The 98,713-nt window shown below is 59.4% G+C and carries 86 protein-coding genes and 1 rRNA gene (1 of these 87 cut by a window edge); 45 read left to right on the top strand and 42 right to left on the bottom strand.

Annotated features, from left to right (window positions below; translation table 11 throughout):
* Nucleotides 1-67 (bottom strand): 16S ribosomal RNA (locus tag AC1D2R_RS12465); the annotation flags it as partial.
* Nucleotides 68-719: 652 nt separating this feature from the next.
* Here AC1D2R_RS12465 and lhpI point away from each other — a divergent pair.
* From lhpI to AC1D2R_RS12445, 4 genes are all read left to right on the top strand, one after another.
* Nucleotides 720-1,664: a bifunctional Delta(1)-pyrroline-2-carboxylate/Delta(1)-piperideine-2-carboxylate reductase gene (gene lhpI, locus AC1D2R_RS12460; protein ID WP_477967570.1), complete on the top strand. Its 945-nt coding sequence runs from the start codon at nt 720-722 to the stop codon at nt 1,662-1,664.
* Between the two features lie 5 nt (nt 1,665-1,669).
* Entirely contained in the window at nt 1,670-4,126 is a 2,457-nt protein-coding gene (hrpB, locus tag AC1D2R_RS12455) for an ATP-dependent helicase HrpB (RefSeq protein ID WP_477967569.1), read from the top strand.
* Between the two features lie 27 nt (nt 4,127-4,153).
* Complete coding sequence (locus AC1D2R_RS12450) at nt 4,154-5,464, top strand: ActS/PrrB/RegB family redox-sensitive histidine kinase (RefSeq protein WP_477967568.1); 1,311 nt, start codon at nt 4,154-4,156, stop codon at nt 5,462-5,464.
* Between the two features lie 69 nt (nt 5,465-5,533).
* Nucleotides 5,534-6,109: an ActR/PrrA/RegA family redox response regulator transcription factor gene (locus tag AC1D2R_RS12445; protein WP_477967567.1), complete on the top strand. Its 576-nt coding sequence runs from the start codon at nt 5,534-5,536 to the stop codon at nt 6,107-6,109.
* Nucleotides 6,110-6,111: 2 nt separating this feature from the next.
* Here the strand turns inward: AC1D2R_RS12445 and AC1D2R_RS12440 are convergent, their stop codons facing one another.
* Nucleotides 6,112-6,606 carry an MmcB family DNA repair protein gene (locus AC1D2R_RS12440; RefSeq protein WP_477967566.1) on the bottom strand — a complete coding sequence of 165 codons (495 nt, stop codon included), beginning with the start codon at nt 6,604-6,606 and terminating at the stop codon, nt 6,112-6,114.
* 182 nt (nt 6,607-6,788) lie between these two features.
* On the opposite strand from AC1D2R_RS12440, the gene AC1D2R_RS12435 reads away from it, so the two are divergent.
* Nucleotides 6,789-7,478 (top strand): L,D-transpeptidase, encoded by a 690-nt coding sequence (locus tag AC1D2R_RS12435; protein WP_477967565.1) that lies wholly within the window; start codon nt 6,789-6,791, stop codon nt 7,476-7,478.
* A 78-nt stretch (nt 7,479-7,556) separates the two neighbouring features.
* On the opposite strand, the gene AC1D2R_RS12430 is transcribed toward AC1D2R_RS12435, so the two are convergent.
* From AC1D2R_RS12430 to hslV, 5 genes are all read right to left on the bottom strand, one after another.
* Complete coding sequence (locus tag AC1D2R_RS12430; protein WP_477967564.1) at nt 7,557-9,728, bottom strand: malate synthase G; 2,172 nt, start codon at nt 9,726-9,728, stop codon at nt 7,557-7,559.
* Between the two features lie 64 nt (nt 9,729-9,792).
* Nucleotides 9,793-11,229, bottom strand: coding sequence for a cytochrome P450 (locus AC1D2R_RS12425; RefSeq protein WP_477967563.1), 1,437 nt, complete (start codon nt 11,227-11,229; stop codon nt 9,793-9,795).
* 51 nt (nt 11,230-11,280) lie between these two features.
* Nucleotides 11,281-12,228 carry a DUF1402 family protein gene (locus tag AC1D2R_RS12420; RefSeq protein ID WP_477967591.1) on the bottom strand — a complete coding sequence of 316 codons (948 nt, stop codon included), beginning with the start codon at nt 12,226-12,228 and terminating at the stop codon, nt 11,281-11,283.
* Nucleotides 12,229-12,418: 190 nt separating this feature from the next.
* Nucleotides 12,419-13,726 carry an ATP-dependent protease ATPase subunit HslU gene (hslU, locus tag AC1D2R_RS12415; protein ID WP_057470217.1) on the bottom strand — a complete coding sequence of 436 codons (1,308 nt, stop codon included), beginning with the start codon at nt 13,724-13,726 and terminating at the stop codon, nt 12,419-12,421.
* Between the two features lie 39 nt (nt 13,727-13,765).
* Nucleotides 13,766-14,293 carry an ATP-dependent protease subunit HslV gene (hslV, locus tag AC1D2R_RS12410; protein ID WP_477967562.1) on the bottom strand — a complete coding sequence of 176 codons (528 nt, stop codon included), beginning with the start codon at nt 14,291-14,293 and terminating at the stop codon, nt 13,766-13,768.
* Between the two features lie 177 nt (nt 14,294-14,470).
* Here hslV and hisB point away from each other — a divergent pair, with 177 nt between their 5' ends.
* Genes hisB through coaA form a run of 7 tightly spaced genes read left to right on the top strand, consistent with a single transcriptional unit; the run spans nt 14,471 to nt 19,135 of the window.
* Nucleotides 14,471-15,079, top strand: a complete 609-nt coding sequence (gene hisB / locus AC1D2R_RS12405) for an imidazoleglycerol-phosphate dehydratase HisB (protein WP_477967561.1) — start codon at nt 14,471-14,473, stop codon at nt 15,077-15,079.
* Between the two features lie 23 nt (nt 15,080-15,102).
* Nucleotides 15,103-15,591 (top strand): DUF2628 domain-containing protein, encoded by a 489-nt coding sequence (locus tag AC1D2R_RS12400; RefSeq protein ID WP_477967560.1) that lies wholly within the window; start codon nt 15,103-15,105, stop codon nt 15,589-15,591.
* On the top strand, nt 15,591-16,241 hold the full coding sequence (gene hisH / locus AC1D2R_RS12395; RefSeq protein WP_477967559.1) for an imidazole glycerol phosphate synthase subunit HisH: 651 nt from the start codon (nt 15,591-15,593) through the stop codon (nt 16,239-16,241). Before AC1D2R_RS12400 ends, hisH begins: the two co-directional genes overlap by 1 nt.
* 28 nt (nt 16,242-16,269) lie before the next feature.
* Entirely contained in the window at nt 16,270-17,019 is a 750-nt protein-coding gene (hisA, locus tag AC1D2R_RS12390) for a 1-(5-phosphoribosyl)-5-[(5-phosphoribosylamino)methylideneamino]imidazole-4-carboxamide isomerase (RefSeq protein ID WP_477967558.1), read from the top strand.
* Nucleotides 17,016-17,804 carry an imidazole glycerol phosphate synthase subunit HisF gene (gene hisF, locus AC1D2R_RS12385; protein WP_477967557.1) on the top strand — a complete coding sequence of 263 codons (789 nt, stop codon included), beginning with the start codon at nt 17,016-17,018 and terminating at the stop codon, nt 17,802-17,804. The genes hisA and hisF overlap by 4 nt, the downstream gene beginning before the upstream one ends.
* Nucleotides 17,805-17,819: 15 nt before the next feature.
* Nucleotides 17,820-18,143 carry a phosphoribosyl-ATP diphosphatase gene (locus AC1D2R_RS12380; protein ID WP_477967556.1) on the top strand — a complete coding sequence of 108 codons (324 nt, stop codon included), beginning with the start codon at nt 17,820-17,822 and terminating at the stop codon, nt 18,141-18,143.
* Complete coding sequence (coaA, locus tag AC1D2R_RS12375) at nt 18,140-19,135, top strand: type I pantothenate kinase (protein ID WP_477967555.1); 996 nt, start codon at nt 18,140-18,142, stop codon at nt 19,133-19,135. Before AC1D2R_RS12380 ends, coaA begins: the two co-directional genes overlap by 4 nt.
* Here coaA and AC1D2R_RS12370 read toward each other — a convergent pair.
* From AC1D2R_RS12370 to AC1D2R_RS12360, 3 genes are all read right to left on the bottom strand, one after another.
* Nucleotides 19,132-19,743: an alpha-ketoglutarate-dependent dioxygenase AlkB family protein gene (locus tag AC1D2R_RS12370; RefSeq protein ID WP_477967554.1), complete on the bottom strand. Its 612-nt coding sequence runs from the start codon at nt 19,741-19,743 to the stop codon at nt 19,132-19,134. The two genes, coaA and AC1D2R_RS12370, sit on opposite strands and share 4 nt — an antisense overlap.
* Before the next feature lies 1 nt (nt 19,744).
* Complete coding sequence (arfB, locus tag AC1D2R_RS12365) at nt 19,745-20,182, bottom strand: alternative ribosome rescue aminoacyl-tRNA hydrolase ArfB (RefSeq protein ID WP_477967553.1); 438 nt, start codon at nt 20,180-20,182, stop codon at nt 19,745-19,747.
* Between the two features lie 96 nt (nt 20,183-20,278).
* A complete protein-coding gene (locus AC1D2R_RS12360) occupies nt 20,279-21,889 on the bottom strand; it encodes a phosphoenolpyruvate carboxykinase (protein WP_477967552.1) in 1,611 nt (536 codons plus the stop codon).
* 345 nt (nt 21,890-22,234) lie between these two features.
* Here AC1D2R_RS12360 and AC1D2R_RS12355 point away from each other — a divergent pair, with 345 nt between their 5' ends.
* From AC1D2R_RS12355 to trxA, 12 genes are all read left to right on the top strand, one after another.
* Nucleotides 22,235-22,963 (top strand): response regulator transcription factor, encoded by a 729-nt coding sequence (locus tag AC1D2R_RS12355; protein WP_477967590.1) that lies wholly within the window; start codon nt 22,235-22,237, stop codon nt 22,961-22,963.
* 78 nt (nt 22,964-23,041) lie between these two features.
* A complete protein-coding gene (locus tag AC1D2R_RS12350) occupies nt 23,042-24,832 on the top strand; it encodes a stimulus-sensing domain-containing protein (protein ID WP_477967589.1) in 1,791 nt (596 codons plus the stop codon).
* A complete protein-coding gene (locus AC1D2R_RS12345) occupies nt 24,829-25,281 on the top strand; it encodes an HPr kinase/phosphorylase (protein ID WP_477967551.1) in 453 nt (150 codons plus the stop codon). Before AC1D2R_RS12350 ends, AC1D2R_RS12345 begins: the two co-directional genes overlap by 4 nt.
* 153 nt (nt 25,282-25,434) lie before the next feature.
* On the top strand, nt 25,435-25,836 hold the full coding sequence (locus AC1D2R_RS12340) for a PTS sugar transporter subunit IIA (protein ID WP_037064533.1): 402 nt from the start codon (nt 25,435-25,437) through the stop codon (nt 25,834-25,836).
* Nucleotides 25,837-25,851: 15 nt separating this feature from the next.
* Nucleotides 25,852-26,130 carry an HPr family phosphocarrier protein gene (locus tag AC1D2R_RS12335; RefSeq protein WP_477967550.1) on the top strand — a complete coding sequence of 93 codons (279 nt, stop codon included), beginning with the start codon at nt 25,852-25,854 and terminating at the stop codon, nt 26,128-26,130.
* A 168-nt stretch (nt 26,131-26,298) separates the two neighbouring features.
* Nucleotides 26,299-27,699: an adenosylhomocysteinase gene (gene ahcY / locus AC1D2R_RS12330; RefSeq protein ID WP_477967549.1), complete on the top strand. Its 1,401-nt coding sequence runs from the start codon at nt 26,299-26,301 to the stop codon at nt 27,697-27,699.
* Between the two features lie 203 nt (nt 27,700-27,902).
* On the top strand, nt 27,903-30,488 hold the full coding sequence (locus AC1D2R_RS12325; protein ID WP_477967548.1) for a PAS domain-containing sensor histidine kinase: 2,586 nt from the start codon (nt 27,903-27,905) through the stop codon (nt 30,486-30,488).
* On the top strand, nt 30,485-32,002 hold the full coding sequence (gene tsaE, locus AC1D2R_RS12320; protein ID WP_477967547.1) for a tRNA (adenosine(37)-N6)-threonylcarbamoyltransferase complex ATPase subunit type 1 TsaE: 1,518 nt from the start codon (nt 30,485-30,487) through the stop codon (nt 32,000-32,002). Before AC1D2R_RS12325 ends, tsaE begins: the two co-directional genes overlap by 4 nt.
* A 12-nt stretch (nt 32,003-32,014) precedes the next feature.
* Nucleotides 32,015-32,746, top strand: coding sequence for a nucleotidyltransferase family protein (locus AC1D2R_RS12315; protein WP_477967546.1), 732 nt, complete (start codon nt 32,015-32,017; stop codon nt 32,744-32,746).
* Nucleotides 32,747-32,748: 2 nt separating this feature from the next.
* Entirely contained in the window at nt 32,749-35,940 is a 3,192-nt protein-coding gene (gene addB / locus AC1D2R_RS12310; protein WP_477967545.1) for a double-strand break repair protein AddB, read from the top strand.
* Entirely contained in the window at nt 35,933-39,484 is a 3,552-nt protein-coding gene (addA, locus tag AC1D2R_RS12305) for a double-strand break repair helicase AddA (RefSeq protein WP_477967544.1), read from the top strand. The genes addB and addA overlap by 8 nt, the downstream gene beginning before the upstream one ends.
* A gap of 73 nt (nt 39,485-39,557) precedes the next feature.
* A complete protein-coding gene (trxA, locus tag AC1D2R_RS12300) occupies nt 39,558-39,878 on the top strand; it encodes a thioredoxin (protein WP_057470237.1) in 321 nt (106 codons plus the stop codon).
* Nucleotides 39,879-39,926: 48 nt separating this feature from the next.
* On the opposite strand, the gene AC1D2R_RS12295 is transcribed toward trxA, so the two are convergent.
* From AC1D2R_RS12295 to AC1D2R_RS12250, 10 genes are all read right to left on the bottom strand, one after another.
* Nucleotides 39,927-41,279 (bottom strand): bifunctional folylpolyglutamate synthase/dihydrofolate synthase, encoded by a 1,353-nt coding sequence (locus tag AC1D2R_RS12295; RefSeq protein WP_477967543.1) that lies wholly within the window; start codon nt 41,277-41,279, stop codon nt 39,927-39,929.
* Nucleotides 41,280-41,306: 27 nt separating this feature from the next.
* Nucleotides 41,307-42,212, bottom strand: a complete 906-nt coding sequence (gene accD / locus AC1D2R_RS12290) for an acetyl-CoA carboxylase, carboxyltransferase subunit beta (protein ID WP_477967542.1) — start codon at nt 42,210-42,212, stop codon at nt 41,307-41,309.
* A gap of 39 nt (nt 42,213-42,251) precedes the next feature.
* Complete coding sequence (trpA, locus tag AC1D2R_RS12285) at nt 42,252-43,091, bottom strand: tryptophan synthase subunit alpha (protein ID WP_477967541.1); 840 nt, start codon at nt 43,089-43,091, stop codon at nt 42,252-42,254.
* A gap of 3 nt (nt 43,092-43,094) precedes the next feature.
* Complete coding sequence (gene trpB / locus AC1D2R_RS12280) at nt 43,095-44,315, bottom strand: tryptophan synthase subunit beta (protein WP_477967540.1); 1,221 nt, start codon at nt 44,313-44,315, stop codon at nt 43,095-43,097.
* A 2-nt stretch (nt 44,316-44,317) separates the two neighbouring features.
* Nucleotides 44,318-44,986, bottom strand: coding sequence for a phosphoribosylanthranilate isomerase (locus AC1D2R_RS12275; protein WP_477967539.1), 669 nt, complete (start codon nt 44,984-44,986; stop codon nt 44,318-44,320).
* 75 nt (nt 44,987-45,061) lie between these two features.
* The gene (locus AC1D2R_RS12270; protein WP_477967538.1) at nt 45,062-45,823 is read right to left on the bottom strand and encodes a M48 family metallopeptidase; all 762 of its coding nucleotides are present in this window, start codon (nt 45,821-45,823) and stop codon (nt 45,062-45,064) included.
* 84 nt (nt 45,824-45,907) lie between these two features.
* Nucleotides 45,908-46,342 (bottom strand): DUF2852 domain-containing protein, encoded by a 435-nt coding sequence (locus AC1D2R_RS12265; RefSeq protein ID WP_477967537.1) that lies wholly within the window; start codon nt 46,340-46,342, stop codon nt 45,908-45,910.
* A 142-nt stretch (nt 46,343-46,484) separates the two neighbouring features.
* Nucleotides 46,485-47,762, bottom strand: a complete 1,278-nt coding sequence (locus AC1D2R_RS12260) for a polyhydroxyalkanoate depolymerase (protein WP_477967536.1) — start codon at nt 47,760-47,762, stop codon at nt 46,485-46,487.
* Between the two features lie 204 nt (nt 47,763-47,966).
* Entirely contained in the window at nt 47,967-48,809 is an 843-nt protein-coding gene (locus AC1D2R_RS12255) for a fumarylacetoacetate hydrolase family protein (protein WP_477967535.1), read from the bottom strand.
* A gap of 95 nt (nt 48,810-48,904) precedes the next feature.
* A complete protein-coding gene (locus AC1D2R_RS12250) occupies nt 48,905-49,858 on the bottom strand; it encodes a glutathione S-transferase family protein (RefSeq protein ID WP_477967534.1) in 954 nt (317 codons plus the stop codon).
* Nucleotides 49,859-50,019: 161 nt separating this feature from the next.
* On the opposite strand from AC1D2R_RS12250, the gene AC1D2R_RS12245 reads away from it, so the two are divergent.
* Nucleotides 50,020-50,301, top strand: a complete 282-nt coding sequence (locus AC1D2R_RS12245; protein ID WP_477967533.1) for a DUF2218 domain-containing protein — start codon at nt 50,020-50,022, stop codon at nt 50,299-50,301.
* A gap of 22 nt (nt 50,302-50,323) precedes the next feature.
* Nucleotides 50,324-50,917, top strand: a complete 594-nt coding sequence (locus AC1D2R_RS12240; protein WP_477967532.1) for a nitroreductase family protein — start codon at nt 50,324-50,326, stop codon at nt 50,915-50,917.
* Nucleotides 50,918-51,073: 156 nt separating this feature from the next.
* Here AC1D2R_RS12240 and gyrB read toward each other — a convergent pair whose 3' ends face one another.
* The 5 genes from gyrB to AC1D2R_RS12215 all read right to left on the bottom strand — a co-directional run bounded on the left by gyrB (nt 51,074) and on the right by AC1D2R_RS12215 (nt 56,407).
* A complete protein-coding gene (gene gyrB, locus AC1D2R_RS12235) occupies nt 51,074-53,509 on the bottom strand; it encodes a DNA topoisomerase (ATP-hydrolyzing) subunit B (RefSeq protein WP_477967531.1) in 2,436 nt (811 codons plus the stop codon).
* A 133-nt stretch (nt 53,510-53,642) separates the two neighbouring features.
* A complete protein-coding gene (locus tag AC1D2R_RS12230; protein ID WP_477967530.1) occupies nt 53,643-54,020 on the bottom strand; it encodes a helix-turn-helix domain-containing protein in 378 nt (125 codons plus the stop codon).
* On the bottom strand, nt 54,017-54,592 hold the full coding sequence (locus AC1D2R_RS12225) for a Smr/MutS family protein (protein ID WP_477967529.1): 576 nt from the start codon (nt 54,590-54,592) through the stop codon (nt 54,017-54,019). The genes AC1D2R_RS12230 and AC1D2R_RS12225 overlap by 4 nt, the downstream gene beginning before the upstream one ends.
* On the bottom strand, nt 54,592-55,710 hold the full coding sequence (mltA, locus tag AC1D2R_RS12220) for a murein transglycosylase A (protein WP_477967528.1): 1,119 nt from the start codon (nt 55,708-55,710) through the stop codon (nt 54,592-54,594). Before mltA ends, AC1D2R_RS12225 begins: the two co-directional genes overlap by 1 nt.
* Entirely contained in the window at nt 55,703-56,407 is a 705-nt protein-coding gene (locus AC1D2R_RS12215; protein ID WP_477967527.1) for a Tim44/TimA family putative adaptor protein, read from the bottom strand. The genes mltA and AC1D2R_RS12215 overlap by 8 nt, the downstream gene beginning before the upstream one ends.
* 127 nt (nt 56,408-56,534) lie before the next feature.
* Between AC1D2R_RS12215 and AC1D2R_RS12210 the strand changes: the two genes are divergently transcribed.
* Nucleotides 56,535-57,038, top strand: coding sequence for an FxsA family protein (locus AC1D2R_RS12210; RefSeq protein ID WP_477967526.1), 504 nt, complete (start codon nt 56,535-56,537; stop codon nt 57,036-57,038).
* A 108-nt stretch (nt 57,039-57,146) separates the two neighbouring features.
* Nucleotides 57,147-57,623: a protein-export chaperone SecB gene (gene secB, locus AC1D2R_RS12205; RefSeq protein ID WP_477967525.1), complete on the top strand. Its 477-nt coding sequence runs from the start codon at nt 57,147-57,149 to the stop codon at nt 57,621-57,623.
* A gap of 50 nt (nt 57,624-57,673) precedes the next feature.
* On the opposite strand, the gene dnaQ is transcribed toward secB, so the two are convergent.
* Genes dnaQ through AC1D2R_RS12180 form a run of 5 tightly spaced genes read right to left on the bottom strand, consistent with a single transcriptional unit; the run spans nt 57,674 to nt 61,293 of the window.
* Nucleotides 57,674-58,387: a DNA polymerase III subunit epsilon gene (dnaQ, locus tag AC1D2R_RS12200; protein ID WP_477967524.1), complete on the bottom strand. Its 714-nt coding sequence runs from the start codon at nt 58,385-58,387 to the stop codon at nt 57,674-57,676.
* Nucleotides 58,380-58,991, bottom strand: coding sequence for a dephospho-CoA kinase (coaE, locus tag AC1D2R_RS12195; protein ID WP_477967523.1), 612 nt, complete (start codon nt 58,989-58,991; stop codon nt 58,380-58,382). Before coaE ends, dnaQ begins: the two co-directional genes overlap by 8 nt.
* Entirely contained in the window at nt 58,991-59,848 is an 858-nt protein-coding gene (locus AC1D2R_RS12190; RefSeq protein WP_477967522.1) for a shikimate dehydrogenase, read from the bottom strand. Before AC1D2R_RS12190 ends, coaE begins: the two co-directional genes overlap by 1 nt.
* Complete coding sequence (locus AC1D2R_RS12185) at nt 59,841-60,440, bottom strand: Maf-like protein (RefSeq protein ID WP_477967521.1); 600 nt, start codon at nt 60,438-60,440, stop codon at nt 59,841-59,843. The genes AC1D2R_RS12190 and AC1D2R_RS12185 overlap by 8 nt, the downstream gene beginning before the upstream one ends.
* Before the next feature lie 31 nt (nt 60,441-60,471).
* Entirely contained in the window at nt 60,472-61,293 is an 822-nt protein-coding gene (locus AC1D2R_RS12180; RefSeq protein WP_477967520.1) for a pyruvate, water dikinase regulatory protein, read from the bottom strand.
* Nucleotides 61,294-61,695: 402 nt separating this feature from the next.
* On the opposite strand from AC1D2R_RS12180, the gene hemE reads away from it, so the two are divergent.
* The 8 genes from hemE (at nt 61,696) to AC1D2R_RS12140 (ending at nt 70,547) form a co-directional block, all read left to right on the top strand.
* Entirely contained in the window at nt 61,696-62,730 is a 1,035-nt protein-coding gene (gene hemE, locus AC1D2R_RS12175) for a uroporphyrinogen decarboxylase (protein WP_477967519.1), read from the top strand.
* A 2-nt stretch (nt 62,731-62,732) separates the two neighbouring features.
* Nucleotides 62,733-63,269: a protoporphyrinogen oxidase HemJ gene (hemJ, locus tag AC1D2R_RS12170; RefSeq protein ID WP_477967518.1), complete on the top strand. Its 537-nt coding sequence runs from the start codon at nt 62,733-62,735 to the stop codon at nt 63,267-63,269.
* Nucleotides 63,270-63,465: 196 nt separating this feature from the next.
* On the top strand, nt 63,466-64,731 hold the full coding sequence (gene rho / locus AC1D2R_RS12165; protein WP_113000628.1) for a transcription termination factor Rho: 1,266 nt from the start codon (nt 63,466-63,468) through the stop codon (nt 64,729-64,731).
* 159 nt (nt 64,732-64,890) lie between these two features.
* Nucleotides 64,891-66,204: a tRNA uridine-5-carboxymethylaminomethyl(34) synthesis GTPase MnmE gene (gene mnmE / locus AC1D2R_RS12160; RefSeq protein ID WP_477967517.1), complete on the top strand. Its 1,314-nt coding sequence runs from the start codon at nt 64,891-64,893 to the stop codon at nt 66,202-66,204.
* 105 nt (nt 66,205-66,309) lie between these two features.
* Nucleotides 66,310-68,172, top strand: coding sequence for a tRNA uridine-5-carboxymethylaminomethyl(34) synthesis enzyme MnmG (gene mnmG, locus AC1D2R_RS12155; RefSeq protein WP_477967516.1), 1,863 nt, complete (start codon nt 66,310-66,312; stop codon nt 68,170-68,172).
* Nucleotides 68,173-68,206: 34 nt separating this feature from the next.
* On the top strand, nt 68,207-68,824 hold the full coding sequence (gene rsmG / locus AC1D2R_RS12150) for a 16S rRNA (guanine(527)-N(7))-methyltransferase RsmG (protein ID WP_477967515.1): 618 nt from the start codon (nt 68,207-68,209) through the stop codon (nt 68,822-68,824).
* An 18-nt stretch (nt 68,825-68,842) separates the two neighbouring features.
* Complete coding sequence (locus AC1D2R_RS12145; RefSeq protein WP_477967514.1) at nt 68,843-69,637, top strand: ParA family protein; 795 nt, start codon at nt 68,843-68,845, stop codon at nt 69,635-69,637.
* 25 nt (nt 69,638-69,662) lie between these two features.
* The gene (locus tag AC1D2R_RS12140) at nt 69,663-70,547 is read left to right on the top strand and encodes a ParB/RepB/Spo0J family partition protein (RefSeq protein ID WP_477967513.1); all 885 of its coding nucleotides are present in this window, start codon (nt 69,663-69,665) and stop codon (nt 70,545-70,547) included.
* A 7-nt stretch (nt 70,548-70,554) separates the two neighbouring features.
* Here the strand turns inward: AC1D2R_RS12140 and holA are convergent, their stop codons facing one another.
* From holA to leuS, 3 genes are read right to left on the bottom strand one after another with little or no spacing between them, the layout of a single operon-like run.
* Nucleotides 70,555-71,589, bottom strand: a complete 1,035-nt coding sequence (holA, locus tag AC1D2R_RS12135) for a DNA polymerase III subunit delta (protein ID WP_477967512.1) — start codon at nt 71,587-71,589, stop codon at nt 70,555-70,557.
* A gap of 11 nt (nt 71,590-71,600) precedes the next feature.
* Nucleotides 71,601-72,122: an LPS assembly lipoprotein LptE gene (gene lptE / locus AC1D2R_RS12130; RefSeq protein ID WP_477967511.1), complete on the bottom strand. Its 522-nt coding sequence runs from the start codon at nt 72,120-72,122 to the stop codon at nt 71,601-71,603.
* A complete protein-coding gene (gene leuS / locus AC1D2R_RS12125; RefSeq protein WP_477967510.1) occupies nt 72,112-74,742 on the bottom strand; it encodes a leucine--tRNA ligase in 2,631 nt (876 codons plus the stop codon). Before leuS ends, lptE begins: the two co-directional genes overlap by 11 nt.
* A gap of 198 nt (nt 74,743-74,940) precedes the next feature.
* Between leuS and AC1D2R_RS12120 the strand changes: the two genes are divergently transcribed.
* Both AC1D2R_RS12120 and AC1D2R_RS12115 read left to right on the top strand, forming a co-directional pair.
* The gene (locus tag AC1D2R_RS12120) at nt 74,941-75,600 is read left to right on the top strand and encodes a YggS family pyridoxal phosphate-dependent enzyme (RefSeq protein WP_477967588.1); all 660 of its coding nucleotides are present in this window, start codon (nt 74,941-74,943) and stop codon (nt 75,598-75,600) included.
* An 83-nt stretch (nt 75,601-75,683) separates the two neighbouring features.
* Nucleotides 75,684-77,594, top strand: coding sequence for a propionyl-CoA synthetase (locus tag AC1D2R_RS12115; RefSeq protein ID WP_477967509.1), 1,911 nt, complete (start codon nt 75,684-75,686; stop codon nt 77,592-77,594).
* Nucleotides 77,595-77,648: 54 nt separating this feature from the next.
* Here the strand turns inward: AC1D2R_RS12115 and AC1D2R_RS12110 are convergent, their stop codons facing one another.
* On the bottom strand, nt 77,649-78,347 hold the full coding sequence (locus AC1D2R_RS12110; RefSeq protein WP_115106132.1) for a DUF1013 domain-containing protein: 699 nt from the start codon (nt 78,345-78,347) through the stop codon (nt 77,649-77,651).
* 222 nt (nt 78,348-78,569) lie between these two features.
* On the opposite strand from AC1D2R_RS12110, the gene acs reads away from it, so the two are divergent.
* Nucleotides 78,570-80,525, top strand: coding sequence for an acetate--CoA ligase (acs, locus tag AC1D2R_RS12105; RefSeq protein ID WP_477967508.1), 1,956 nt, complete (start codon nt 78,570-78,572; stop codon nt 80,523-80,525).
* A 200-nt stretch (nt 80,526-80,725) separates the two neighbouring features.
* Here the strand turns inward: acs and AC1D2R_RS12100 are convergent, their stop codons facing one another.
* Entirely contained in the window at nt 80,726-80,938 is a 213-nt protein-coding gene (locus AC1D2R_RS12100) for a DUF1674 domain-containing protein (RefSeq protein ID WP_477967587.1), read from the bottom strand.
* A 122-nt stretch (nt 80,939-81,060) separates the two neighbouring features.
* Between AC1D2R_RS12100 and htpX the strand changes: the two genes are divergently transcribed.
* The 4 genes from htpX to purH all read left to right on the top strand — a co-directional run bounded on the left by htpX (nt 81,061) and on the right by purH (nt 86,896).
* Nucleotides 81,061-82,023, top strand: coding sequence for a zinc metalloprotease HtpX (htpX, locus tag AC1D2R_RS12095; RefSeq protein ID WP_477967507.1), 963 nt, complete (start codon nt 81,061-81,063; stop codon nt 82,021-82,023).
* On the top strand, nt 82,014-83,408 hold the full coding sequence (locus AC1D2R_RS12090; protein WP_477967586.1) for an RsmB/NOP family class I SAM-dependent RNA methyltransferase: 1,395 nt from the start codon (nt 82,014-82,016) through the stop codon (nt 83,406-83,408). The genes htpX and AC1D2R_RS12090 overlap by 10 nt, the downstream gene beginning before the upstream one ends.
* Before the next feature lie 106 nt (nt 83,409-83,514).
* Entirely contained in the window at nt 83,515-85,185 is a 1,671-nt protein-coding gene (locus tag AC1D2R_RS12085; RefSeq protein ID WP_477967506.1) for a heparinase II/III family protein, read from the top strand.
* A gap of 94 nt (nt 85,186-85,279) precedes the next feature.
* Nucleotides 85,280-86,896, top strand: a complete 1,617-nt coding sequence (gene purH, locus AC1D2R_RS12080; RefSeq protein WP_477967505.1) for a bifunctional phosphoribosylaminoimidazolecarboxamide formyltransferase/IMP cyclohydrolase — start codon at nt 85,280-85,282, stop codon at nt 86,894-86,896.
* A gap of 15 nt (nt 86,897-86,911) precedes the next feature.
* Here purH and AC1D2R_RS12075 read toward each other — a convergent pair whose 3' ends face one another.
* Nucleotides 86,912-88,297 (bottom strand): MFS transporter, encoded by a 1,386-nt coding sequence (locus AC1D2R_RS12075; protein WP_477967504.1) that lies wholly within the window; start codon nt 88,295-88,297, stop codon nt 86,912-86,914.
* Between the two features lie 31 nt (nt 88,298-88,328).
* On the bottom strand, nt 88,329-93,104 hold the full coding sequence (locus AC1D2R_RS12070) for an NAD-glutamate dehydrogenase (RefSeq protein ID WP_477967503.1): 4,776 nt from the start codon (nt 93,102-93,104) through the stop codon (nt 88,329-88,331).
* Nucleotides 93,105-93,357: 253 nt separating this feature from the next.
* Between AC1D2R_RS12070 and pdxY the strand changes: the two genes are divergently transcribed.
* Both pdxY and AC1D2R_RS12060 read left to right on the top strand, forming a co-directional pair.
* Nucleotides 93,358-94,233, top strand: coding sequence for a pyridoxal kinase PdxY (gene pdxY / locus AC1D2R_RS12065; protein WP_477967502.1), 876 nt, complete (start codon nt 93,358-93,360; stop codon nt 94,231-94,233).
* 71 nt (nt 94,234-94,304) lie between these two features.
* On the top strand, nt 94,305-94,946 hold the full coding sequence (locus AC1D2R_RS12060) for a carbonic anhydrase (protein ID WP_477967501.1): 642 nt from the start codon (nt 94,305-94,307) through the stop codon (nt 94,944-94,946).
* Between the two features lie 55 nt (nt 94,947-95,001).
* On the opposite strand, the gene AC1D2R_RS12055 is transcribed toward AC1D2R_RS12060, so the two are convergent.
* The 5 genes from AC1D2R_RS12055 to AC1D2R_RS12035 all read right to left on the bottom strand — a co-directional run.
* Complete coding sequence (locus tag AC1D2R_RS12055) at nt 95,002-95,823, bottom strand: lytic murein transglycosylase (protein ID WP_477967500.1); 822 nt, start codon at nt 95,821-95,823, stop codon at nt 95,002-95,004.
* A gap of 172 nt (nt 95,824-95,995) precedes the next feature.
* Nucleotides 95,996-97,030, bottom strand: a complete 1,035-nt coding sequence (locus AC1D2R_RS12050; protein ID WP_477967499.1) for an aspartate-semialdehyde dehydrogenase — start codon at nt 97,028-97,030, stop codon at nt 95,996-95,998.
* A gap of 111 nt (nt 97,031-97,141) precedes the next feature.
* On the bottom strand, nt 97,142-97,366 hold the full coding sequence (locus AC1D2R_RS12045) for a hypothetical protein (RefSeq protein ID WP_477967498.1): 225 nt from the start codon (nt 97,364-97,366) through the stop codon (nt 97,142-97,144).
* A gap of 1 nt (nt 97,367) precedes the next feature.
* Nucleotides 97,368-98,591, bottom strand: a complete 1,224-nt coding sequence (locus tag AC1D2R_RS12040; protein WP_477967497.1) for an OpgC family protein — start codon at nt 98,589-98,591, stop codon at nt 97,368-97,370.
* Between the two features lie 97 nt (nt 98,592-98,688).
* Nucleotides 98,689-98,713: the 3' end of a glycoside hydrolase family 94 protein gene (locus AC1D2R_RS12035; protein ID WP_477967496.1), read on the bottom strand. Its footprint extends 8,495 nt past the window's final position; only the last 25 of its 8,520 coding nucleotides appear in the window; the start codon falls outside the window, past its right edge; its stop codon occupies nt 98,689-98,691.

Below are 98,713 nucleotides of genomic sequence, written 5' to 3'. Positions count from 1 at the left end.
GCTCGACTTGCATGTGTTAAGCCTGCCGCCAGCGTTCGTTCTGAGCCAGGATCAAACTCTCATGTTGAGAATTCAATCATTGGCATTTACGTCACGTTCTTTGAATCGACGAGAACTTCACACCTGTTTTCCAAACACCAAAGCCTAAACCTCAGCGTCAAAAACCAGTGTAACTTCTCTTGATAAACGTGACCGCCAAAGTCTCTTTCAAAGAACCGAAATCTCTTCCGGTCCCGCGAACTCCGCCGCCCACGTTTCTCTTTCTTCTCATATTCAATTGTCAAAAAACAGACCAGTCAGACCCGGTCGAAATTCCTCGCCCCTAAACCCGAAAGTCCAGGAAACAATCAGCATCGCAGCCAATCTCAAGAAACTTAGAAGCGAAGGACATCGTCGCCAGCAGCGCCGCCGCCCTCGTTCAGTGAGGGGGCTTATACGGCCAACCCCTTTTCCAAGTCAACACATCCAAACGATGTTTTTTCACAATTTTGTAACATCCTGATTTGAATGACGGATTTCCAGCGCACCCAAATTCACACCCAAAACACACCCCAAGCCGGCGGGGATCGGTGACGGGTTACCAAGGTGATATTGCATACGGGTTGCCCCGAAGCGCCGGGACGACGCAGACAAATGTCGAACGCAGCATTGCTGGCTTGCGCAGCCAATGCCGATCGTTAGGTTGGCCGCCAAGACAATGACCAAAGAGGTAACGAAACATGCTTGTGCTGGATGAAAAGCAGACGCACGACGCACTGCCCTGGCCGCAGCTGATTGATGCGTTGGCGACGATGTTTGCCGGCGCTTGCGTCACGCCCGTGCGCCACCATCATGATATGGAGGTGCCGGGCGAGCGGCATGCGACCTTGCTCTTGATGCCGGCCTGGGTGCCCGGGCAATATGCCGGCGTCAAGATTCTCTCTGTCTTTCCCGACAATGCGCAGCGCTCGCTGCCGGCGATCTTCGGGACCTATCTTCTTTCCTCAGCAAAGACCGGCCAAATGCTGGCGGCGATCGAAGGCGGGGAGTTGACGGCGCGCCGGACGGCGGCAACATCGGCGCTTGCGGCACGATACCTCGCGCACCCCGAGGCGAAAGAGATGCTCGTCTGCGGCACCGGGCGGCTCTCGCTCAATCTTCTGCAGGCTCATGCCCTCACGCGCCCACTCGAACGTTTCCGCGTCTGGGGCCGCAACGCCGACAACGCCCAGAAGATCGCAGCCGAGGCGCGTGCGCTGGGGCTGAAGGCAGAGGCCGTCGGCAATCTTGAGGCGGCGGTGCACACTGCCGACATCGTGTCCTGCGCAACGCTTTCGGACGAACCGCTCATCCGCGGCGACTGGATGAAGCCCGGCGCGCATCTCGATCTCGTCGGTGCCTTCAAGCCAAGCATGCGCGAAAGCGACGACGCCGCCATTCGGCGGGCAACCGTATTCGTCGACACGCGCGCCGGCGCCATGAGCGAGGCGGGCGATATCGTGCAGCCGCTGAAGAGCGGCGCCCTCGCGGAAAGCGGAATCAGGGCCGAGCTTGCCGAACTCGTCAAGGGTGCGCATCCGGGCCGGACCGGCGACGAGGAGATCACCCTTTTCAAGTCCGTGGGCGCAGCGTTGGAGGATCTCGCCGGCGCGATCCTCGCCTACGAGACGACGACGCAGGCCTGACGGAGATGAGGGTCTTGCCGGAACTGCCGGTCTCGCATGTCCTTGCGGAGATCGGCGACGCTCTCTCCAGCCGCGGCCGTGCGGTGCTTTCGGCGCCGCCCGGCGCCGGCAAGACGACGCTCGTTCCCCTTTACCTGCTCGACCAGCCCTGGCGCGGTGACGGCAGGATCATTCTGCTCGAGCCGCGCCGGCTGGCAGCGCGCGCCGCCGCCGGCCGGATGGCCTCTCTCCTCGGGGAGCAGGTCGGCGAGACCGTCGGCTATCACATGCGGCTCGACAACCGCGTCTCAGCACGGACGCGGATCGAAGTGGTAACGGAGGGCGTGTTCGCGCGGATGATCCTCGACGATCCGGAACTTGCTGGTGTTTCGACAGTGATCTTCGACGAATTCCACGAACGCTCGCTTGACGCGGATTTCGGCCTTGCTCTGGCGCTCGACGTTCACTCCGCCCTGCGCGAGGACCTCCGTATCCTGGTGATGTCGGCAACGCTCGACGTGGCGCGCATCGCGGCACTGCTCGATCAGCCGCCTGTCATCGAAAGTCTCGGGCGAAGCTTTCCGATCGCCATCCGATACCAGGACCGGCCGGTTCGCGAGCGCATTGAAGATGTCGTGTCACGGGCAATCGTCGAGGCGCACCAGACGGAGAGCGGCTCGATCCTTGCCTTTCTGCCGGGACAGGCCGAGATCGGCCGAACGGCCGAACGGTTGCTGGGACGGTTCGGCGACCAGACGCTGATTGCACCGCTCTACGGCAATCTCAGCCAGAAGGAACAGGATGCCGCTATTCGCCCCGCTCCGCCCGGCACCCGCAAGATCGTGCTTGCAACCTCGATCGCCGAGACCTCCATCACGATCGACGGCGTCCGGATTGTCATCGACAGCGGCCTGCAAAGGCTACCGGTGTTCGAGGCCTCAACCGGCATCACCCGCCTGGAGACGGTGCGGGTCTCGCGCGCCTCGGCCGACCAGCGGGCCGGACGCGCAGGCAGAACCGAACCTGGAATTGCCGTTCGCCTATGGCATGAGGGACAGACGGCAGCGTTGCCGGCATTCACGCCGCCGCAGATCCTGTCCACCGACCTCTCCGGCCTCGTCCTCGATCTTGCGCATTGGGGCGTTCAGGATACGCGGTCGCTGGCCTTCGTCGATCAACCGCCCGAGACGACTCTTGCGGAAGCGCGGGCGCTCTTGAAGCAGCTCGGCGCACTCGACGCGGATGGCGCGCTTAATGCGCGCGGCAAGGTCATGCGCGAGCTCGCATTGCCGCCTCGGCTGGCTGCGATGGTCATTTCGTCGGGCGAGGCCGGGCACGCGCGAGATGCCGCCCTGCTGGCGGTGCTGCTGACCGAGCAAGGGCTCGGCGGCACAAGCGTCGATCTGGAAGAGCGGATGCGGCGCTTCAAATCCGAACGCGGCGAGCGCGCCGAGGCCGCGCGCCAGCTGGCGGGCAGACTGGCAAGGGGACTCGACCTTTCCTGGGCCACAGAGCCCAGCATGGCGGGCAGGCTTCTGCTTCATGCCTTTCCCGATCGGATCGCGCTGCAGCGCGGCGGCAGGGGGCGCTTCGTGATGGCGAATGGTCGCGGCGCCGATCTGCCGGAGACCGACAGGCTTGCCGGCAGCCAAATGCTCGTGATCGCCGACCTGACCGGGCGAGCTGCGCAGGCGCGCATTCTTGCCGCAGCCGAGGTCTCGCGGGCGGAGGTAGAAGCGGAGCTGCCGGGCGAGATCAGGACCGACGACCAGACGTTCTTCGACAGGCAGAGCCGACAGGTCAGGGCGCGGCGGGCAACGCGGCTCGGCGCTATCGTCTTCGACGAGACGCCCCTGCCCCGCCCCTCGGGTGCTGACGTGACGAAGGCGCTGGCCGATGGCGTGCGCGAACTCGGCCTCGACGAGTTGCCTTTCTCGAAAGAAGCAAAGCAGCTCCGCGACCGCATAGGCTTTCTTCACCGTGGCATCGGCGCGCCCTGGCCCGACATGAGCGATAGCGCGCTGCTTGCCTGCATGGACGACTGGTTCATGCCCTACCAAACGGGTGCGCGGGGTCTTTCCGAGGTTTTGGCAAGCGGCCTTTCGAACGGTCTAATGGCGCTCGTGCCGCATGAGCTTCAACGCGATCTGGCCCGCCTTGCGCCCACCCATTTCGAGGCGCCGACCGGACAACGCCACCCGATCCAATATGATGCGGAGGAGCCGACGCTGACGATCCGGGTGCAGGAGCTGTTCGGATTGAAACAGCATCCGACTATCGGAGGCGGCCGGCTGCCGCTGCTTCTCGAGCTCACGTCTCCCGCACACCGGCCGATTCAAACAACACGCGACCTGCCGGGCTTCTGGGCCGGCTCCTGGAAGGACGTGCGCGCCGACATGCGCGGGCGCTATCCGCGACACCCATGGCCTGAACGGCCCGACGACGCCCTGCCGACGACAAGGGCAAAGCCGCGTGGTACATGAGCCGCAAACAGGTTCAAGGAACAACGTATGGTCGATCATGTCGAGAGCATGCCGGAGGACGACAGACACAATAGCCGTCGCCTGAGGCTTCAGACGCTGGTGCGGCTGAGATGGCTTGCGGTCTGCGGCCAGGCGGTCACGGTCTTCATCGTCGCCTTCTGGCTCAGGTTTCCGCTTCCGCTGATTGCAAGCATCGCCCTGATTGCTGCACTTGCCGCTGTCAACTTCTACCTGATGATCCGTTACCCGCCGACACATCGCATCGACCCTGGCACCGCTTTCGCCCTGCTCGGATTCGACCTGCTGCAGCTCTGCGCGCTGCTCTTCATCACTGGCGGCCTTGCCAATCCGTTTGCGGCGCTGGTCTGCGTTCCCGTCATCATCTCCTTTGCGTCGCAGCCGATCCGCTACAGCACGGCGTTGATCCTGGTGGCGATGATCTGCATCACCATTCTCGCATTCTCGCCATTTCCGCTTCCCTGGTTCGGCGGCGTGGAGATCAATGTCCATACCGTCATGCAGTTCGGCGTCTGGTGTTCTATCGCATCGACGATGACCTTTGCCGCCTTTTACGCCTACCGGGTCTCGATGGAGGCAAGCCAGCTGGCCGACGCGCTGGCCGCCACCGAGCTGGTGCTGCAGCGGGAGAAGCACCTGTCTCAGCTGGACGGGCTTGCCGCAGCGGCCGCGCACGAGCTCGGAACGCCGCTCGCCACCATCAGCATCGTTGCCAAGGAGATGGAGCGGGAGCTGAAGGACGACGACCGCTTCCGCGAGGACATTCAGCTGCTGCGCAGCCAGAGCGAGCGCTGCCGAGATATTCTGCGGCGTCTGGCAACGCTTTCGGCGGAAGGAGAAGCGCATCTGCGGCGCCTGCCCTTGTCATCCATGATGGAGGAGATCGTCGCGCCGCATCGCGAATTCGGGATCAAGCTCGAACTAATCGAGAAAGGTTCGCGCAAGGGCGAGCCGGTGACCGATCGCAATGCCGGCATCATGTACGGCCTTGGCAACCTCATCGAGAACGCCGTCGACTATGCCCGCGAGAAGGTGACGGTGACGGTCGAGCACGACCATCGGAAGGTTTGCATCATCGTCGAGGACGACGGAGAGGGATACTCGTCGGACATTCTGACCCGGATCGGCGAGCCCTACGTGACGAAGCGGCAGCGGGAGGATCGCGCGGGCGGACTCGGCCTGGGTCTGTTTATCGCCAAGACGCTGCTCGAGCGCTCCGGCGCATCGCTGGTCTTCGAAAACCGTGCGCCGGCGAGCGCCGGTGCGCGGGTACGTGTCGAATGGCCGCGCATGCTGATCGATGCACATTCGACAAAATGACTGTATCAGCCTAATGAAAGATCAGTGCAATTGACTTATGTCATGCGGACAGCACCAGGATTGACTGAGATGAACGAGCCAAACCACGACACTTCTTCAGCCACCGAGGATCATATTGGTCCGGATGCGAGCTTGTTGATCGTCGATGACGACGGCCCGTTCCTGCGACGCCTGGCGCGCGCGATGGAAGCGCGTGGCTTTCATGTGGAAACCGCCGAATCGGTTGCGGAAGGCATTGCCAAGTCAAAGAGCCACCCGCCCAAATATGCCGTTGTCGACCTGCGCCTTGGAGACGGCAATGGTCTGGATGTCATCGAGGCAATCCGGCAGCGCCGTGACGATACGCGCATCATCGTCCTGACTGGCTATGGAAACATCGCGACTGCCGTCACGGCGGTGAAACTCGGGGCGGTTGACTATCTGGCGAAGCCCGCCGACGCCGACGACGTGTATGCAGCGCTGACGCAGCGCGCCGGCGAGAAGGCGGAGCTGCCCGAGAATCCGATGTCGGCCGACCGCGTGCGATGGGAGCATATCCAGCGCGTCTACGAAATCTGCGAGCGCAACGTGTCCGAGACGGCGCGGCGGCTCAACATGCATCGGCGCACGCTGCAACGTATCCTTGCCAAGCGTGCGCCCAAGTAGGGTCACGTTTCGTCGGCGTCGCGCGGCTTGCCGCTTGCCCACTCGGCCATCAGCAGGCGCTGGGCGGCCGCGCGGGAGAAGTTGAGCGTTACCGATTTGCGGGTGGCGGGCGCCAAGCGGTGTTCGGGCGCTTCGCGGATCATGTGGGCGCCGTAGCCGTCCGACAGAAACAAGCCGCACTCCTCCGGAAAGATGTCGAGCGGCACATCCTTGTGCGTTGCGAAGAACAAACGATCACAATGCAGCCTATATTCCGGCCATTTGCGATCCACCTTGAAGTCTTCGATCGAGGTCTTGATCTCGATGATCCAGATCTCACCCTTCTCCGAGATCGTGATCAGATCCGCCCGCCGTCCGCTCGCCAGACACAACTCCGGCAGCACCGCGTGCCGCATTTCATGAAGTAGAATCTGAGTTCCTCGGCGCACGAGCATGGCTCTGTCCGATTGCCGGCCGTCTATTAACGGATTGTTATTGTAAAGACTCAAAATCGTCATGGATATCCGCGGATGTAGCGTGTGTTTTGTTGCAAAAAAACCATGCGGTTCTAGTTTGCCGCTGCGTATTCGCTTTGCCGCACTGCAACAGCTTGCAAAGGCAAGGTTAATCGAAAATAAACCATATTCAAAGATGGTTCAAAAGAACGATCCTCCCTTGCCCAATTTCCTAAGAGACATCCATGCGCATCCGCAATGCAATTCCTGTATTCGGCCTGATGGCGACGCTCGCTCTGGCCGGTTGCTCCACGACTTCCGAAAGCGCCTCTGTTGCAGACAAGAGTGCCGCACCAGGGCCGACCGTCCAGACCGCACAGATCTTTGATGACGCTTACGGCGTCACCACGGACGCCGGATACTCGCTGCCTGCGATCCCGATCCAGAAGGTCAAGCCGCAGTTCCACCGCCAGGTTGTCTCCTACGAAACCACGGAACGCCCGGGCACGATCATTGTCAACACGCGCGAGCGCTTCCTGTACTACATCATGCCCGGCGGCAAGGCCATGCGTTACGGCATCGGCGTCGGCAAGCAGGGCTTTGCGTGGGCCGGCACGGCCTACGTCGCCTGGAAGCAGGAATGGCCGAACTGGCATCCGCCGAAGGAAATGGCTGTCCGCCGGCCGGAAATCGCCAAGTACGTTGAGGACGGCATGGGCCCCGGTCTATCCAACCCTCTCGGCGCACGCGCCATGTATCTGTTCAACGAACAGGGCCAGGACACGCTTTTCCGTCTGCACGGCACGCCGGAATGGGCATCGATCGGCACCGCCGCTTCATCTGGCTGCATCCGTCTAATCAATCAGGACGTGATCGACCTCTACAGCCGTGTCCGCCCAGGCAAGGCTACCTCGAAGGTCATTGTCATCCAGTAAGCAGGACCGGAAATTCAGTATACAAAAAGCCGCCGGAACCTTCGTTTCGGCGGCTTTTTATATTCGCGCTGCTGACGATCAGGCAGCCCGCTTCGCCTTAAGCTCCAGGCGTCGGCGATGCAGGACCGGCTCGGTATAGCCATTCGGCTGCTGCCTGCCCTTCAAGACGAGATCGAGGGCGGCCTGGAAGGCGATCGAGCCGTCGAAATCGGCAGCCATCGACACATAGAGGGGATCAGAGGCATTCTGCTGATCCACCACAGTCGCCATGCGCATCATCGTTTCGACGATCTGCGCTTCGGTGACGATCTTGTGGTGCAGCCAGTTTGCCATGTGCTGGGCGGAGATGCGCAGCGTTGCCCTATCCTCCATGAGGCCGATATTGTTGATATCAGGCACTTTCGAGCAGCCGACACCCTGGTCGACCCAGCGAACGACGTAGCCGAGGATACCCTGCGCATTGTTGTCGAGTTCGCGCTGGATCTCTTCGGGCGCCCAGTTCGGACGCACGGCCACCGGGACCGAGAGAATGTCGCTGAGCTTGGCGCGGGCGCGATCCTTCAATCCCTGCTGAACGCGAGCGACGTTGACGCGATGATAGTGTGTGGCGTGCAGCGTTGCGGCCGTCGGCGACGGCACCCATGCGGTGTTCGCCCCGGCTTTGGGATGCGCGATCTTCTGCTCCAGCATTGCCGCCATCAGATCCGGCATGGCCCACATGCCCTTGCCGATCTGCGCGTGGCCGGAAAGGCCGCATTCGAGACCGATATCGACGTTCCAGTTCTCGTAGGCGGCGATCCAGGCCGCCTGCTTCATGTCGCCCTTGCGAATCATCGGCCCCGCTTCCATCGAAGTATGGATTTCGTCGCCGGTGCGATCGAGGAAGCCCGTGTTGATGAAGACGACACGCTCGCGGGCCGCCCGGATGCACTCCTTGAGGTTGACCGTCGTACGGCGCTCCTCGTCCATGATGCCCATCTTGATGGTGTTGCGCGCCATGCCGAGCGCACCCTCGACGCGGGAGAAGATCTCGACGGCGAAGGCGACCTCTTCCGGGCCGTGCATCTTTGGCTTGACGACGTAGGCCGACCCTTCGCGCGAGTTTTTTCGCCGACCGGTCGGGCCAACGTCGTACAACGCGATCAGGCCTGTGATCATCGCATCCATGATGCCCTCGGGTACTTCGTTTCCATCGCGGTCAAGAATGGCCGGGTTTGTCATGAGGTGGCCGACATTGCGGACAAGCAGCAGCGAGCGGCGGTGCACCTCGATCGGCGAACCGTCCGGACCGTTATATTCGAGATCCGGATTGAGCTTTCGTATGAACGTCGAACCGCCCTTGGCGACTTCCTCCTGGAGATCGCCCTTCATCAGGCCCAACCAGTTGCGATAGACGAGGGTCTTGTCCTCGGCATCGACGGCAGCGATGGAGTCTTCGCAGTCCATGATCACCGTAATCGCTGATTCGAGCCAAACATCGGAAATATGCGCCGGATCACTCTTGCCGATTGCGGTGGAGGCATCGATCACGATGTCGATATGAATGCCATTGTTCTTCAAAAGCACATTTGTCGGTGCGGACGCATCGCCTCGATAGCCGGCGAAGTGTGCCTGATCCGTCATGGATACGTGTTCCCCGTCGGTCGACGTCATGGCGAGTGCGCCGTCCTTGACCGCAAATCCCGCGACATCCTTCCAGCTCCAATCCGCAAGCGGAACGACCGAATCCAGAAAATCGCGAACCCAGGCGATGACCTTCCCGCCGCGCTTCGGATTGTAGCCCTTGCCCTTCTCGGCGCCATCGCTATCGGCAATCGCGTCCGTTCCATAGAGCGCATCGTAGAGGGAACCCCAGCGGGCATTGGCAGCGTTGAGCGCGTAACGGGCGTTCATGACAGGGACAACCAGCTGCGGGCCGGCGATCGAGGCGATCTCGGGGTCGACATTCGTCGTCGTCACCTGGAAATCCGAGCCTTCCGGCAAGAGATAGCCGATCTCCCGCAGGAAGGCCTGATAGGCTTCGATGTCGGTTGGCGCGCCATGCTGGCGATACCAGTCGTCGATGCGGAGCTGAAGCGCATCACGCTTTGCCAACAACTCGCGATTCTTCGGAGCAAGGTCATGAACGATCGCGGAAAAATCAGCGAAAAACCTGTCCGCATCGATCTGCAGTCCGGGTAGCGCTTCGTTGACCAGGAACGCGTGGAGGACTGCTTCGATCGCAAGACCGTGTTTATCGATGCGGCTCATGGAATATCTCCTCGGACAATGGCGGCTTTCGCATGCTGCCACTTTGCCCGCCTTTCATTGATAGTCAATTGTGCAATAGTTCGAAAGATTTATGCCATTTATGCGATACTCGCGGCGTGACACGCATCGGCAGGCCGTTCTGGGGCTGCGTCGTCAGTTTCTGGACCGGCCAAGGCTTGGTTTGGTCCGTCATATCGAAACGGAAACGCCTCATCAGCACCGCGAGCGCGATAACCGCTTCCTGAAGCGCGAAGGTCGCCCCAATGCAAACGCGTGGACCGGCGCCGAAAGGCAGGAACTGGAAGCGGCCGATCTTGGTGCGATTTTCCGGCAGGAAGCGTTCCGGCATGTAGGCGCGGGGTTTTTCCCAGTAGAGTTCGTGGCGATGCAGGGTCCACGGCATGATGAGCACCGTGACGCCTGCTTCGATGTCCACAGTCTCGCCTTTGGCATCGGTCCATCTATCGACGGCGATTGCGGCGCGGTTGATCGAGGGAGCGGGAGGATAGAGCCGCAGCGCCTCCTCGAAGGCAGCTCGGGTGTATGGCATAAGGTCAAGCCACTGAACCGGCTCGGCGCCGCTCGCCATGACCCGTCCTATCTCATCTTCCATCGCATCACGGAAATGAGGCGTGTTGGCCACGCAATAGAGCGTCCAGGCAAGCGCCCGCGCCGTCGTTTCGTGACCCGCGCCGATGAAGGTCAGGATATTGTCTTCGATCTCCTCGTTGGAAAGACCACCGATCGCAGCCTGCTCCAGCAACAGGGTCAGAAAATCTTCCGGCGTCGACGCGCGGTCAGCTTTCATCCGCGCCAGGCGCGCATCCATTGTCTGGCGCACGATGGAATAGAATTTGTCGAGAACCTTCTGGCCGCCAATACGCGTCACGCGCGGCACCCAGGATGGAGCGCGCAGCAGGTCCATCGGATCGACACGGCCCATGCGATGAAGAAGCGCGTTCACGTCATCGGCAAAACTGTTCGACGACGTTACGATCTCGCCGGAGAAGAGAGTGTCGGCGAGGATCACGAAGGTCAGCTCCGTCATGTCGCTGGCGATTTCGAAGACCTGTCCCTCGATGCCGGCTGATTCGTACTTTCGCGCGTAGTCCTCGGATTGGCGCAGCATCTGTCCGGCAAAGCCATTTGCATGGCGCGGCGTGAAGACCGGGGCAACCGCCTTGCGCGACCTCTTCCACACCTCGCCTTCGGCTGTCAGCAGCCCGTCGCGCAGGATCGGGCGGAGGACAAGCTGGCGAATATCCGACATGCGATAGTTTGCGGCATTGTCGACGAGGACATGCCTGATCAACCCGGGATCATTGGCAATGAGGGTGCTTTCCCGGAAGAACCGGGTCTTGATCCAGGGCAGCGTGTAGGACGGCTCACCCCACAGCTCCAGCGGATTGCGCAGGATCGTGCGGATGATCTCCAGTCGGCTCGGCGGCACCGTGCGAGGCATCGGCGCGGGTGGAACGAAGGGATCTGGACGCATGTCCATCTGAATGTAGCCTTTCGCGGAAGATTGTCGCCCTCCCCGGCAAGGCTAGAACTAGAGCAGGCGCTCGAGCTCGTCCAGCTTGTCGTTGACGAGCCAGCCGTAGTAGTTCTCTTCCGGCCAGACGGTCTGGCCCGATGCACGGTTCCTGTTTGCGAGTGCCGAGGCGCGCTGGCGCGAATTGCCGACATTGTAGAGCGTCGCCGTTAGACCGGGATTCTTCGAGATATCCATCCCTGCGATCTGCTTGTAATCATCGATCGACTTGCGGATGGAGGCCGCAACGAAGGCGAGCGAGATGTCAGGCTGCATGATCGCCCGGTAGACGCCGCCGGCATCCTTTTCGTTCAGCTTGTCATAGCCCGAGACCTTGGTGACGAGATCAGAGAGCATCAGCGCCGTCAGCGGATTGATCTGGCCGAGTCCGAAGGTCTGGCCCGCGTAGAAGGGCTGGAAGAACACGGCACTGAAGCGATTGTCCGGGAAGCTCCTGCCATCGACGGTCTTGCCGCGGAAATCGCTTTCCCAGACATCCTCACGACAGCTCCACAGCGTGTAGGAATCGCCCTTGCTGTTGCATTCGGCAAACTGTGGCCGCTTGATGAAATCATCCACGTCCTCGCCACTATAGGCGAAGCGGAAGCTCTCGCCTGCATAGGAGGCGGCTTTGACATAGTAGGACTGCAGCCGATCGTAAGCGTCAACGTTATAGGTGTGTTCGCCGACGATGGCGCCGACGACGTGGATCGGATCAATGCCGTAGGCGGCAGACACCTTCTTGATCTTACCCATCAGCTCATGGTCGGTGGCGAGGAGTTCATGAACTTTATCGTACTTGCGATCGAATGACGTCTTGGTGCCCTTGGTCCGGCGAACGGACGCGCCCGGAATGTCGGGCTGCTCGGCATGACGGTTGCCCGGCGGCACGACTTCGATGGCAAATGCAGGCGCCGCAGTCAGCACGGCAGCAGCAATCAGAAGGCTTGTCAGAAGGCGTCGCACGGTCAGCGTTCCCATCATTCCTGGCATTGGTCACGAAGCGCGCTGCCTGGACCACAATCTTGGCCGAATAATGCTGGCGCGTATTACAAAGCGGGCCTTTCACTAAAAAGTAAAAGGCCCGTTGTCGAGAGTCCAGGCTGTCAAAAGTCCGGCATCGCCCCGGTTATGGCAAGGCAAGCCGGTGCCGACATCACAGTATGAAGCGCGACAGATCCGTGTTTTGGGCGAGATCGCCGACGTGCTGGCGAACGTAGGCCGCGTCGATCGTCACCGCCGTGCCACCGCGATCGGGAGCATTGAACGAGATTTCGTCGAGCACCCGCTCCATCACCGTCTGCAGACGGCGGGCACCGATGTTTTCGACCGATGAGTTCAAGTGAACCGCGACATCGGCGAGCGCGTCGATGGCGTCGTCCGTGAAGTCGAGGTTCAGGCCTTCGGTTTCCATCAGCGCCCGATACTGGCGAATGAGACTCGCCTCGGTTTCCGTAAGGATGCGACGGAAATCCTCCTTGGTCAGCGGACGCAACTCCACACGGATCGGCAGGCGGCCCTGCAGTTCCGGCAGGAGGTCCGAAGGCTTGGACACATGGAAGGCGCCCGAGGCGATGAAGAGGACGTGGTCCGTCTTCACCGGTCCGTATTTGGTGGATACGGTCGTGCCTTCGACGAGCGGCAGCAGATCGCGCTGTACACCTTCGCGAGAGACGCCGGCACCCATGCCGCCATCGCGGGCGGCGATCTTGTCGATTTCGTCGAGGAAGACGATGCCGTCGTTCTCGACCGCACGGACCGCTTCCCGCTGGATGACCTCGTTGTCGATCAGCTTGTCGGACTCGTCTCGGATCAGCTCGGCATAGGACGCCTTGACGGTCGTTCGGACCTTCTTGGTACGGCCGCCCATCGCTTTGCCGAACATTTCCGAAAGGTTGAGAACGCCGACATTGCCGCCTTGCATGCCTGGAATGTCGAAGCCACCCATGCCGGTGTTGGTGTCGGCCACTTCGATATCGATTTCCTTATCGTCCATTTCGCCGGTGCGCAGCTTCTTGCGGAAGCTGTCACGCGTGGCAGGAGAGGCAGTCGAGCCAACGAGCGCATCGAGAACGCGCTCCTCGGCGCTCATATGGGCTTTCGCCTGCACTTCGGAGCGCTTCTTTTCGCGCGCAAGCCCAATGCCGACTTCGACGAGGTCGCGGATGATTTGCTCGACATCCCGGCCGACATAGCCGACTTCGGTAAATTTCGTCGCTTCCACCTTGATGAACGGCGCGCCAGCAAGCTTGGCGAGGCGGCGGGAGATTTCCGTCTTGCCGACGCCGGTGGGGCCAATCATCAGGATATTCTTAGGCATGACTTCGTCGCGCAGATCGGGTTCGAGCTGCTGGCGGCGCCAACGGTTGCGCAGCGCGATTGCCACGGCGCGCTTGGCCTCATGCTGGCCGATAATGTAGCGGTCGAGTTCGGAAACGATCTCGCGGGGGGAAAATGTCGTCATCTTCTATGTCCCATCAGGGGTGAAATCTCTTGGAAAGGTTCAGGCGTCCGCATCCAGCGTTTCGACCACGATATTGTGGTTGGTATAGACACAAATTTCAGCGGCGATATCGAGAGCACGGCGGGCGACTTCCTCGGCGGACTTGTCGGTGTCCATCAAGGCGCGGGCGGCTGCGAGCGCATAGTTGCCACCAGAGCCAATTGCGATGGCGCCGTGCTCGGGTTCAAGAACATCGCCGTTGCCGGTGATTGCCAGCGTTACGGACTTGTCCGCAACCAGCATCATGGCTTCGAGATTGCGCAGATACTTATCGGTGCGCCAGTCCTTGGCGAGCTCGACCGCTGCCCGCATCAGCTGCCCGGGGTACTGCTCGAGCTTCTTTTCAAGCCGCTCCAGCAGGGTGAACGCATCAGCGGTCGCGCCTGCGAAACCGGCAATGACGTCGCCCTTGCCGATGCGGCGAACCTTGCGGGCATTGCCCTTCATCACCGTCTGGCCAAGGCTCACCTGGCCGTCGCCCGCCATAATGACCTTGCCGTCCTTTCGAACTGTAATAATCGTTGTCATCAACACACCTTTGCCCGCTTGCCTGGCTCTTGCACCGGGCCGATCGCCCGCCTTGTTGGGACCTATGTAAGTTGGCGGCAGCCGATTGCAAATGGCTTCGATTTCTGCGGCCGCGGTTCTGGATATTTCCAGGCCCGCCTGATAAGGAACGCCCGTATTTCCCGATGGAGCAGCCATATGGCCGAAACCACAGCAAGCCGAACGGGCGCAGTGTCCCGCAAGACGAACGAAACTTCTGTTTCCGTGTCCGTTAATCTCGACGGCTCCGGCAAGGCGAAGATTTCCACCGGCGTCGGCTTCTTCGACCATATGCTCGACCAGCTCGCGCGACATTCGCTGATCGACATGGAGATCGAGACGAAGGGCGACCTGCACATCGACGATCACCACACGGTGGAAGACACGGGCATCGCCATCGGTCAGGCCATCGCCAAGGCACTCGGCGACCGCCGCGGCATCACGCGCTACGCGTCGATCGATCTCGCCATGGATGAGACGATGACAAAGGCTGCGGTCGACCTCTCCGGTCGTCCCTTCCTGGTGTGGAACGTCGCTTTCAGCGCGCCGAAGATCGGCACGTTCGATACCGAACTCGTTCGCGAATTCTTCCAAGCGCTTGCGCAAAACGCCGGCATCACCTTGCATATTCTCAACCACTATGGCGCCAACAACCACCATATTGCTGAGACTTGCTTCAAGGCCGTTGCCCGCGCGTTGCGCACGGCGACAGAGATCGATCCGAGACAGGCGGGCCGTGTTCCCTCGACCAAGGGCACGCTCGTCTGAGCCCCTTCAGGGAGCTTGACGATATGACTTCCAGCTATCTGATTCTGACGGCCCCCGGCGGAGCCGATGTCGCACACAAGAAGACGCAGATCATTCGCGACGGATTTACCGTGCTCGGCTTCCTGTTTCCGTGGCTCTGGCTTGCGGCTTATCGGCTCTGGCCGCATGCGATCGCCGCCTTCTTGCTGCAAAGCCTCGGCGGTGCCCTGATAGACCGACCCGGGCCATGGCCGATGGGCGCTGCGATCGCCTTCGGAACGAGCCTCCTTGTCGCCCTCGAAGGACAGAATTTCCGCATCCGCAGCTTGGTTTCAAAAGGCTGGGAGGAGGACGCGCTGGTCTCGGCCGATTCGTTACGGGTCGCGGAAGAGATCTATTTTTCGAGTATTCAGACCGATATAGGTGCCGAAAGCCACGTTCCCCCGGCGCAATGGGACAGCGCGTCCCATGCCAATGCGCGTCGCGGCAACGCCACATCACTCGGTCTCTTTGGTTTTGATGGAGGACGTTAATGCGCGTCGCAATAATCGACTACGGTTCAGGCAATCTGCGTTCGGCAACGAAGGCCTTTGAGCGCGCCGCCCGTGAAGCCGGCATCGACGCCGTGATCGATCTCACCGATAAGGCCGAGAACGTGGCCGCCGCGGACCGCGTCGTGCTTCCGGGCGTCGGCGCCTATGCGGATTGCCGCCGTGGGCTCGCCGCCGTTGCGGACATGAGCGAGGCGCTCGTCGAGGCAGTCGAGAAGAAGGCGCGGCCCTTCCTCGGCATCTGCGTCGGCATGCAGCTAATGTCATCCCGCGGCCTTGAGAAGACGGTGACCAACGGTTTCGGCTGGATCCCCGGCGACGTCGTCAGGATGACGCCTGACGATCCCAATCTAAAAATTCCGCAGATCGGCTGGAACACGCTCGATCTCCACAGCCCTCACCCGCTTTTCGACGGGATTCCAACCGGATCGGACGGGCTGCATGCCTATTTCGTGCACTCCTACCATCTGGCCGCGGCGAACGAGGACAATGTGATCGCGACGGCCGGCTACGGCGGACCGATCACCGCCTTTGTGGGTCGCGACAACATGGCAGGAGCCCAGTTCCATCCGGAAAAGAGCCAGAAGCTCGGTCTCGCCTTGATTGCCAATTTCCTGCGCTGGAACCCCTGAGCTCGCGCGATTGCAAGGACTGAACAGAATGATCCTATTTCCTGCCATCGACCTCAAGGACGGCCAGTGCGTTCGCCTCAAGCTTGGCGACATGGAGCAGGCGACCGTTTACAATCCTGACCCCGCCGCACAGGCCAAGGCTTTCGAAGAGCAGGGCTTCGAATGGCTGCACGTCGTTGACCTGAATGGTGCCTTTGCGGGCGAGAGCGTCAACGGCGCGGCCGTCGATGCCATCCTGAAGGCGACGAAGAACCCGGTGCAGCTCGGCGGCGGCATCCGCACGCTCGAGCACATCGAGAACTGGCTTTCGCGCGGATTGACGCGTGTCATCCTCGGCACCGTCGCCGTTCGCGATCCGGCGCTAGTGATCGAAGCCTGCAAGGCATTTTCCGGCCGCGTCGCTGTCGGCATCGATGCCAAAGGCGGCAAGGTAGCCGTCGAGGGATGGGCCGAGGCTTCGACGCTCGGGATTTTGGAACTCGCAAAGAAGTTCGAGGGCGCCGGCGTCGCCGCGATCATCTACACCGACATCGACCGCGACGGTATTCTGACCGGCATCAACTGGGATTCGACGCTGGAACTTGCCGACGCCGTTTCCATACCGGTCATCGCATCCGGCGGCCTCGCGTCGATCGACGACGTCAAGCGCATGCTGCGGCCCGACGCCCGCAAGTTGGAAGGCGCGATCTCCGGTCGCGCGCTCTACGACGGCCGTATCGATCCCAGCGAAGCCCTGGCGCTGATCAAGGCGGCGCGGGCAAAGGAGATGGTGCAATGACCCTCAAGGCTCGTGTCATCCCCTGCCTCGATGTCAAGGACGGCCGCGTCGTCAAGGGCGTCAATTTCGTCAACCTGGTCGATGCCGGCGATCCCGTGGAAGCCGCCAAGGCCTATGACGCAGCAGGCGCCGACGAACTCTGCTTCCTCGACATCACCGCCTCCTCTGACAATCGCGAAACGATCTTCGATGTCGTGGCGCGAACTGCGGAACAGTGCTTCATGCCTGTCACCGTCGGCGGCGGTGTGCGAACGCTTGCCGACATCCGAAAGCTCCTGCTCTGCGGCGCCGACAAAGTTTCGATCAACTCGGCGGCGGTCAACAATCCGGATTTCGTTGCAGAGGCGGCGGACAAATTCGGCGACCAGTGCATCGTCGTCTCGATCGACGCCAAGCGGCGGCTGACGCGGGCGGTCGGCGGCGACAACCTCAGCGCCTGGGAGATCTACACGCATGGCGGCCGCAATGCGACCGGCATCGATGCCGTGGATTTCGCCGTGAAAATGGTTGAGCGCGGCGCCGGCGAACTGCTCGTCACCTCGATGGACCGCGACGGAACCAAAGTCGGCTACGATCTTGAGCTGACACGGGCGATTGCCGATGCGGTGCGGGTGCCCGTGATCGCTTCAGGCGGCGTCGGCGATCTCGACGATCTGGTGGCTGGCGTCAAGCAGGGGCACGCGACCGCAGTTCTTGCCGCCTCGATCTTCCACTTCGGTACCTATTCCGTCGGCGAGGCCAAGCGCTATATGGCTTCCAACGGCATCGCGATGCGTCTCGACTGAGCTGAAGGCTAGCCAATGACCCAATTTACCCTTTTCGATCTCGAGAGGATCGTCGAAGAGCGCTCGAGGGCACCTGCAAGCGAATCCTGGACGGCGAAACTCGTCGCCTCGGGACAATCGAAAGCGGCGAAGAAACTCGGCGAGGAAGCGATCGAGGCCGTGATGGCCGCTGTTGTCGATGACCGCAACAATCTCACCTACGAGGCTGCCGACGTCCTCTATCATCTCTTGGTCGTATTGAAGATCGCAGGCATTCCGTTGCAGAGTGTGATCGACGAACTCGAACGCCGGACCGGGCAATCCGGCATCAAGGAAAAGGCCGGTCGGCAAGATCCATGAGCATTGCGAAGCAAATCCAAGGCGCAGCTGAGGCGCTCGACCACTTCCAGGCGAACGACTATTCGCCGTACCATTTCTTTTCGTCGCAAGAGTGGGCTCATTTCCGCGCAGATACGCCGCTGACGCTGACATTGGACGAAGTCAAACGGCTGCGCTCCATGGGCGACCCGATCGACCTTGACGAAGTACGACGGATCTATCTGTCGTTGTCACGGCTGCTGTCAGCGCATGTCGAATCGTCGCAGCTGCTTTTCGAGCAACGGAACCGGTTCCTCAGCCTCTCCAATGTCGCCAAGACGCCCTTCGTCATCGGAATCGCCGGCTCGGTGGCCGTTGGCAAGTCGACCACGGCCCGCATCCTGAAAGAGCTTCTGCGGCGTTGGCCTTCCAGTCCAAAGGTGGATCTCGTGACGACGGATGGTTTTCTCTATCCGAACACAGTGCTGCAACGGGAAGACCTTATGCAGCGCAAGGGTTTCCCTGAAAGCTACGACACAGGGGCAATTCTGCGCTTTCTGGCTGCGATCAAGGCCGGACAGCCGAACGTCAAGGCGCCGTCCTACTCGCACCTGGTCTACGACGTGTTGCCGAACGAATACACGATCATCGACCGGCCCGACATTCTGATCTTCGAGGGCATCAACGTGCTGCAGTCGCGCGATCTGCCAGCAGGGGGCAAGATCGTGCCGATGGTTTCCGACTTCTTCGACTTCTCGATCTATATCGACGCGGAAGAAAGCCGGATTCACAACTGGTACGTCACACGTTTCATGCGACTGCGCGAGACGGCATTTCGCGATCCCAATTCGTTCTTTCACCGCTACGCGTCGATCAGCGAAGAAGAAGCGCTTTCGATCGCGGAAGGGCTCTGGGAGAACATCAACCTCAAGAACTTGCGAGAGAATATCCTGCCGACCCGCCCGCGCGCCGATCTCATCCTGCGCAAGGGCCAGAATCATCTGACCGAGCAGGTTGCACTCAGAAAGCTCTAGGGCGTTACGCGGCGGAGCGTCAGGTTGATGCGGCCACCGTTTTTCAGCAAGGTCGAGGTTGCCGGATAAATACGGTCGACTCCGTGGAAACACAGCCTCCCCTCGGCACCAAGAATAACGACGTCACCACTCGACAGTTTGAAGGAGAGGGTCCGGTCGTTGCGACCCAATCCGCCGACACGGAAAAGGCAGGCATTGCCGAGCGAGATGGAAACGACCGGCGCCTCAAGGTCCTGTTCGTCCTTGTCCTGATGCAGCCCCATGCGCGCCTCGTCCGAATAGAAATTGACGAGGCAGGCCTGCGGTGGCTTGTGATAGCCGGAGACGTCGTTCCAGATTTCCAACAGTTCTTGCGGCATCTCCGGCCACGCCCTACCGGTCGTCGGATGGATCTGCTGATAGCGATAGCCGCGCTCTTTGTCCGTGACCCACCCGAGAGATCCGCAATTCGTCATCCGGACGGACATCGGCTTGCCGGTTCCGGGCATGACAGGCACGAAAAGGGGCGCATCGGCAACGATCGCGCGGATCGCATCGACCAAGGCTTCCTGACGCGAGCGGCTTAGATAGTCGGGGCGATGGCGAACGCCGTTCGGCAACTGCTGCATGTTAATCTCCGCCCGGCGGACGCCCCCGCATCTTCTTGACCTCGGAGCGGCCGGACTTCGCTTTCAGCCGCCGTTCGACAGAACCTTTCGTTGGCTTTGTCTTCCTGCGCGGCGGAGGCGGCGGTTTTGCTGCCTCGATGATCATTTCCTTCAGCCGCTCGCGCGCATCTTCGCGATTGCGATCCTGACTGCGGAAGCGGCTTGCCTCGATCATCAGCACGCCTTCCTTGGACAGGCGCCTGCCGGCAAGCTTTACGGCGTTGCCCTTGACCCGTTCGTTGAGCGCGGGCGAGTTCACAATGTTGAAGAAGAGCTGGACGGCGGTCGAGACCTTGTTGACATTCTGCCCGCCGGGGCCGCCTGCCAGAACGAATTGTTCCGTCAGTTCCCATCCGGCGATGGTGATCCTGTCGTCGATATAGAGCGGGTCGCTGGCCATGCGATTTCTATCTCACATTGCCGCCTGCTTGGAAACACGCAAAAACCCGGCGAACGAAGGCCGGGGTTTCACGTGAATCATCAATGCTTTGCTCTACTACTCAGCAGCGATCTGAAAACCCGGGGCCGCATCGCGCACCCCGCCATCGACATGATCTTCGAACTTGGCGAAATTCGCAATGAACATCGCGACGAGCTTTGCAGCCTGCGAGTCGTAGGCGACGGCATCCTGCCATGTGGACCGCGGATCGAGGATTCCGCTTTCGACGCCCTGAACGGCCACCGGTACAGTGAAGCCGAAATTCGGATCGGTACGGAACTCGGCCTTGCCGAGCTCTCCTGAGAGCGCTGAGGCAAGAAGTGCGCGTGTTGCCTTGATTGGCATACGCTTGCCGGTGCCGTAGGCGCCGCCCGTCCAGCCAGTGTTGACCAACCAGCACTCCACACCGTGGCGACCGATGAGATCCTTCAGCAGATTGCCGTATTCCGACGGGTGGCGCGGCATGAACGGTGCGCCGAAGCAGGTCGAAAAGGTTGCTTCCGGCTCAGTCACGCCCTTCTCCGTTCCGGCGACCTTGGCGGTGTAGCCGGACAGAAAGTGGTACATAGCCTGGTCCGGCGTCAGTTTGGCGATCGGCGGCATGACACCAAAGGCGTCGGCCGTCAGCATGATAATCGTCTTCGGGTGGCCCGCCAGGCCCGTGTCGGAAGCGTTCGGAATGAATTCCAGGGGGTAAGCGCAGCGGGTGTTTTCCGTGAGCGATCCATCGTTGAAATCCGGTTCGCGCAGGTCGTTCAGGACGACGTTTTCGAGAACCGTGCCGAAACGTTGGGTGGTGGCGTAGATTTCTGGCTCTGCTTCGGCCGACAGGCGGATCGTCTTGGCGTAGCAACCGCCTTCGAAATTGAAGATGCCGTTTTCGCCCCAGCCATGCTCGTCATCGCCGATCAGCGTACGCGCCGGATCTGCCGACAGCGTCGTCTTGCCGGTACCCGAAAGCCCGAAGAAAACAGCCGCATCGCCATCCCGACCGACATTGGCCGAGCAATGCATCGGCATGACATCCTTGGCCGGCAGAAGGTAGTTCAGCACGGTGAAGACCGACTTCTTCATTTCGCCAGCATAGGACGTTCCGGCGATCAGGACCTCGCCGTTCGTGAGGTCGCAGGCGATCACGGTTTCCGTGCGGCAGCCGTAGCGTGCGGGGTCGGCTTTGAAGCTCGGCAGGTCGATGATCGTCAGCTTGGGAACGAAGGTTTCGAGCGCCGACCTCTCCGGACGTATCAGAAGGTTGCGGATGAACAGCGAATGCCAGGCGAGTTCGGTCACAACGCGGGTCGCCAAGGCATTGCCCGCGTCGGCACCGCCGATCAGGTCCTGCACGAACAGTTCCTTTCCGGCCGCATGCGCGAGCATGTCCTGCTTCAGCAGCGCAAAATGCTCCGGCGCCATCGGCTTGTTATTGTCCCACCAAATCTTACCTTCGGTATGCGCATCTCGGACGACGAACTTGTCGCGCGGCGACCGGCCGGTGTGCTGGCCTGTCAAGGCCCTCAGTGCTCCATGAGCGGTGAGTTCGGCCTCACCCCGGCGAATCGACTCTTCATAGAGAGAAGCGGCGGTAAAGTTATAGCGGACGCTCTTTGCGCTGGCCAAACCTGTTGTCGCCAGCTCTATCGCCGGGTTGTGGACTCCGAACAACTCCATGGTGTTTCCCTTCCCTTGAGGCTCAGTGCCAATAAGAACTGAGCGCGACCGTACGGGTAGGATTTTTAAAACGCAATAGTAAAAAATCGATAAAGTGTAGCAATATCAATTATTTAATCGATTTAAATTGATTGCGATTATTTTAAATCGTTTGAATCGCCGGGGGTTGGATCATTTTTCCGTACCTCCCTAGGTTGTCATCAAAACTTTGCAACAATCCTCCCCTTTATCTTTGCCACAATTTGTTCCACCTTTATCCCCATAAGCGCATCCGGTTCGGAAAGGCCGCCTGGGGGACAGTTTTATATTCCTTGGAGACGCGCATAGATGACGGAGACGAATATCATGGCGACAATCGCGCTCGTTGACGACGACCGCAACATCCTAACCTCAGTGTCGATTGCGCTTGAGGCGGAAGGATATAAGGTCGAGACTTACACGGACGGCGCATCGGCCCTTGACGGCCTTCTCGCCCGCCCACCGCAGCTTGCCATATTCGACATCAAGATGCCGCGTATGGACGGGATGGAACTGCTGCGCCGCCTGCGCCAGAAATCAGACATGCCGGTGATCTTCCTGACCTCCAAGGACGAGGAGATCGATGAGCTTTTCGGCTTGAAGATGGGGGCCGACGACTTCATTACCAAGCCTTTTTCGCAAAGGCTTCTGGTCGAGCGGGTCCGCGCAGTCCTGCGCCGCGCCTCGAGCCGCGACGCGACGGTTGCCGCCGGCGGCGTTGCGCCAAAGCCCGGAGCTGCCCAGCTTGCCCGCTCCCTGGAGCGCGGCCAGCTGGTAATGGACCAAGAGCGGCATACCTGCACCTGGAAGGGCGAGCCGGTGACCCTCACTGTTACCGAATTCCTGATTCTGCATTCCTTGGCGCAGCGCCCGGGCGTCGTCAAAAGCCGCGACGCGTTGATGGATGCGGCCTATGATGAACAGGTCTATGTCGACGATCGCACGATCGACAGCCACATCAAGCGGCTTCGCAAGAAGTTCAAGATGGTCGACAACGACTTTGATATGATTGAAACGCTCTACGGAGTGGGATACCGCTTCCGCGAAGCAGCCTGACGCCCGATCGGCGCGGCACGTGAGATTGCAGAGAGCTGACGGCCGCGCAAGCGGTCCGCTCTCCGAAAGGGCATGTCGTTGGCACAGTTGGTGCAAGAAAGGGATCTTGATGACGTGGAGGGCTTAAGCGGCCGCCGCGTCAGGGGACGACGTTGGTCCCACCCCTTCACGATCATCCGCCGCATCTTCGGCAATGCCGTCTTTTCAAGCCTTACGCGCCGCATCCTGTTTTTCAATCTTGCCGCGCTGGTCGTTCTCGTCGGCGGCATCCTTTACCTCAACCAGTTTCGCGAAGGGTTGATCGACGCCCGCGTCGAGAGCTTGCTGACGCAAGGCGAAATCATTGCGGGCGCGGTCTCCGCCTCCGCATCCGTTGACACCAACTCCATCACGATCGATCCCGAGAAGCTGCTCGAACTGCAGGCTGGCCAAAGCATCACGCCCGTTCCGAACGACGAAGACCTCGAATTTCCGATCGATCCGGAGAAGGTAGCGCCGGTGCTGCGCCGGCTGATTTCGCCGACACGGACGCGCGCTCGAATTTTTGATGCCGACGCAAACCTGCTGCTCGATTCGCGTCACCTTTATTCGCGCGGCCAGGTCCTGCGGTTCGATCTTCCGCCGGTCGAGGACGAGGAGCAGACCTGGGGGGATTGGTTCGCCACGATCTTCAACAAGGTCCTGCAACCGGGCAACCTGCCGCTCTACAAGGAAGCGCCGGGCGGTGACGGTTCGATCTATCCTGAAGTCATGAACGCGCTGACGGGCGTGCGCGGCGCCGTCGTGCGCACGACCGAGAAGGGCGAACTGATCGTCTCGGTCGCTGTGCCCATCCAGCGTTTCCGGGCCGTTCTCGGTGTTCTGCTGTTGTCCACGCAGGCCGGCGATATCGACAATATCGTGCATGCCGAGCGTCTTGCTATCATGCGGGTGTTCGGGGTTGCCACATTGGTCAACGTGCTTCTTTCGCTGGTTCTTTCCTCGACGATTGCCAATCCGCTGCGCCGCCTTTCGGCTGCCGCGATCCGTGTACGCCGCGGGGCCAAGGAACGCGAAGAAATTCCGGATTTCTCAGCCCGACAGGATGAAATCGGCAATCTGTCCATCGCGCTTCGCGAGATGACAACCGCGCTCTACGACCGCATCGACGCGATCGAGAGCTTTGCCGCCGATGTTAGCCACGAGTTGAAAAACCCGCTGACCTCATTGCGTAGCGCCGTTGAAACGCTGCCGCTTGCCAAGTCGGAGGATTCCAAGAAGCGTCTCATGGACGTCATCCAACATGATGTCCGGCGCCTCGACCGCCTGATCAGCGACATATCCGACGCCTCGCGTCTCGACGCGGAACTCGCGCGTGTCGATGCCGGTTCGGTGGATCTCGAAGTGCTGCTGCGCGACCTCGTCGAGATTTCGCGGCAGATCCGCAGCCGCAAGAAGGAAGTTCAGATCGAATTCGCCATCGAGCGCAAGCCTGGCGTCAAGACGCGCTTCGTCGTCAAAGGCCACGATCTGCGCATCGGCCAGATCATCACCAATCTCATCGAGAACGCCCGTTCCTTCGTCTCCGATCAGGACGGCAAGATCACCGTGAGGCTGGTGCGGACCCGCTCGCGCTGTATCGTCTATGTCGAAGACAATGGTCCGGGCATTCAGGCTGAGAATATCGATCGCATCTTCGAGCGGTTTTATACCGACCGCCCGGAAGCCGAGGACTTCGGCCAGAATTCCGGCCTCGGTCTGTCGATCAGCCGCCAGATCGCGGAAGCGCACGGCGGCTCGCTGCGGGCAGAAAACATCATTGATCCGGAGACCGAAAAGGTCGTCGGCGCTCGCTTCACCCTCGCCCTGCCCGCCGATTCCGCAGCATGACGGCCGGCGCTTCAAATATTCATGCGACTGCCATTGTCGTCGGCAAGACCGGACTGCTGTTCGTCGGGCCTTCCGGATGGGGAAAGTCGATGCTGGCATTTGCATGCGTCAGCGAAGGCAATCGCCTGGGTATAGCTTCCATGCTGGTCGCAGACGACCAGGTTCTCATTTCGCAACGGAACGGTGCCGTGATTGCGGAGTGCCCGCCTACGATCGCGGGCCTGATCGAACTGCGGGGTACCGGGATCGTTCGCGTGCCGCACGTCGCCGAGGCGCCGATGCACTATGCTATCCTGCCTGGCAGCGCGTCGGGTCAGGATCGCGTTCCGCCAGAGGGCGAGCGAGCTGTGATCGCCGGCGGCATCGATCTGCCGGCAATTCGGTTGCTGGCTAACGCACCGTTGCCGCTGGCTGCATTAATGGCAAGAGTGCCCGATATTGGACGATAATGCCCACGAAATCAGCAAATCTGGGCTATTAAGTCGTATTTTTGTCTTGCACTTCGGCTTTTCATCGCCAAGATGTGCCCCCACGGTGGACGAGATTGCTGCATTGCGATATTCGACCCACCGTTTGCATACGCCACTAGGAGCAGTAGTATCATGATCGGACTTGTGCTTGTCACCCATGGCAAGCTGGCTGAAGAGTTTCGTCATGCGGTCGAACACGTTGTCGGTCCTCAGAAATTCATCGAAACGGTCTGTATCGGTCCCGAGGACGACATGGATCAGAGGCGGCAGGATATTCTCGAAGCGGTGGCAAGTGCAGACGATGGTCATGGCGTGGTTATCTTGACCGACATGTTCGGCGGCACGCCCTCCAATCTCGCGATCTCGGTGATGAGCAGCGGCCATACCGAAGTTATCGCCGGCATGAACCTGCCGATGCTCATCAAGCTTGCAGGCGTGCGCGGCGAAAACAACATGGAGAAGGCGCTCGTCGAAGCGTCCGAGGCCGGCAGGAAGTACATCAACGTCGCCAGCCGCGTTCTCAGCGGCAAATAACGAGCCAACCTCGCCATGACCACCTCGCTCTCCCGGGAAATTCTCATCATCAACAAGCGCGGGCTGCATGCACGTGCTTCGGCAAAATTCGTGCAAACCGTCGAGACTTTCGATGCGGCGATCACTGTATCGAAGGATGGCATGACCGTCGGCGGCAACTCGATCATGGGACTGATGATGTTGGCTGCGAGCCCTGGCTCGAGCGTCGTCATCTCCGCCAGCGGCAATCAGGCTACACAGGCACTCGAAGCGCTCGACGAACTGATCCAGAACAAGTTCGGCGAAGACATGTGATTCCCGAGCGGTCATATAAACATATAAAGACTTCTTTATATCATTATTGCCTTCGTCATAGAAGCCTGCTAAACGGCGGGCATAGTCGCGTTTGCGCGCGAACGCTTCGCGGTGCGACCTTTTTCGCGCCTTCGCCTTCCTGAGACGACTTTCAGCCTGGAGAACCCAATGAGCACTGAACAAGATTATATCGTCGCCGATATCGGTCTTGCGGATTTCGGCCGCAAGGAAATCACGATAGCCGAGACTGAAATGCCGGGCCTGATGTCCTGCCGCGCCGAATTCGGCGAAGCAAAGCCGCTCAAGGGCGCGCGCATCACCGGCTCGCTGCACATGACGATTCAGACGGCCGTTCTCATCGAGACACTCGTCGCTCTCGGCGCGGAAGTCCGCTGGGCATCGTGCAACATCTTCTCGACGCAGGACCACGCCGCTGCCGCAATTGCCGCCTCCGGCGTTCCGGTCTTCGCGATCAAGGGCGAGTCGCTTGAGGATTACTGGGTTTACACCGACAAGATCTTCCAGTGGGCCGACGGCGGCGTTTCGAACATGATTCTCGATGACGGTGGCGACGCAACGATGTACATCCTGCTCGGCGCCCGTGCCGAAGCCGGTGAAGACGTGCTCTCCAACCCCCATTCGGAAGAGGAAGAAATCCTCTTCGCGCAGATCAAGAAGCGCCTTGCCGCTTCGCCGGGCTGGTTCACCAAGCAGCGCGATGCCATCAAGGGCGTGACCGAAGAAACGACCACCGGCGTGAACCGCCTGTATCAGCTCAGCCAGAAAGGCCTGCTGCCTTTCCCGGCGATCAACGTCAACGACTCGGTCACCAAGTCGAAGTTCGACAACAAGTACGGCTGCAAGGAATCGCTGGTCGACGGCATCCGCCGCGGCACCGACGTCATGATGGCCGGCAAGGTTGCTGTCGTCTGCGGCTACGGCGACGTCGGCAAGGGTTCTGCCGCTTCGCTTTCCGGCGCCGGCGCCCGCGTCAAGGTTACGGAAGCCGATCCGATCTGCGCACTGCAGGCTGCCATGGACGGTTACGAAGTCGTTCTGCTTGAAGACGTTGTTTCCTCGGCGGATATCTTCATTACCACGACGGGCAACAAGGACGTCATCCGCATCGACCACATGCGTGCGATGAAGGACATGGCAATCGTCGGAAACATCGGTCACTTCGACAACGAGATCGAAGTCGCCGCACTTCGTAACCTGAAGTGGACCAACGTCAAGCCGCAGGTCGACCTGATCGAGTTCCCGAAGGGCAACCGCATCATCCTTCTTTCCGAAGGCCGCCTGCTCAACCTCGGCAATGCGACAGGTCACCCTTCCTTCGTCATGTCGGCTTCGTTCACGAACCAGACGCTGGCGCAGATCGAGCTTTTCACCAAGCCCGACCAATACCAGAATCAGGTCTACATTCTGCCGAAGCATCTCGACGAAAAGGTTGCGCGCCTGCATCTCGACAAGCTCGGCGTGAAGCTGACGCAGCTTTCTGAAGAGCAGGCCGCCTATATCGGCGTCACGCCTCAGGGCCCGTTCAAGGCTGACCACTACAGATATTAATCGCAGAACCAATATCCACAACATGTAGAGGGCGTAGCATTGACAAATGCCGCGCCCTTATTTTTTGGCACACACCTTCCCGCCGAATCCCTTCCGAAGTATTGTTTTAACACTCGATTCGTTGCCACGGACCCGTCCGTTTGCTTCGAAAATGGGATGTCTTGTCGTGATGCGGCACATTGAAGGACGGAGACATACCGGGCATGTTGGAAACGATGCACAGCCTGATCGAACAGGCGGAGGATGGTGTTCGCACTGCCCCCGGCCCGTTGCTGTCAGGCGACAGGAAATCTATCGGCGCGTCCACGGCTTCGACGCCGAGGCTTGGGGTGTTGGCTCGCGTGGCCGGGACCTTTGCTGCCGGTACGGCCATTGCGTCGCTAGCCCGGCCGGTCTTCGCGCAGGTGGAATCGGAAGCCGCAGCTTCCGCGCATCTCTTCACATCCTCGCAGGTCGTCGGTCTTTCCATCGTAATCGGCGTCATTTCGGCGGCACTGCTGTCGACACTCTGGGTCGTACGCCAGCGCGGAAACCTCGAAAGCGAAAGCCGCAATATCCGCTCCGCGCTGTCTGACGCGCAGCAGCGCATATCGCAGTACGAAGCCCTGATCGCCGATAAGAACCGGCGTATCGTGATATGGGACGGCGACGAGCGCCCTGAGCTGCTCGGCCAGCTGCCGCCGGAAACAGGCGCGCCCCAGGACAACGAATTCCTTGCCTTCGGGCTGTGGCTCAGGCCACGCTCGGCATCCGAACTTGAGCGGGCGATCGATCGCCTACGCGAGTCGGCCCACAGCTTCGACATGGTCGTCGAGACGCACCGGGACGAAATTCTCGAAGCGCAGGGCCGCGTCTCCGGCGGCCGTGCCTTCGTTCGTTTCGTTGCGCTTAACAATCTCCGCGCCGAACTTGCCGAACTGAAGATCGAGCGCGACCGGCTGCTTGCTTCGATTTCGGCTTTCCAGGGGCTCCTCGATTCCATCGACCTGCCGGCATGGCAGCGCGACACCGACGGCCGGCTTACCTGGGTCAATCATGCCTATGGCGACGCAGTCGATGCGGTATCGCCGGACCAGGCTGTCGACGAAGGCCGCGAACTACTGACCACCATTGCCCGCGAACGCATTCGCGCCGCGGCGACGGCGGAATCGCCATTCCATGACAAAATCTCGACTGTCGTCCAGGGCAACCGTACCTTCTTCGACGTGGTCGACGTGAAGGTACCGAGCGGTTCCGCCGGCATTGCGGTGGATGTATCGGGCATCGAGGCCGTGCGGGCCGAGCTGGAACGCACGCTGAAGAGCCATGCCGAGACGCTCGATCATCTGGCGACACCTGTCGCGATCTTCGATGGCGATCGCCGCCTGCAATTCTACAACCAGGCCTTCGTCTCGCTCTGGCAGCTCGACATCGCGTTCCTCGAAAGCCGGCCAGACAATGCCGAGCTGTTGGAACGCCTGCGCGCTGCCAAGAAGCTGCCGGACCAGCTGAACTGGAAATCGTGGAAAGACAGCGCACTTTCGGTCTATCGGGCGCTCGACACCCAATCCGATCTCTGGCACCTGCCGAACGGGCAGACGCTGCGGGTCTTCGCAACCGCGCATCCCCAGGGTGGCGCGACCTGGGTCTTCGAGAATCTAACGGAACAGGTCGACCTTGAGACCCGTTACAACACGCTGCTCAAGGTGCAGGGCGAGACCATCGACCACCTCTCCGAAGGCGTTGCCGTGTTCGGGCCGGACGGACGCATTCGTCTTTCGAACCCCGCCTTCCGGGCGCTATGGGGTATTACGGAAACCGAAGCAAAGCCCGGCACCCATATTCGCTCGCTCGGCGAAGCCTGCGCACCGTCTTACGACCGACCCGATGGCTGGAAGACGTTTGCCGAATTGATCACCAGCTTCGATGACGAGCGCCGTTCCAGCCAGGGAACGCTTGAGCTGTTCTCCGGTCTCGTGCTCGACTATGCGATCATTCCGCTGCCGAACGCCCAGACCATGCTGACCTTCGTCAATATGACAGACAGCGTGAGAGCCGAACGTGCGCTGACAGAAAAGAACGACGCCCTGCGAAAGGCCGACGAGCTGAAGAACGATTTCGTCCAGCATGTCTCCTACGAACTGCGCTCGCCGCTCACCAACATCATCGGCTTCACGGATCTCCTGCGGACGCCCGGAATCGGCGAGCTGAACGACCGCCAGGCTGAGTACATCGACCATATCTCGACCTCCTCCTCGGTGCTCCTGACACTGGTGAACGACATTCTCGATCTGGCGACCGTCGATGCCGGCATCATGCGGCTCAATTATTCGGAAATCGAGCTCGGCGACCTGCTTGACGACGTCTCCATACAGATTGCCGATCGCCTGCAGGAAAGCGGCGTGTCGCTTGAGATCACCGCACCGGCGCGTCTCGGATCGATCATCGCGGACCCGCAGCGTCTGAAGCAGATTCTGGTCAAGCTGCTGTCGAATGCGGCGAATTTCTCGCCGGAGGGTGCCGGAATTTCCCTGCGGTGCGACCGCGAGGGGACCGACTTCGTCTTCTCCGTCACCGATCGCGGCCCAGGCATTTCGCAGGAGATGATCACCAACGTCTTCGATCGCTTCGCGACCGGCGCAAAAAGCGGGAAGCGCGGCGGCGCGGGTCTCGGGCTCTCGATTGTCGACAGCTTCGTCAACCTGCACAACGGCCAGGTTACGATCGACAGCCAGCCCGGCAAAGGAACAACGGTCGTCTGCCGCATTCCGTCAGCCAGCCAGCCAACCTCCATCGCCGCCGCCGAATGACAGCCGGCAGCGCCGCCACCTCACTATTCCTTGACGATGACGCCGCGACAATCCGCCTCGGCGAGGATCTGGCGCTGGCCCTCAAGGCAGGCGACTGCCTTGCACTATCAGGCGATCTCGGCGCCGGAAAGTCAGCACTCGCCCGTGCTTTTCTGCGTGCGCTTGCCGATGACGCCGAGCTCGAAGTGCCGAGCCCTACCTTCACCCTGGTGCAATCCTACGATTTGCGCATTCCGGTCTCCCATTTCGATCTTTACCGCCTCGGCGACCCGGCAGAACTGAACGAGCTTGGTTTCGACGAGGCCTTGCAGAACGGTATCTGTCTGGTCGAATGGCCCGAGATGGCAGAGGGCGAACTGCCGAACGACAGGGTCACGCTGAGACTGGAGCACGAAGGCGCCGGGCGCCGCGTCACGATCGCAGCCCCCAAACGGCAGGCCGCTCGCATTCGCCGCGTCCTTGCTATCCGCAAATTTATAGACGATGCCGGCTTTGCCGGCGCCAAGCGCCGCTTCCTGACAGGCGACGCCTCCCTGCGCGCCTATGAGGCAGTCTATCCTGCCGATGGGGTTCGCCGGATCCTGATGGATTGGCCGCCACTTGCCGAGGGGCCGCCGGTTCTGGACGGCAAACCCTATCCGAAGGTCGCGCATCTTGCGGAAAACGCATACCCCTTCGTCGCGATCGCCAATGCGCTCCATCAGGAAGGATTCGCGACGCCGGAGATCTACAACGTCGATTACGAACAGGGCATCCTGCTACTTGAGGATCTCGGCTCCGACGGCGTTCTCGATGGCGACGGTAGACCGATCGCCGAGCGCTACCGTGCGAGTGTCGCGTGCCTGGCACATCTGCATTCGTTGACCATACCGCAGGACATCCGCGTCACCGAGACGCGCGTCCATCACATCCCCAATTTCGACCGAACGGCGACGAAGATGGAGGTACGGCTCGTTCTCGACTGGCACCTCCCCTGGAAACGCGCCGGCGCACCGGCGAGCGAGGCAGAACGCGACGAGTATCTGGCGATCTGGGATCGACTGATCGACGAACTCAATGTAGCTGAAAAGAACCTGCTGCTGCGCGACTTCCATTCCCCGAACATCATCTGGCGCCAGAAAGAAAGCGGCATCAAGCGGGTGGGATTGATCGATTTCCAGGATGCGATGATTGGCCCCACTGCCTACGATCTCGTCTCGATCACGCAGGATGCCCGCGTTACCATCGAGCCGGCGCTGTTTCAGCAACTCATGGACGACTATCTATCGTTGCGCCGAGCCCAAGGCGGATTTGACGAAGCAAGATTCCTCAAGAGTTGGGCCATCATGTCGGCGCAGCGCAACTGCAAACTGGCGGGCCTGTGGGTGAGGCTATTGAAGCGCGACGGCAAGCCCGGCTACATGAAGCACATGCCGCGCACGCTTGCCTATCTCGACGTCGCCCTGAAGCACGAAACGCTTGCCCCCTTGCGCGACTGGTGCGTAAGAGCTGGTATAGTTGCGAGCGAATCATAAGTTCCGGATGACATGACGATTAAGCAAGCCATGGTGCTGGCTGCCGGCCTCGGCACCCGTATGCGCCCGATCACCGATACGATCCCGAAGCCGTTGGTGAAGATCGACGGCAAGCCGATGATCGACTATGCGCTGGATTCGCTTGTCGAGGCCGGCGTCGAGACGGCGGTCGTGAACGTCCACTATCTTGCCGAGCAGATGCTCGACCATTTGAGCGCCTACACTGCACTCGAGGTCATCATATCTGACGAGCGCGACCGGCTGATGAACAACGGCGGCGGCCTGGCAAAGGGCTTGAAGCTCCTTGACCGCGGCAATATCTTCGTCACGAATGCCGACCTCTTCTGGATTGGCGAACAGGCGGATCGCCCGAGCAACCTGCGTCGCTTAGCCGGATTCTTCGATGCCGAACATATGGACATGGCCATGCTTTGCGTGAAACTCGAAGATACGACCGGCCACAACGGCAAGAACGATTTCAACCTTGCGACGGACGGCAAGCTCAGCCGGTATCGCGACCAGCGACCCTCTCCCGTCGTCTACGCCGGCGCAATTGCGATGAACACATCGTTCCTCGACGATGCGCCCGACGATGCGTTCAACCTGAACCTCTACTTCGACAAGGCGATTGAACGCGGGCGGCTGTACGGCATTATGCTCGAAGGACATTGGCTAACGGTCGGCACTCCCGCGGCAATCGATGCAGCGGAGGAAACGATCCGGCGATACCGGACGTTCGCGTAGACATGGCCGAGCGGCACCAGCCACGGGTTTTGACAATACCGGCCGGACTTCCATTCCTGGCAACGCTTGCCGAAACATTGTGCGACGGACGTCTCACGCCGCTCTTCCGGCATGATGACACCGATCCGCTCTCGCTCTCCAAGGTCACCATCTACCTCCCCACGCGGCGTGCTGCGCGCGTGCTGCGCTCAGAGTTCGTGGATCTTCTTGGCGGACGTTCTGCAATCCTGCCCGTCATCCGCCCGCTTGGCGAAACGGACGACGACAGCGGATATTTCGACGAGGCGCTTCCGGCGACCCTCGATCTGGCGCAGCCGCTCTCGAATACGACCCGCCTCCTGGAGCTGGCGCGCCTGATCCTTGCCTGGCGAAACAAGCTGCCCGAGATCGTCCGCAGCATTCACTCCGATTCGCCGCTCATCGCGCCCGCGAGCCCAGCCGACGCGATCTGGCTGGCCCGAAACCTTGCCGAATTGATCGACTCGATCGAGACGGAGGATCGCGATTGGAGCGACCTTGCGCGGCTCAATGCCAAGGACCACGCGTTGTGGTGGCAGCTCACCGCGGAATTCCTGCAGATCGCAAGCGCCTTCTGGCCCGAGAGATTGGCCGAACTCGGCAAATCCTCGCCGGCGCGGCACAGGAACGCAATCTTGCGCGCGGAGGCGAACCGGATTGCTGCAACACCGCCGGCCGGCCCGATCATCATCGCGGGTTCGACCGGATCCGTCCCTGCGACAGCAGATCTGATCGCGGCGGTCGCCAATCTTCCCGAGGGTGTCATCGTCCTTCCCGGCCTGGACATGCGGATGCCGGACGACCATTGGCGGATGGTCGCGCCCGAAACCTCCGGACAGCCCGCCGACCCTGCCAGCCGGAGCCACTCGCAATATGGCCTTGCCCAGCTTCTCAAGCGCCTTGGACTCGACCGCAATGACGTCGCATCACTGGCCGACGCCCCGGCTCTCCTGACGCAACGCGCCCAGATTCTTTCGCATGCGCTTTCGCCTGCCGAAGCCACAAGCGATTGGGGGCTATGGAAGGGCGCATTGCCGGATACCGCCATTTCTTCCGCTTTCGCCGATGTCTCGCTGATCGAAGCTGCAAACGAGCGCGAAGAGGCAACGGCCATCGCGATCGCGCTGCGTATGGCGTTGGAGAGACCGGGGATGGACGGCGAAAGCCGCGCAGCCCTCATTACACCCGACCGCAATCTTGCTCGCCGTGTGATGGCGGAACTCTCGCGCTTCGGTATCCTGGCCGACGATTCAGCGGGCACGCCGCTTTCGGCAACGCCTCAAGGGACGCTGCTGCAGCTACTGTTGGAGGCAACGCTCCGTCCGGGAGATCCGGTGGCGATCGTTAGTCTGCTCAAGCATCCGCTGGCGCGGTTTGGGCTGGAGCGCGGTGCGCTTCGCGAGGCCGTCGCAGCACTTGAGCTTCTGGCGCTGCGCGGCGGCGTCGGGGAGGTTGATATCAGCGCGCTCGAACCGCTGCTCGACCGCCAACGGTCGGAGCAGGCGCTTGATCGGCACACACCCAACTGGCGCAAATCCCTTGCACCGGAGGCTGCCGACAAGGCCCGCGATCTTGCGCGCCGGGTCGGCGAAGCAACCGAGCCGCTTGCCGCAGCGCTGGTTCGCCGCCTGCCGGGCGAGCGCGGTCTTGCGACTGCTTTCATGCTGTCCGACTGGGCGGAGCGTAGCGGGCGAGCGCTCGAAGCCGTCGCTCGCGACGAGCGCGAGAGCCTGTCCGGGCTTTGGTCCGGCGAGGCGGGCGACACGCTCGCAAAACTCCTCGGCGAGGTTATCGAGACCGAAGGGCAGATCGAAGCGGACGGGCCACAGTGGATCGATATCATGGCGGCGCTTTCGGCCGGTCAAGCGGTCAAGCCGCGCGCACTGAGCCATCCGCGGCTTTTCATTTTCGGGACGCTGGAAGCCCGCCTGCAGAGCGTCGACACGCTCATCCTCGGCGGATTGAACGAGGGCTCATGGCCGGGGCAAACAGCCAACAATCCGTTCGTTTCGCGAACCATGAAGACAGAGATCGGCTTGGAACCGCCGGAACGCCGGATCGGACAGTTGGCGCACGACTTCGAAATGGCCAGCGGAACATGCCATCTCGTCTACTCGCGGGCACTCAGGCAAGGTTCGACCCCAACGGTGGCATCGCGCTGGCTGCAACGACTGCTCGCCTTCGGCGGCACCACATTCGAAGCCGAACTGACAGACCGGGGCGATCATTTCGTGCACTGGGCAAACCTGATCGACCGGGGCGACCGGCAGGCGCCGGCGCAGCGCCCGAGTCCGACACCGCCGAGCGACATGCAGCCGAAATCCTATTCCTTCAGCGAGGTCGGCCGGCTGCGGCGCGACCCTTATGCGATCTATGCGCGCCGCGTCCTGCGGCTCGATTCGGTCCACCCGTTCAACCGCGATCCGGGACCCGCCGAACGGGGAACGCTTTATCACGCGATCATCGATCGCTTCGTCCGCGAAGGTCACGTCGCCGGCAAGCCGGATGCGACCGCAGCGATGGAACGTATCCTCACCGAACTCTTCGACCTGGAGCAACTGCCACCGCATATCGACGCCGTCTGGCGACCGCGTTTCCGGGAGGTTGCACGCTCGTTCCTCGATTGGGAAGCGGAACGGCGGCCTGGCATTCAGCGAACCCTGACCGAAGTGCGCGGCGGCGTCGAGCTCGACCAGATCGACGTCCGTCTCAGCGGTGTTGCCGACCGTATCGACATCATGGGTCCGAATGCCGCCGACATCATCGACTACAAGACCGGATTTAATCCCACGCCCGCCCAGGCTCGCGCCCTTCTCGATCCGCAGCTGGCGCTGGAGGCTGCGGCTCTGAAGGCCGGCGCCTTCAAAAATGCGGGAAGCCTCGTGCCGCAGGATCTCCTCTATGTGCGCCTGCGGCCCGGACGCCGCTTCAAGGTCGATACCGTCAACAACGAGTCTTCGACCAGAAGCGACAAGTCGAAATCGGCCATGGATCTGGCGGCGGACTCTCTTGATCAGTTGGTGAAGTTCGTTTCGCTGCTGCAATCCGGCGAACGGGGCTTCACCTCCAGGCTCATTCCGGCGCAGCAGTTCGATTTCGGCGGCGACTACGATCATCTCGCACGCGTTTCCGAATGGTCGACTGCCGAAAGCGACGAGGCAAGCGGCGATGAATGACAACACGACACTGCCTGAAGGCGACGATCCGATCGTCTGGACGAGCTGGACGACGATCCAGCAATCGATCGCGTCCGACCCGCAGCGCTCCGCCTGGGTGTCAGCCAATGCCGGCTCGGGCAAGACTCATGTTCTGACGCAGCGCGTCATTCGGCTTCTGCTCGCCGGTGCGCGGCCAGCGGCGATCCTTTGCCTGACCTACACGAAAGCGGCGGCTTCCGAGATGTCGAACCGCGTGTTCGAGCGCTTGGCGGAGTGGGCCGTCCTATCGGACCAAGACCTCATGCAGCGTATTGCGCAGATCGAGGGCAAGGCTCCGGACGCGTTGAAGCTTGCCGAAGCCCGGCGGCTTTTTGCCAAGGCGCTGGAGACGCCCGGCGGGCTGAAGATCCAGACAATCCACGCCTTCTGCGAATCGCTGCTGCATCAATTTCCACTGGAGGCCAATGTTGCAGGCCATTTTTCCGTGCTCGACGACCGCGCAGCAGCGACGTTGCTGGCAGATGCACGCCGGTCGCTGCTGACGGCGACGACACCGGCAGAGGATCCTGCGCTTGCGGAGGCGTTTTCCTACGTTCTCAATCTTGGCGACGAATCCGGATTGGAAACGCTGCTGGAAGAGATCGTTGCCAATCGCAACGCGATCCGGAAATTCACGTTCGCTGCCGGACAGCAGGGCGGGCTCGACAACGCGATCCGGGCAAAGCTCGGCCTTTCCGGCAACGATACGGAGATGGCCATTGCGGAGGAATACTGGCCTCTGGCCGGCCTCTTCGGCAGCGCCCTTGATCGATATCTCGAGCTCGCGGGCCTGAAGGGAGGCGCCAAGGCGCAGGATATTGCGTCCGCGCTGAGGATGGCGGCGCAAGAGCGCGATGCGATGCGCCGTATACCATTGCTTGAGAAGGCATTTCTGACCGGCAAGGGCGAACCCAAGGCGGATTCGCAGTTTTTCGTGAAGGCGATGCTCAGCGAAGCTCCGGAACTCACCGATGCGGTAGCGACAGCACTAGCTCATGTGGTTTCGTGCCGGGACCGCCTGAAGATCGTGCGGATGTATGACGCAACACGCGCTGCTCTGATCCTCGCCGATCGGCTGAACCGGGACTACGACGATCTCAAGAAGCAGCGAAGCCAGCTCGACTTCGATGATCTGATCACGCGCACCGCCGATCTCCTGAACAAGAGCGACGTCGGCCCGTGGATTCACTACAAGCTCGATCAGGGTATAGATCATATCCTCGTCGACGAGGCTCAGGATACCAGCCCCATCCAATGGAGCGTGATCCAGTCGCTCGCCGAAGACTTCTTCTCGGGCGAAAGCGCCCGCAACGTCGTGCGTACCCTGTTTGCGGTCGGTGATGAAAAGCAGTCCATCTATTCGTTTCAGGGCGCCCGTCCCGAGCGCTTTTCGGAGGAAAGCCAGCGCACACGGCACCGTGTTTCGCAAAGCGGCCTTGCCTTTTCAACCGTCCGGCTTCCGTTGTCCTTCCGATCGACCTCGGACGTGCTTGCGGCCGTCGACCATATCTTCACTCCATCCGGCAACGCCCGAGGTCTGAGTGCTGGCGGCGAGCCCGTGGTCCACCGTTCGAACCGCATCGGGCATCCCGGCGCCGTCGACCTCTGGGAGATGATCGCGCCAGAGGTAGCGATAAAGGAGGAGGACTGGACGGCACCCTTCGACGCAACACCGGAAAGCGCCCCGGCTTCCATCCTCGCGCGGCGGATCGCGCACACGATCGGCAATCTGGTCGGCAGGGAAACAATCGTCGAGAAAGGCAAGGAACGGCTGATCGAAGCCGGCGACATTCTTGTCCTCGTTCGCAAGCGCGACGCCTTTGTCAACGCCCTGACGCGGGCGCTGAAGCGGCGCGACAACATTCCCGTCGCCGGTGCCGACCGATTGCGCCTGACGAGCCATATCGCAGTTCAGGATCTGGTGGCGCTTGGGCGGTTCCTGCTCCTGCCGGAGGACGACCTTTCTCTCTCGGCATTAATGAAGAGCCCGCTTCTCGATCTGACGGAAGACGACATTTTTGCCGTGGCGGCTCTACGTGGCGACGGCGAGAGCGTCTGGGCGCATATGCAGAAATTCGACGCCGACGGTAACGAGCGGCTGGGGACTGCGGTCGGGCGACTAAAGCTTTTTCTTGACGAGCAGAGAACGCTCCCAGTGCACGACTTCTATGCGCGAGTGCTTGGTAGCCATGGCGGACGTCGGCAGTTTCTCGCTCGGCTGGGCACAGAGGTCAGCGATATTCTCGACGAGTTCCTGACATTTACCCTCGATCACGAGACCTCCGGGCTGCCGGGGCTGCAGTCCTTTATTTCGACGCTGGAACTGGAAGCACCCGAAGTCAAACGTGAGCAGGACAAGGGCCGAAACGAAGTGCGGATCATGACGGTTCACGCCTCTAAAGGCCTCGAAGCGCCGATCGTATTTCTGGTCGATGGCGGCTCCAAGGCGTTTACACACACCCATATGCCGAAACTCCGGTTGCTCGAGCAGCGCAAAGACGAACCGCCGATGCCCGTCTGGGTGCCGCTCAGCGATCTCGGCAACTCGCTGACCCAGGCCGATGCCACGCGGATCCAGCTGCTGGCGGAGGAGGAATATCGCCGCCTGCTCTATGTGGCGATGACCCGCGCTGCTGACCGTCTGGTGGTTTGCGGCTATCGCGGCGTTCGCGCCAATACCGATACCTGGCACGCGATGATTTCGGCGGCGATGACCGACAGCCATCCGCATGTTGCAGCGGCGACTTTTTCGGCGCCGGACGGCAACTGGAACGGCATCAAATGGCGTGTGCCGCGCATCGATCGACATTTCGAGCGGGCAGGACGCGCCGAGCCGGCTGCCACCCGGGATGTGCTGCCTTTCGATCTCGACAAGCCATTGCCCCCGCTACGGCACCTCCCACGCCCACTTAGCCCGTCTGGCGCCGGAACGATCATCGACGAGGAGGCGGACGATCTTCTGGTCGTCTCGCCGTTGTTCGGGGATAAGGGAAAATCCGACCACTCACTTCAGAAGGGGCGGCTGCTTCACCGCATGATGCAGATGCTGCCGGAGATCGCCTCCGGCGAGCGCGCGGATGCAGCCGAGCGATACACCGAGCGCGCCGCACGTTTCTGGCCCACGGCCGAGCGCCGAAAGCTGGTTGATTCGGTCCTGAAACTATTGAACGAGCCGGGACTGGAGGCGGTTTTCGCGTCGCATGCGCAGGCAGAAGTCTCGATCATGGGGACGCTGTCTCTCGGAGGACGGGACTACGCCGTTTCCGGTCGCGTGGATCGCCTTGCGGTACTTCGAGATCGGGTCGTGATCCTCGACTACAAGACCAACCGCGTGCCTCCTCAATCCGCTGAAAGCGTCCCGTTTGCGCATCGGGCACAGCTCGCGATCTACCGTGACATCCTGGCACCGCTTTACCCCGGCAAGCACATCGACTGTGTTCTGGTTTACACGGAGAACGGCTCCGTCCACACGCTGACGCCTGAGGCGCTGGCATCCGCGCTTGCGCAGCTCGAGACAAAGTGAAATACCGGACATTGAAATTCCGACCCCGCACCCTCACATGTGCTTCAACAGGAAATCGGTAAAGGAGCAGCCTATGGCTACCGTGAAAGTCGATATCAACAACTTCCAGGCGGAAGTTCTGGAATCCGCAGAACCCGTCGTCGTCGATTTCTGGGCTGAGTGGTGCGGCCCTTGCAAGATGATCGCTCCGAGCCTCGAAGAGCTCGCAATCGAGTTTGCCGGCAAGGTGAAGGTTGCCAAGCTCAACATCGACGAGAATCCGGAGCTTGCCGCTCAGTTCGGCGTTCGTTCCATCCCGACGCTTGCTATGTTCAAGGCCGGCGAAGTTGCTGACATCAAGGTGGGTGCCGCACCGAAGACGGCGCTTTCGAGCTGGATTTCGAGCGCCGCTTAATCATGCATCCATGTATAAGAAAAAGGCCCGGCACCGACCGGGCTTTTTTCATGTCGGCGGTGTTCCGTTGTCGGAAAGGACATCGCCGACGAGATATAGCGAACCTCCGATGAGGATGCGTGGCGGATGCGCCTGTTCAGGCGCACTCGCCTTGATGGCCTCCAGCGCATCGCTGACGGTCGACATCGGTTCGGCGATCAGGCCCGCGTCATAAGCGGCGTTCGACAGGATTACCGGGTCGATCATCGCTTCACTGCCGCGGATCGGCACGCAATAGACCTTTTCCGCCAGACCCTTGAAGGCCTTGAAGTAGCCGATCGGATCCTTGGTGTTGATCATGCCGATGATCAGGAAGAGCGGCCTGGACTGCCTCTCCTCGAAATTCGCCATGGCTTCGGCAATAACTTCGCCGGCACCTGGATTATGGCCGCCGTCGATCCAGATCTCGGCTCCGTCCGGCGCGCTTGCCACCAGGTAGCCTTCGCTCAGTCTCTGGAGGCGGCCGGGCCACTCGACCGAGGTCATCGCCTTTTCCATCATCGCTTCGGTGACGGAAAAACCTGCCGCCTTCACCGCACGGATCGCCGCGGCAGCGTTTGCATACTGGTGGCGGCCGGGAAGCCGGGGTAGGGGCAGATCGGCCAGACCAAACTCGTCCTGATAGACAAGACGTCCGTATTCCTCATGCGCCATGTAGTCCTGGCCGAAGGCGGCGGTCGGGCAATTCAGCCGTTCGGCGGTTAACATAAGGACGTCGAACGCGGCGTCATATTCCTGCTTGCCCACGACCACAGGGCATCCACGCTTCATGATGCCGGCCTTTTCGGCCGCAATGAGTTCGACACGATCGCCAAGGTAGGGCTGATGATCGAGCGAGATCGGCATGATGACCGAGACGGCCGGATCCGTGATCACGTTCGTCGCATCGAAGCGGCCGCCGAGACCGACTTCTATGATGGCGGCATCTGCCGGATGCTCGGAAAACAGAATGAATGTGACGGCAGTCAGGATTTCGAAGACGGTAATCTTCTGTCCGTCATTAGCCGCCGCAACCCGCCGCACCGCCTCGGCAAAGACGGCATCGTTGACAAGCACACCGCGCCCGCCCTTGATGCCGATGCGATAGCGCTCGTGCCAATTGACGAGGTGGGGAGAGGTATGGACATGTGCGCTATATCCGCCCGCCTCAAGCAAAGCACGGCAGAAGGCCGTCACTGAGCCCTTGCCGTTGGTGCCCGCGATGTGAATGACAGGTGGCAACTTCCTCTGCGGATCACCGAGGACGGCGAGAAGGCGGGTAATGCGGTCAAGTGAAAGATCGAAGCCCTTGGGATGCAATCCCATGAGCTTGTCGATTTCCTGCGCTGCTTCGCTCACTGCGGTTTGGCCCCTGGGTATCATCGCTCAACCCGCCTGTGACATTTTCGATCAGGCGCTTGCAGCTATCGCAAGCGCACCGCTGTTTTCCTTGGACAGCACCGCGGCCGGCTTCTTCGTCAGGATCTTGAGCACCCGCGCCAGCGTATCCGGGATATCGTGGCGCTTGATGACCATGTCGACCATGCCGTGTTCCAGAAGATATTCGGAGGTCTGGAAACCTTCCGGCAGCTTTTCGCGGATGGTCTGCTCGATGACGCGCTTGCCAGCGAAGCAGATTTCAGCGCCCGGCTCGGCCAGATGCAAGTCACCCAGCATCGCGTAGGACGCCGTCACGCCGCCGGTTGTCGGGTTGGTCAGGACGACGATGTAAGGCTGGCCGGCCTCCTTCAGCATGTCGACGGCAACAGTCGTGCGCGGCAGCTGCATCAGCGACAGAATCCCTTCCTGCATGCGGGCGCCGCCCGATGCCGGGAACATGACGAGCGGGCATTTTTCCGCGATTGCGCGCTCGAACGCCTTCACGATCGCCTCGCCAGCGGCAAGACCGAGCGAACCGCCCATGAAGTTGAACTCGTGCACGACGGCAACAAGCTTCAGGCCCTGGACCTTGCCGACGCCGGCGACAATCGTGTCTTCCTGGTCGGTCTTGATGCGGCTATCACGCAGGCGATCGGTGTATTTCTTGGAATCGCGGAATTTCAGCGGGTCCTGCGCGACCTTCGGCTGCGGCAGCGATTCATACGCGCCGTCGTCGAAAAGGTCGGCAAGCCTGGCCTTGGCCGGCATCTTCATGTGGTAGCCGGAAGCAGGAATGACCCACTTGTTGTCTTCCAGATCCTTGTGGAAGACCATTTCGCCCGTTTCCGGGCACTTGATCCAGAGATTCTCCGGCACTTCGCGGCGGCCCAGCATGGAATTGATGCGGGGGCGAACGTAGTTGGTGATCCAGTTCAAGTCGAAAACTCCTGATTTTCTCTTGCCAATGTGGGAAAACTATTCGGCAGCAACAAGGCGCGCCGAACGGGTTCCCGATGACAGCCCGCGAACGAGCGTGGCGACCGCCTGAACGGTATCGGCTGTTGCCTTCCCGTCCTTGGTAAGGCTAGTCGCCACTTGGTTGACGATTGCCGTGCCGACCACGACTCCATCCGCCGAGCTGCCGATGACCTTTGCGTGATCGGCCGTCTTGACGCCGAAGCCGACGCACACGGGCAGGTTTGTATGTTGCTTGATGCGCTTGACGGCACCCGAAACGAGCGAAGGATCCGGAAGCGCGGAGCCGGTGATCCCGTTCATCGAGACGTAGTAGACGAAGCCGGACGTGTTCTTGAGAACCGTCGGAAGACGCTTTTCGTCGGTCGTTGGTGTTGCCAGGCGAATGAAGTTGATGCCCTTGCGGATTGCCGGAATGCAGAGTTCGTCATCCATCTCGGGCGGAAGATCGACGACGATCAGCCCGTCGATGCCGGAGGCGAGCGCATCGTCCAGGAACTTCTCGACGCCGTAGATGTAGATCGGGTTGTAGTAACCCATCATCACGATCGGCGTCGCGTCGTCCGTCTTGCGGAAATCGGCGGCAAGCTGCAGCGTCTTCTTTAGCGTCTGTCCCGCCTTCAACGCACGCTGACCGGCGAGCTGGATCGCCGGGCCATCGGCCATGGGATCGGAGAACGGCATGCCGAGCTCGATGACGTCGGAACCCGCTTCCGGCAGCGCCTTCATGATGCCGAGCGAGGTGTCATAGTCGGGATCACCACCCATGAAATAGGTGACGAGTGCCGGGCGGCCTTCGGCCTTCAGATCGGCAAAACGTTTGTCCATTCGTGCGGTCATGACTTACACACCCATTCCCAGAATCTTGCCGACGGTGAAGATATCCTTGTCGCCGCGACCGGAGAGATTCATCAGAATAATCTCGTCCTTACCCATCTTCGGGGCGCGCTTGATGACTTCGGCCAGCGCATGCGACGGTTCCAGCGCCGGAATGATGCCCTCCAGACGCGTAAGGGTCTGGAACGCCTCGAGCGCCTCGTGATCCATGATCGGCACATACTCGACGCGGCCGATATCGTTCAGATAGGAATGCTCGGGGCCGATGCCGGGATAGTCCAGGCCGGCCGAAATCGAATGACCTTCCTTGATCTGACCGTCTTCGTCCTGGAGCAGATAGGTGCGGTTGCCGTGCAGGACGCCGGGAGAGCCGGCAGTAATCGAAGCGCAATGCTCGTCGCCCTGCAAGCCCTTGCCGCCGGCTTCGACACCAACGATCTTAACGCTCGCGTCATCGAGGAACGGATGGAAGATGCCGATCGCGTTAGATCCGCCGCCCACAGCCGCAATGACGAGATCAGGAAGGCGGCCTTCGGCTTCGAGCATCTGCTGCTTGGCTTCCGTGCCGATGACGGCCTGGAAATCGCGAACCATTTCCGGATAGGGGTGCGGGCCGGCAGCCGTGCCGATCAGATAGTAGGTGTCGTCGACATTCGTGACCCAGTCGCGCAAAGCCTCGTTCATCGCGTCCTTCAGGGTGCCATGGCCAGCCGTGACCGGCTTCACTTCGGCGCCCAGGAGCTTCATGCGGAATACGTTCGGCGCCTGGCGCTCGACGTCAGTGGCGCCCATGTAGACAACGCAGGGAAGACCGAAGCGGGCAGCGACGGTTGCCGACGCGACACCATGCTGACCGGCACCGGTTTCCGCGATAATGCGGGTCTTGCCCATACGTTTGGCGAGCAGGATCTGGCCGATGCAGTTGTTGATCTTATGCGAACCGGTGTGGTTCAGTTCTTCGCGCTTGAAGTAGATCTTCGCGCCGCCGAGTTCCGCCGTCAGGCGTTCGGCGAAATAGAGCGGGCTCGGACGGCCGATATAGTGGGCGCCGAGATGCTTCAACTGCGCCTGGAATTCCGGATCATTCTTCGCCTTGCCCCATTCGTCCTGAAGCTCCAGGATCAGGGGCATCAGTGTCTCGGCCACGAAGCGGCCGCCGTAAATGCCGAAGCGGCCATCCTCATCGGGGCCGGAACGGAAGGAATTCGGTTTTGGCGTCTCGTTCAATTTCAACTCCCTGTGGCCGGCTCAGGCTGGCAAGCCTGTTCGACCGCATCGAAAAACTCATCGATCATCGCAATGCTTTTCACGCCGGGGGCGCTTTCGACACCCGAGGACACGTCGATCCCCGGTGCCTTGGTGACGGCGAGCGCCTCGGCAATATTGCCTTTGTGCAAGCCGCCGGAAAGCATGTAATCCACATTGCCGTCAAGCCAAGTGAGCAGGCTCCAGTCGAAGGAAACGCCGTTGCCGCCTGGCAACTCGGATCCCTTCGGGGGCTTGGCATCGAAGAGGAAGCGATCGGCAATGCCAATATAGGCTTCCACGCGCCTCAGATCATCGGCAGTGCGAATGGAAAACGCCTTGATAACAGGCAGACCATAGACTGCCTTTATGGTCAAAACGCGCTCGGGGCTTTCGTCGCCGTGAAGCTGCAAAATATCAGGTTTGAGCAGCGCCACGATTTCATCGAGGTCGTCGTTGGTCGGATTGACGGCCACGGCGACAATCTTGGCCTTGCCGCGGGCGGACTCCGCCAACCTGCCGGCGATATCGGGCTCGATGTAACGGGGGCTCTTTTCAAAGAAGATGAATCCGATATGGGTCGCGCCGCGTTTCAACGCGCGATCAATCGCTTCTGCCGTCTTCAGGCCGCAGATTTTGATATCCGGTTTCATGGCAGCGAAGTGACACGAAAAGCGCTTGGAGTCGAGCCAATTTGCGATGGTAGCTTAATTTTGAGCGCTTCCGTCTCAGTCGAAATCGATGGCGTGCAGCAGACTGCCATGTCGCTTCAACCACGACTTTGCCTCTTGCATATTGGGACAAAGCTTCTGGCATAGGGCCCAGAAGCGCGGTCCATGGTTCATTTCTTTCAGATGCGCGACCTCATGGGCCGCCAAGTAATCGACGACGGACGGCGGGGCCATGACGATACGCCAGGAAAAACTCAAGTTTCCTTCCGACGAACACGAACCCCAACGGCTGCGCGTATCTTTCATTGAGATCGAGTTGATCGGCGCGTTGATGGAGCGCGCATGAAATCTGGCCAATCTCTCGAGATCAGCCCGCGCTTCCTTCTTGAGAAAGGCTGCAACGCGGCGGCCGAGATGTTCCGGCATGCCGCTGACCTTCAGAATGGCCCTACCGTCGATGACCGAGGCCTCAGTCAGACCGCGCAGGCTCCCTGTGTGCTGGATCCGATGCGAAACACCGCGAAAGAGGATGCTTCCGCCGTCGCGCAGGCCTGCATCGGTCGAGAATTTCGCAAGCTTGGTGAGGAGCCAGCCCTGATGCCGTTCGAGGAAGGCGTTGACCTCCCTTTGCGCCAGCCCGCTCGGGATCGTCATCTTCAGCGCCCGCCCACCGGGCTCGATGCGCAGCGTGATACGGGTTGCCCGTTCGTGCTGCTTGATCGTAAGCGGCATCAGCCGGCCAGCGACGTCAAGTGTCCGCGTCTCGGGCGGAGCCGGTTTCCGGACGCTGCGGCGTGGCTTGGACAAGAGCGGGAACATCTTCATTTTCTATATGATTCGCACGCACTCCGGCAAAGAAAAGCCGGCATCAGTGATGCCGGCATTGTTTCGCTGCAACGAGCCTCACGGCGTCTGGTACTCGGCCACCGGGCCATTGTCGTCGCGCTTGGCATTCTTGCGATCGCGCATGAAACGATCGAACTCTTCCTGATCCTTGGCGCGGCGAAGCTCGCGGACATAGGTGTCGAACTCTTCGCGCATCTCATTGAGCTTGCGCCGTTCTTCTTCCAGTCGATCGAGCTCGGCCTTGCGCCAGTCGTCGAAGGCGACATTACCGGTGTTGAACTGTGGGCGATAGCGGCCATTCGAACGTCGGCAGCCGGCGAAGAATCCATCGGCGGCACTGTTGGCGTCGCGCTTGAATCCGCGCAGGCGCTCCCCGAAGATGATGTAGGCGAGCATGGCGAGACCCAGAGGCCAGAAAACCACGAAGCCGAGGATCATCAGGGCAATGGTAGCCGGAGTCCAATCCGGGCGAAGCAATGCTGACTGGTTCATCGTGCGGTATCCTCGCATTTGCGCGTCGGCGGAATGCCGAACGCTGCAAATCGATGTGGTTACCGCGCCAAGCGGCTTCAAGGCAGTCCGCACTCAAATCGGACAAGGCCTTGAAGTGCAATCACTAATTCAGATCCCCCAGTCAGAGGGACTTTCCGCCCTTGATGACCCGCTTGACCGGGGGTTGGCCGGATCGGGCATGCTCTCGCACGAAGTTGAGAATACGGGGCGCAATTTCACGGCGGAAACGTGATCCGTTGAAAACGCCGTAATGTCCGACATCGGGCTGCAGATAGTGCATGCGCATGGTCTCGGGGATATTGACGCAGATCGTCTGTGCCGCCTTTGTCTGGCCGACACCTGAGATGTCGTCATTCTCTCCCTCGACCGTCAGCAACGCTACATTGCGGATAGCAGCGGGATCGACGCGATTGCCACGATGAATCAGTTCGCCCTTCGGAAGGGAGTGCTTGATGAACACCTCCTCCACGGTCTGAAGATAGAATTCGGCCGTGAGATCCATGACGGCGAGATACTCATCGTAGAAATCACGGTGCTTTTCTGCGGGCTCACCATCGTTCTTCACCAGATGCATGAAGAATTCTTTATGCGCGATGACATGGCGGTCGAGGTTCATCGACATGAAACCGGAAAGCTGCAGGAACCCGGGATAGACTGGGCGCATGAAACCTGGCTGCGGCCAAGGCACGTTCATGATGACATTGTCTGCGAACCACTGCAGCGGCTTGTCCTTGGCGAGCTGGTTGACGGCGGTGGGGTTGATGCGCGTATCGATCGGTCCGCCCATCAAGGTCATGGATGCCGGCGACAGCGGATCGTTGGCTGCTTCCATGACCGCGGCGGCGGCCAGGACGGGCACGGAGGGCTGACAGACCGCGACAACGTGAGTGTCGGGACCGAGGAAATGCAGCATCTCGACGATGTAATCAATGTAGTCATCGAAATCGAAGGTGCCTTCCGTCATCGGCACCATGCGGGCGTCGATCCAGTCGGTGATATAGATATCGGCGCTCGGCAGCAGCGCCTCAACGGTGCCTCGCAGCAGCGTCGCATAGTGACCGGACATCGGTGCCACGATCAGAATGCGGGGTTCGGGCGTGTGACCACCAGGAACGCTGCGCGCAAAATGCAGCAGATTGCAGAAAGGGCGCGACCAAACGACCTCTTCCCTTACGGCGACCCTTCGCTCACCTATGACGGTCTCGTTCAATCCGAAGGACGGCTTTCCGTAGCGGCGCGTGGTCCGCTCAAACATCTCCAGACTTGCGGCCATCGTACGGCCCCAAGGCGTCTGCGATAGTGGATTGAAGGGGTTCGCATAGGCCAAGCGCATAATATCGGCGATGGCCCGGTACGGTGCCATTGCAGCATGGTTCAATTCATAAAGTTGATAAAACATCAGATGCGCCACCTTTCTGTAATCTGGAAGATGATGCCGATTGGGGTCACCGGCATCATTCCAACGACGTGCTAGCATCTCAACGCAGACTAGCAGGTTTCTGTTGCACAGCAACATGGCCATCTGCACCGCAAAAAGAAATGCCGGAGATTTCCTCCCCGACATGAGCGTGCGCCGGAATGCTTAAAGTTCGGCCAATGGATCCTAGCGATCGGCAAGAAACGTCTGCTTCTGGGTGCCGAGGCCTTCGATGCCGAGTTCCACCACATCGCCGGGCTTGAGAAAGCGCTGCGGCTTCATTCCCATACCGACCCCGGGAGGTGTGCCGGTGGAGATTACATCGCCCGGATGGAGCGACATGAACTGGCTGAGATAGGAAACGACAAAGGCAACGCCGTAGACCATCGTCTTCGACGAGCCGTTCTGCATTGTCTCGCCGTTGACCTTGAGCCACATGCCGAGCTTCTGCGGATCAGCAATCTCATCCTTCGTGACCAGCCATGGTCCGATCGGGCCGAATGTGTCGCAGGACTTGCCCTTGGTCCACTGACCTGACCGCTCGGTCTGGAACGCGCGCTCGGATACGTCGTGGGAGACGCAGTACCCGGCAACGTAATGAAGCGCATCCGCCTCGCTGACATATTTCGCGGTCTTGCCGATGACGACACCGAGTTCCACTTCCCAGTCGGTCTTTTCAGAGCCACGCGGGATCAGAACGTCATCATTCGGACCGACGATCGCCGACGTCGCCTTCATGAAGATCACCGGCTCGGGCGGTACGGTCGCGCCCGTTTCGGCCGCGTGGTCGGAGAAATTGAGGCCGATGCAGATGAATTTGCCCGTTCCGGCGACGCAAGCGCCAATGCGGCCGGCAGCGAGTTCCGGCAAGCTGTTCGGATCCAGCGCCGCGAGCTTTGCGAGCCCCTCCGGCGAAATCGCCTCGCCGGCAACGTCGGATATGTGAGCAGACAGATCGCGGATCTTGCCGTATTCATCGAGCAAGGCCGGCTTTTCGCGGCCCAACTCTCCAACACGCATGAGCTTCATTGAATTTCCTCCTCAGCAAAATCGAAGTTTTGATCACCTATGAACGAAATATTCAGGAGTGTCATTACGGCTTTTCGCATAAGCAGTACGTGCAGTCAGAAAATTTCCGAGAGTTCGGGCCCGACTGGGACAATCCCGGTCGGATTGAGGCTCGCGATCGAATAGTACCCGCGCTTGATATGATCGATGTTCACCGTTTCGGCAACGCCGGGCCAGTCCAGCATGCGCCTGCAGAAAGCGCGAAGACCTGGGTAGTCGGATAGGCGACGCAGGTTGCATTTGAATAGGCCGTGATAGGCGACATCGAAGCGGATCAACGTTACGAACAGACGAATATCGCTTTCCGTGGGGTGCTCAGCAAAAAGGAAGGTTCGCTCTTCAAGCTGAGGTTCAACCCAGTCGAGACATGCGAAGACGCCAGCAAATGCCTCGTCGTAGGCAATTTGTGTCGATGCAAAGCCCGCGCGGTAAACACCGTTGTTCAAGTCGGGATAGATGCGGTCATTGAACACATCGATTTCGGCTCGCTTTCCGACCGGATAGATGTCGATCGAGTTCGACGCGTGTTCACCGAAGCCGCTGTTCATCATGCGCAGGATATCGGCCGATTCGTTGTTGACGATCGTCTGGCGCTGTTTGTCCCAAAGAACGGGCACCGTTGCGCGCCCGGTAAAGCCCGGTGCAGCGCTGGTGTATATCTCGTGCATATAGGTGGCGCCTTGAAGGTGATCCTCGGTTGCGCCGGGAAAATCGCCGAAACGCCAGCCCTGTTTGGTCAACGCCGGCTCGACCACTGACACCGAAATGGCCGACTCCAGCCCCTTCATTTTTCGACCGATCAAAGTCCGCGATGCCCAGGGGCAGATATAGGCGACATAGAGATGGTAGCGCCCATCCTCGGCCTTGAAGCCGGCCTCGCCCGTCGGCCCAGCGCTTCCATCGGGTGTGACCCAATTGCGGAAGCTGGATGTCTGACGCACGAAGCCGCCTTTGGCATCCTTGGCCTGCACCGGCTGCCAATCTTCCGTCCATCTGCCGTTTACGAGCAAGTCGATCTCCCTATGTTGCTATTTCGAGAACCCTAGCGCGCTTTCGTGCACGCGGGAGGCCGCATTTTTTGAAACAGACTGTGCACCTTCCGCGGCGAGATGCTCTGCTTGCCAACCGCGTTCGTTGAAGCCTAAGACTATAACCGCAGAGAAGGTGTGCCATGCCCGTTTCGACCTCCACCGTCCGCACGACAAGCGCAAGCAGATATCTCCAGCAGCTTTGCAAGCATTGGAGCCACAAATTTGCAGTTGAGTTCGACTCAGAGAACGGCAGAATTCCGTTCAGTGATTCGGCGCAGGTCGTTTTGAAGGCGGACGATACGGCGTTGCGTATGACGCTCTCCACCGACCGAGAACAGCTCGAACGATACGAGCTCGTCGTCACCGATCATCTGAAGCGATTCGCATTTCGCGAAGATCTCGACATCACCTGGAATTCCTGAATCCCCAACGCCCGGAAGACGAATGACAAAGAGCAACAGCCGCGAATCCCAATACCCGATCGATCCTATATTTCTGGATCGATGGTCCCCTCGCGCCTTCACCGGCGAGGTGATCGCTGAATCGGATCTACTGACCATACTGGACGCTGCCCACTGGGCTCCCTCCTCATCAAACCAGCAGCCCTGGCGCTTCGTCTACACTCTGCAGGGCACCGACGATTGGGACAAATTCGTGGATCTGCTCGTCGAGTCGAACCAGGAGTGGGCAAAGAACGCCTCGGCTCTCATCTTCGTGGTCTCGCGGGATTTCAACGGCGACCTTTCGGAAGGGCGAAAGAGTTATACGCACTCGTTTGATGCCGGAGCCGCCTGGGGACACCTTGCCATGCAGGCAAAGCTCTCCGGCTTCTACGCCCACGGCATGGGCGGGATCAAACATGATCAAATCCGGGAGACATTTGCCATTCCCGAGGGTTATCGTGTCGAAGCCGGCGTCGCAGTCGGACGCCTTGCCGACAAAAGCGTTCTTCCCGAGCGCTACCGGGACCGTGAGTTTCCGAGCCAGCGCAAACCGCTGTCCGACGTTGCCTTTAGAGGAAAATTCATCGCCAATTAGAGCATTTCCGCTTTTCCTCGAAGCACTCTATCTTTTTGTTTCTACGCAATTCCGAGCGGAAACCCTACACACTTTTGCTCGAATTTGCTCTAGTCACGAAATGTAAAAATCCCCGCAAAGTCTTAGGCTTGCGGGGATCTGGGAATGCTTGGTGTCTCAGATGTCGAGGTTCGCGACGTTCAGAGCATTATCCTGAATGAATTCGCGTCGAGGTTCCACTTCGTCACCCATAAGGCGCGCGAACAAGCCATCGGCATCCGTGGCATCTGGAACCTTTACCTGCAGCAGCGACCGGACGTTAGGATCGAGTGTCGTTTCCCAGAGCTGCTCGGCATTCATTTCGCCGAGGCCCTTGTAGCGCTGCATCGTCAAGCCCTTGCGGCCACTTGCAAAGATCGCATCGAGAAGCGCCCTCGCACCAGAGATTTCCAGTGCGCCCTCGCGCCGTGTCAACGAGGGCGGCGTCTGGTAGATCTCCTTCAGACGCGATGACAGCTGATCGATAAGTCGAGCGTCCTGGGACCCGATCAGAGCCATGTCCAGCACGACAACTTCCTTAACGCCCCGCACCATGCGCTCGAGGCGAAGACCGCCCTCGCTTGTCAGGCTGCCTTCCCAACCGCGTTCCGTTTCCTCTGCGATGATATCCAAACGCTTCGCGACTTCGCCGACCAGTTGTTCAGCGCGCGCACGATCACTGATGGCCTCGGCATTCAGAGCACCGGCAATTGCTGCCTGCTCGACAGCCGAGCGATTGTAGCGGGAATGCAGATTTTCGAGGAGAGCACGAAGCCGCAGCGCATCGACAATCACCTCCCGCAGATCCTGGCCGACGCGCACTTCGCCCGTTCCGAGCGTCAGCGCGGCGTCATCGAGACCCTGGCTGATAAGATATTCCTCAAGCGCCTTCTCGTCTTTCAGGTACTGGATCGATTTGCCACGCGACACCTTATAAAGCGGCGGTTGGGCGATGTAGAGGTGGCCTCGCTCGATCAGTTCCGGCATCTGCCGGAAGAAGAAGGTGAGCAGCAGGGTTCGAATGTGCGCTCCGTCGACATCGGCGTCCGTCATGATGATAATCTTGTGGTAGCGCAGCTTATCCGCGTTGAACTCGTCTTTGCCGATGCCGGTACCAAGCGCGGTGATCAGCGTGCCGATCTCCTGGCTTGACAACATCTTGTCGAAGCGAGCGCGCTCGACGTTGAGGATCTTGCCGCGCAGCGGCAGGATCGCCTGATTTTCGCGCGAACGTCCCTGCTTGGCAGAACCGCCCGCCGAATCACCCTCGACGAGGAAGACTTCGGATTTGGACGGGTCACGCTCCGAGCAGTCGGCAAGCTTGCCCGGAAGCGAAGCGATGTCGAGGGCGCCCTTGCGGCGCGTCAGTTCTCGCGCCTTGCGGGCGGCCTCACGGGCAGCGGCAGCTTCGACAACCTTGCCGACCAGAACCTTCGCTTCGGCCGGATGTTCTTCCAGCCAGGTGCTTAGCGCTTCGCTGACGAGATTCTCGACGACCGGGCGAACTTCGGAAGAAACCAGCTTGTCCTTCGTCTGCGAGGAGAATTTTGGATCCGGCACCTTGACGGACAGCACGGCCGTCAGGCCTTCGCGGCAATCGTCGCCCGTCAGCGAGACCTTTTCCCGCTTTGTAATCCCCGAAGTATCCGCATAGGAGGTAATCTGGCGGGTGAGGGCCGCGCGGAAACCGGCCATATGCGTGCCGCCGTCGCGCTGGGGGATGTTGTTGGTGAAGCACAGCACGTTTTCGTGATAGCTGTCGTTCCACCACATCGCCACTTCGACCGTGATGCCGTCCTTCTCGCCGCGGATCGCGACTGGCTTGTCGACAAGCGGCTTCTTGGCGCGATCGAGATAGGAAACGAACGCTTCCAAGCCGCCGTCATAGAGCAGCTCTTCCTGTCGTATGTCGGAATGCCTCTTGTCGGTCAGCACGATGCGAACACCGGAGTTCAGGAAGGCGAGCTCGCGCAAGCGGTGTTCCAGCGTTCCATAGTCGAACTCAATCATCGTGAAGGTGCCGGAGCTTGGCATGAAGCTGACTTCCGTGCCGGTCTCCCCCCCGGAATCGCCGATAACCTTCAGCGGCGCATCGGCGACGCCGTGGGTAAAGCTCATCTCATGGACCTTGCCCTGACGCCGGATCTTGAGCTTCAACCACACCGACAGCGCATTAACGACCGAAACGCCGACGCCGTGCAGACCGCCAGATACCTTGTAGGAGTTCTGGTCGAACTTACCGCCGGCATGAAGCTGGGTCATGATGACTTCGGCAGCCGAAACACCCTCGCCGGTATGGATATCCGTCGGAATACCACGGCCGTTGTCGGTCACCGTTACCGAACCATCGGGGTTCAATGTCACTGTGACGATGTCGGCATGACCGGCCAGGGCTTCGTCAATGGCGTTGTCGACCACTTCGTAGACCATGTGATGAAGGCCTGAGCCGTCGTCCGTATCGCCGATATACATGCCCGGACGCTTGCGCACGGCATCGAGGCCCTTCAGAACCTTGATGGAGTCTGCGCCATATTCGGTACTAACGCCGTTTTCCGTCGCGGGTGTATCGGTCATATTGTCGAGAATTTCCCTGTTGTCAGAGCCGTGGCGAGCCTCGCGAATCACCGGCCATATTCACCTCAGAATATAGGTTTTTTAGTCCAAGTTCCCAATGCCAACTCCCCCTGAGAGAGCATAAAACAGGGGATTATGACCGATTTCCGTCCGCTTTCTCGGCGTTCTCCAGAACCTCCGAGAGTTTTGCCAATGAGGTCTCGTCGAGATCCCGAATGCATCCCGCCAGACGATTGGCAAAGGTGGTGTATTCAGCGGCCAAACCCGATGTGTCGATAACGACGCGTGGGTCGGAAAAGCGGGCGAGAAGGAACAGTTCCTCAGCCTCGTCCCAGATGATGTTGAAGTAACCGGCGATGCGTTGAAGCAAATCGAACGTCGGAAGCCCCCGCTTACCATGCTCGAGAGCCGAAAGATAGGCGGGAGAGACGTGGAGAGCGGCCGCCATCTCTCTTTGCGACACACCCTTTCGCTGCCTTAGCCGGCGGATGGCTTCGCCGAACGGTGTCATGATTTGTCGCCGGGGCGGCGAGAGAGCCTGATATACAACGCACCCTCGCCGCCATGATGTTGCGCGGCCGTCTCGTAGGATGAGATGAGATAGCGAAATTCCGCCTTCGAGAACCAGAGCGGGACAGCACGTTTCAGCGCTCCTTCGCTCCCCAGAGAACTGCCCTTGCCCGTTATAACGAGAACATGCCGCATACCGCGCTCATGCGCACGGAGCAGAAATTCCAACAGCATGATATGCGCTTCGCTCTGGACGAGGCCGTGTAGGTCGATGCGTGCCTCAAGTGCGAGCCGACCCTTGGCGATCTTCCGTTTGACCGGACGCTCGAAGGGATGATGAACGCCAGAGGGCGACTTGGGAGCGGTGGGGGCGGCAAGTTCTGAGCCGACGCCATCGCCCAGCTTGATGGCGCTTTTTTGTTTTTCGGCACCTGCGGCAACTGCTTCGGCTTCGATCAGAAACGCATCGAGTTCGCTCAGCACATCCTGTTTGCCTGGCATGGGCCGCGTGCTGCGTGCCACCTTGCCCCAAAGAATTCTCTCGTCGGTGCTGAGCTTGCGGTCCTTCGCCATCAAGCGAACCTCGCCGCGGCGTTGTTCGGGACTAGAATGACGAAATCGGCATCATGGCGCACCGTGCCCGCCCGTTCGCCTGCTTCGTCGCCCGACCCAGTGAATATATCGCCGCGGGCGGGACCGACAATCGCCGAGCCCGTATCCAGCGCGAGCATCAGACGTTGGAAGGGCCTTCCGTGATCGAGATGAACGAGATTTTCGGCGCGGATGAAGAAGGGAAAGCCGAACGTATGGATCATGCGATCGACTGCAAGCGAGCGGCCTGCAATCAGCGGCACCTTTGCCGCGGCAATCGGTCCGGCGTGAGCATCGCCGAAAGGTACCTCGCGGAAGAAGATATAGGACCTGTTGTGCCACAGCACTTCATCCACGCGATCCGGATGTGCGGCCAGCCAACGGCGAATGGACTGCATCGATACATCGGCGCGATCAATTTCGCCGCGATCGATCAGCAGCTTGCCGATTGCCGAAAACGGATGTCCGGCCTTTGCCGCGTAGGTGATGCGTCCCAATCGGCCATCGCGGTAGCGCAAGCGGGCGGCACCCTGTACGTGAACAAAGAAGACGTCGACCTTGGATTTTGCCCAGGCGATCTCCAATCCTCGGCCATCCAGGGCGCCCCGATCGATATCGCGGCGGTCGGGATGCGCGCCGATCCTGCCGTCTCTCAGCAGGCCGAACGCATAGCTCGAATCAAGCGACTGAGGTCGATTGCCGTCATCAAGGTCGATCAGATCTTCGGGACGGCGGTAGAAAGGAAACCTATAGTCGTTATCGGGTGCCCCAGCGACGATGATCTCGGGCTCATAGAACGCGGTGACGAAGCCCGGATGACCGTCCTTGCGACGAATGCGGAATGGCCGACAGTGCATCTCGAAAAATGCGCGTGCGCCCGAGGCAGACGGTGGACTGAAATCCCGCGCTGCTGCCAGCAGTTCCAGAAGGTCGTCGGCAGTCAGCCCCAGTGATCCGGTCCTGTAGGGTTTTGCGTCCTCGATGTGGCGGCGGCAGGCCTCCATCGTTTCAAAAAGGCCGGAAGGATCTTCATCCTTCCAGCCTTCCAACTGATCGAAGCTTATCGCTTGAAGGGCAAAGCCCTGTGTATCTTCACTCATGTTCCGATTCGGTAGCCACGAGTTTCCAGTTCGGATCGCGCGAGCGCGTATCGCGGGCAAACGTCCAGAGATCGTTGACCTCCGACACATTTTCCGCGTCACCGTCAATCAATTTGTCTTCCTTGTCGTATGTCGCCGAGATCAACTGGCTGAGGATGCGCACCGTGATCTGCGCCTCGCTGCCTTTAACCTCGACATTCTTGATCTCTGCCTTCTCGATTCCGACGAAGGTGGACTTGACCTTCTCGCCCTTAGCCTCGCGATCCGCGATTGCGGCATCGAAGCCATCGTAGACTTCGCGAGACAGCAGATTCTTGAGCGACTTGCGATCACCATCGGCAAACGCCATTACGATCATCTCATAGGCCATGCGCGCGCCGTTGACGAACTCCTTGGGATTGAACGAGGCATCCGCCTTGTTCATCTCGCGAAGCGAATTGTTCAAGGGCGTGCCGGCCGGAGCAAAGGCATCGATTGCCGCAAAGCGATCTTCCTCCTCAACCGCAACGTCGCGGCGCGGCAGCGTAACCACCTTGCCGGCATCCGGCGTGTCCGGACCGGCGGCATCACGCGGCGTGTAGAGATCGCGCGGCGGCTTCTCATTTCCAGTCCGACGACCAAGCACGCTGCGTAGCTGAAGAAAAATCAGCACCGCCGCCACGAGAAAAAACAATGTGATGAAGTCGTTTGAACCCATATCCCGCCGCAACCGCCTTTAACTTCCCTGATTTGTATACCCATATAGTCTGCATAGACAGATGATTCAAATGGGTCCGCGAAAGCGGTTCATGTTAACGGGGTCCGGTGCACGCCGGAAAGATACAATGCGCCTTACCATGCTGCCTGGTTTCCTGTTGCTGATGCCGCTCGCCGAGATCGCGGGGTTTGTGCTCGTCGGGAAGGCGATAGGTCTCTGGGCGACGCTGGCCCTTGTGATGCTGAGCTTCGTTGTCGGCATGGTACTGCTCCGCCGGCAGGGCATCGGCATCCTGCGTCGGATGTCAGCGGAAGGCCAAACCGGTGAAATGCCGGGTCGCGAACTCCTTCGTCCAGCCATGCTGGTGATTGCCTCGTTGTTGCTGATCATTCCCGGCTTCATAACCGACGCCATCGCCCTTCTGATCTTCATTCCCGCAGTGCGCGATCTTGCGTGGCGATACGTCAGCCGCCGCTTCGTGGTGGTTGGGGCCGGCGCAAACGCCAAGGCATCGTCGCCGCATCCGGCTTACCGCGACAACGGCTCCAAGGTCGTCGATCTCGATGAGGACGACTACCAGCGCGACACCGGCGGCCAGTCTCCCTGGTCTGGAAAACACCTGGGCAAGTGAGGCGACCGACGAGGGTCCCTGGCCCGCGAAGGTCAACGGGCTCAGGGTTGTAACGACATCTGCGAAATGGTAGATGCGGCACCATCCAAATTCCTCGAGGAAAAGCCAATGGCCAGCGAAGACAGCAATAACGGTGCGACGAGCCCGAGCCTTACCATCCTTGCTCAATACACCAAGGATCTCTCCTTCGAAAATCCGGGTGCTCCACGTTCGCTCCAAGCCCGCGACAAGGCTCCGGCCATCAATATCAATGTCAACGTCAACGCCAATCCGCTGTCCGACACGGATTTCGACGTCGTTCTTTCCCTCACTGCCGAAGCCAAGGATGGCGACAAGACGGTGTTCCAAGCCGAACTGGTCTATGGTGGCGTCTTCCGGATCGCCGGCTTCCCGCAGGAGCACATGCTCCCGGTTCTCTTCATCGAGTGCCCGCGCATGCTCTTCCCGTTCGCGCGCCAGATCATCGCCGACGTCACGCGCAATGGCGGCTTCCCGCCGCTGATGATCGACCCGATCGACTTCTCGCAGATGTTCGCCCAGCGCGTCGCCGAAGAGCAGGCCCGGGCGAAAGTTCAGACGAACTGATCATTTTCCCTGCTGAATGCCATGAAATGCCCGGGTTCGTCCCGGGCATTTCAGTTGGGGCGATCGTATTTCGCCCAAATCCCTTTTTGGCCGAGTTTGGAAATCAGGGCATCGTGCGCCTGCTCCTCCAACTCGTTGAGACGCGATGCAAGTGGCCGCGGTCGCTCAAGCGCCACGAGGACGATGTCTTCAGCGTCGTCATTCCGCTGAGAGGCGCCATTGCCTTGAGATGTGCCGAGACCTAGAGCAGTCTGACGGCCACCGATCATTTCAATGTAGACTTCGGCCAGCAGTTCAGAGTCGAGAAGCGCGCCGTGTTTCGTGCGGTGAGAATTGTCGATCCCATAGCGGCGGCAGAGCGCATCGAGCGAGTTCGGCCCCATCGGGTTCTTGCGACGCGCCAACGAGAGCGTATCGGTCACGCGCTCGGGCAGAATCGACGGCAGGCCGATGCGGGCAAGCTCCGAATTGATGAAACCCATATCGAAGGTAGCGTTATGGGCGATCCATTTACCGTCGCCGAAGAAGTCGAGAATCTCCTGCGCGACCTCAGCGAACGGACGTTTGTCCTTTAGAAATTCATCGGTTATGCCATGCACCGCCAGTGCGTCCGGATGAACCTTCTGGTCTCCGGGGCTGATATAGATATGCAGCGTCCTGCCGGTCGGGAAATGATTGAAAAGCTCAATACCCCCGATCTCGATGATGCGATCGATGCGGTTGTCCAGGCCCGTGGTTTCCGTATCGAAGATGATTTCACGCATTCAGAAATTCTCCGCCGGCAAGTCGCCGCTTCAAGTCCGAGACAATATGCGCGACCCGTTGCCTCGCCGTATCGATACTATGTCCGGTATCAATCACATAATCTGCTCGCGCGCGTTTTTCGGCATCGGGGGTCTGGCGCGAGAGAATCATGTTGAATTTGTCTTCCGTCATGTTCGGTCGCGCAAGCACCCGCTGCCGCTGAATCTGTGGATCACAGCTTGCCACGACGATCGCGTCCACTCTTTTTTCCGCGCCGCTTTCGAAAAGCAGCGGGATATCGAGGATGACCATCGCTGTACCCTTGGCACGTTCGCGCTCGATGAACTCGACCTCACGCTGTCGGACAAGCGGGTGGACGATTGACTCAAGCTGCTTGAAGCCGTCGGGTCTCAGGGCGAGTTGGCGGGCCAACTCTTGCCGATCCACCGCGCCTTCTCTCATGGTCCCCGGAAAGACGGCATCGACCAATGGTGCCGCCTCGCCCGAGTAGAGATCGTGGACCACTGCATCGGCATCGTTAACCGGAAGGCCCGCTTCGGCAAACAGCTTTGCCATCGTCGACTTGCCCATTCCAATCGAGCCGGTGAGTCCGATCCGCAGCATCAATGGTGTTCCATATCGGCAACGATCAATGAACGAAGATCCTCTGTAACGACCGGTCGTCGCCCGAACCATTTTTCGAAGCCTGGGACCGCCTGGTGAAGAAGCATGCCAAGGCCGTCGACCGTCGCAAAGCCCTGCTCTTGCGCCTGCGCTAGAATCGGCGTTTTCAACGGGACGTAGACGATATCGGTCACAACGGCGTCGGGCAGCAATGGGGAAAAGTCGATCCGGGGTGCCTCTTCACCATCCATGCCGAGCGACGTGGTATTAATGAAGAGACCGGCATCTTTCATGACGTCGGCAAGATCGCCCATGGGGTGAGCGCGTACTCTTTCCCCGAAGCGATCAGCCAGCTCCCTTGCGCGATCAATCGTGCGATTGACCAGATGGATCTCCTTGAACCCGCGATCCCGTACCGCCTGGACAACCGCGCGGCTTGCGCCGCCCGCGCCAAGGATAACGGCAGAACGCGCTTTATCCCAGCCTGGGTGGCGTTCGTCGAGATTTGCCGTGAAGCCTCGCCCGTCGGTATTTGTTGCCTTGAGTTTGCCGTCCTCGATCCAAAGCGTGTTGGAGGCACCCAGTTCTACAGACAATTCATCCGGTTGATCTGCGAGTTTGAATGCCATCTCTTTATGAGGAATCGTGACGTTTCCACCAACAAATCCGGATGCACCACTCTTCAATGCGCGAATGAATGACGGAAAATCATCCGGCGCCACCTCGTGGGCTTGGTAGATTCCGGATAAAGCCAGCGTCTTCAGCCAGTAGCCATGGATGAGAGGGGACCGAGAGTGCCTGGCAGGAAACCCCGTCACAAAGGCTTTCGGCGCAAATGTTTCACGTGAATCATCCATCGATCGCACCGAGTTCTCTCAATTTATCCAAAAGCGCAAGCATAGGCAGCCCCAATATCGTGAAATAGTCTCCATCGATTTTCGAAAACAATTGTATCCCCTCGCCCTCGAGCTGGTAGGCGCCGACACTGCTCAGGGCTCGTTCTCCGACGCGCTTGAGATGGCGTTCAATAAAGTCGGCACTGAGCGGACGCATCGTCAGCTCGGCGTGGGACACATATTCCCAGATCATGTCGCCGTTGTAAGCGAGTGCGACTGCACTGTTCAACCGATGCGCCTTTCCCGAAAGCAGCGTCAGATGATTTGCAGCATCGTCGATGTTCCTGGGTTTATGGAAAGTCCGCCCCTCCAGCGACATGGTTTGATCCGAACCGATGACCAATGCGTCGCGGAAGCGATCGCTCACCTCTCTGGCTTTTGCCTTGGCAAGAACAAGTGCGATGGCATCGGGCGCTGTGCCCTCCCGCTCCAGCGGCGCTTCGATTAGCCGCTCATCAAGCTTGGCAGCGTGCGCTTCGAAGGAGAGGCCGGCATTTTGCATCAGCATGCGACGGAACGGGCTGGAGGATGCGAGAATGAGCTTGGCGATCATGTTGGCCTCGGGGCAATTGGTTCTGCAGCGCTTAGCGCAGCTTCGGGCGGAGAGCAACGATAGCGGCCGCCGTCTCTTCGATGGAGCGCCGGGTGACGTCGATCAACGGCCAATTGTGGCGAGCACAAAGAGACCGGGCATACTTGAGTTCCTCCGATATTGCAGCTCGATCGGTATAGTCTCCACGATCAAACCCGGGTGTCGCACCAAGTACCCGGTTTTCACGCACCTGCGAAATCCGGTCCGTCGTGGCGATAAGGCACACGATGAGCGGTTTTGTCGACGCGAACAGACTATCGGGAAGCGGAACGCCATAGACGACCGGAATGTTTGCTGTCTTGATACCGCGATTGGCCAGATAGATGCTCGTCGGAGTCTTGGATGTGCGGCTGATGCCGATGATGACGACATCGGCATCATTGTAGTCGTCTGGCATCTGACCGTCGTCGTGGTCCATTGTAAAATTCAACGCCTCGATTCGCGCGAAATAACCGGCATTCATCACATGCTGGGCACCAACCCGCCGACGTGATGGTGCGCCGAGATAGATCTGGAATGCATTGATGACCGGCTCCAGCACATTGACCGACGCCACGCCCATCTCGGCACAGCGCTCATTGATGAGCGTTGCGAGTTCGTGATCGACAATTGTGTAGAGTACGATGCCCGGTTCGCTGTCGATCGCCTGCAACACGCTCAGCAACTGCTTTCGATTTCGGATGAGCGGATAAACATGCTCGATGGATTGCGCAGACTTGAATTGTGCAGAGGCTGCGCGACCGGCCGAGATCAGAGTCTCGCCGGTTGAGTCAGAAATCAGATGTAGATGGAAGAAGTTCGTCCTGTTCTCCACGCTATTTTCCGCTGCCTGTTGAAAACACTGGATGACCGAGAGCTACGAGACCGGTGGTGGGTAAGGCAAGGGAAAACGTGCCTGGTTTTCCACATTTCGAGTTTTTGGGATCGCGCTGGCGAGGACCTGTTGCTTCTGTGGACAGCTGCGTGATCACCGCAAAAGACCCACAGGTTTTCCACAGATGGAGTAGCCGTAAGCGCATCGGCATGGTTTTGAAATCATTTGTTCTTTTTTGTTCATCCCCGATTTTCGAATGACGCAATCATTTTTGATCCAGTGCGTTCGCCCTGGACGTGACAAATGGCATCGGGCGTGGATGGATTTTAATCCTTGATAGTCACCGACTCTAAGAAATAGAAACCTTCTAGATATCTTTTATATTTTTAAGGGAAGAAGCGCTTGATCGATACGCGTCGGAAGATAATGAGGGTCTTGGAAGGTGAGACGGTTACCCCTCCCCCCATCTGGTTGATGCGACAGGCCGGGCGATATCTTCCCGAGTATCGACAGACGAGAGCCAAGGCCGGTAGCTTTCTCGATCTCTGCTACACGCCAGACTATGCCGTTGAGGTCACGCTCCAGCCTATCCGACGCTATGGCTTTGACGCTGCTATCTTGTTCTCGGATATTCTCGTCATCCCGGATGCGTTAAGGCGAAATGTGCGTTTCACCGAGGGCCATGGGCCAGAAATGGACCCGATTGACGAAGATGGGATAAGCAAACTTAATACCGATAGGGTCATAGAACACCTTGGGCCGGTGCTGGAGACGGTTCAGCGTCTGCGGCGTGAACTGCCACCGGTAACAACTCTGCTGGGCTTCTGTGGCGCTCCCTGGACCGTTGCGACCTACATGATCGCGGGGCATGGCACCCCGGATCAGGCCCCCGCGCGCCTTTTCGCCTATAAATACCCGAAGGCGTTCGAGACTCTGCTGATGTTGCTCGCGGACATATCGGCTGACTATCTGGTGGCGCAGATCGATGCTGGCGCGGATGCGGTACAGATTTTCGATTCCTGGGCGGGCGTGCTCGGCGAGCGCGAGTTTGCGGCCTTTGCAGTGAAGCCAGTCGCTCGAATGATTGCGTCTCTGCGGGAGCGACGACCGAATGCTCGCATCATCGCCTTTGCGAAGGGTGCCGGATATCTCCTGAAGGACTACCGCGAAAAAACAAAAGCGGATGCGATCGGTCTCGATTGGTCCGTACCGCTCGACTTTGCCGTCGAGTTGCAGAAGGAGGGACCGGTTCAGGGAAACCTCGATCCGATGCGTGTGGTTGCGGGTGGCGTTGCCCTTGAGGATGGTATCGACGACATTCTTCAGCGGCTCGGCAATGGACCGCTGATCTTCAACCTGGGGCATGGGATCACGCCGCAGGCCGATCCAGAGAATGTAAGGCTGCTGGTCGAACGCGTTCGCGGCGGGAGATCCTGACGATGGATCGGCAGATTGACGAGAAGCCCGGCGCCTACGCGCGACGACGTGCATTTCTGGCGATCGTCAGCTTCGGACTGTTGGCTGTGGGTCTTTTTGCCTGGAACCCGGACACGCTCTATTTGTGGGTCAAGGCGCTTCACATCATCGCGGTCATTTCCTGGATGGCCGGGCTGTTCTACATGCCGCGGCTGTTCATCTACCACACGGACGCCGAGCCGGGGTCGATCCAATCGGAGACGTTCAAGGTGATGGAGCGCCGGCTTCTCAAGGTCATCATGAATCCGGCGATGATGATTACCTGGGTCTTTGGGCTCTACCTCGCCTGGTCCGCCTATCGTTTTCAGGGCGGCTGGCTGCACGCCAAGATCGGGCTTGTCGTGCTGCTGACTGGTGTCCATGTTTTCTTCAGCCGCGCGGCGAGAGCCTTCGAACGCGACGAAAATCGTCGCTCGGCCCGCTATTGGAGGTTCATGAACGAGGCGCCGACCATCCTCATGATCGCGATCGTCATCCTCGTCGTCGTGAAGCCGTTTTGATGCAGTAGGCCGGTCAGGTTAAATTCATCTCATTTTAAGCAGCCCTCTTGCAGGGACGGGCCTTACTCGCTATTTTCCCTGCACCTCATCCTTGTGGCATGTATGTAAAGTTCGATCGTCTGCGGACTCCTTCGCAGGACCGGTTACTGCCTCGACATCGCCTTTTCCCTCCAAAATATAGAGTATTGGTCACTTCATGGCTGAAATGAAGCTTCAGGAACTTAAGAGTAAATCCCCGACGGATCTGCTGGCATTTGCCGAATCGCTCGAGGTTGAAAATGCAAGCACGATGCGCAAACAGGAGCTGATGTTTGCGATTTTGAAAGTGCTTGCCAGCCAGGATGTGGAAATTATCGGCGAAGGCGTTGTTGAAGTTCTTCAGGATGGTTTCGGCTTCCTTCGCTCCGCGAACGCCAACTATCTCCCAGGTCCGGACGATATCTACATTTCCCCTTCCCAGATTCGCCGCTTCTCGCTGAAGACGGGTGATACCGTGGAAGGCCCAATTCGCGGTCCGAAAGAAGGCGAACGCTATTTCGCGCTACTGAAGGTCAATACGATCAATTTCGACGATCCCGAGAAGATCAGGCATAAGGTTCACTTCGATAATCTGACACCGCTCTACCCGAACGAGCGTTTCAAGATGGAGCTGGACGTACCGACGACGAAGGATCTCTCGCCTCGCGTCATCGACCTCGTTGCGCCACTCGGCAAGGGGCAACGTGGCCTGATTGTCGCTCCGCCCCGCACCGGCAAGACGGTGTTGTTGCAAAACATCGCGCACTCGATCACCGCAAACCATCCGGAATGCTATCTTATTGTCCTCCTGATCGACGAGCGCCCAGAGGAAGTGACGGACATGCAGCGTTCCGTCCGCGGAGAGGTGGTCTCTTCGACCTTCGACGAACCGGCGGTTCGCCATGTTCAGGTTGCCGAAATAGTAATCGAAAAGGCTAAGCGTCTCGTCGAGCACGGGAGAGATGTGGTTATTCTTCTCGACTCGATCACGCGCCTCGGTCGCGCCTACAACACGGTCGTCCCCTCTTCCGGCAAGGTCCTGACCGGTGGTGTCGACGCAAACGCATTGCAGCGCCCGAAGCGTTTCTTCGGCGCCGCCCGTAACATCGAGGAAGGCGGTTCGTTGACGATTATCGCGACTGCGCTGATCGATACCGGCAGCCGCATGGACGAAGTCATCTTCGAAGAGTTCAAGGGTACCGGCAACTCGGAAATCGTTCTCGACCGCAAGGTTGCCGACAAGCGCATCTTCCCGGCCATGGACATCCTCAAGTCCGGTACACGCAAGGAGGATCTGCTGGTTCCACGCCAGGATCTGCAGAAGATCTTCGTTCTGCGCCGTATCCTGGCGCCGATGGGCACGACCGATGCGATCGAGTTCCTCATCGACAAGCTAAAGCAAACGAAGAGCAATCCGGACTTCTTTGAATCGATGAACACCTAAATTTAGCCGGATTCTTTATACGACAGCCGGCCACACGTCGTGGCCGGCTTTGTCGTTTATAGCGCAGCACGTTGATTGAGCTTCGGCGATCCGACATGATGAACCTTGAAGCATGCATCGATCGATTCGGGAACGAACCAAACAGGTTAGTGTGCGACAGTGACTGACCTTCGCCATACCATCTACGCTTTATCCAGTGGTGCAGTACCAGCTGGCGTCGCTGTCGTTCGGTTGAGCGGCACGGCAGTGAAGGACGTCGTCGTCACGATGATTGGCGACGCTCTTGATCCTAGGCGTGCTTGTTTGCGAACGATTCGGTCACGTAACGGTCTGGTGCTTGATACTGCGATTGTTCTGTTCTTTCCCGCTCCTCATTCGTTTACGGGCGAGGACGTCTTGGAACTGCATCTTCATGGTGGACGTGCCGTCATTGAGGCTATCTATGCCGAACTTATTACTTTCCCGAACCTACGGCAGGCGATGGCGGGAGAGTTCTCGCGCCGCGCCTTTGAGAACGGTAAGCTTGACCTGGTCGAGATAGAGGGGCTGGCCGATCTCATCTCGGCCGAGACGGAGATGCAGCGACGGCTTGCGGTAGAGCATAGCTCCGGCGGGCTATCTGCAGTCTATACGACCTGGGCCAGCCGTCTCACGCGCGGTCGAGCGCTGATCGAAGCTGAACTCGATTTTCCCGACGAGGAAGACGTTCCCGGTTCCGTCTCGGATCAAATCTGGGTAGATATGAGCCACCTTGCTGAAGAGATTGAGCAACATCTTGGTCAGAGTGCTCAGGGCGAGATTATTCGTGACGGGTTCAAGGTTGTTCTCGCAGGTGAACCGAACGCAGGCAAATCAAGTCTGATGAACGCGCTGGTACGGCGTGACGTTGCAATCGTAACGGAAATTGCCGGGACGACGCGCGATGTGCTGAGCACTGATCTGAACATTGACGGGTACCTGGTCAGGCTCTCCGACACTGCCGGCCTGCGTGATACAGAGGAGATTATTGAACGGGAGGGGATACGGCGCGCCAAGACTGCGATCAGCGAGGCAGATCTGGTTCTTTATCTTGAGGACACATCGACCGATCCAACAGCCGCGCCTGTGCAAGTGGATGCACTATGGATTGGTACGAAGTCGGACCTGCCACGGATGAGTAGCAGGGCATACGACGTTATGGTATCCACAAAAGACGGCACTGGCCTTGACGAACTTCGAGCGCTTATTGCAGTCCGATTGAAGGACAGCGTCCATCCGCAATCGATGGCCATTCCCAGCAGGGTGCGGCACAAGGATTCGCTGTCGGACTGTCTGAAGGCTCTCAAGTCAGCACTCACGGGGTTCGATCGCGGGTTGGATATCAGGACCGAGGATCTTCGAGTGGCGGCCGAGGCGCTTGGCAGGGTGACAGGCCGCGTCGACGTCGAGGCGTTGCTGGATGTTATATTCGGCGAATTCTGCATCGGGAAGTGATTCACGTGAAACATACCGACCCCATCAAAAATTGATCGTTTCACGTGAAACATCTTGACTCGTTTGCACACTTCACTCATCACCGAGCATCTCAGGAGCTTTGGAATGGATACTTCTCGGTTTGATGTCATCGTTATTGGTGGCGGGCACGCGGGTTGCGAGGCCGCAGCGGCAGCGGCCCGTTTGGGCGCGAACACAGCTTTGGTCACCCATAGGAAAGACACTATCGGTGTGATGTCCTGCAACCCAGCGATTGGCGGTCTTGGAAAGGGACATCTCGTCCGTGAGATCGATGCCCTCGACGGATTGATGGGCCGCGTAGCCGACGCCGGCGGTATTCAATTCCGCATGCTCAATCGCAAGAAGGGTCCTGCTGTCCGGGGACCAAGGACTCAGGCGGACCGCAAGCTTTATCGCCTGGCGATGGCTGGGGAGATAGAATCGATCTCGAACCTCACCGTTATAGAGGGTGATGCCTTCGATCTCTCTATCGCTGACGGGCGCGTAGCTGCGGTTGTGATGAAAGATAGCCGGATTCTTCATTGTGGTTCAGTCGTTCTCACCACCGGAACATTTCTTCGAGGCCTCATTCACATTGGCGACAAGAAGGTTCCTGCAGGACGCGCTGGCGAGGAACCGTCTGTCGGCTTGTCCCAGACCCTGCTTGGTCTTGGTCTTCGGCTTGGGCGCCTAAAAACGGGAACCCCTGCCCGACTGAACGGCAAAACGATCAATTGGTTAGCCGTCGAGCGACAAGCGGCCGATGAGCAACCGATTCCTTTTTCCTTCATGACCGATAGAATTTCGAATCCGCAGATCGAATGTGGTGTAACCCGCACGACAGATGCGACTCACCGCATTATCGTCGATAACCTCAAGCTGTCGGCAATGTACTCCGGACAGATAGAGGGTGTGGGACCGCGCTATTGTCCTTCGATCGAAGACAAGTTGGTGAAGTTCGGCGAGCGAGACGGGCATCAGGTCTTTTTGGAGCCCGAAGGTCTGGATGACGACACCGTGTACCCAAATGGCATTTCGACGTCCTTGCCTGCAGACGTACAGGAAGCGTTTATCCGCACCATACCTGGCCTGGAGCGCGTTCAGATCCTGCATCCCGGCTATGCGATCGAGTACGATCATGTCGATCCCCGCGAGTTAAAACCCTCGTTGGAAGCGAAAAAGCTACGAGGGCTGTTTCTTGCGGGGCAGATCAACGGAACGACCGGCTACGAGGAAGCAGCGGCGCAAGGTTTGGTTGCCGGTATAAATGCTGCAAGACTTGCAAGTGGAGCTGAAGCTGTTCGCTTCAGCCGCACAGAATCTTACATCGGTGTTATGATCGATGATCTCACGTCGCGCGGTGTGGCGGAGCCATATCGTATGTTCACGTCGCGTGCAGAGTATCGGCTTTCGCTCCGCGCGGACAACGCGGATGTGAGACTGACGCCGCTGGCGATGACGATCGGACTCGCCTCGAGTGAGCGTTCCAACAAGTTTGGTGTCTATAGCGATGAACTCGACGCCGGGCGTGAGCTTCTGTCTTCGTTGACGGTCACGCCTAATGTGGCGGGACGGTCGGGACTCAGGCTGAACCAGGATGGTCAGCGCCGGACCGCCTATGATCTGTTATCCTACCCCGACATCACCCTCGGCGACCTCACACGGATCTGGCCCGACCTGTCGACCATCAGTGGGCGTGTCAAAGAGGCATTGGAGATCGAGGCAAATTACGCCGTCTATATGAAGCGTCAACTGGCCGACGTGGCACACATCAAGCGCGACGAAGATCGCGTGATTCCATCCGACTTCGATTTTTCCCATCTGTCGGGTCTTTCGAATGAACTCAAGCATAAGTTGAGCACAGTGCGTCCCCATGACGTAGCTCAGGCCGCAAGGGTCGATGGGATGACACCTGCGGCGATTTCCCTGCTCCTCGTTCATCTGAGGCGGGGTGAAGCCGCCGCCTGATGATTACACTAATACACGATTTGAGAGTCCTAACATGGATTTGAACGGCCGGCGTGTTTCACGTGAAACACAGGAGCGCCTCGAACACTTTCTCTCGCTGTTCCAAAAATGGGCGAAGACCATCAACCTGACAGCACCTTCTACGATTGACGATGCCTGGCGGCGGCACATCGCTGACAGCGCACAGGTATTCCAGCTTCAACCAGCAGCCAAGAGTTGGGTTGATCTTGGAAGCGGCGGGGGGTTTCCTGGCATCGTCACGGCGATCTTTCTTGCCGAATCGGCGGCGGGCTGGGTCCACCTGGTGGAGAGCAATCACAAGAAGGCCGCTTTTCTGCGGACCGCCTTGAGGGAGACGGGGGCCAGGGGGTCTGTTCATCCAATCAGAATAGAAGAGGCGCCCGTCACCATCGATGCACCGGATTTCATATCGGCGCGTGCCTTGGCCGAGTTGGGAATGCTCTTTGAATTTATCGAGCCTTGGACCTCGAGGAGCAGAGACCTGCGTGCCTACTTTCACAAAGGCCGGGATTATCGTTTCGAAATTGCAAATGCGCGTAGGCGATGGAATTTTGATCTGTTAGAACATAAGAGCGCTGTCGAGAGGGACTCGGTCGTGCTGGAGATCTCTGGTCTGCAGCGTTTGGTTTAACAGATCGGTATTGCGACAATGGTTGGTGCACGAAATCGGATTATTACCATCGCAAATCAAAAGGGTGGCGTTGGTAAAACAACGACTGCGATCAATCTCGCGACTGCCCTGGCTGCAATTGGCGAACGCGTGTTGATCGTCGACCTTGATCCTCAGGGAAATGCAAGCACCGGTCTTGGGATCGAGCGCAAGCATCGGAAGCTGTCGTCATACGATCTGCTCGTAGGGCATCAGGGCATATTGGATGTCGTTCAGGAGACTGCCGTCCCTAACCTTTTTATCGTCCCATCGACGATGGACTTGTTGGGGATAGAGATGGAAATTGCACAACAAGGGGATCGGGTCTTCAAGCTCAAGAAAGCCTTGGCTCAGGAAGATGCATTTCGGTTTTCCTACATCCTCGTGGATTGCCCTCCATCCTTCAATCTTCTGACGATGAATGCGATGGCTGCTGCACATTCGGTACTTGTGCCACTACAATGCGAGTTCTTTGCCCTTGAGGGACTTAGTCAGCTCCTTGAGACGGTTGATCAGGTTCGCCGCAGCGTGAATCCGGGCCTGGATATTCAGGGCATTGTTCTGACAATGTTCGATGCCAGAAACAATCTGGCCCAACAGGTCGTAAACGACGTTCGAACGCATCTGGGCGAGAAAGTGTATCATACGCTGATACCTCGCAACGTCAGGGTGTCTGAGGCGCCGTCCTACGGTAAGCCTGCGATCCTCTACGATCTGAAGTGTGCAGGCAGCCAGGCGTATCTGCAGCTCGCATCTGAAGTGATACAACGCGAACGCCAACGGGTGGCGGCCTGAGTGTCTTGAAAATATGGGTTAGACGATGAATGATGATATCTCGAAAAGAAGACTTGGACGCGGCCTGGCCGCGTTGATCGGTGAGATGGATCAACCGATCCCGGTTGATTCCGATTCACGTCCCGTGAGTGCGGACCGGCTGATCCCTATCGAGTTTATCAGCCGGAATCCGCGCAATCCACGTCGGTCATTTGATGATGGCGAGTTGCATGATCTTGCGAGTTCCATCCGTCAGCACGGCATCGTGCAGCCGGTCGTCGTCCGGACGATTGCGCCCGGCCAGTACGAAATAATAGCCGGCGAACGACGTTGGCGAGCGGCTCAGCTTGCGGGGCTGGCCGAGATTCCGGTCATCGTCCGCGACGTGGACGACAAGACGGCACTCGAAATAGCAATCGTCGAGAATGTCCAGCGCTCGGATCTTAATGCGCTCGAAGAGGCGCTCGGGTACGAGCAGCTGATCGCCGAGTACGGATATACGCAGAACGATCTCGGTGAGATCATCGGCAAGAGCCGGAGTCATGTGGCGAACTCTCTCCGGCTCTTGAAGCTGCCGGAACCCGTTCGTGATCTCCTTGCGGCAGGAAGCCTGTCCGCCGGGCACGCGCGCGCTCTTGTGCCTACCTCAGATCCCTCAACGCTTGCTCGCACGATCGTTTCGAAGGGGATGTCGGTCCGCGATGCAGAGCGGTTGGCGCAGAACGACATAAAAGCCCAATCGGAACCGAAGCTGGGCGCGCACCAGCGCAATCAGAAGGATTCCGATACCGTGGCACTTGAGCGAACGCTGTCCGATACGCTGGGTCTCGATGTGACGATCAATCACAAGACGACGGGCGGTCAGATTCGAATATCCTATAAGTCATTGGAACAGTTAGAAGAAATCTGCCGGTTGCTTGAGAAACGGTAACCGCGTGCTATCTGCGGCCGGATTGCAACGTCGTCGAAAGCAATGTCTGGATGGCTATGGCGTCTTCCAAAGACGGGCGCTTGCGTGTCTGCAGTATGGCCGACTGTAGCCGGTTGGTTTCGCGCGCCACGGCATTTGCAGACCAAGCCCGCAGTGCCTGCTCTATAATGGGCTTTCTTCGGAAGTGGAGATGCCGACCGAGTGTCTGCATCACCTGCCCGGCGGGGATGCGCTTCTCCTCCATCTCGGCCCTCATTGCATCAATGAGTTGGAACTGCTTCAAGCATGCCTGAATGACCAGGAAGACAGCGGTCTTGGACGCGGTGATCTTCTGCATCGCATGGAGAAAGTTGCCGGTGTTGCCGCTCAGGATAGCATCCACCGCGTCATCGACGGATATGGCGCTCGCATCGCCGATGATGTCCGTGACATGACGCTCCTCTATGGAATCGAGGCCACTGCAATACAATGCAAGTTTCTTCAATTCGTTCCGCGACGCAATTCGGTCGCCACCTATTAGCTCAAGAAGGGCTTGCCGCGCTGCTTGGGAGATCCCCAAGCCGGCGACGGCAAGTTCTGCATCAATGAGTGCATTAAGTGCGCGTGTGTCGTCTGCATAGCATGGGATGGTAGCAATGCTGCGCGCTGCTTCAGCCGTCTTACGGAGCAGCGAGCCCTTCTTCAGATCGCCGGCTTCAATGATGAGATACGTGTCTTGTAGCGTCTTACTCGACAGAACCTGTAGCGAGTCGACAAGATATTTTTCATTGGCGGCGCCATGGATCCATATCAACTTCTCGCCGCCGAACAGGCCGATTGCTCCCGCTTCGTCGAGAAGTCGACCTTGATCCTTCTGTAGATCGGCAATGTCGAGCTTTATCAGCGAGAACGGATCGCTGAGTAATACGCCTGTTCTCGCCGCAATCAGCCCGGCACGCTCCGAAACCAGCCCCCGGTCGGGACCATAAATTACAAAGATTCGATAGTTGCGGGCGGATCTTTCGATAAACCCTTCGAATTCATGCGATTTGACTTCCGCCACGCATTCGCTCCCTAGCGGCCGAGCGCCGCTGCGATATCGGCTGCGACGAACTCGGCTGCCTGACGTGCTGCCCGATCCTCAGCGTCGCGAATAGCCCGCAGTTTTGCAAACTCCTGATTGGGGAAATCGACCAGAGCCGTCGCCGACTGGTTTCCTGCCTTGATGACATTGCCGTCCTTTGTGGACTTTAGCGTATAGTCAACGCTGACCGTCGCGCGACCGGCACGCGATGTATCAGAGGACGCAACGAGAAGCGTATCAATCACGCTGGAGCGTGCATTGAATTCGACTTTGTAGTCGGCTTTGTCCGGTTCGCCGGCACCGCGGGATGCGAGGAATATCAGCCGGTTTCGAACCTCAAGTTCGACACGCGAATGCGCCTCGGAGAAACCGACAGAGGCGAGCTTGCCAGCGACACCGGAGCCTTCGGAATAGAGCGGGCGCACCTGGCAGGAAGCGAGAAGAACCGTGGTTGCGAGCATCGCGGCGATAGCCGTGCCGCGAGCCAGCTTGGAAGCGATATTAAACGACAATGTTCACAATCCTTTGTGGAACCACGATGACCTTCTTGGGCGCTTGACCGTTGAGCACCCTCTTGACCTCATCCAAAGCGAGTGCGCTTTCGCTGACCGCACTTTGATCTGCGTCGCGAGAAATTGTCAATTCGGCTCGCTTCTTGCCATTGATCTGCACTGGCAGAATGACGTCATTTTCCATGACGAGGCTGTCGTCATATAGCGGCCAGGATTTGCGGGCGAGCAGCTCTGTGTTTCCAAGAACGAACCAGCACTCTTCTGCGAGATGGGGCGTCATCGGAGCGACCAACTGCACCAGGATTTGAGCAGCGTCTCGCACGGCCGAGCGGTATGCGGGGTCACCCTCGCCGGCGCCGATCTTTGTGAGCGGCCCGGCAAGCGCGTTTACGAGTTCGTAGATACGCGCGACGGCCTTGTTGAACCAAAGCCTGTCGTAGTCGTTCTGAACAGCCTTCAATGTCTTGTGAGCAATCTGCGAAATCGCCAGGGCCTCTCCATCTTTAGCCGGAGTCGCGTCCACGCCCTTCAAGTTATCGGCGGCCTCGGAGATAAGGCGCCACAGACGTTGTGTGAAGCGATGAGCGCCTTCGACGCCGGCTTCGGACCAGATGACGTCACGTTCGGGCGGAGAGTCTGAGAGAACGAAGAAGCGCGCGGTGTCGGCCCCGTAGGACGCGATGATGTCGTCCGGATCGACGACATTCTTCTTGGATTTCGACATCTTCTCGATCGAGCCGATCGACACTTCGTCACCGCTGGACAGAAGGTAAGCGCTGCGCTTTCCGTCAAGTTCTTCTATGCGAATGTCTGCCGGTGCGACCCATTCGCGGGTCATGCCCGATCCGCGGCTGTAGGTCTCATGCACCACCATACCCTGCGTGAACAGTCCCTTGAATGGCTCCTTGACACCGACATGGCCGGTCTCGCGCATGGCGCGCGTGAAGAACCGCGAATAGAGGAGGTGAAGAATCGCGTGTTCGATGCCGCCGATATACTGATCGACCGGCAGCCAGTGGTTTGCCGCCTGAGGATTCGTTGGGTTGCCCTCCCAGGGTGCCGTGAAGCGGGTGAAGTACCAACTGGAGTCGACGAATGTATCCATCGTGTCGGTTTCGCGACGAGCGTCCTTGCCACAGGTGGGGCACGCCACGTGACGCCACGTCGGATGCCGATCGAGCGGGTTGCCGGGCTGGTCGAACGTCACATCTTCGGGGAGCTCTACCGGCAGGTCCTTCTTCGGAACGGGTACTACGCCGCAATCGTCGCAATGAATGACTGGAATCGGGCAGCCCCAGTAGCGCTGGCGGGAAATGCCCCAGTCCCGCAGGCGGAAATTGATCTTGCGCTCACCCTGGGGCGCGTTACCGAGAAGGGCCGAAGACAGGCGATCGGCGACGATTTCGAAAGCTTCTTCGGTGGTCTTGCCGTCGAGGAAGCGCGAATTGATCATCACGCCGTCGCCATCATAGGCAATATCTCCAACATTGAAGGTCGCGGCGTCGCCATCGACAGGCATGACGACCGGTACGATCGGCAGACCATACTTGTGCGCAAAATCGAGGTCGCGCTGATCACCTGAAGGGCAGCCGAAGATCGCGCCCGTTCCGTAGTCCATAAGGACAAAATTTGCGATATAGACCGGCAATTCCCAGGACGGATCGAGCGGGTGCTTGACCCGAATGCCTGTGTCCATGCCTTTCTTTTCGGCCGTTTCCAGCGCTGCCAGAGAGGTGCCGGCGCGGCGGCACTCGTCGCAGAATGCATCGATAGCCGGATTCTTGGCGGACGCCTCCCTCGCTAGCGGATGGTCGGCGGATATTGCCAGGAACGACGCTCCGAACAGCGTGTCGGGTCGCGTCGTATAGACCGTGACCTCCGTCTCGCCTGCCGGAGCTGTCTCGCCGACGAGTTCCCAACGGATCGTCATGCCTTCGGAGCGCCCGATCCAGTTTTTCTGCATCAAGCGAACCTTCTCGGGCCACTGGTCGAGCGTATCCAATGCGTCAAGAAGATCCTGGCTGAAATCGGTGATCTTGAAGAACCACTGCGTCAGTTCACGCTGCTCGACAAGAGCCCCGGAACGCCAGCCGCGACCGTCGATGACCTGCTCGTTCGCAAGAACGGTATTGTCGACGGGATCCCAGTTCACTTTGGATTGTTTTCGATAGACGAGACCCCTCTCGAGAAAGTCCACGAACAGGTGCTGCTGGTGCTGGTAATAGGCGACGTCGCAGGTTGCGAATTCTCGGCTCCAGTCCAGCGACAGCCCCATCGCCTTCAGCTGCGCCTTCATCGACGCAATGTTCTGGTACGTCCAGGATGCCGGGTGAACGCCGCGTTCCATGGCGGCGTTTTCAGCAGGCATGCCAAATGCATCCCAGCCCATCGGATGCAGCACATTGAAGCCGCGCGCGCGCTTGTACCGGGCGACGACGTCACCCATCGCGTAGTTGCGCACATGCCCCATGTGGATGCGGCCGGAAGGATACGGGAACATCTCGAGCACGTAGTATTTCTCGCGTAGATCGCCATTGTCGGTCTCGAAGACCTTCTCTTCGTTCCACTTCTGCTGCCAGCGGGGCTCGGCATCGCGCGGGTTATAACGTTCGGTAGCCATCGTATTCGCATTTCCGGAAAATCATGGGAGGTTGGTGCTGACCTTCACCATGAAACCACCGTAGCGTCAAGTTTTGCGGCCGCTGTAACCGCCCGATCTCGGCTCCCGGGCGATAATTTCGAAACGCTGGGCCTTGGCAAGCACAAAGCAGGCGTTTAGTGCATTGTCATCCTTTCCGAGATCTGCCGAGGCGCAATGATGGAACTTCAAGAGCGACTGGACGATGTGCGGTCGCGCATTGCGATTGCGGAACGCGAGGCGGGTCGGCCTGACGGCGCGGTTCGTCTCGTTGCGGTGTCAAAGACATTCGATGCAGACGCGATCCGCCCGGCCATTGCCGCGGGGCAGCGTGTGTTCGGTGAAAATCGGGTTCAGGAAAGCCAAGGGAAATGGCCTGAGTTGAAGGCAGAAACCGGCGACATCGAGCTTCATCTGATTGGGCCGTTGCAATCAAACAAGGCCGTGGAAGCAGTCGCGCTATTTGACGTCATCGAAACGGTCGACCGCGAGAAGATCGCTCGCGCGCTTGCCGCGGAAATGAAACGCCAAGGAAAGGCACCGCGCCTCTACGTTCAGGTTAATACAGGTCTCGAACCCCAGAAAGCGGGAATTGCCCCCGCTGAAACGCCAGCGTTCGTCACATTCTGCCGAAACGAGCTCGGGATCAGCATCGAGGGATTGATGTGCATCCCTCCGGCCGATGAAAATCCCGGTCCGCACTTCGCGCTTCTGGCGAAGCTCGCAAAGGAATGCGGTGTCGAGAAACTCTCGATGGGCATGTCCGGCGACTACGAGATTGCCGTCGTCTTTGGTGCGACCAGCGTTCGCGTGGGCTCGGCCATCTTCGGTCTACGCTGATACGCTGCTTTCGTCGGGCTTTCTCTGCCATCCGCACTCCCCTAGATTAAGCAAGGTAACTTGTATGTCCTGGGGAGGAGCATATGCGCGGGAGCTATCACCAGCTCTATGCAGAGTGGAAGAGAGATCCCGTGAACTTCTGGCGCGGGCCGGCGGAGGATATTGTTTGGTTCAAGAGCCCCGAACACGTCTTCTCGGCAGGAGATGGCCCGTACGGGCGCTGGTTCGCCGGCGGCGAGACTAACACCTGCTACAATTGCCTGGATCGGCACGTTCTGGGCGGTCGCGGTAGCGAGACCGCCATCATCTTTGACAGTCCCGTCAGCGACGCCAAGCAGTCCTTTACCTTCGACGCGACGCTCGACGAGGTCAATGCGATTGCCGCAACGCTGCGCCAACTGGGGATCGCGAAAGGCGACCGTGTCATTCTCTATATGCCGATGGTTCCGGAGGCGATTTTCTCCATGCTCGCATGCGCGCGCATCGGCGCGGTTCACTCAGTCGTGTTCGGCGGCTTCGCCGCGAACGAACTCGCAGCGCGGATCGATGATTCGGGAGCGAAACTAATCATCACGGCGAGCTGCGGCCTGGAACCCGGCAGGGTGATCGCTTATAAACCGCTGGTAGACCAAGCCATCGCGATCGCCAAAGCCAAGCCCGAGCACTGCCTTGTCTTGCAAAGACCGCAACTGGCTGCCGACCTGGCGCCTTATCGCGACCAGGACTTTGAGGTCGCCGTCGGTCGCAATCGCGGAGCCGAGATCGCGTGCGTCCCGGTCAAGGCGACGGATCCCTTGTACATTCTCTACACGTCGGGCACCACGGGGCAGCCGAAAGGCGTCGTGCGCGACAATGGCGGCCACATGGTCGCACTGAATTGGTCGATGACGAATATATACGGCATAAAGCCCGGCGAGGTTTTCTGGGCGGCCTCCGACATAGGCTGGGTTGTCGGGCATTCCTACATCGTCTACGCACCACTGCTTGCTGGTGTAACCACACTCGTTTTCGAGGGAAAGCCGGTTGGCAACCCGGATGCGGGCACCTTCTGGCGTATCGTCTCGGAGTACAAGGTGAGAGTGCTGTTCACGGCGCCCACTGCGTTCCGCGCCATTCGGCGGGAGGACAGCGACGGACAGTTCATCCGCGAATTTCCGATGCCGGACTTTCGAGCACTGTTCCTGGCGGGCGAGCGGGCGGATCCGGAGACGTTGAAATGGGCGGAGCGCATGCTTGGAGTGCCGGTCATTGATCACTGGTGGCAAACGGAAACCGGGTGGCCAGTTGCAGCAAACCCGCTCGGACTCGGCAGATTGCCGGTCAAGCACGGCTCGCCGTCCGTACCGATGCCCGGCTACGACATCGAGGTTCTGGACGACGCCGGCCACGCAGTCCCTGCGGGCACGCTCGGTAACATTGTCGTCAAGCTCCCGCTTCCTCCCGGCTGCCTGCCGACGCTCTGGAAAGCCGACGAGCGTTTTCGCTCTGCCTATCTCGATGAATTTCCAGGCTACTACAAAACGGCCGACGCCGGTTACATCGATGACGACGGTTATCTCTTCATCATGTCGCGAACCGACGACATCATCAATTGCGCCGGGCACAGGCTCTCGACAGGAGCGATGGAGGAAGTTTGCGCGACGCATCCCGATGTCGCAGAGTGCGCCGTGGTGGGTATTGCGGATTCTCTCAAGGGCCAAGTACCTTGCGGCTTTCTCGTTCTGAAGAAAAGTGTTTCACGGGAAACATCTTTGGTCGAGTCCGAGGTCGTGGCGCTGATTCGCGAAAAAATCGGCCCTGTGGCGGCCTTCAAGACCGCGATCATTGTCGAGCGGCTACCGAAAACCAGATCTGGCAAGATCCTGCGCGGAACGATGCAGAAGATCGCAGACGGCGTGCCTTGGAAGATGCCGGCGACGATAGACGATCCCGCCATTCTGGAAGAAATAGCGGCCGCACTGCGCGGCAGGGGATTTGGGACATCGCCTGTGTGATACCCAAACAAAAGCCCCGCAAAAGCGGGGCTCCATCAGTCTCTATGCGATGCCTCAATACTGATCGTCGTCCTCGTCTTTCGGCGAGGATTTCAGCGACTTGAGTTTCGCAAAGACGGCATCGGCGTCGATTTCCTTTTCCTCTTCGCGCTCGTAGTTCGGAGCCAGACGCTCGGTTTCCTGCGCGGACTGCAGGGTCGCACCGAGTTCTGCGGCGGTCGGAAGCGGACGACCCTTGGCGGCCTTTTCGACTTCCATGTCGAGGTCGATCTGGCTGCAAAGACCGAGCGTGACGGGATCCATCGGCGTCAGGTTGGCAGCGTTCCAGTGGGTGCGTTCGCGAATCTGTTCGATCGTCGATTTCGTCGTGCCGACGAGGCGCGAAATCTGAGCATCCTTCAGTTCCGGATGATTACGCACCAGCCAAAGGATGGCGTTCGGGCGATCCTGACGCTTGGAGACCGGCGTGTAGCGCGGGCCGCGGCGCTTGGATTCGGGTACGCGCACTTTCGGTTCGGAAAGCTTGAGCTTGTGAGCCGGATTTTTCTCGGCACGGGCGATTTCGTCACGCGAAAGCTGGCCGGTGGAAATCGGATCCAGACCCTTGATTCCCTGTGCGGCTTCGCCATCGGCGATGGCTTTCACTTCGAGCGGATGCAGCCTGCAGAACTGAGCGATCTGGTCGAAAGACAGAGCTGTGTTATCGACGAGCCAGATTGCGGTCGCCTTCGGCATGAGCAGTTGTTGAGCCATGGATATAGTCCTTCTGTCGTCCGCGCCGGTGTCGCGGTCCGTGGGTTGTCACCACTATGTCCGGGAAATATGCCGCTATATAACCGCAGTGATGCATAATTGCAATTCGTCGCGCACGAAATGACCTTTGTCTAATTGCCGGACGAATACGAGCTGTTATGAATGCCCTAAAGTGGGCCGCAGCGCGTCGCTCCGCCCGGTGCCTGAGTGAGGAGGAATTCAATGTCGGAGAAGGTCTATCCGGTTCAAAAACCGGTTAAAAGCCGTGCGCTTATCGATAAGGCCAAGTACGAGAAATGGTACGAGGAAAGTGTCGAGAACCCCGATAAGTTCTGGGGCAAGCACGGCAAGCGGATCGATTGGTTCAAGCCTTACACGAAGGTCAAAAACACGTCCTTTAAAGGCAAGGTTTCGATCAAGTGGTTCGAAGACGGGCAGACGAACGTCTCCTACAATTGCATCGACCGGCATCTGAAAACCAACGGCAATCAGGTTGCGATCATCTTCGAGGGTGACAATCCCTACATCGACAAGAAGGTGACCTACAACGAGCTCTATGAGCATGTCTGCCGCATGGCGAACGTGCTCAAGAAGCATGGCGTCAAGAAGGGTGACCGGGTCACCATCTACATGCCGATGATTCCGGAAGCGGCCTATGCGATGCTCGCCTGCGCCCGTATCGGCGCGGTGCATTCCGTTGTCTTCGGCGGGTTTTCGCCGGAAGCACTGGCCGGCCGGATCGTCGATTGCGAATCCACCTTCGTCATCACCTGTGACGAAGGCGTACGTGGCGGCAAGCCGGTACCGCTGAAGGAGAACACGGATGCCGCGATCCATATTGCAGCGCGCCAGCATGTCATTGTCGAAAAGGTGCTGGTTGTTCGCCGTACCGGCGGCAAGACGGGTTGGGCGCCGGGCCGCGACCTCTGGTATCATCAGGAGGTTGCAACGGTGAAGGCCGAGTGCCCGCCGGTCAAGATGAAGGCGGAAGATCCGCTCTTCATTCTCTATACATCGGGTTCTACCGGCAAACCAAAGGGTGTTCTGCATACGACGGCTGGCTATCTCGTCTATGTCTCGATGACGCATGAGTATGTCTTCGACTATCATCCCGGCGATATCTATTGGTGCACAGCCGACGTTGGTTGGGTGACCGGCCACTCCTATATCGTCTACGGCCCGCTGGCGAACTGTGCGACGACGCTAATGTTCGAGGGTGTGCCGAACTTTCCGGATCAGGGCCGCTTCTGGGAAATCATTGACAAGCACAAGGTCAATATCTTCTACACCGCGCCAACGGCTATCCGCTCGCTGATGGGCGCCGGGGACCACTTCGTCACACGTTCCGAACGTTCGTCGCTCCGCGTGCTTGGCACAGTCGGAGAGCCGATCAATCCGGAAGCTTGGGAGTGGTACTACAACCTCGTCGGCGATAAGCGCTGCCCGGTCATCGATACCTGGTGGCAGACGGAGACCGGCGGTCATATGATTGCGCCCCTACCCGGCGCCACCGATCTTAAACCGGGTTCGGCAACGACGCCGTTCTTCGGTGTAAAGCCGGAGCTGGTCGACAATGAAGGCAAGGTTTTGGAGGGTGCAGCGGACGGCAATCTGTGCATCTCCGACAGCTGGCCGGGCCAGATGCGCACGGTCTATGGTGATCACGAACGCTTTATCCAGACCTACTTTTCCACATACAAGGGCAAATATTTTACCGGGGACGGCTGCCGCCGCGATGCGGACGGTTACTACTGGATCACAGGCCGTGTCGACGATGTGCTCAATGTCTCCGGTCATCGCCTCGGTACGGCAGAGGTGGAGTCGGCGTTGGTCTCCCACCAGTTGGTCTCGGAAGCCGCGGTCGTCGGTTACCCGCATTCGATCAAGGGGCAGGGCATCTATTGCTATGTCACGTTGATGGCCGGGAACGAGGGTTCTGACGAACTGCGACAGCAGTTGGTCAAGCATGTGCGTGCCGAAATCGGCCCGATTGCAGCACCCGATAAGATCCAGTTCGCGCCTGGCTTGCCAAAAACGCGTTCCGGCAAGATCATGCGCCGTATCCTGCGCAAGATCGCCGAGGATGATTTCGGATCGCTGGGTGACATATCGACACTTGCGGATCCTGCTGTCGTGGATGATCTGATCGCCAACCGCCAGAACAAGGCAAGCGCCTGATCTCGGCAGCCGCTTCGACAGCCGGAGCGGCTTCAATTTTCTCCTGCTCAGGCTTGCTTGGGACTGGACACGCCACAGGGCAGCCGAGCCGGATTCCTTCAAACAGCTAGGACCTAGGCAAACTTCACCCACCGCGTCAGGCGGCTCGGGTGAGGCTGAGTAAATTCCAATCGCGGGTGAAAGCCAACAGGAATATTGACTTAAAAATCAATGGCTCGGCCATTGATCTCCCAATCACCGAAGCGAGCCGGGTCTGCACCGCCCCTGCCGCCAATTTCCCGCGGCATGTCGGCAGGCTGTCGGTTTCGGCGGCGCTCTTCGGCTTCAGCCAGCGCGCGTTTGGCAGCTGGCGACAGCGGTTTGGAACTCTCGGTTGCGGGGGTTTCCGTATTGTCGTTGTCCGCTTCTTGCATCACGCGCTTTTGCCTGAAAATATTGAAAATAGCTTGCGAGTAACCAAATCATAGTGCGCCGGCGCAACGATTGAAACCCTGTCCGTATGCGGACCGTGCCCTCGCGGTTGATGGAGACACCGATGAACCTTGTTCGTACTGCCATGTTGCTTGCCTTCATGACCGCGCTGTTCATGGTTGTCGGCTTTATGATCGGCGGCCGGGGCGGAATGATGATCGCGTTCCTGGTTGCCGCAGGCATGAATTTCTTTTCGTACTGGAATTCGGACCGGATGGTCCTTTCGGCCTATCGCGCCCAGGAGATTGATGAGCGGAACGCGCCGGAGTTCTTTGGGATTATCCGCGACCTTGCACGCAATGCCGGACTGCCCATGCCGAAGGTCTACCTCTACGATAGCCCCCAGCCGAACGCCTTCGCGACGGGTCGTAATCCGCAAAACGCGGCCGTCGCAGCCTCGACAGGTCTGTTGAGTGCGCTTTCGCCGGAGGAGGTTGCAGGCGTGATGGCGCACGAACTCGCACACGTGCAGAACCGCGACACCCTGACGATGACGATCACCGCGACGCTCGCCGGCGCCATCTCCATGTTGGGTAATTTCGCCTTCCTTTTCGGGGGAAATCGGGAGAGCAACAACAACCCGCTGGGATTCGTCGGTGTCCTGCTGGCAATGATCGTTGCTCCGCTGGCGGCCATGCTGGTGCAGATGGCGATCAGCCGCACGCGCGAGTATTCCGCCGATCGGCGCGGCGCTGAAATCTGCGGCAATCCGCTTTGGCTTGCTTCCGCGCTCGGCAAGATCGCCCGCGGGGCTTCACAGATTCCGAACTACGACGCGGAGCGCAATCCGGCGACCGCGCACATGTTCATCATCAATCCTTTGACCGGTGCCGGGATGGATAGTCTGTTTTCGACTCATCCCAATACGGAGAACCGGATTGCTGCGCTCGAGGAAATGGCCAATCGCACGATGAATGCCTCGACGCGGGAGGCTCCTGCTGCTAATCCGGTTCGCAAATCGCGCTCTGTTCCGGACGCCGGCCTTAGCCGCAGTGGTTCGCAACCGCCAAAAGGTCCCTGGTCTTGAATTCAGACGGCAAGAAGAAGTCATTCCGCAGACAAACGCCTTCCATTCCTCACCCGGATACCACTTCGGCAAAACCCGGTCTCCAGGCGCGCGCAGCGGCAGCCAAGATACTGGCGGCTGTCGTTGATCGCAAGCTTCCGCTTGACGGTGCTCTCGACCACGAGCACGGCAATCCGGCTTATAAGGCCCTGCAAGAAGATGACCGGGCGCTTGTTCGCGCCATTCTGAATACGACCCTTCGCCATTTGCCGCGCATCGAAGCTGCAATTAGTTTGTTGCTCGACTCTCCCTTGCCGGAGGGTGCACGTGCGCTGCAACATGTACTTTCCGTCGCGGCCGCGCAGATTCTCTACCTTGATGTTCCGGATCACGCTGCAGTCGATATCGCCGTCGAACAGGCAAATCATGATCCGCGCAGCCGTCGGTTTGCCAAGCTGGTGAATGCTGTTCTGCGTCGTCTCAGCCGAGAGAGGGAAGATATTCTCCGACAGGTCGACAGCATCCCGGCAATGCCTGTCTGGTTTCTTGAACGGCTAGAACGAGCCTACGGCCGCGATGCCGCCCGAGCCATTTCAGATTCGCAGCTTCAGCCGGCTGCTATCGATCTCAGCGTCAAATCGGACGCCCAAGCCTGGGCGGAAACGCTCAACGGCTGGGTGTTGCCCACCCACGGCATTCGTCTTGCAGCTTTCGGAGGCGGCATCCCGTCCCTCGAAGGATTCGAAGAGGGCGCCTGGTGGGTGCAGGATGCGGCAGCCAGCATTCCGGCCCAGCTTTTCGGCGATCTGTCGGGCAAGCGCGTTGCCGATCTCTGTGCAGCCCCTGGGGGCAAGACGGTTCAGCTTATACTCGCAGGTGGTACGGTCACGGCCGTGGAGCAATCCGAGAACCGTATCAAGCGATTGCGGTCCAATCTCGATCGGTTGGGCCTTAATGCTGAAACGATTGCTGCGGACCTGACGCAATATCAACCTGACGAGCTCTTTGACGCGATCCTTCTCGACGCGCCCTGTTCCTCGACCGGCACAACGCGCCGGCACCCGGATGTGCTGTGGACCAAGGGACCGGAGGATATCGCAAAGCTTGCCGCTCTGCAGGAGCGGCTTCTGCGGCACGCATTCACGTTCCTGAAGGCGGGCGGCACGATCGTCTTTTCGAACTGTTCACTTGATCCGAGCGAGGGGGAAGAGGTTGTCGCGCGCGTGCTTGCGGATACGCCCGCGATGGAGCGGATCTCAATCGATCCGAAAGGCTGGCCTGGATTGGAACAGGCGATCACGTCGCTGGGTGAATTCCGTACTACACCCGACATGCTGACAGTCCCTGCTGGATTCGCGCCGGGACTCGATGGTTTCTACGCAGCGGTGCTGCGCCGTGTTGCCTGATGCAAAGGCAGCTGGCATAGTCGAGCATTCGTCACAATTTCATAGACGGTCATTGCCGTTTCCGGGCTTGTTCATCCTAAACAATATGGGTCAATAGACGAAAGACATGTGGTCCGGACGGTTTTCAGGTCTTTACGTGCGGGAGGCTTGGCGGCGCATGCTTTGTCGCGCAGCACTTCTGCGCTTGCGCTTGTTTCGTCATACCGTCCACGCTCCCGAGCGCCTGATCGTGGCGCCTACCGATCTGCGCGCCGTCGATCCGCATGTCGCGGAGGAAATCGTCACCGGTCGGTTTCCACTTGCCGGCCGCATGCTTGAGACCGGCGGCAAATCGCCCTTCACATTCAGCCTTCCATCGCGCTCGTTTGCGTTGAGGCTTCACGGTTTCGGTTGGCTGCGCCACATGCGTGCCAAGAAGAGCGATCTTCATTCGAATGTTGCCCGTGCCATAGTGAACAGTTGGCTTTCCATCCATGGCGGAAGAATAGAAGGCATTGCATGGGAGATAGACGTTACCGCCCAACGCGTGATCGCCTGGCTTTCCCATTCTCCCGTCGTTCTGCAAAATGCGGATCGCGGCTTCTATCGGCGTTTCCTGCGCTCTCTTGCCTTTCAGGTGCGCTTTTTGCGTCGCATGGCGAAGTATGCTCCTCCCGGTGAAACCCGCTTCCGGCTGCGCGTTGCGCTCGCCATGGCTTCGATTGCGATGCCGGCACGCGCGAGCGTGCTGCGAAGGGCGGCCGAGGCGCTCGATCAGGAGTTCGATAGCCAGATTCTTCCGGACGGCGGTCACATATCCCGCAATCCGCGGGTAGGGCTTGAGTTGCTACTCGATCTGCTTCCGCTCAGACAGACCTATATCAATCTCGGGCACGATCTGCCACAGAAGCTGATATCCGGCATCGACCGCATGTATCCTGCCCTTCGTTTCTTCAGGCATCAGGATGGCGACCTTGCCTTGTTCAACGGCGCCACGTCGACGCTGGCGACCGAACTCATCTCGTTGCTCCGGTATGACGAAACAGCAGGCGACCCGTTCAAGGCGATGCCGCATTCGCGCTATCAGAGGCTCGCTGCGGGACGAACTGTCGTCATCGCCGATACGGGATTGCCTCCTTCGGGTGCGCTGTCGCGAACGGCCCATGCGGGCTGCCTGTCGTTTGAGATGTCATCCGGCCGGCATCGGTTCGTCGTCAACTCCGGTTCGCCGAAGTTCGCCGGTTCACGTTATGTGGAGCTCGCTCGCACGACCGCCGCCCATACGACCGTGACGTTGAACGATACTTCGTCCAGCCGCTTTTCGGCATCGGACTTCGTGTCGCATGTTATCACTGAGGCGGTGAAGACAGTGACCGTCGATCGAGCCTTGGCTGATGACGGGAGGGACGTCATCAAGGCTAGCCATGATGGCTATCTCCGGACTTTTGGTGCCCTGCACGAACGCGAACTGACGCTGAACGCGACAGGCTCGATCATGACTGGCTGCGACCGTCTTGTTGTTTCGGAAGAGCGCAAGAGCGATGGGGAATTGCGCGCCGTCGCGCGGTTTCATGCGCATCCTTCGATCAACCTGAAACAGATGGACCGCGAGTCGGTGCTGATGACGGCGCCCGACGGCGAAAGCTGGCTGTTCTCCTCGCCAGGCAATACCGTCCAGATTTCGGAGGACGTCTTCTTCGCCGATGCGTCCGGGATCTGTGGTTCGGATCAGATGGAAATCAGCTTCTCCCACCCGGAACGGCCGGAAATACGCTGGTTTTTGTCCCGCAGGAGCTAGTGGCTGTTTCCGCCGGTTAAAAGCTGTGCTAACGCGGCGCCATATTCCGCGCACCTCGCCGGATGTCTCCCGAAGACCCGAACGGAGAAGCCTCATGGCCGTTGTTTCCAAGAAGATCCCCGCCCCTGACAAGGTTGCAGTAAGGACTGCCTTGCTGTCCGTGTCCGACAAAACCGGTATCGTCGAGCTCGCCCGCGCCCTCGCAGAAAAGGGCGTTCGACTGCTTTCGACCGGCGGCACGCACAAGGCCCTTGCAGCGGCAGGGCTTGCCGTAACGGATGTTTCCGATGTCACTGGCTTTCCGGAGATTATGGACGGTCGCGTCAAGACACTGCATCCCAAGGTGCATGGCGGTCTACTGGCGATCCGCGACGATGCCGAACACCAGGAAGCAATGAAGGCGCATGGCATCGAGGGCATCGATGTTGTCGTCATCAATCTCTATCCCTTCGAAGATGTGCGCGCGGCTGGTGGCGATTACCCGACAACAGTCGAGAACATCGATATCGGCGGCCCGGCGATGATCCGCGCATCGGCGAAGAACCACGCCTACGTTGCGATCCTCACCGATCCAGCGGATTATCCCGAACTGCTGGAGCAGCTCTCGTCGGATGCGGGCCAGACTGCTTACTCTTTCCGCCAGCGGCTGGCGGCGAAAGCGTTCGCCCGCACCGCAGCTTACGATACCATGATCTCAAACTGGTTTGCCGATGCGCTATCGATCGACACGCCGCGCCACCGGGTGATCGGCGGGGCTCTCAAGGAAGAGATGCGCTACGGCGAAAATCCACACCAGAAGGCCGCTTTCTACGTGACCGGGGAACAGCGTCCCGGCGTGTCGACGGCGGCGCTTCTTCAAGGAAAGCAGCTCTCCTACAACAACATCAACGATACCGACGCGGCCTATGAGCTCGTGGCCGAGTTTTTGCCGGAGACGTCGGCGGCCTGTGCGATCATCAAGCACGCCAATCCGTGTGGTGTCGCGACCGGTTCGAGCCTTCTCGACGCTTACAAGCGCGCCCTCGCATGCGATCCCGTCTCGGCCTACGGGGGGATCATCGCCCTCAACCAAACCCTGGATGCCGAAACGGCGGAAGAGATCATCAAGCTCTTCACCGAAGTCATTATCGCCCCCAATGTGACGGACGAGGCAAAGGCGATCGTCGCGCGCAAGGCCAATCTCCGCCTGCTGAGTGCCGGCGGCCTTCCCGATCCGCGCTCCGCTGGACTGACGGCAAAGACGGTCTCAGGCGGCCTGCTCGTTCAGACCCGCGACAACGGCATGGTCGAAGACCTGGAACTCAAGGCCGTCACCAAGCGCGCGCCCACTGCGCAGGAGCTCGAAGACATGAAGTTCGCCTTCAAGGTGGCCAAGCATGTCAAGTCCAACGCGGTGGTCTACGCCAAGGACGGCCAGACGGCGGGTATCGGCGCAGGACAGATGAGCCGTGTCGACTCCGCTCGCATCGCCGGCCTGAAGGCTGAAGAGGCCGCAAGGGCGCTCGGTCTCGATGCGCCGCTGACCCGGGGATCAGCCGTTGCTTCCGAGGCATTTCTGCCGTTTGCAGACGGCCTTCTGTCGATGATCGCGGCGGGTGCAACTGCGGTAATTCAGCCGGGCGGCTCGATGCGTGATCAGGACGTGATCGACGCTGCCAACGAGCACAACGTGGCAATGGTCTTCACCGGCATGCGTCATTTCCGCCATTGAGTGAGGACGGCCGTTCTACGCCCTGTCCGCTGGATAGGGCGTACGGATCAGCAGGATAAGGCCGCCGGCGAGAAACAACACAAGCGTGGCCATGCCGAGGCGCGACGAGCCGGTCATGTAAGTGATGACAGAAAAGAAAAGCGTTGCCATGAAGCTCGTGGCGCGGCCAGACAGAGCATAAATGCCGAAATAGCGGCCCGCTTCGCCCGGGCTGACGCTCCTTGCCAGATACGATCGCGAGGAGGCCTGGACGGGGCCGAACGCGAGGCCGATCAGCAGGCCATAAGCAATGTAAGCCTTCTCCGCGGTGGTTCCAAACAGCCCGCCGCTATCGGCAGACGGCAGCTCAAGCAAACCGAAGAATGTATAGCCCGGTCCGGTCGATACGATTCCTGCTGTAGCAACCAGGAGCATTGTGAGGCTGATGACGACCGTCGCTTTCGACCCGATGCGCGCATCGACCCGACTGGCAATCAAGCAGCCGAAAATCGCGACGACGTTGAGGATGATACCGTATATGCCGATTTCGATGGTGGCCCAGCCGAACATTGCTGCTGCAAAAGCGCCCCCCAGTATCAGCAGTCCATTGACGCCGTCCTGATAGATCATCCGAGCGACAAGAAAGAGGAGAATCGCGCGACGTGTCTTCAGCTCGGCAAGGGTCTTTCTGACTTCGCCAAGGCCGGAGCGAACTGCAGCGACAAACGGCAGACCGCGCTTCGCATCGGGGGTGAAGAGGAACATCGGGAGGATGAAGACGAGATACCAGATAGCAGAGATCGGCCCTGTGATACGGGCGTCTTCGCCGGTATGAGGATCCAAGCCGAACAGAGGATCGAGGCCCAGAACCGTCTTTCCGGTTTCGGGGCTGGCGGCAAGCAACGTCACCACAGCGATCAGCACGATCATCCCCCCGAGATAGCCGAGACCCCAGGCTGTGTTTGACAGCTTGCCGACCTCGTCCCTGCTGACGAGGCGCGGCATCATGGAATCGTTGAAGACGATCGAGAACTCGGCGGCAATCGATGCCAGGATCATGAAGATCATCGGGTAGATCACGGCGGACCCTGGTGCAGCTAACCAGAGTCCAAAGAGGCTCACGATCTTGACTACGGCGAAGAAGCCGATCCATGGCTTTCTTGTTCCGGACTGGTCGGCGATCGAACCGAGAATTGGAGACAGGATGGCGATGATCACCGAGGAGATCGTCGCCATGTTGCTCCACATGGTCTGGGCAGAAACGGGATCTTGCGTCAGCCGCGACACGAAGTACGGGCCGAAGATGAAGGTGGTGACCACCGTGAAAAACGGCTGCGCGGCCCAATCGAAGAGCATCCAGCCCCAGATGCCCTTGCGCGAGGCCCTTGCAGGCTGAGTTCCTGTCCAGTCGATGCGATTCACCGGTCCGCTCCTGATTTCGGAGCGGACTGTCTCACCTCGTTCCGTCTCGTGCAAGATCGGTCAGCAACCCGGCTGCAACGGTGATACGGGCAAGGTTGGGATCGCCGCTGTCGCTCAGGCCGGATAGCTCTTCTGCAATGCGGTTGATTCGTATCCTGTCGTTTCCATGCCACGCCTGAACGGGAAGCTTCTCCCTTCCGTGGTTAGACAACGCAGATGTGACGATATCGCGTCGTGCACTGGCGATCTGATCGAGACTGCGGGCAAGTGCCAGGCTCTCGTAGTGGTCGGACGTGACGATGCGTCCCCCTGCCGCTAGGAGCCTGCCGACACGGAACGTCTGGCTGACGGCGAAATAACTTTCGGCGGCGCGTATCAGCGGTTCGCCGGTGCGTTCGGCGATCTGCATGATTTCAGGCACTAGAGCAAAGCCCAGCAGATGCGAGATCTCGGCCGCAAGCTTTTCCGGCACGCCGGCATTGCGGTATTCGCTCTGCCGCGCTTCGAGTTCCGCCACAACCTGGTTGGCAAAGATCGGCTGAAGCTTCCTGAGCGCAATCCGCAACCGTTCAATGGTCTCGGCGATGTCGCCCTTGGCCATCTGCATCTTCAGAAGAAGCCGAGTCAGCACAGTGAATATATGGCTGATTTCTTCATACATCCGGTTTTGCGTCTGCCCGGAGATTTTGCCATCCAGCGCATCGGTCTCTGCCCAGAGCCGACCGAGGTCAAAACCGTCGCGGGCGATGATCGCGGCGCGAACCACTTCCGGCGCAGACGCGGCCGTCGCGTCCATCATACTGACGGTAAAGCCCGGCCCGCCGCGGTTGATTGCTTCATTGGCCAGAACGGTGGCTATGATTTCGCGTTTCAGCCGGTGTTCGGTGATATCGGACGCGTTCGTCTTGCGCATCTTCGCAGGGAAATAACCCGAGAGCGTTGCCGAAAAATACGGATCGTCCGGCAGATCGCTCGCCGCCAGTGCGTCGAAGAGGACGATCTTGGCGTAGGAGAGAAGCACGCCGATCTCGGGCCGCGTCAACGGTCTGTTCGCTGCATAGCGCTCGGCCATCGTGGTGTCGTCGGGCAGCATTTCAACCTTGCGATTGAGCTGCTTGCTGGTTTCGAGCACGTTCATAAATCGGGCGAGTTCCAGACCGTTCCTCGTTCCCTTGCGCTCCGTCAGCGATATCGCCAGCGACTGCAGGTAGTTGTTGCGCAGCACAAGTGCAGCCACTTCGTCGGTCATCGACGCCAGCAGTTGATCGCGCTTTTCCCTGGTCAAGCGGCCGTCGTGCATGGCAGCTGCAAGCGCGATCTTGATGTTCACCTCGACGTCCGACGTATTTACGCCGGCGGAGTTGTCGATCGCATCCGAATTGCAGCGCCCGCCTTTGAGCCCATAGGCGATGCGCCCTCTTTGGGTAACGCCGAGGTTTGCCCCCTCGCCCATGACCTTGGCACGAACGTCGTCCGCACTGATGCGTATCGGATCGTTGGAACGGTCGCCGACATCCGCGTCTGTTTCGGAAGCTGCCTTCACATAGGTCCCGATGCCGCCGAACCACAACAGGTCCACCGGGCTCTTCAGGATCGCCGTCATGACTTCAAAGGGCGTCGCAACCGTCTTGTCGATGCCGATTGCAGCCGCTGCTTCCGGTGTCAAGGTAACTGATTTTGCGGCTCGCGAGATGATCATCGCGCCTTTCGAGAGAACGCCCTTATCGAAATCCTGCCAGCTTGAGCGCGGGAGGTTGAAGAGGCGTCGCCGTTCGGCGAGGGTCTTGGCGATATCGGGATCAGGATCGATCAAGATGTCGCGATGATCGAAGGCGGCAAGTAGCCTGATCGCCGGCGACAACAGCATGCCGTTGCCGAAAACATCGCCCGACATGTCACCGACGCCCGCAACGGTGAAGGGCGTCGTCTGGATATCGATGTCCATCTCGCGGAAATGCCGCTTTACCGTCTCCCACGCGCCGCGTGCGGTGATGCCCATCTTCTTATGATCGTATCCCGCCGAACCGCCGGAAGCGAAAGCGTCGTCGAGCCAGAAACCGGCTTCCTGGGCAAGAGCGTTCGCCGTATCCGAGAAAGTGGCGGTCCCCTTGTCTGCGGCAACGACGAAATAGGGGTCATCGCCGTCGAGCCGCACGGTGTTTTCCGGCGGCACTATATCCGCGCCGGCGATGTTGTCGGTGATCGAAAGGAGCGTACGGATATAGGTCTTGTAGGCTTCACGCCCCGCGTTGAAGACCTCGTCGCGATTGCCACCATTCGGAAGCTTCTTGGGATAAAAGCCGCCTTTGGCGCCGACCGGCACGATCACCGCATTCTTGACCTGTTGGGCTTTGACCAGCCCGAGCACTTCGGTACGGTAGTCTTCAGCACGATCCGACCAGCGAAGGCCGCCGCGTGCCACCTTTCCGAAGCGCAGATGGACGCCCTCCACTTCCGCTCCATAGACGAACATTTCGCGGAATGGGCGAGGAGCAGGCAGGCCGTCGATCATGTTCGGATCGAGCTTGAAGGCGAGCATCGCCTTGGGTGTGCCGTCCAGATTTCGTTGGAAGTAGTTTGTCCTCAGCGTTGCATCAACGACGTTGACGTAGCGGCGCAGTATTCTGTCGTCATCGAGGCTCGGAACGTCCGATAGCGCCGTTTCGATCTTGTCGTGAAGCTCTCCGATCCTTCTGGCACGGCCCTTTTCCGCCAGTTTGGGGTCCAGCCCATCGTGGAACAAGCGAAAGATCAGCGCGGCTATCGCGGGATACTTGTCCAGAGTGGTTGCGATGTAATCTTGCGAGTAAGCGATGCCTGCCTGCCTGAGGTAACGGGCATAGGCGCGTAGGACGCTTGCCTCACGGGCTGAAAGGCCCGCTGAAACGATCAGGCGGTTGAAATTATCGTTGTCGATGACCCCGCTGAAAGCCGACAGGAAGGCTTCTTCCAGGGCGGCGGCGTGGCGTTCGAGATCGACCTCGCCGTCACCCCGCGCCTCAAGCTCCATATCGTGCAAAACCACCAGCTTTTCGGAGCCGTCGGCGAGCGTCACATCGATGTCGAAGGTTCCTTCGCTGATGACGTTGAAGCCGAGATTCTCCAGCAGCGGCACGCGGCGGGAGAGTGCAAGCTGGTCGGCAGCGTGGAAGATCTTCAGGCAGAGCAGCTGGCGATCGTCCTTGCTGCGCGTATAGAATGCGATGCGGATCTGCTCCCCGGCGGCGCACGCCGAAATGTCATCGAGATCGCCAAAGGTCTCGTCGGGAGAGAAAAGATCCTGAAAGGCGTGACTGACGCGGATGAGCGGCGCCTTTGGTCCGGCGAGTGCTTCGAAGCGGTCGTCCCACCGCGCGGTGATGGCGCGGATCGCCTCTTCCAGCCTTGCCTGGGGCACACGCGGTGTCTTGCCTCCAGAGCGACCGATAATGAAGTGGACGCGTGCTACGCTGCCTTCCGGGAACGCGGGGTAGTAGGCCGACACGCGGCCATCATAGATCGTCTTAAGATAGGTGCCGATCTTCTCACGCACGATGGAGTCGTACTCCTCGCGCGGGACGTAGACGATAACGGATACGAACCGATCGAAGTGATCGATACGGGGCAGAACCCGTACGCGAGGCCTGTCGGTGAGATCATTGATCTGCTCGGCGAAACTAGCCAACAATGTCGTGTCGATTTGAAAGAGATCATCTCGTGGGTAGGATTCAAGCGTATTGTCCAGCATGCGGCCGGAATGGCTCATGGGATCGAAGCCGAAATGCTCCTTGACCTTTTCGATCTTCGAGCGAAGCAGAGGGACGTCGCTGGCCAATGAAGTATACGCGGTCGAGGTAAAGAGACCGACGATACGCAGTTCACCGGTCACGTTGCCACCAGCGTCGAAGCGCTTCACTCCGACGTAGTCCATGTAGGCGCGCCGATGGACCACCGACTTGACGTTGGCTTTGGTGACGATAAGGAAGTCTGGACCATCGAGGAAGGCCAGGATTTCCGGCGTCGTCGTGACTGCATCCCTGCCGGTGCGGAGAACCAGCACATCCGGGTTGGAGAGGATGCCGAGGCCCGCGCCCTTGTCGCGCTCGACCTTGGCGGTCGAGCCCTTGCCTGAGTAAACATATTCACGCATTCCGAGAAATGTAAAATTGGCGTCGCGAAGCCAGGTCAAAAAGGCGATCGCCTCGTCCCGTTCCGCCTTTCGGCGTCCGGCGTTGCGGAAAGATAGCTCGTCGATCGCGGTTCCGAGCTTTTCGAGCATCGGCCCCCAATCGGAAACCGCCAGCCGCACATGTTCGAGAACGATGCCGACGCGCTTGATGAGGTCGGCCGACTGCGCTGCCGTCAGCGGTGCCAGATGCAGCTGGATGTGGCTGACCCGGTTTACCGGTTCGCTCGGCAGATCCGCGGTGTAAAGCTCAGGTGCCCTCCCCCCCGTCATCACGAGGATCGGGTGAACTGCCATATAGAGGTCGCGATAGCTGCTGGTGACCTCGCCCATGACGGACTCATAGAGGAAAGGCATATTGTGGTCGGTCACGGAGAGGATCGAGACCGATACGCCATTCGGCTCGACATTGGCGACGGTCTCTATGCTGACGCGCGGCGTCTTGCCGGTCCAGGCTGCAAGCTCATGCGCGCAATGGACAGCCGAAAGTGCAAGCATTTCCGGCGTATAGAGTTCCAGATCGTCGCCGCTGGCGCGCCCGAAAAGGATTTCCGGATCAAGGTAGCCTTCTCCGGTCGCGGCCGCAATCTTGCTCGCACTTTCGATCTGTTTTTCCCGTCTCGGATTATTTCGGGCAGCCATTGGAGATGTTCCCTCATTCGCTTGCTTTTGGGCAGGTTAGCAGAAGATTCGGCATAAAAATCGCTAAAAGAAGGTCGCTGAAGATAGTTTTCGTGCGTTTTTGCGCGGTCTGGCATCGAATTTGAAAAATTCAGGTGCCGTCCCACACCACCGCTTGTTCTCGCTGGAACTCTGCGGATGCCCTCGTGAAGGACAGTTGACAGCCGAGCTGTAAAAGGAGGATCAACGCAGGATACAATTGGATTGGAACATGATGCAGCAGAACGCAGCAGGGACAGTGATCGTCATATCGAGCCATGTGGTGCGTGGTTCGGTTGGAAACCGCGCGGCGGTCTTTGCACTGGAGACCCTCGGGCATCAGGTTTGGGCGTTGCCCACGATCGTGTTGCCTTGGCATCCCGGGCACGGCCGCTCGACCCGGCTAACCTTCGCCGAAGCTGATTTCGATGCTGCGATCGATGATCTTATCCGCGCGCCATGGATCGGAGAGGTGAAGGCCGTTCTTTCCGGCTATTTCGGCAACGCCGCACAGGCGCGGTCCGTGGGCCGCCTGGTGACGGCCCTGCGGGACCAGAATCCTGAACTCTTTTATGTCTGCGATCCCGTTATGGGTGATCTCGGCGGCCTCTATGTTCCGGAGGCGACGGCCGAGGCGATCCGCGATCATCTGATACCGCTGGCATCGCTGGCAACGCCCAACCGCTACGAGCTTTCGTGGCTTGCGGGAGCGCCGCTCGGCAGCAATGCGTCGATCATGGATGCGGCGCTGTCACTTGGCCCATCCCGCATGTTGGTGACTTCGGCAGTGCCAAGGATGGCCGGCGGCACCGGTAATCTCTATCTTTCCGGGCGCCACGCATTGCTTGCCGAACATCGGGTCATCGACAATCCGCCGAACGGCCTTGGCGACCTTCTGGCCGCCCTCTTTCTCTCGCGGCTGCTTTCCGGCATGGAAGATGAAAAGGCGCTGCAGCTTGCCACGGCCAGCGTCTACGAGGTGCTTGCGCGCGCGGTCAAACGCGGGAGCGATGAATTGACGCTGGCCAGCGACGCATCCAGTCTTTCCACGCCGATGGCGATGGTGCAGATGCGCCATCTGATTCACCCTGCTCAAAGGCGCAGAAACTAGCCTGCATTTCTGCCGCGCCATTCTGCAGTGCGATAGTTGATCTTGTCCGTCTCACGCTGTAATCGAAGAATATGCAGCGTTTTCCAAATACCCTTCTGGACGGTTATCGCAACTTCATGAGCGGTCGCTATGCCGACGCCCGCGATCGATATAGGACGCTGGCGGAAAACGGCCAGAGTCCGAGCACTCTGGTCATTGCTTGTTCCGACTCGCGTGCGGCGCCCGAGCTTATTTTCGATGCCGGACCGGGCGAGCTTTTCGTTATCCGCAATGTTGCCAACATGGTGCCGCCCTACGAGCCGGATGGACATTTTCATTCGACCTCCGCGGCGCTGGAGTTTGCCGTTCAGGTGTTGAAGGTTTCGGATATCGTCGTCATGGGACACGGGCGGTGCGGCGGCATTCGCGCTGCGCTTGACCCGAATGCCGAGCCCCTGTCGCCGGGGGATTTCATTGGCCGCTGGATGTCGCTCGTCAAGCCGGCGGCGGAACAGATCCAGAGCAACGACGTCATGACGCCAGCCGAGCGGCAGACGGCACTCGAGCGTGTTTCAATTCGTAACTCTATCGATAATCTCAGGACATTTCCCGACATCAAGGCGCTGGAAGACGCCGGCAAGATCCACCTTCATGGTTCCTGGTTCGATATATCGACGGGCGAGCTCTGGGTCATGGATGCCGAAACGCGCGATTTTATCCGCCCCGAGATCTAAGCAAAATAAAAACGCCGACGGTACCGTCGGCGCTCTCATAAACCATCTATCCGCCTCAGTTCGCGTCGATCTGCTGACCGATGTAGGCGATCGCCTGCTGGTACACAGTCGCGGCATTCCAGCCGGCGATGGCCGCAAAGTTTGGCTCACCAGGCTGGTAGCCGGCGCCTGGCTGCCAGCCGTGACCCCTGAGGAAATTTGCAGTCGAGGTGAGTGCATCGGCACGTGAGCCAACCATGTCGACGCGGCCGTCACCATCGCCATCGGCACCGAAGCGGACGACGTTGCGGGGCAGAAACTGCGTCTGGCCGATTTCGCCGTGCGCAGCGCCGCGTGCCTGTGGATTGAGATAGCCTTCCGACACCAGCTGGAGAGCAGCGTATAGCTGATCGGTGAAGTAGTCGGATCGGCGGCAGTCATATGCAAGTGTCGATACGGCAGACAGCGTGTGCTGGTTGCCCATGTAGCTGCCGAAACCGGTCTCCATACCCCAGATCGCAATCAACGGGCCGGCAGGAACGCCGTACTTGCGTTCGATAGAGGCAAAAAGCGCGGCATTGGCACGCTTCATATTCTTGCCGCGCGAGATGATTGCCGCGCCTCCGCGCTTCTGCATGAATGCGTCGAAGGAGAGCTTGAAGCTCTTCTGGCCGCGGTCGGCCGCAATCGTCGGGCGATTGTAGCTGACGTTTGCAAAGGCGCGATCCAGAACAGAACGGCTCACGCCACTTGCAGCAGCCTCCTGTTTGAATGCATCGACCCAGGCATCGAAGCCAGCGCCAGTGTTGCCACACTGCGCTCCTTGAGCCGCCGCTGGCACTGCGTGAAGGATGGAAGCCGCCGCCGCTGCGGCCAGCAAAATTCGTGTCATGTGCATGGAGATACCCCGATCCCGATCTACCTAGCCTTGAACCGGGTTGAAACCCCGTTATCGGCGATATTGTCATGCTTAGCCTTTTGACAAGCGCGGGAGGCCAAATTGGCAACCCGCGCCAGGATAAGCCAGAGCTTTATAAGCGGCCTTAGCAAGGTCATGGTTAAGAATTGGTTCAGGCAGCCTGCTTGCGCGGCTTCAAGAGGCCACGATTGATGAGCAACTCGGCGATCTGGATCGCGTTGAGTGCTGCACCCTTACGCAGGTTGTCCGAGACGACCCATATGTTGAGGCCGTTCTCAACCGTCGCGTCTTCGCGAATTCGCGAAATGAAGGTCGCATCTTCACCTGCAGATTCGTAAGGCGTGATGTAGCCGCCGTTCTCGTGCTTGTCGATGACGAGGCAACCGGGCGCCTCGCGCAGGATATCGCGTGCTTGATCTGCCGTGATCTCGTTCTCGAACTCGATGTTGACCGATTCCGAATGGCCAATGAAGACTGGTACGCGCACGGCTGTGCAGGTAACCTTGATCTTCGGGTCCAGCATCTTCTTGGTTTCTGCCAGAACCTTCCATTCCTCCTTCGTATAGCCATCTTCCATGAAGCTATCGATATGCGGAATGACGTTGAACGCGATGCGCTTGGTGAACTTCTTGTTCTCGATCGGATCGGCGACGAAAACCGCGCGCGTCTGATTGAAGAGCTCGTCCATGCCATCCTTGCCGGCGCCGGAAACGGACTGGTAGGTCGAGACGACAACGCGCTTGATCTTGGCGAAGTCGTGGAGCGGCTTCAGCGCTACGACGAGTTGGGCGGTCGAGCAATTCGGATTGGCAATGATGTTGCGCTTGGTAAACTGGACGATGGCGTCCGGGTTCACTTCCGGCACGATCAATGGAACATCTTGATCGTAACGCCATGCGGAAGAATTATCGATGACGACGCAGCCCTGTGCACCGATCTTCGGAGACCACTTCTTGGAAATCTCGCCGCCGGCCGACATCAGGCAGATATCGGTGTCGGAAAAGTCATAGTTCTCAAGGTTGACGACCTTCAGCGTCTTGTCGCCGAAGGAGACCTCAGTGCCCTGCGAGCGCGCCGAGGCGAGCGCTACGACTTCATCGGCCGGGAAACCGCGTTCGGAGAGGATGTTGAGCATTTCACGGCCCACATTTCCGGTCGCTCCCGCAACTGCAACTTTAAAACCCATTTCTCAAGCTCTCTTTCTCATCTCTCCTCTTGTCCGGTGAGGGAAAGGCGCGATGCAATCGCGGCTTCCTGTCCCCAGCCGGGCCGGGGAGAGAGCGGCAGGCCAGAGACGTCAGACGGTTTTCGTCGTCGTTTTGGCCTTGGTTTTGGAAGAAACCGGAACGGCGATATCCATCCCGGCACTCAGTGCCCGGTCATTGCATGCAGCAATGGCGTGTTCATCGCGAACCATGGATATTCCTTTTCCAACGCTGCTCATAAAAGGTTTTCCACAGGAGTCAAGGTTTTTGCTTTTCACGCAGGCCGATATGGCGTTGCCGCCAGCGCCGTATCCCATTTCATTTCCGATCCATGCTGCGTGCGCGATCGGCCCGCACGGGTACCGCCTGCATCGGGGTTTTGACGAGCTGCTTGTGGCCCACGCTGCCGAGTTTGCGCTTGCGCTCGAGGTGGTAGGCATAGGCGAACTGCACAACGATGCCGAGCACGACAAAGATCGGTCCAACGAACTGATCGCGATTGTTGATGTAGAGCAAAACCTGGCCGATCATCGCCAGGATCGTACCGGCGACGAAGATGTTGAGCGAATGGCGGCCAAGAATGACAAGCGGGTGGTCCGCCGGTCGTCGCAGCAGCCGTGAGATTGCTCCGATGTTGAGCACGATGTAGGTGAGCGCGAGGACATGCAGCAGTCGCGGAAGCGACAAAAAGGTCTTGTCGAATCCGGTCAATACCGGCGGCAGGCCGAGCGACGCGAGAGCATTTCCGAAACCCCACATTTGGCCAAGAACCCAGACGAAGGACAGCAGGACGTAGCCTAGCGCCAGGATCATGAGAGCCCGGTGTTGCGGCAGCCTGCCACCGCGGCGCACGTGCATCATCCCCACGATGCCGATCGCGAAGAGAAACTGCCAGGACAAAGGGTTGAGAAACCAGTAGCCCTCGATCAGCATATTGTGAGGCGCAATCTCGAAGACGCCTGCAAGTAGCCACACCGAACCCGATACGGCCAAGGCCAGGAGCGGGCTCCTTGCGTTGAGGAGCAGAATGATGGGCACCATCAACATCAGCGCGCCGTACATCGGCAGGATGTTGTTGTAACCGATCTGGTGGCCAAGAAGCAGCAGGGAAGGAATTCCTGCCTTGAGGTTGGTCAGTACGGCGAGAATGTTGATCTCGCACAATAAACCCGGCCTGTGGAAAACCCATGCGCCGGTGAGGAACAGCGCAAGCGTCATAAAGGTGGTGATCATATGCGCGAGGTAGAGGGTGAAGGCGCGCTTTGCCGCCTTCTTGGCGGTTTGCAACCATTCGCCCGGTTGAAAACGCGAGCCGTAGGCGAGACCTACAGCGATCCCCGAGATCAGCACGAAGGCTTCGGCCGCATCCGAAAAGCCGAAGTTCTTGGTCGTCAGGTTTTCGAACATTTGCCCGGGGACGTGATTGATGAAGATCGTGATCAACGCCAGTCCGCGTAAGACATCCAGTCGCGTGTCACGCTTCGATGCCGCGGTCACAACACTGCGTCCGGCGCCGAAGGTTTTCTCGGGCGTTGCTGGCATTAACTTCTCCTGCTTCCGATTTTCAAACGCAGTTGCGGCCAAAAGGTTTCCCCTTTGGCCGCAACGAATCGCCGGATGGTTAGCGTGGAAAGTGCTGTTATCCGACCGGATATCCCTCGTCG

Source organism: Rhizobium sp. P1_C7 (assembly GCF_056406295.1).
The sequence above is the reverse complement of the archived record's forward strand: the minus strand, read 5'-3'. Positions and strand labels throughout refer to the sequence as shown.

Coding starts and splice junctions, on each gene's coding strand:
- rsmG (WP_477967515.1), top strand. CDS start 68,207: ATGGATTTGAACGGCCGGCGTGTTTCACGTGAAACACAGGAGCGCCTC.
- addB (WP_477967545.1), top strand. CDS start 32,749: ATGGCCGAGCGGCACCAGCCACGGGTTTTGACAATACCGGCCGGACTT.
- hslU (WP_057470217.1), bottom strand. CDS start 13,726: ATGACGACATTTTCCCCCCGCGAGATCGTTTCCGAACTCGACCGCTAC.
- AC1D2R_RS12110 (WP_115106132.1), bottom strand. CDS start 78,347: ATGGCTCAACAACTGCTCATGCCGAAGGCGACCGCAATCTGGCTCGTC.
- AC1D2R_RS12210 (WP_477967526.1), top strand. CDS start 56,535: ATGCGCCTTACCATGCTGCCTGGTTTCCTGTTGCTGATGCCGCTCGCC.
- ahcY (WP_477967549.1), top strand. CDS start 26,299: ATGAGCACTGAACAAGATTATATCGTCGCCGATATCGGTCTTGCGGAT.
- AC1D2R_RS12045 (WP_477967498.1), bottom strand. CDS start 97,366: ATGGGATACGGCGCTGGCGGCAACGCCATATCGGCCTGCGTGAAAAGC.
- AC1D2R_RS12050 (WP_477967499.1), bottom strand. CDS start 97,030: ATGGGTTTTAAAGTTGCAGTTGCGGGAGCGACCGGAAATGTGGGCCGT.
- leuS (WP_477967510.1), bottom strand. CDS start 74,742: ATGGCTACCGAACGTTATAACCCGCGCGATGCCGAGCCCCGCTGGCAG.
- AC1D2R_RS12225 (WP_477967529.1), bottom strand. CDS start 54,592: ATGGCGAAGGACCGCAAGCTCAGCACCGACGAGAGAATTCTTTGGGGC.
- dnaQ (WP_477967524.1), bottom strand. CDS start 58,387: ATGCGTGAAATCATCTTCGATACGGAAACCACGGGCCTGGACAACCGC.
- mnmG (WP_477967516.1), top strand. CDS start 66,310: ATGGATACTTCTCGGTTTGATGTCATCGTTATTGGTGGCGGGCACGCG.
- AC1D2R_RS12430 (WP_477967564.1), bottom strand. CDS start 9,728: ATGAGCCGCATCGATAAACACGGTCTTGCGATCGAAGCAGTCCTCCAC.
- AC1D2R_RS12085 (WP_477967506.1), top strand. CDS start 83,515: ATGTGGTCCGGACGGTTTTCAGGTCTTTACGTGCGGGAGGCTTGGCGG.
- AC1D2R_RS12255 (WP_477967535.1), bottom strand. CDS start 48,809: ATGAAGCTCATGCGTGTTGGAGAGTTGGGCCGCGAAAAGCCGGCCTTG.
- trxA (WP_057470237.1), top strand. CDS start 39,558: ATGGCTACCGTGAAAGTCGATATCAACAACTTCCAGGCGGAAGTTCTG.
- AC1D2R_RS12215 (WP_477967527.1), bottom strand. CDS start 56,407: ATGGGTTCAAACGACTTCATCACATTGTTTTTTCTCGTGGCGGCGGTG.
- AC1D2R_RS12440 (WP_477967566.1), bottom strand. CDS start 6,606: ATGACGATTTTGAGTCTTTACAATAACAATCCGTTAATAGACGGCCGG.
- AC1D2R_RS12435 (WP_477967565.1), top strand. CDS start 6,789: ATGCGCATCCGCAATGCAATTCCTGTATTCGGCCTGATGGCGACGCTC.
- hslV (WP_477967562.1), bottom strand. CDS start 14,293: ATGACAACGATTATTACAGTTCGAAAGGACGGCAAGGTCATTATGGCG.
- AC1D2R_RS12340 (WP_037064533.1), top strand. CDS start 25,435: ATGATCGGACTTGTGCTTGTCACCCATGGCAAGCTGGCTGAAGAGTTT.
- AC1D2R_RS12325 (WP_477967548.1), top strand. CDS start 27,903: ATGTTGGAAACGATGCACAGCCTGATCGAACAGGCGGAGGATGGTGTT.
- coaA (WP_477967555.1), top strand. CDS start 18,140: ATGAGCATTGCGAAGCAAATCCAAGGCGCAGCTGAGGCGCTCGACCAC.
- trpA (WP_477967541.1), bottom strand. CDS start 43,091: ATGACCGCACGAATGGACAAACGTTTTGCCGATCTGAAGGCCGAAGGC.
- AC1D2R_RS12360 (WP_477967552.1), bottom strand. CDS start 21,889: ATGGAGTTGTTCGGAGTCCACAACCCGGCGATAGAGCTGGCGACAACA.
- AC1D2R_RS12270 (WP_477967538.1), bottom strand. CDS start 45,823: ATGTTCCCGCTCTTGTCCAAGCCACGCCGCAGCGTCCGGAAACCGGCT.
- rho (WP_113000628.1), top strand. CDS start 63,466: ATGGCTGAAATGAAGCTTCAGGAACTTAAGAGTAAATCCCCGACGGAT.
- AC1D2R_RS12425 (WP_477967563.1), bottom strand. CDS start 11,229: ATGGACATGCGTCCAGATCCCTTCGTTCCACCCGCGCCGATGCCTCGC.
- AC1D2R_RS12055 (WP_477967500.1), bottom strand. CDS start 95,823: ATGCACATGACACGAATTTTGCTGGCCGCAGCGGCGGCGGCTTCCATC.
- AC1D2R_RS12245 (WP_477967533.1), top strand. CDS start 50,020: ATGCCCGTTTCGACCTCCACCGTCCGCACGACAAGCGCAAGCAGATAT.
- AC1D2R_RS12060 (WP_477967501.1), top strand. CDS start 94,305: ATGCAGCGTTTTCCAAATACCCTTCTGGACGGTTATCGCAACTTCATG.
- AC1D2R_RS12400 (WP_477967560.1), top strand. CDS start 15,103: ATGACTTCCAGCTATCTGATTCTGACGGCCCCCGGCGGAGCCGATGTC.
- AC1D2R_RS12380 (WP_477967556.1), top strand. CDS start 17,820: ATGACCCAATTTACCCTTTTCGATCTCGAGAGGATCGTCGAAGAGCGC.
- AC1D2R_RS12140 (WP_477967513.1), top strand. CDS start 69,663: ATGAATGATGATATCTCGAAAAGAAGACTTGGACGCGGCCTGGCCGCG.
- AC1D2R_RS12295 (WP_477967543.1), bottom strand. CDS start 41,279: ATGATACCCAGGGGCCAAACCGCAGTGAGCGAAGCAGCGCAGGAAATC.
- AC1D2R_RS12260 (WP_477967536.1), bottom strand. CDS start 47,762: ATGTTTTATCAACTTTATGAATTGAACCATGCTGCAATGGCACCGTAC.
- addA (WP_477967544.1), top strand. CDS start 35,933: ATGAATGACAACACGACACTGCCTGAAGGCGACGATCCGATCGTCTGG.
- hrpB (WP_477967569.1), top strand. CDS start 1,670: ATGAGGGTCTTGCCGGAACTGCCGGTCTCGCATGTCCTTGCGGAGATC.
- coaE (WP_477967523.1), bottom strand. CDS start 58,991: ATGCTGCGGATCGGACTCACCGGCTCGATTGGAATGGGCAAGTCGACG.
- AC1D2R_RS12100 (WP_477967587.1), bottom strand. CDS start 80,938: ATGCAAGAAGCGGACAACGACAATACGGAAACCCCCGCAACCGAGAGT.
- htpX (WP_477967507.1), top strand. CDS start 81,061: ATGAACCTTGTTCGTACTGCCATGTTGCTTGCCTTCATGACCGCGCTG.
- AC1D2R_RS12345 (WP_477967551.1), top strand. CDS start 24,829: ATGACGGCCGGCGCTTCAAATATTCATGCGACTGCCATTGTCGTCGGC.
- AC1D2R_RS12445 (WP_477967567.1), top strand. CDS start 5,534: ATGAACGAGCCAAACCACGACACTTCTTCAGCCACCGAGGATCATATT.
- arfB (WP_477967553.1), bottom strand. CDS start 20,182: ATGGCCAGCGACCCGCTCTATATCGACGACAGGATCACCATCGCCGGA.
- AC1D2R_RS12230 (WP_477967530.1), bottom strand. CDS start 54,020: ATGACACCGTTCGGCGAAGCCATCCGCCGGCTAAGGCAGCGAAAGGGT.
- AC1D2R_RS12355 (WP_477967590.1), top strand. CDS start 22,235: ATGGCGACAATCGCGCTCGTTGACGACGACCGCAACATCCTAACCTCA.
- pdxY (WP_477967502.1), top strand. CDS start 93,358: ATGCAGCAGAACGCAGCAGGGACAGTGATCGTCATATCGAGCCATGTG.
- hisB (WP_477967561.1), top strand. CDS start 14,471: ATGGCCGAAACCACAGCAAGCCGAACGGGCGCAGTGTCCCGCAAGACG.
- AC1D2R_RS12115 (WP_477967509.1), top strand. CDS start 75,684: ATGCGCGGGAGCTATCACCAGCTCTATGCAGAGTGGAAGAGAGATCCC.
- hisH (WP_477967559.1), top strand. CDS start 15,591: ATGCGCGTCGCAATAATCGACTACGGTTCAGGCAATCTGCGTTCGGCA.
- AC1D2R_RS12145 (WP_477967514.1), top strand. CDS start 68,843: ATGGTTGGTGCACGAAATCGGATTATTACCATCGCAAATCAAAAGGGT.
- AC1D2R_RS12265 (WP_477967537.1), bottom strand. CDS start 46,342: ATGAACCAGTCAGCATTGCTTCGCCCGGATTGGACTCCGGCTACCATT.
- acs (WP_477967508.1), top strand. CDS start 78,570: ATGTCGGAGAAGGTCTATCCGGTTCAAAAACCGGTTAAAAGCCGTGCG.
- secB (WP_477967525.1), top strand. CDS start 57,147: ATGGCCAGCGAAGACAGCAATAACGGTGCGACGAGCCCGAGCCTTACC.
- hisF (WP_477967557.1), top strand. CDS start 17,016: ATGACCCTCAAGGCTCGTGTCATCCCCTGCCTCGATGTCAAGGACGGC.
- AC1D2R_RS12370 (WP_477967554.1), bottom strand. CDS start 19,743: ATGCAGCAGTTGCCGAACGGCGTTCGCCATCGCCCCGACTATCTAAGC.
- AC1D2R_RS12240 (WP_477967532.1), top strand. CDS start 50,324: ATGACAAAGAGCAACAGCCGCGAATCCCAATACCCGATCGATCCTATA.
- AC1D2R_RS12450 (WP_477967568.1), top strand. CDS start 4,154: ATGGTCGATCATGTCGAGAGCATGCCGGAGGACGACAGACACAATAGC.
- lhpI (WP_477967570.1), top strand. CDS start 720: ATGCTTGTGCTGGATGAAAAGCAGACGCACGACGCACTGCCCTGGCCG.
- gyrB (WP_477967531.1), bottom strand. CDS start 53,509: ATGACCGATACACCCGCGACGGAAAACGGCGTTAGTACCGAATATGGC.
- mltA (WP_477967528.1), bottom strand. CDS start 55,710: ATGAGTGAAGATACACAGGGCTTTGCCCTTCAAGCGATAAGCTTCGAT.
- AC1D2R_RS12070 (WP_477967503.1), bottom strand. CDS start 93,104: ATGGCTGCCCGAAATAATCCGAGACGGGAAAAACAGATCGAAAGTGCG.
- AC1D2R_RS12040 (WP_477967497.1), bottom strand. CDS start 98,591: ATGCCAGCAACGCCCGAGAAAACCTTCGGCGCCGGACGCAGTGTTGTG.
- hisA (WP_477967558.1), top strand. CDS start 16,270: ATGATCCTATTTCCTGCCATCGACCTCAAGGACGGCCAGTGCGTTCGC.
- AC1D2R_RS12185 (WP_477967521.1), bottom strand. CDS start 60,440: ATGATCGCCAAGCTCATTCTCGCATCCTCCAGCCCGTTCCGTCGCATG.
- AC1D2R_RS12315 (WP_477967546.1), top strand. CDS start 32,015: ATGACGATTAAGCAAGCCATGGTGCTGGCTGCCGGCCTCGGCACCCGT.
- AC1D2R_RS12335 (WP_477967550.1), top strand. CDS start 25,852: ATGACCACCTCGCTCTCCCGGGAAATTCTCATCATCAACAAGCGCGGG.
- AC1D2R_RS12120 (WP_477967588.1), top strand. CDS start 74,941: ATGGAACTTCAAGAGCGACTGGACGATGTGCGGTCGCGCATTGCGATT.
- AC1D2R_RS12275 (WP_477967539.1), bottom strand. CDS start 44,986: ATGAAACCGGATATCAAAATCTGCGGCCTGAAGACGGCAGAAGCGATT.
- purH (WP_477967505.1), top strand. CDS start 85,280: ATGGCCGTTGTTTCCAAGAAGATCCCCGCCCCTGACAAGGTTGCAGTA.
- tsaE (WP_477967547.1), top strand. CDS start 30,485: ATGACAGCCGGCAGCGCCGCCACCTCACTATTCCTTGACGATGACGCC.
- hemJ (WP_477967518.1), top strand. CDS start 62,733: ATGGATCGGCAGATTGACGAGAAGCCCGGCGCCTACGCGCGACGACGT.
- AC1D2R_RS12190 (WP_477967522.1), bottom strand. CDS start 59,848: ATGGATGATTCACGTGAAACATTTGCGCCGAAAGCCTTTGTGACGGGG.